At 38.5% G+C, this 115,343-nt stretch carries 106 protein-coding genes, 1 tRNA gene, 1 pseudogene and 1 riboswitch (1 of these 109 running past the window's edge); of the genes and pseudogenes, 54 read left to right on the forward strand and 54 right to left on the reverse strand.

Going from position 1 to position 115,343, the window contains the following annotated elements; translation table 11 throughout:
- Positions 1 to 97 precede the first annotated feature (97 nt).
- Positions 98 to 364, forward strand: coding sequence for a type I restriction-modification enzyme R subunit C-terminal domain-containing protein (locus EO766_RS10545; protein WP_074419368.1), 267 nt, complete (start codon positions 98 to 100; stop codon positions 362 to 364).
- A gap of 277 nt (positions 365 to 641) precedes the next feature.
- Here EO766_RS10545 and EO766_RS10550 read toward each other — a convergent pair whose 3' ends face one another.
- From EO766_RS10550 to gmd, 16 genes are all read right to left on the reverse strand, one after another.
- On the reverse strand, positions 642 to 1,655 hold the full coding sequence (locus EO766_RS10550; RefSeq protein WP_074419369.1) for a YncE family protein: 1,014 nt from the start codon (positions 1,653 to 1,655) through the stop codon (positions 642 to 644).
- Positions 1,656 to 1,820: 165 nt separating this feature from the next.
- The gene (locus EO766_RS10555; protein ID WP_081298665.1) at positions 1,821 to 2,984 is read right to left on the reverse strand and encodes a lycopene cyclase family protein; all 1,164 of its coding nucleotides are present in this window, start codon (positions 2,982 to 2,984) and stop codon (positions 1,821 to 1,823) included.
- 6 nt (positions 2,985 to 2,990) lie between these two features.
- On the reverse strand, positions 2,991 to 3,500 hold the full coding sequence (locus EO766_RS10560; protein ID WP_074418300.1) for a sterol desaturase family protein: 510 nt from the start codon (positions 3,498 to 3,500) through the stop codon (positions 2,991 to 2,993).
- A complete protein-coding gene (locus EO766_RS10565) occupies positions 3,497 to 4,183 on the reverse strand; it encodes a carotenoid biosynthesis protein (RefSeq protein WP_074418301.1) in 687 nt (228 codons plus the stop codon). The genes EO766_RS10560 and EO766_RS10565 overlap by 4 nt, the downstream gene beginning before the upstream one ends.
- Positions 4,173 to 5,681: a 1-hydroxycarotenoid 3,4-desaturase CrtD gene (crtD, locus tag EO766_RS10570; protein ID WP_074419370.1), complete on the reverse strand. Its 1,509-nt coding sequence runs from the start codon at positions 5,679 to 5,681 to the stop codon at positions 4,173 to 4,175. The genes EO766_RS10565 and crtD overlap by 11 nt, the downstream gene beginning before the upstream one ends.
- Before the next feature lie 9 nt (positions 5,682 to 5,690).
- On the reverse strand, positions 5,691 to 6,221 hold the full coding sequence (idi, locus tag EO766_RS10575) for an isopentenyl-diphosphate Delta-isomerase (protein WP_074418303.1): 531 nt from the start codon (positions 6,219 to 6,221) through the stop codon (positions 5,691 to 5,693).
- Positions 6,222 to 6,303: 82 nt separating this feature from the next.
- Entirely contained in the window at positions 6,304 to 7,140 is an 837-nt protein-coding gene (locus EO766_RS10580; protein WP_074418304.1) for a phytoene/squalene synthase family protein, read from the reverse strand.
- A gap of 51 nt (positions 7,141 to 7,191) precedes the next feature.
- A complete protein-coding gene (crtID, locus tag EO766_RS10585; RefSeq protein WP_074419371.1) occupies positions 7,192 to 8,667 on the reverse strand; it encodes a bifunctional phytoene desaturase/3,4-desaturase in 1,476 nt (491 codons plus the stop codon).
- A gap of 25 nt (positions 8,668 to 8,692) precedes the next feature.
- Entirely contained in the window at positions 8,693 to 9,193 is a 501-nt protein-coding gene (locus EO766_RS10590) for an RNA polymerase sigma factor (RefSeq protein ID WP_074419375.1), read from the reverse strand.
- A 233-nt stretch (positions 9,194 to 9,426) separates the two neighbouring features.
- Positions 9,427 to 9,651 (reverse strand): hypothetical protein, encoded by a 225-nt coding sequence (locus EO766_RS10595; RefSeq protein ID WP_074418306.1) that lies wholly within the window; start codon positions 9,649 to 9,651, stop codon positions 9,427 to 9,429.
- The gene (locus tag EO766_RS10600) at positions 9,635 to 10,525 is read right to left on the reverse strand and encodes a MerR family transcriptional regulator (RefSeq protein WP_074419372.1); all 891 of its coding nucleotides are present in this window, start codon (positions 10,523 to 10,525) and stop codon (positions 9,635 to 9,637) included. Before EO766_RS10600 ends, EO766_RS10595 begins: the two co-directional genes overlap by 17 nt.
- 81 nt (positions 10,526 to 10,606) lie before the next feature.
- Positions 10,607 to 11,476, reverse strand: coding sequence for a glucose-1-phosphate thymidylyltransferase RfbA (rfbA, locus tag EO766_RS10605; RefSeq protein ID WP_074418308.1), 870 nt, complete (start codon positions 11,474 to 11,476; stop codon positions 10,607 to 10,609).
- Between the two features lie 121 nt (positions 11,477 to 11,597).
- Complete coding sequence (gene rfbC, locus EO766_RS10610) at positions 11,598 to 12,155, reverse strand: dTDP-4-dehydrorhamnose 3,5-epimerase (RefSeq protein WP_074418309.1); 558 nt, start codon at positions 12,153 to 12,155, stop codon at positions 11,598 to 11,600.
- A gap of 11 nt (positions 12,156 to 12,166) precedes the next feature.
- Positions 12,167 to 13,216, reverse strand: a complete 1,050-nt coding sequence (rfbB, locus tag EO766_RS10615; protein WP_218058144.1) for a dTDP-glucose 4,6-dehydratase — start codon at positions 13,214 to 13,216, stop codon at positions 12,167 to 12,169.
- Between the two features lie 62 nt (positions 13,217 to 13,278).
- On the reverse strand, positions 13,279 to 14,214 hold the full coding sequence (locus EO766_RS10620) for a GDP-L-fucose synthase family protein (RefSeq protein ID WP_218331293.1): 936 nt from the start codon (positions 14,212 to 14,214) through the stop codon (positions 13,279 to 13,281).
- A gap of 283 nt (positions 14,215 to 14,497) precedes the next feature.
- The gene (gene gmd, locus EO766_RS10625) at positions 14,498 to 15,607 is read right to left on the reverse strand and encodes a GDP-mannose 4,6-dehydratase (protein ID WP_287101009.1); all 1,110 of its coding nucleotides are present in this window, start codon (positions 15,605 to 15,607) and stop codon (positions 14,498 to 14,500) included.
- A 297-nt stretch (positions 15,608 to 15,904) separates the two neighbouring features.
- On the opposite strand from gmd, the pseudogene EO766_RS10630 reads away from it, so the two are divergent.
- Positions 15,905 to 16,129, forward strand: a pseudogene (locus EO766_RS10630) (IS982 family transposase); the annotation flags it as partial.
- Positions 16,130 to 16,199: 70 nt separating this feature from the next.
- Here the strand turns inward: EO766_RS10630 and EO766_RS10635 are convergent.
- Both EO766_RS10635 and EO766_RS10640 read right to left on the reverse strand, forming a co-directional pair.
- Positions 16,200 to 16,943: a sugar phosphate nucleotidyltransferase gene (locus EO766_RS10635; RefSeq protein ID WP_218331114.1), complete on the reverse strand. Its 744-nt coding sequence runs from the start codon at positions 16,941 to 16,943 to the stop codon at positions 16,200 to 16,202.
- Between the two features lie 16 nt (positions 16,944 to 16,959).
- The gene (locus EO766_RS10640) at positions 16,960 to 18,426 is read right to left on the reverse strand and encodes a RapZ C-terminal domain-containing protein (protein ID WP_218331115.1); all 1,467 of its coding nucleotides are present in this window, start codon (positions 18,424 to 18,426) and stop codon (positions 16,960 to 16,962) included.
- A 131-nt stretch (positions 18,427 to 18,557) separates the two neighbouring features.
- On the opposite strand from EO766_RS10640, the gene EO766_RS10645 reads away from it, so the two are divergent.
- A complete protein-coding gene (locus EO766_RS10645) occupies positions 18,558 to 21,389 on the forward strand; it encodes a TonB-dependent receptor (protein ID WP_218331116.1) in 2,832 nt (943 codons plus the stop codon).
- 498 nt (positions 21,390 to 21,887) lie between these two features.
- Here the strand turns inward: EO766_RS10645 and EO766_RS10650 are convergent, their stop codons facing one another.
- Complete coding sequence (locus EO766_RS10650; protein ID WP_218331117.1) at positions 21,888 to 23,303, reverse strand: APC family permease; 1,416 nt, start codon at positions 23,301 to 23,303, stop codon at positions 21,888 to 21,890.
- 54 nt (positions 23,304 to 23,357) lie between these two features.
- Positions 23,358 to 24,452, reverse strand: a complete 1,095-nt coding sequence (locus tag EO766_RS10655; RefSeq protein WP_218331118.1) for an aromatic ring-hydroxylating oxygenase subunit alpha — start codon at positions 24,450 to 24,452, stop codon at positions 23,358 to 23,360.
- Positions 24,453 to 24,895: 443 nt separating this feature from the next.
- Here EO766_RS10655 and EO766_RS18440 point away from each other — a divergent pair, with 443 nt between their 5' ends.
- On the forward strand, positions 24,896 to 25,096 hold the full coding sequence (locus EO766_RS18440) for a DUF2891 family protein (protein ID WP_353744836.1): 201 nt from the start codon (positions 24,896 to 24,898) through the stop codon (positions 25,094 to 25,096).
- Here EO766_RS18440 and EO766_RS10660 read toward each other — a convergent pair.
- A complete protein-coding gene (locus EO766_RS10660; RefSeq protein WP_074421214.1) occupies positions 25,071 to 25,481 on the reverse strand; it encodes an OsmC family peroxiredoxin in 411 nt (136 codons plus the stop codon). The two genes, EO766_RS18440 and EO766_RS10660, sit on opposite strands and share 26 nt — an antisense overlap.
- Before the next feature lie 79 nt (positions 25,482 to 25,560).
- Between EO766_RS10660 and pnuC the strand changes: the two genes are divergently transcribed.
- From pnuC to EO766_RS10675, 3 genes are read left to right on the forward strand one after another with little or no spacing between them, the layout of a single operon-like run.
- Positions 25,561 to 26,175, forward strand: a complete 615-nt coding sequence (gene pnuC / locus EO766_RS10665) for a nicotinamide riboside transporter PnuC (protein WP_074421215.1) — start codon at positions 25,561 to 25,563, stop codon at positions 26,173 to 26,175.
- A 4-nt stretch (positions 26,176 to 26,179) separates the two neighbouring features.
- A complete protein-coding gene (locus EO766_RS10670; RefSeq protein WP_074421216.1) occupies positions 26,180 to 26,740 on the forward strand; it encodes a DNA-3-methyladenine glycosylase I in 561 nt (186 codons plus the stop codon).
- Positions 26,722 to 27,270, forward strand: coding sequence for an AAA family ATPase (locus tag EO766_RS10675; RefSeq protein WP_287101010.1), 549 nt, complete (start codon positions 26,722 to 26,724; stop codon positions 27,268 to 27,270). Before EO766_RS10670 ends, EO766_RS10675 begins: the two co-directional genes overlap by 19 nt.
- Positions 27,271 to 27,304: 34 nt before the next feature.
- Here EO766_RS10675 and mtgA read toward each other — a convergent pair whose 3' ends face one another.
- From mtgA to EO766_RS10700, 5 genes are all read right to left on the reverse strand, one after another.
- Entirely contained in the window at positions 27,305 to 28,018 is a 714-nt protein-coding gene (mtgA, locus tag EO766_RS10680) for a monofunctional biosynthetic peptidoglycan transglycosylase (protein ID WP_074421217.1), read from the reverse strand.
- A gap of 12 nt (positions 28,019 to 28,030) precedes the next feature.
- Positions 28,031 to 28,579, reverse strand: coding sequence for a hypothetical protein (locus EO766_RS10685; protein WP_074421218.1), 549 nt, complete (start codon positions 28,577 to 28,579; stop codon positions 28,031 to 28,033).
- A gap of 46 nt (positions 28,580 to 28,625) precedes the next feature.
- Positions 28,626 to 29,258, reverse strand: a complete 633-nt coding sequence (locus EO766_RS10690) for a LysE family translocator (protein ID WP_074421219.1) — start codon at positions 29,256 to 29,258, stop codon at positions 28,626 to 28,628.
- Between the two features lie 28 nt (positions 29,259 to 29,286).
- Entirely contained in the window at positions 29,287 to 30,822 is a 1,536-nt protein-coding gene (locus tag EO766_RS10695; protein WP_074421220.1) for a GH3 family acyl-acid amido synthetase, read from the reverse strand.
- Positions 30,823 to 30,895: 73 nt separating this feature from the next.
- Positions 30,896 to 32,821 (reverse strand): glycosyltransferase family 2 protein, encoded by a 1,926-nt coding sequence (locus EO766_RS10700; protein ID WP_074421221.1) that lies wholly within the window; start codon positions 32,819 to 32,821, stop codon positions 30,896 to 30,898.
- Between the two features lie 104 nt (positions 32,822 to 32,925).
- On the opposite strand from EO766_RS10700, the gene EO766_RS10705 reads away from it, so the two are divergent.
- The 5 genes from EO766_RS10705 (at position 32,926) to EO766_RS10725 (ending at position 37,815) form a co-directional block, all read left to right on the forward strand.
- Positions 32,926 to 33,705, forward strand: a complete 780-nt coding sequence (locus tag EO766_RS10705) for an inositol monophosphatase family protein (RefSeq protein ID WP_287101011.1) — start codon at positions 32,926 to 32,928, stop codon at positions 33,703 to 33,705.
- 18 nt (positions 33,706 to 33,723) lie between these two features.
- The gene (thiL, locus tag EO766_RS10710) at positions 33,724 to 34,755 is read left to right on the forward strand and encodes a thiamine-phosphate kinase (protein WP_074421281.1); all 1,032 of its coding nucleotides are present in this window, start codon (positions 33,724 to 33,726) and stop codon (positions 34,753 to 34,755) included.
- Positions 34,748 to 36,262 carry a S41 family peptidase gene (locus EO766_RS10715; protein WP_074419450.1) on the forward strand — a complete coding sequence of 505 codons (1,515 nt, stop codon included), beginning with the start codon at positions 34,748 to 34,750 and terminating at the stop codon, positions 36,260 to 36,262. Before thiL ends, EO766_RS10715 begins: the two co-directional genes overlap by 8 nt.
- Before the next feature lie 316 nt (positions 36,263 to 36,578).
- On the forward strand, positions 36,579 to 37,631 hold the full coding sequence (locus EO766_RS10720) for an MFS transporter (RefSeq protein WP_074419449.1): 1,053 nt from the start codon (positions 36,579 to 36,581) through the stop codon (positions 37,629 to 37,631).
- 13 nt (positions 37,632 to 37,644) lie between these two features.
- Positions 37,645 to 37,815, forward strand: a complete 171-nt coding sequence (locus EO766_RS10725) for a hypothetical protein (protein WP_179853205.1) — start codon at positions 37,645 to 37,647, stop codon at positions 37,813 to 37,815.
- A 52-nt stretch (positions 37,816 to 37,867) separates the two neighbouring features.
- Here EO766_RS10725 and EO766_RS10730 read toward each other — a convergent pair whose 3' ends face one another.
- Positions 37,868 to 40,411 (reverse strand): helix-turn-helix domain-containing protein, encoded by a 2,544-nt coding sequence (locus EO766_RS10730; RefSeq protein ID WP_074419448.1) that lies wholly within the window; start codon positions 40,409 to 40,411, stop codon positions 37,868 to 37,870.
- Between the two features lie 646 nt (positions 40,412 to 41,057).
- Positions 41,058 to 41,408 carry a single-stranded DNA-binding protein gene (locus EO766_RS10735; protein WP_074418216.1) on the reverse strand — a complete coding sequence of 117 codons (351 nt, stop codon included), beginning with the start codon at positions 41,406 to 41,408 and terminating at the stop codon, positions 41,058 to 41,060.
- 216 nt (positions 41,409 to 41,624) lie between these two features.
- Between EO766_RS10735 and EO766_RS10740 the strand changes: the two genes are divergently transcribed.
- The 9 genes from EO766_RS10740 (at position 41,625) to EO766_RS10780 (ending at position 50,156) form a co-directional block, all read left to right on the forward strand.
- Complete coding sequence (locus tag EO766_RS10740) at positions 41,625 to 42,005, forward strand: hypothetical protein (protein ID WP_074418207.1); 381 nt, start codon at positions 41,625 to 41,627, stop codon at positions 42,003 to 42,005.
- Positions 42,006 to 42,446: 441 nt separating this feature from the next.
- Positions 42,447 to 42,537, forward strand: a riboswitch (TPP riboswitch).
- Between the two features lie 67 nt (positions 42,538 to 42,604).
- Positions 42,605 to 42,808 carry a sulfur carrier protein ThiS gene (gene thiS, locus EO766_RS10745; RefSeq protein WP_068243955.1) on the forward strand — a complete coding sequence of 68 codons (204 nt, stop codon included), beginning with the start codon at positions 42,605 to 42,607 and terminating at the stop codon, positions 42,806 to 42,808.
- Between the two features lie 39 nt (positions 42,809 to 42,847).
- Entirely contained in the window at positions 42,848 to 44,713 is a 1,866-nt protein-coding gene (gene thiC, locus EO766_RS10750; protein WP_074419447.1) for a phosphomethylpyrimidine synthase ThiC, read from the forward strand.
- Between the two features lie 2 nt (positions 44,714 to 44,715).
- Entirely contained in the window at positions 44,716 to 45,483 is a 768-nt protein-coding gene (locus EO766_RS10755; RefSeq protein WP_074418215.1) for a hydroxymethylpyrimidine/phosphomethylpyrimidine kinase, read from the forward strand.
- Positions 45,480 to 46,112: a thiamine phosphate synthase gene (locus EO766_RS10760; RefSeq protein WP_143439140.1), complete on the forward strand. Its 633-nt coding sequence runs from the start codon at positions 45,480 to 45,482 to the stop codon at positions 46,110 to 46,112. The genes EO766_RS10755 and EO766_RS10760 overlap by 4 nt, the downstream gene beginning before the upstream one ends.
- Positions 46,113 to 46,132: 20 nt before the next feature.
- Positions 46,133 to 46,909, forward strand: a complete 777-nt coding sequence (locus EO766_RS10765) for a thiazole synthase (protein ID WP_068243963.1) — start codon at positions 46,133 to 46,135, stop codon at positions 46,907 to 46,909.
- Between the two features lie 11 nt (positions 46,910 to 46,920).
- Positions 46,921 to 48,024, forward strand: coding sequence for a 2-iminoacetate synthase ThiH (gene thiH, locus EO766_RS10770; protein WP_074418214.1), 1,104 nt, complete (start codon positions 46,921 to 46,923; stop codon positions 48,022 to 48,024).
- A 12-nt stretch (positions 48,025 to 48,036) separates the two neighbouring features.
- Positions 48,037 to 49,098, forward strand: a complete 1,062-nt coding sequence (gene moeB, locus EO766_RS10775; protein WP_074421120.1) for a HesA/MoeB/ThiF family protein — start codon at positions 48,037 to 48,039, stop codon at positions 49,096 to 49,098.
- A gap of 98 nt (positions 49,099 to 49,196) precedes the next feature.
- Positions 49,197 to 50,156, forward strand: a complete 960-nt coding sequence (locus tag EO766_RS10780; protein ID WP_074418212.1) for a hypothetical protein — start codon at positions 49,197 to 49,199, stop codon at positions 50,154 to 50,156.
- A 10-nt stretch (positions 50,157 to 50,166) separates the two neighbouring features.
- Here the strand turns inward: EO766_RS10780 and EO766_RS10785 are convergent, their stop codons facing one another.
- Complete coding sequence (locus tag EO766_RS10785) at positions 50,167 to 50,802, reverse strand: thiamine phosphate synthase (RefSeq protein WP_074419628.1); 636 nt, start codon at positions 50,800 to 50,802, stop codon at positions 50,167 to 50,169.
- A 65-nt stretch (positions 50,803 to 50,867) separates the two neighbouring features.
- Between EO766_RS10785 and EO766_RS10790 the strand changes: the two genes are divergently transcribed.
- The 8 genes from EO766_RS10790 to EO766_RS10820 all read left to right on the forward strand — a co-directional run bounded on the left by EO766_RS10790 (position 50,868) and on the right by EO766_RS10820 (position 58,042).
- Positions 50,868 to 51,797, forward strand: coding sequence for a helix-turn-helix domain-containing protein (locus EO766_RS10790; protein ID WP_074419629.1), 930 nt, complete (start codon positions 50,868 to 50,870; stop codon positions 51,795 to 51,797).
- Positions 51,798 to 52,080: 283 nt separating this feature from the next.
- Entirely contained in the window at positions 52,081 to 52,677 is a 597-nt protein-coding gene (locus tag EO766_RS10795; RefSeq protein WP_287101012.1) for a hypothetical protein, read from the forward strand.
- A gap of 252 nt (positions 52,678 to 52,929) precedes the next feature.
- Positions 52,930 to 53,202: a DUF4242 domain-containing protein gene (locus EO766_RS10800; RefSeq protein ID WP_074419631.1), complete on the forward strand. Its 273-nt coding sequence runs from the start codon at positions 52,930 to 52,932 to the stop codon at positions 53,200 to 53,202.
- Positions 53,203 to 53,316: 114 nt separating this feature from the next.
- Positions 53,317 to 53,676, forward strand: a complete 360-nt coding sequence (locus EO766_RS10805; RefSeq protein WP_074419632.1) for a cupin domain-containing protein — start codon at positions 53,317 to 53,319, stop codon at positions 53,674 to 53,676.
- Between the two features lie 38 nt (positions 53,677 to 53,714).
- Positions 53,715 to 53,822 (forward strand): Pr6Pr family membrane protein, encoded by a 108-nt coding sequence (locus tag EO766_RS18445; RefSeq protein ID WP_218331127.1) that lies wholly within the window; start codon positions 53,715 to 53,717, stop codon positions 53,820 to 53,822.
- 217 nt (positions 53,823 to 54,039) lie between these two features.
- Positions 54,040 to 54,549 carry a peroxiredoxin family protein gene (locus EO766_RS10810; protein WP_074421121.1) on the forward strand — a complete coding sequence of 170 codons (510 nt, stop codon included), beginning with the start codon at positions 54,040 to 54,042 and terminating at the stop codon, positions 54,547 to 54,549.
- Between the two features lie 78 nt (positions 54,550 to 54,627).
- The gene (locus EO766_RS10815; protein WP_074421122.1) at positions 54,628 to 55,017 is read left to right on the forward strand and encodes a DUF302 domain-containing protein; all 390 of its coding nucleotides are present in this window, start codon (positions 54,628 to 54,630) and stop codon (positions 55,015 to 55,017) included.
- Positions 55,018 to 55,174: 157 nt separating this feature from the next.
- A complete protein-coding gene (locus EO766_RS10820) occupies positions 55,175 to 58,042 on the forward strand; it encodes an alpha-galactosidase (RefSeq protein ID WP_218331129.1) in 2,868 nt (955 codons plus the stop codon).
- A gap of 65 nt (positions 58,043 to 58,107) precedes the next feature.
- On the opposite strand, the gene EO766_RS10825 is transcribed toward EO766_RS10820, so the two are convergent.
- Both EO766_RS10825 and EO766_RS10830 read right to left on the reverse strand, forming a co-directional pair.
- Positions 58,108 to 58,869 carry an SDR family NAD(P)-dependent oxidoreductase gene (locus tag EO766_RS10825; RefSeq protein ID WP_074421258.1) on the reverse strand — a complete coding sequence of 254 codons (762 nt, stop codon included), beginning with the start codon at positions 58,867 to 58,869 and terminating at the stop codon, positions 58,108 to 58,110.
- A gap of 71 nt (positions 58,870 to 58,940) precedes the next feature.
- Positions 58,941 to 59,864, reverse strand: a complete 924-nt coding sequence (locus tag EO766_RS10830; protein WP_074421257.1) for a sugar phosphate isomerase/epimerase family protein — start codon at positions 59,862 to 59,864, stop codon at positions 58,941 to 58,943.
- A gap of 357 nt (positions 59,865 to 60,221) precedes the next feature.
- Between EO766_RS10830 and EO766_RS10835 the strand changes: the two genes are divergently transcribed.
- Both EO766_RS10835 and EO766_RS10840 read left to right on the forward strand, forming a co-directional pair.
- Positions 60,222 to 61,580: a 3-keto-disaccharide hydrolase gene (locus EO766_RS10835; protein WP_074421256.1), complete on the forward strand. Its 1,359-nt coding sequence runs from the start codon at positions 60,222 to 60,224 to the stop codon at positions 61,578 to 61,580.
- A gap of 98 nt (positions 61,581 to 61,678) precedes the next feature.
- The gene (locus EO766_RS10840; protein WP_074421255.1) at positions 61,679 to 62,992 is read left to right on the forward strand and encodes a Gfo/Idh/MocA family protein; all 1,314 of its coding nucleotides are present in this window, start codon (positions 61,679 to 61,681) and stop codon (positions 62,990 to 62,992) included.
- Positions 62,993 to 63,035: 43 nt separating this feature from the next.
- Here EO766_RS10840 and EO766_RS10845 read toward each other — a convergent pair whose 3' ends face one another.
- Positions 63,036 to 64,112, reverse strand: a complete 1,077-nt coding sequence (locus EO766_RS10845) for a cbb3-type cytochrome c oxidase N-terminal domain-containing protein (RefSeq protein WP_218331130.1) — start codon at positions 64,110 to 64,112, stop codon at positions 63,036 to 63,038.
- Positions 64,113 to 64,378: 266 nt separating this feature from the next.
- Here EO766_RS10845 and EO766_RS10850 point away from each other — a divergent pair, with 266 nt between their 5' ends.
- Positions 64,379 to 66,775, forward strand: a complete 2,397-nt coding sequence (locus tag EO766_RS10850) for an alpha-L-rhamnosidase-related protein (protein ID WP_218331131.1) — start codon at positions 64,379 to 64,381, stop codon at positions 66,773 to 66,775.
- Between the two features lie 49 nt (positions 66,776 to 66,824).
- Here the strand turns inward: EO766_RS10850 and EO766_RS10855 are convergent, their stop codons facing one another.
- The 3 genes from EO766_RS10855 to EO766_RS10865 are packed head-to-tail and all read right to left on the reverse strand — an operon-like array spanning position 66,825 to position 69,436.
- Positions 66,825 to 67,574 (reverse strand): ABC transporter ATP-binding protein, encoded by a 750-nt coding sequence (locus tag EO766_RS10855; RefSeq protein ID WP_074418654.1) that lies wholly within the window; start codon positions 67,572 to 67,574, stop codon positions 66,825 to 66,827.
- 12 nt (positions 67,575 to 67,586) lie between these two features.
- Positions 67,587 to 68,465 carry an ABC transporter permease gene (locus EO766_RS10860; RefSeq protein ID WP_218331132.1) on the reverse strand — a complete coding sequence of 293 codons (879 nt, stop codon included), beginning with the start codon at positions 68,463 to 68,465 and terminating at the stop codon, positions 67,587 to 67,589.
- Complete coding sequence (locus tag EO766_RS10865; protein ID WP_218331133.1) at positions 68,465 to 69,436, reverse strand: ABC transporter substrate-binding protein; 972 nt, start codon at positions 69,434 to 69,436, stop codon at positions 68,465 to 68,467. Before EO766_RS10865 ends, EO766_RS10860 begins: the two co-directional genes overlap by 1 nt.
- A gap of 298 nt (positions 69,437 to 69,734) precedes the next feature.
- Between EO766_RS10865 and EO766_RS10870 the strand changes: the two genes are divergently transcribed.
- The 9 genes from EO766_RS10870 (at position 69,735) to EO766_RS10910 (ending at position 77,456) form a co-directional block, all read left to right on the forward strand.
- Positions 69,735 to 70,106 (forward strand): ArsR/SmtB family transcription factor, encoded by a 372-nt coding sequence (locus tag EO766_RS10870; protein ID WP_218331134.1) that lies wholly within the window; start codon positions 69,735 to 69,737, stop codon positions 70,104 to 70,106.
- Complete coding sequence (gene merTP / locus EO766_RS10875; protein ID WP_218331135.1) at positions 70,103 to 70,720, forward strand: mercuric transport protein MerTP; 618 nt, start codon at positions 70,103 to 70,105, stop codon at positions 70,718 to 70,720. Before EO766_RS10870 ends, merTP begins: the two co-directional genes overlap by 4 nt.
- Positions 70,721 to 70,754: 34 nt before the next feature.
- A complete protein-coding gene (locus EO766_RS10880; protein WP_287101013.1) occupies positions 70,755 to 71,135 on the forward strand; it encodes a heavy-metal-associated domain-containing protein in 381 nt (126 codons plus the stop codon).
- 81 nt (positions 71,136 to 71,216) lie between these two features.
- Positions 71,217 to 72,920, forward strand: a complete 1,704-nt coding sequence (merA, locus tag EO766_RS10885) for a mercury(II) reductase (RefSeq protein WP_218331137.1) — start codon at positions 71,217 to 71,219, stop codon at positions 72,918 to 72,920.
- A 292-nt stretch (positions 72,921 to 73,212) separates the two neighbouring features.
- On the forward strand, positions 73,213 to 73,590 hold the full coding sequence (locus tag EO766_RS10890) for a metal-sensing transcriptional repressor (protein ID WP_074418483.1): 378 nt from the start codon (positions 73,213 to 73,215) through the stop codon (positions 73,588 to 73,590).
- Positions 73,591 to 73,643: 53 nt separating this feature from the next.
- Positions 73,644 to 73,928 (forward strand): thioredoxin domain-containing protein, encoded by a 285-nt coding sequence (locus EO766_RS10895; RefSeq protein WP_074419874.1) that lies wholly within the window; start codon positions 73,644 to 73,646, stop codon positions 73,926 to 73,928.
- 45 nt (positions 73,929 to 73,973) lie between these two features.
- Positions 73,974 to 76,370, forward strand: a complete 2,397-nt coding sequence (locus EO766_RS10900; protein WP_081301267.1) for a heavy metal translocating P-type ATPase — start codon at positions 73,974 to 73,976, stop codon at positions 76,368 to 76,370.
- Positions 76,371 to 76,407: 37 nt separating this feature from the next.
- The gene (locus tag EO766_RS10905) at positions 76,408 to 76,773 is read left to right on the forward strand and encodes a heavy-metal-associated domain-containing protein (protein ID WP_081300511.1); all 366 of its coding nucleotides are present in this window, start codon (positions 76,408 to 76,410) and stop codon (positions 76,771 to 76,773) included.
- Positions 76,770 to 77,456, forward strand: coding sequence for a cytochrome c biogenesis CcdA family protein (locus tag EO766_RS10910; RefSeq protein ID WP_074418481.1), 687 nt, complete (start codon positions 76,770 to 76,772; stop codon positions 77,454 to 77,456). The genes EO766_RS10905 and EO766_RS10910 overlap by 4 nt, the downstream gene beginning before the upstream one ends.
- A gap of 391 nt (positions 77,457 to 77,847) precedes the next feature.
- Here the strand turns inward: EO766_RS10910 and nagA are convergent, their stop codons facing one another.
- The 4 genes from nagA to EO766_RS10930 are packed head-to-tail and all read right to left on the reverse strand — an operon-like array spanning position 77,848 to position 81,171.
- Complete coding sequence (gene nagA, locus EO766_RS10915; protein WP_287101015.1) at positions 77,848 to 78,981, reverse strand: N-acetylglucosamine-6-phosphate deacetylase; 1,134 nt, start codon at positions 78,979 to 78,981, stop codon at positions 77,848 to 77,850.
- Entirely contained in the window at positions 78,950 to 79,741 is a 792-nt protein-coding gene (locus EO766_RS10920) for an amidohydrolase (protein ID WP_074419876.1), read from the reverse strand. The genes nagA and EO766_RS10920 overlap by 32 nt, the downstream gene beginning before the upstream one ends.
- Positions 79,742 to 79,750: 9 nt before the next feature.
- Positions 79,751 to 80,692, reverse strand: coding sequence for a lipid A-modifier LpxR family protein (locus EO766_RS10925; RefSeq protein ID WP_074419877.1), 942 nt, complete (start codon positions 80,690 to 80,692; stop codon positions 79,751 to 79,753).
- Positions 80,689 to 81,171 carry a regulatory protein RecX gene (locus EO766_RS10930; RefSeq protein ID WP_287101016.1) on the reverse strand — a complete coding sequence of 161 codons (483 nt, stop codon included), beginning with the start codon at positions 81,169 to 81,171 and terminating at the stop codon, positions 80,689 to 80,691. The genes EO766_RS10925 and EO766_RS10930 overlap by 4 nt, the downstream gene beginning before the upstream one ends.
- A gap of 142 nt (positions 81,172 to 81,313) precedes the next feature.
- On the opposite strand from EO766_RS10930, the gene dnaN reads away from it, so the two are divergent.
- The 6 genes from dnaN to EO766_RS10960 all read left to right on the forward strand — a co-directional run bounded on the left by dnaN (position 81,314) and on the right by EO766_RS10960 (position 87,501).
- Positions 81,314 to 82,429, forward strand: a complete 1,116-nt coding sequence (gene dnaN / locus EO766_RS10935) for a DNA polymerase III subunit beta (protein WP_074419878.1) — start codon at positions 81,314 to 81,316, stop codon at positions 82,427 to 82,429.
- 100 nt (positions 82,430 to 82,529) lie between these two features.
- Positions 82,530 to 83,357, forward strand: a complete 828-nt coding sequence (locus EO766_RS10940) for a sterol desaturase family protein (RefSeq protein ID WP_081301272.1) — start codon at positions 82,530 to 82,532, stop codon at positions 83,355 to 83,357.
- A gap of 35 nt (positions 83,358 to 83,392) precedes the next feature.
- Positions 83,393 to 84,127 (forward strand): 3-deoxy-manno-octulosonate cytidylyltransferase, encoded by a 735-nt coding sequence (gene kdsB, locus EO766_RS10945; RefSeq protein ID WP_074419879.1) that lies wholly within the window; start codon positions 83,393 to 83,395, stop codon positions 84,125 to 84,127.
- Positions 84,128 to 84,237: 110 nt separating this feature from the next.
- Positions 84,238 to 84,618 (forward strand): DUF5684 domain-containing protein, encoded by a 381-nt coding sequence (locus EO766_RS10950; RefSeq protein ID WP_074419880.1) that lies wholly within the window; start codon positions 84,238 to 84,240, stop codon positions 84,616 to 84,618.
- Positions 84,619 to 84,854: 236 nt separating this feature from the next.
- Complete coding sequence (locus tag EO766_RS10955) at positions 84,855 to 86,342, forward strand: glycoside hydrolase family 32 protein (RefSeq protein WP_074419881.1); 1,488 nt, start codon at positions 84,855 to 84,857, stop codon at positions 86,340 to 86,342.
- Positions 86,343 to 86,427: 85 nt separating this feature from the next.
- Positions 86,428 to 87,501: an iron-containing alcohol dehydrogenase family protein gene (locus EO766_RS10960; RefSeq protein WP_074419882.1), complete on the forward strand. Its 1,074-nt coding sequence runs from the start codon at positions 86,428 to 86,430 to the stop codon at positions 87,499 to 87,501.
- A 78-nt stretch (positions 87,502 to 87,579) separates the two neighbouring features.
- On the opposite strand, the gene selD is transcribed toward EO766_RS10960, so the two are convergent.
- On the reverse strand, positions 87,580 to 88,635 hold the full coding sequence (gene selD, locus EO766_RS10965; protein WP_074419883.1) for a selenide, water dikinase SelD: 1,056 nt from the start codon (positions 88,633 to 88,635) through the stop codon (positions 87,580 to 87,582).
- Positions 88,628 to 89,722: a tRNA 2-selenouridine(34) synthase MnmH gene (gene mnmH, locus EO766_RS10970; protein WP_074419884.1), complete on the reverse strand. Its 1,095-nt coding sequence runs from the start codon at positions 89,720 to 89,722 to the stop codon at positions 88,628 to 88,630. Before mnmH ends, selD begins: the two co-directional genes overlap by 8 nt.
- Positions 89,723 to 90,105: 383 nt before the next feature.
- On the opposite strand from mnmH, the gene EO766_RS10975 reads away from it, so the two are divergent.
- Complete coding sequence (locus tag EO766_RS10975; protein ID WP_074419885.1) at positions 90,106 to 91,617, forward strand: DNA recombination protein RmuC; 1,512 nt, start codon at positions 90,106 to 90,108, stop codon at positions 91,615 to 91,617.
- 132 nt (positions 91,618 to 91,749) lie between these two features.
- On the opposite strand, the gene rho is transcribed toward EO766_RS10975, so the two are convergent.
- The gene (rho, locus tag EO766_RS10980) at positions 91,750 to 93,480 is read right to left on the reverse strand and encodes a transcription termination factor Rho (RefSeq protein ID WP_074419886.1); all 1,731 of its coding nucleotides are present in this window, start codon (positions 93,478 to 93,480) and stop codon (positions 91,750 to 91,752) included.
- A 343-nt stretch (positions 93,481 to 93,823) separates the two neighbouring features.
- Here rho and asnS point away from each other — a divergent pair, with 343 nt between their 5' ends.
- Positions 93,824 to 95,272, forward strand: coding sequence for an asparagine--tRNA ligase (gene asnS, locus EO766_RS10985; RefSeq protein ID WP_074419903.1), 1,449 nt, complete (start codon positions 93,824 to 93,826; stop codon positions 95,270 to 95,272).
- Between the two features lie 123 nt (positions 95,273 to 95,395).
- Positions 95,396 to 95,471 (forward strand) — tRNA-Phe (locus tag EO766_RS10990).
- A 94-nt stretch (positions 95,472 to 95,565) separates the two neighbouring features.
- Here the strand turns inward: EO766_RS10990 and EO766_RS10995 are convergent.
- Together EO766_RS10995 and EO766_RS11000 are read right to left on the reverse strand one after the other, a co-directional pair.
- On the reverse strand, positions 95,566 to 97,371 hold the full coding sequence (locus tag EO766_RS10995; protein WP_074419887.1) for a hypothetical protein: 1,806 nt from the start codon (positions 97,369 to 97,371) through the stop codon (positions 95,566 to 95,568).
- Positions 97,372 to 97,502: 131 nt separating this feature from the next.
- Positions 97,503 to 97,877, reverse strand: a complete 375-nt coding sequence (locus EO766_RS11000; RefSeq protein WP_074419888.1) for an acyl-CoA thioesterase — start codon at positions 97,875 to 97,877, stop codon at positions 97,503 to 97,505.
- Between the two features lie 101 nt (positions 97,878 to 97,978).
- On the opposite strand from EO766_RS11000, the gene EO766_RS11005 reads away from it, so the two are divergent.
- Positions 97,979 to 98,455 carry a 6-pyruvoyl trahydropterin synthase family protein gene (locus tag EO766_RS11005; protein WP_081301269.1) on the forward strand — a complete coding sequence of 159 codons (477 nt, stop codon included), beginning with the start codon at positions 97,979 to 97,981 and terminating at the stop codon, positions 98,453 to 98,455.
- 63 nt (positions 98,456 to 98,518) lie between these two features.
- Here the strand turns inward: EO766_RS11005 and ggpS are convergent, their stop codons facing one another.
- The 8 genes from ggpS to EO766_RS11045 form a co-directional block, all read right to left on the reverse strand.
- Positions 98,519 to 100,747, reverse strand: coding sequence for a glucosylglycerol-phosphate synthase (gene ggpS / locus EO766_RS11010; RefSeq protein ID WP_074419889.1), 2,229 nt, complete (start codon positions 100,745 to 100,747; stop codon positions 98,519 to 98,521).
- Positions 100,748 to 100,765: 18 nt separating this feature from the next.
- A complete protein-coding gene (locus EO766_RS11015; protein WP_074419890.1) occupies positions 100,766 to 101,755 on the reverse strand; it encodes an NAD(P)H-dependent glycerol-3-phosphate dehydrogenase in 990 nt (329 codons plus the stop codon).
- Between the two features lie 152 nt (positions 101,756 to 101,907).
- Complete coding sequence (locus EO766_RS11020) at positions 101,908 to 103,221, reverse strand: gluconate:H+ symporter (protein ID WP_074419891.1); 1,314 nt, start codon at positions 103,219 to 103,221, stop codon at positions 101,908 to 101,910.
- 23 nt (positions 103,222 to 103,244) lie between these two features.
- Positions 103,245 to 104,228 carry a glycosyltransferase gene (locus EO766_RS11025; protein WP_074419892.1) on the reverse strand — a complete coding sequence of 328 codons (984 nt, stop codon included), beginning with the start codon at positions 104,226 to 104,228 and terminating at the stop codon, positions 103,245 to 103,247.
- A 157-nt stretch (positions 104,229 to 104,385) separates the two neighbouring features.
- Positions 104,386 to 105,111, reverse strand: a complete 726-nt coding sequence (locus tag EO766_RS11030; protein WP_074419893.1) for a sulfite exporter TauE/SafE family protein — start codon at positions 105,109 to 105,111, stop codon at positions 104,386 to 104,388.
- Positions 105,112 to 105,186: 75 nt separating this feature from the next.
- On the reverse strand, positions 105,187 to 106,566 hold the full coding sequence (locus EO766_RS11035; protein ID WP_074419894.1) for an HAD-IB family phosphatase: 1,380 nt from the start codon (positions 106,564 to 106,566) through the stop codon (positions 105,187 to 105,189).
- Positions 106,567 to 106,741: 175 nt separating this feature from the next.
- Entirely contained in the window at positions 106,742 to 107,824 is a 1,083-nt protein-coding gene (locus EO766_RS11040) for a mannose-1-phosphate guanylyltransferase (RefSeq protein ID WP_074419895.1), read from the reverse strand.
- Positions 107,825 to 107,842: 18 nt separating this feature from the next.
- The gene (locus EO766_RS11045) at positions 107,843 to 108,805 is read right to left on the reverse strand and encodes a KpsF/GutQ family sugar-phosphate isomerase (RefSeq protein ID WP_074419896.1); all 963 of its coding nucleotides are present in this window, start codon (positions 108,803 to 108,805) and stop codon (positions 107,843 to 107,845) included.
- A 190-nt stretch (positions 108,806 to 108,995) separates the two neighbouring features.
- Here EO766_RS11045 and recQ point away from each other — a divergent pair, with 190 nt between their 5' ends.
- Positions 108,996 to 111,296, forward strand: a complete 2,301-nt coding sequence (recQ, locus tag EO766_RS11050) for a DNA helicase RecQ (protein WP_081301270.1) — start codon at positions 108,996 to 108,998, stop codon at positions 111,294 to 111,296.
- 392 nt (positions 111,297 to 111,688) lie between these two features.
- On the opposite strand, the gene EO766_RS11055 is transcribed toward recQ, so the two are convergent.
- Entirely contained in the window at positions 111,689 to 112,114 is a 426-nt protein-coding gene (locus EO766_RS11055; RefSeq protein ID WP_074421211.1) for a DUF3089 domain-containing protein, read from the reverse strand.
- The gene (locus tag EO766_RS11060) at positions 112,074 to 112,736 is read right to left on the reverse strand and encodes a DUF3089 domain-containing protein (RefSeq protein ID WP_074421210.1); all 663 of its coding nucleotides are present in this window, start codon (positions 112,734 to 112,736) and stop codon (positions 112,074 to 112,076) included. The genes EO766_RS11055 and EO766_RS11060 overlap by 41 nt, the downstream gene beginning before the upstream one ends.
- Before the next feature lie 202 nt (positions 112,737 to 112,938).
- Between EO766_RS11060 and EO766_RS11065 the strand changes: the two genes are divergently transcribed.
- Together EO766_RS11065 and EO766_RS11070 are read left to right on the forward strand one after the other, a co-directional pair.
- Positions 112,939 to 114,198 (forward strand): chromate transporter, encoded by a 1,260-nt coding sequence (locus tag EO766_RS11065; RefSeq protein WP_074419899.1) that lies wholly within the window; start codon positions 112,939 to 112,941, stop codon positions 114,196 to 114,198.
- Between the two features lie 168 nt (positions 114,199 to 114,366).
- Positions 114,367 to 115,343: the 5' portion of a beta-N-acetylhexosaminidase gene (locus EO766_RS11070; RefSeq protein ID WP_074421209.1), read on the forward strand. The gene runs 943 nt beyond the window's last position; the window shows 977 of its 1,920 coding nt (coding positions 1-977); the start codon lies at positions 114,367 to 114,369; its stop codon lies beyond the right edge, outside the window.

A 115,343-nucleotide genomic window follows, 5' to 3' on the forward strand; every position in this document is an offset into this window, starting at 1 on the left:
TTGTTTTTACAATTCTAATGTGTAGCATTTGACCTGGTTAGTGCGGTCAAAATAGATAAAAAGTATCATAAGTAGTTGATTATCAGAAACTATTTGTTTGGATTATGGAAAGGCGGACAAGTCAGGAGCCGAAGCGACCATTTTTGCCTTACTCAACGACAAACAAAAAGAGTTTATCACTTTCGTGTTGAGCAAATACGTTGAAACAGGCGTTGACGAACTCGACCAAGAAAAACTACCTATCTTGCTGACAAACAAGTATCAATCATTAGAAGATGCGAAAGAAATTTTGGGTGATGTGACTAACATTAGTAGGCTTTTCATCGAGTTTCAACAATTTTTGTATCAGAAGAGAATTGCATAGGAGATTACTCATTTAATATTTAACCTAAGATATTTCCAAGACATTTTAATATATATTTAAAATTAAATATAATGTGAATTAGAGAAACTCTTCAAAAAAATAAATACAAATTCATATAAACTTTTAAGCTCCCTCTAAATGAAGGCCTTATTCCATGCTTCAGAAGTATTTAGTAACATCAAAATGAGTTCTGGCGAGGCCACAACATTTCCTACACTTTAGTTTTTTTCAATACAGGTATCCTACCTTACCCATTGCATTCATACCCAATTGATGCTTATTCATGCACAATTTTAAGAACCTGAAACGAACCTGCTATCATTTTAGGGCGTCCTTTTTCACCCGGTTGCATGGGCTCAAAATTAGCGGTAGGCATATAAATGGTATGCGTTGCTTCATCCACGCAACTGGTTCTGGCACCACGCTTAGTAGGTACATTTTCCACCACTTCATATTTGTCTTTAGATAGTTCTTTTATTACCGTCATAGTGCCCGATCCATTCGAAGTGCAGATATAATGCAAAGCAGGGTCAAACACCACGCCATCACATCCATCCCCTATTGGCAAATCAGCTACTATCTTCCCATTGTTGGCATCTACTACCATTAATCGTTTTTCACAACCGGCAAATAATCGGTTGGTGTGTACATCTATCACTAAACCAGTAGGTGATTCTCCCGGAGCAATTGGCCAATGGGCTATTACAGCCATTTTCTTAATATCAATCACCACTATTTCACTTTTATCTTCAATATTTACAAATATTTTCCCTTTACCATCGCTCACTGCAGTTTCGGGTTTGCCGCCTACTGCAATGGTGCCCACTACTTTATCTGCTGCCGGGTCTATCATCGACAAATCTTTACTTCTACCATTACAAGTAATGATTTTTTTGGAATAGCCATCATAAAAAATGGCATCCGGATTTTCACCAGTGGCAATCTGGCCAATTACTTGATTATTCGATAAATTGAATACAGTTACATTGTTACTACCGCCATTGCTGATATATCCTTTCCCCAACCCATGTACCAGTGCAATACCGTGAACGCCCTTCGTATTGGGAATAACACCCAATGAATCGCCGGTATTTTTATCGAGAATATTCACCTGTGTACCATGCGATACGTATAATTTATTCGAAGCGGCATCTACTGTTATGTAGTCCCACCAACCTGTACTGGCAATCGGAAAATGGCCGCTGAGGTGATAGCCGGATTGGGCTATACAGACTTGGGCAGTCATTATACTTACCAGGAGTAGGCAACAATAAGTGATAATTGATTTCATATTGTAATTTTTATTAAAAAAAGTTGTTTCATTGCGGTCATGAAATATGGCAACAATGAATGCGCAGTAATATAGAATAAGAATTTATGGGGTGTCCAATCAAAATTATGGGTACATTTTGTAGCAAATCTGTAGTTGTGTCTTGGACATTGTAAACGGGCTTTTCTATCTTCGAAAAAAAACCGTGTGCAGTGCCGCCGGTAAAAATATGCACATAGGTACACTGCGCATAATCTGGATGTCTTCATTAATACTACTTTCATTATTCAGAAACCTTAGTATGGTGTCAGGTGCGTTCTGTTTAAAAATAGCGGCAAATACCTCATGGCCGGGTAATAATTGTTTTTGCAATACGCGTAATAACACACTGTCAAACCACCTGAATTTTCGCTGTTGCAAAGAAATGCTGAGTTTAGGTTGCCCAAACTGCAACAGACTTTTTACAATGGCTTCCGTTTGTTGCTGTATAAAATAAAAAGCATAGCCACTGCTGCCCTTAGCCTGTCCGCCGGCAATACCTATATGAATAATGTGCCCTTCTTTTGGGGTAAAATGATAATTGGTCATAGGTATTTTCCCAAATTCCTCATGCAATACATGATATCCATTGCCAACTCCATATTTTTCCTGCAAGTAAGTATCAATGGCCGCATCGTATACTTCGTATGCTAAAAGTTGTTTGGTAAATAAAGTGTATTCTACCAATGCGGTATTTGAAGTAAATGGCAATACATACATAAATGTGGTGCCGTTGTGCTGACTTACGGTAAAATCCATAAAAGTAGCCATACTCGGATCAAAAACCGGTTGGTTGGTTTCTATTAGTTTTCCTTTAAAATGCTGCCATAAAAAATATCCTTTAAAATCATCAGGTGGCCAGTTGCCGGCATTTACAATACTGTTAAACACATACTCTCCGGTATATGTGCCATGATCAGTTACAACAGTTACGCCATTGTTTTCATTACGCAATGCCTGTACCGTTGCATATACCAATTGAACATTGTCAAATCCGGCGCTTTGCTGCAGCACATACTCGTAGAAATCAATGCCACGAATCATTTTGTATTGGTAAGGTGTAATTGAAAAATTAGTATCAACAGCAGGTGCCACAAACCGAAGCTGCTCCCATCTGTGGTGAACAATTGGCTCAAATAATCCGGGTGATGCTTCCCAGAAACACCAGGTACGGTCATTATTTTTTTTAGCATCCTTGTCAATCACCAGAATTTTTTTTTGTTGCATGGCAGGCTCTTGCAGCAAGCGCATTAATAAACTTAACCCGGCACAACCGGCACCGGTAATAATATAATCAAATTGCAGGGGCAAATATTTCTATTGATGATGTGAGGGAATCATTGTATTGTTTTGCGATTGCTGAATTTGTTCATCGCGTTTTACTTTATCCCAATATTTTTTGGCAACAATCAACATCCCAAAACTTTCGCCTTCTTCTTTCTCCAAATGTTTGTGGTGCATTTTATGCGCCCAGCGAATGGCTTTAACATACTTGTTATTGCTGCGCGTAAACCACTTAAACCGCTGGTGTATAATTACTTCATGCACCAGAAAATAAGCCAGCCCATATAAAGCAATGCCAAAACCAATGGCAGCGGCAAAATAATTGACATGCTGTAAACCCAGCATAATACACAACCAACTGGGTACGGCAAATATGAGGAAGAAGGCATCATTCTTTTCAAAAAAACCTTTCCCTTTTTGGTGGTGGTCTTCATGCAGGTACCATAAAAAACCATGCATAACATATTTATGGGTTAACCAGGTAATGCCTTCCATCACACAAAAAGTAGCAATTGTAACAAATATATAAATAGCTAACATCATAAATAAAGACTTAACACCAAAAAAAACAGGGCTTGAATAATGAACAAATGTACAGCGAAATGGTTCTTTTTATAAAAATCCATGTATTGAAAAACTGTTAATAAACCGGCACTGACAAGAAACCAGCAGAGATAATTATACACGGGTACCTTTATTGCATCCCAATGCCAAAAACCTAATTTAATGGCAGTAGGCTCCATGATTAAATCAAAGCACATGGCTAAAATGGCACCATCTATCACCATTACAATGCGTACCGACCTCCGGTCGAAAAATCCGTGCATATAGGTAAAAACCCTGAACAGGCGTTCTATCACAAATCGCATAATGGTACCACTGCAAAATACCACCACAAACCAATAGACCCCAATTAGTAATGGTACACCGGCTAATTGAATGCCCATTACTTTGCCATACACATAATCACCAAATAACCAGCCGGTATGTACACCAATCATTTCTGTTACCATTCCAATTGCAAAGCACAGGGCTGCGTACATCCAAAAAGCCTTGTTGCGTTTGCGCTGATTGGCGATTAACAAAAACAACATCAACAACAAATTGAGTGGAGTGAATGCCACAAACCAATGTTTGTAACCGGTAAACAATATACCGATAGCACCACTTACATGCACCAGCAATGCAATAAATACCGACCCATTTTCTATTTGTTTATCTGTCATCCCGGGTGCTGATTTTTTTCAAATAAGGAATGGCTAATCCACTCATAATTTTAGCGCTTTGCAAACATAAGGGTATACCTCCACCCGGGTGTACACTGCCCCCCACAAAGTATAATCCTTTGATGGTTTTACTGAAATTGGGATGCCTCAAAAAAGCAGCCCATTTGCTGTTGCTGCTGGTGCCATATAAAGCACCTTTATACGATCCGGTTATAGATTCAATTTGCACCGGATCTAATATGGCTTCTGCCTCTATCAAGGGGGCAATATCGGTATGTAACATCCGGTTTAATTTGTTAATGATGGCGGCTCGGGCCTGTTGTTGCATGACAGCCATATCTTTACGTGTTGCAGCAGGCACATTGATCATTACAAACCAGTTTTCCTTATCGGCAGGTGCCTGTATGCCGGGTTCACATTTGGCCGTAATGTTGATGTATACGGTTGGATCGGGGTACAGCTTTTTTTCATTGAATATGGCAGCAAACTCAGCGGCATAATTGTTACTGAAAAATATATTGTGCAGATCTAATTCAGGAAAACTCTTTGCAATACCCCAATAAAATATCAGAGCACTGCTACTCCGCTCCTGCCGGTCAATTTTTGCTGCTGTCTTTTCATCTTTTAATAAATAGCGATAGGTGAAATAAGTATCAACATTGCTCACTACCAGATTGGCCATGTACGGTACACCCTTGCTGTAAATACCTTTTATCCGTCCATCTTCGTGGATAATGCTTTCAACAGGGGCATTAAAATGAAACTGCACACCTTTCTTCAAAGCAAGGTGATGCAATGCATGGGTAATGGCAATCATGCCTCCTTCAGGATAAAAAGTGCCTTCATTCATTTCTAAATGTGGTATTACACTTAACATACCCGGTGCCCGGTATGGGTTACTGCCATTATAGGTAGCATATCGGTTAAATAACTGTGCCGTTTTCTCCTGCCGGAAATATTGTTTGTTCAGTTGGTGTAAACTTTTAAAAAGATGTTTGAAGCGAATTGCTGCTAAAGCAGTAATGATTTTTTTTTGAAAAAAAACAGCCGGTTGATGTAACGAATAATTTAAAAATAGCGTACCCACCTTGTTGTACAAGTTGGAAGCATCTTTTAAATAATGCGCAATATTGGCCGCAGGCTCACCAAGCATTTGCTCTGCTTCTGCGGCAAACTGGCTGATATTGGTATAAGCCACTACTTTAGTGCCATCTTCATAAAAATAACGACAGGCCACCGGCATACTACGGTATTGAAAATAGTCATGGATGGGTTCACCGGCCAATTCAAATAAAGCTTCAATATTGGCAGGTTGGGTAAACAAACTGGGGCCTGCATCAAAATGATAGCCATCCAGTTCAAAATAACTCAGCTTGCCACCGGGATAACTGTTTTTTTCAAATACCTGTACCGGATAACCTGCCACAGCCAATCGAATGGCAGCCGCTAAACCTGCTACACCTGCACCAATAATAATTACGGAGGGCTGTTGCTGCATGTAACAAATTTAAAAAGAAAATGCCGGTTGCATTTGCCACCAGGCATATACTTTTGGAAAAGCGATCTGAAACCAGGTGGTATACAACTGAGCATTGATGGTTAATTCATGCTGAATGGCACCCATAGCAGCATAACGAAAATGGTGCACTTCAGTATTGCAGGGTTCTATTGCTGCATCATAATAACCCACCAGTACATGATCAAATTCATGTTCGGTTAATCCATTTTCAAAAGGAGCACGATATACAAAATCAAATATTTTATGCAAAGGCGTGGTAAATCCCATCTCTTCACTCAATCTTCTTTCTGCGGCAACTATAATACTTTCACCGGGTCGGGGATGGCTGCAACAGGTATTGGTCCACAAACCCGCACTATGGTATTTCTGCAATGCTCTTTGCTGCAATAACAATTCTCCTTTTGTATTAAAAATAAATATACTGAACGCACGATGCAGCAAACCTTTCCGGTGGGCTTCCATTTTTTCCATCACCCCAATGACTTCATCTTTTGTATTGACCAACATTACAGATTCCATAGGAGCACTATTACATTTTTAGCATGAATGATATCGATTTGTATACAAAAACATCGCAAATTGTATACAGTTATATCGAATATTATAACAGGTTAAACTGACCGCGTATTCCGGCCTTTGCTAAAATAACCATTTTGCCATAATCGGGTATGCGAATGCGTTCCTGCATAATTCTATGTGGTGCAGTTTGCTTAATTTTTTTGAACAGGGAGAGGTAATATTTGTATGCTACATATACCCCAAAACGGGCTTTCATGGGCAGTTGCAGAATACCCTGATAGGCAGCATCAAAATCATCCTGAATATCGGCCTCAATGGCCGCTTTCTGCAAAGCACTGAAATTTTTGAAATCACATCCGGGAAAATAGATGCGGTCTAACCCTTCATAATCGGCCTTTACATCGCGCAGAAAATTTACCTTTTGAAAAGCAGCCCCTAATTTCCTGGCTGCCGGTTTCAATTGCGCATACAATGTTTTGTTTCCATCACAAAATACATGTAAGCACATTAAACCCACTACTTCGGCGCTGCCATAAATGTATTCTTCATAACCGGTACGGTCGTAACATTGCCGGGTTAAATCCATTTCCATGCTGTATAAAAAAGCATCAATTAAATCACGTTCAATATGGTATTGATGTACGGTTAACTGAAAACTGTGTAATATCGGGTTCAGACTGATCCCTCTTTCCAATGCATCATAGGTTTGCTGTTTAAATTCTGCCAGCAGGGTTGCTTTATCAAAGTCATGAAAAGTATCTACAATTTCATCGGCAAATCTTACAAATCCATAAATATTGTGAATGGGTGCCCGCAAATCTTTGTGCAGCAGGTTAATGGCACTGGAGAAAGAAGTGCTGTACTGCTGTGTAGTAATGCGGCTGCATTCCTGACTTACCGAGTGAAACAGTTTCATCATAAACAAATATTTTTTTTAATATAATAATTTTAGATTTTATCACAACAACATTTAACCAAATTTTTTTACCACTTCTTTTGCCACCACTTCGCCACTAATTAAACTGGGTGGCACACCGGGCCCGGGCACGGTTAATTGCCCGGTGAAAAATAAATTCGCTACTTTTTTGCTATGACACGATGGTTTTAAAACAGCTGTTTGGAACAAAGTGTTCGCTAAACCATAGGCATTCCCTTTAAAAGCATGGTATTGTTCAACAAAATCCGATTGTGCAAATGTTTCTTTAAACAAAATGGCATCTTTTAAAGACTGGCAATAGTGTTTTTCCATTCTTTCTATTACCTTATTAAAATACATTTCCCTTAACGATGAACTATCGCCTTCCAGACCCGTTGCAACGGGTATCAGTATAAACAAATTTTCATATCCTTCCGGCGCTACAGTATTATCCGTAACAGATGGTGCGCATACATAAAACAAAGGATCTTCCGGCCATGTTTTGGTGCTGTATATTTCACGACCATGCCCTTCAAAAGAAGTGTCAAAAAACAAAGTGTGGTGTGTTATCCCTTTTAATTTTTTATTGAGCCCAACATAATACAACAAGGCACTGGGTGCCATTACGCGTTTCTCCCAATATTCCGGCGTATAAGAGCGATAGGCATTGGGTAATAATTGTGTTTCTACATGATGATAATCGGCCCCTGCTATTACCACATCGGCTTCAAAGGTTCCGGCATCTGTAATAACGCGGCGTGCTATGCCGTTTTCAATGACTATCTCTTTTACTTCAGCGTTAAAATGAAACTGCACGCCCATTGATTCGGCCAACTGATGCATGGCCTGCACAATGCAATACATGCCACCCTGCTGTGGATACCACGTGCCACCTATTACGTCGGCATAATTCATTAAACTGTACAAGGCCGGTGTATTTTCAGGAAGTGCTCCCAGAAACAATACCGGAAATTCCATGAGTTCCCGTATTTTGGGATGTTTAAAATAACGGCCAACATGTTGTTTCATATTGGTAAACACATCTAATTTAAACAGCCCTGATATCAAATCTTTATCTAAAAACTCGCCCAACGAGCGGCCGGGTTTATGTACTAATTTTTGAATACCCACTTTGTATTTATAAGCAGCTTCCTCTAAAAAAACCTCCAAATGTGACGCACTGCCGGGCTCTAAACTTTCCAGCAATGCCTGAAAAGCCGGATAGCTGGCAGGAATATCCATCGGGCCATCTTTCCAAACTACCCGGTACGAGGGGTCTAATCGTTCTAAGTAATAGTAATCGCTTACCTTTTTACCAAACTGAGCAAAATACCGCTCAAACACATCGGGCATCCAATACCAACTGGGGCCCATATCAAACACAAACCCTTCGCAGTGCATTTGCCGCGCCCTGCCACCCGGACCACTGTGCTTTTCCAATAAGGTTACTTCCCAACCGGAACGCGCCATAAAACTGGCGGCCGACATGCCTGCAAAGCCGGCTCCTATAACAAGTGCTTTTTTCTTCATGAGAGGATACTAAGATAACACCGAATTAATGCCTTTCAATTTGCTCTTTCAATAATTTACGGGCAAAATGTATTCTGCTTTTAATGGTACCCAGCGGTTCATGCAATATATCAGCTATTTCGTGGTATTTAAATCCATCATAATACAACATAAAGGGATTGCGAAAGATTTCGGGCAAGTGATGAATAGCGGCCTGTACTTCTTTCATATTGATTTTGGAAAGTGCATCATTGCTCACTGCACCCTGATTGATGTTCAATAAAAATTCATTGGGCGTGCTATCGAATATGGTTTGCTGCTTGGCTTTTCTCCGGTAATTATTGATGAAAATATTGCGCATAATGGTATACAACCAGGCTTTAATGTTGGTGCCAACATTGTATTTATCCTGATTAGCCAACGCACGGTACAGGGTTTCCTGAAACAGGTCTTTGGCCTGCTCATTGTCTTTGGTTAACGTAATGGCAAAGGGTTTTAAAAACTCTGCGTTATTAACCAGCATTTGATTGAATTCTACTATTGACATAACCTGATTGTTTAAATTATGATGTTGTAAAGTTAAACAAATATTTTTCGTACTGCCAAATATTTTGTTTAATATTTTTTGTAAAAGATAAAACAAAACAGTGCACCATTCCAGTAGGTTTTTTAAGTATAACAGAATGAGCGGGTTATACACTGTATTTACCCATTTTAAACACGGCTGCACCATTTGAAGGTTTTGTTAAATCAACATGATGCCGGTTTTTGGATGGCCGGCTACCCTGCAAACACAGTGTACCCAATGTTTTCGGTTATAGATACGTGCTGCATATCTGTTTGGATGGGTATGCGCTTCAATAAGAGCCAATGAACCCATACCGTTTGCCGGTGCAGCAGCATTATAATAGATGCATTGTTTAGGCTGTTGCAGGCAATAAAAAAGCCACTACAACGGTAATGGCCTTCAGTGCTATAGGAAACAGGATTACTCAGTTTTTCCAATGGTAGCAATGTATTCCATTACTTCTGTCAGCGATTTTTTAAGACATATATTGTCAGGTACTTTCTTCTTATACTGCTGCACCAATTGTCCGGATATTATTACCGGTATTTGAGGCATTTCCTTATGAATATGATGCAGCATTTTCTCAAGATTGAAATGATGGGTAACAGAAGTTAAATGCGTATACATTAAATTGGGTTGCTTTACCTGAACTACATAAGCCATATCTTTAATGGGCACATTGGCTCCTAAATAATAAATTTTAACACCTCTACTTTTCATTAAATAATACATGAACAATAAACCCAGCTCATGATGTTCACCTTCAGGTAAAAACAATAAGGCAGTTTTATTGAGCTGTAAATGGCTGTGTGTGCTTTCAATGCCTACTATTAATTTTTGCCGGATAACATTGGTTACCAAATGTTCCTGCGCCGGATTAATGTGATTGGTTAACCAAAGAATACCAATCCGTTCCAAAAAAGGAAAAATAATCTGGGTAATGGATTTTTCAATACCCTTGGTCATGATGTAATTATCTAATACTGCCTCAAATTCTTCTAAATTCAGATAAATCATGTGACCAATGAGTTCATTCACTATCCGTTCCTGCTGTGCCTGAATATGTGCCAGCGACAATATTTTGTCGTTGATTTCAGCGGGATTCATACGGTCAATATGCGATATTTTAAAACCGTACTTATTTAACAAAGCAATGTTTAGCAAAGTGCGCAGTTCCTCATTGCTGTACAATCGTATATTGGTTTCAGTGCGCTGTGGCTTTAAAAAATTATAGCGCTGCTCCCAAATACGGATAGTATGCGCTTTAATACCCGACAGGTTCTCTAAATCTTTTATAGTAAACGCATTCATAGTATGTACAACAAGGCCGAAAAAAAATTGTTTACTTTTTCAAATATAAATATTCAACAGTATTCCGGCCGGGATTTTCTTTTACCGGGCAGAACGGGCCACTTGCAATAAATAGGCGCCATACCCGCTCTTAGCATATTGGGCTGCCAGGGCTACCAGCTGAGCTTCTGTAATAAAGCCCATCCGAAAGGCTACTTCTTCTATACAGCCAATTTTTTTACTTTGTCTTTTTTCAATTACCCGAACAAACTCACAGGCATCGCTATACGAATCAAAAGTGCCGGTATCTAACCAGGCAGTACCTCTGTTCATAATGCCTACCTGTAATTTACCTTTTTCCAAATACACCCGGTTTACATCGGTAATTTCATATTCACCACGGGGCGAAGGAGCAATGTTTTTGGCAATGTGTACTACTTCATTATCATAAAAATATAAGCCGGGGACGGCGTAATTAGACTTGGGATGTTGTGGCTTTTCCTCTATCGATAAGGCCTTTTGCTGCGCATCAAAGGCCACTACACCATACCTTTCCGGATCCTGCACCTCATAAGCAAATACTGCGGCACCTTCCACATCATTGAATGATTGCAGCAGCTTGCTAAATCCCGATCCGTAAAAAATGTTATCACCCAATACTAATGCTACTTTATCCTGCCCAATAAAATCGGCACCTATTACAAACGCCTGTGCCAACCCGTTGGGCACTTCCTGCACGGCATACGAAAAAGCACAGCCAATTTCTTTACCATCGCCGAGTAAACGCTGGAACTGCGGACTGTCTTCCGGCGTAGTAATAATTAAAATTTCGCGAATACCAGCCAGCATTAAAACAGAAAGCGGATAATAAATCATGGGCTTATCATACACCGGCATCAGTTGTTTGCTAATGCCTTTGGTAATGGGGTACAAACGGGTACCGCTGCCGCCTGCCAAAACAATACCTTTCATATTGTAACAATTTTATTGTAAAGAATGGTTCCGGTTTTAGAGTATGGTAACTGCATTTTGGTTGCTGCCATCTGTTTAAACGACCGAAACAACAATCCGGCGTTTGCAACTATTCCTTTGCTCAAAATCCACAAGTAGCTATCGCATCCTCCCACATAGGCAAAATCCTGTCTTTTTCTGAAATAATCAATGCGTCAGCAGGTATCTGCCAGTCAATCTGCAATTGCACATCATTGTATCGAATGCCCCCTTCTGCCGCTTTGTTGTAATAATTATCACATTTATAAAAAAATACCGCCCGTTCACTCAATACTACAAATCCATGGGCAAAGCCACGGGGCACAAACAACTGCAAATGATTATCGGCCGATAACTCCACGGCAAAATACTGCCCAAAGCTGGGTGAATCTTTGCGCAGGTCTACCGCTACATCCAGTACAGAACCTTCCAATACCCGCACCAATTTGGCCTGTGCCTGCGCCCCTTTCTGAAAATGCAGCCCCCGCAAAACACCTTTTAAGGAGGCCGACTGATTGTCTTGCACAAAGCAAATATTTAAACCGGTTTGTTTAAAAAAAGTTTGCTGATTAAAACTTTCAAAAAAATAACCCCGCTCATCTTTAAACACAGTGTTTTCTATCAAATAGCAATCCCGCAAAGGGGTAGGCGTTGTCTTCATACATCCATGTTTTAATGTTGGTGTCGTTTAGTGTACATGGTTTCATAATACTGCTGATAAGCACCACTGGTTACCTGTTGTAACCATTCGCCATTGTTCAGGTACCAGTCAATGGTTTCATTCAGTCCTTCCTCAAAAGTTACGGTAGGCTTCCAGCCTAGTTCTTTGTTGATTTTAGTAGCGTCGATAGCATACCGCCTATCGTGCCCGGGGCGGTCTTTGATATGTGTAATCAGTTGTTCACTTTCACCAGGGGCACGTTGCAGCTTTTCATCCATCAGGCTACAAAGTAGTTTTACCAAATCAATATTCTTCCATTCATTAAATCCGCCAATGGTATAGGTATCATTGATTTTTCCTTTATGGAATAACAAGTCAATAGCGAGTGCATGGTCTTTTACATACAACCAGTCGCGGGTATACAAACCATCGCCATAAACGGGAAGGGGTTTGCGTTGAATAATGTTATGAATGAATAATGGAATCAGTTTTTCCGGGAAATGATATGGCCCATAGTTGTTAGAGCAATTGGAAATAATGGTATTTAAACCATAGGTTTCGGCATAGGCCCTTACAAAATGATCGGAAGCGGCTTTACTGGCCGAATACGGCGAATTGGGATGATAAGGCGTAGTTTCAGAGAACAACCCGGTTTCGCCCAGCGCACCAAATACCTCATCGGTTGAAACATGGTAAAACAAATGATTATCCCAATGAGCCACCCAGTGCTTTTTAGCCGTATTCAATAAATTAACCGTACCCACTACATTGGTGTACACAAAATCCATGGGTGAAAGAATAGAGCGGTCTACATGCGATTCAGCCGCCAGATGTATCACATCGGTAATGCCCCATTGTGTGAACAATGCCTCTAAAGCAGCCGCATCGAGTATATCTACTTTTTCAAACTGATAATTGGCGTAGTGTTCTATATCTTTCAGATTGGCTAAATTACCGGCATACGTCAACGCATCGGCGTTAATGATGCGGTACTCCGGATATTTGGTCACAAATAAGCGCACCACATGCGAGCCGATAAAGCCTGCCCCTCCGGTAATCATAATATTTTTAGTGTACATGCTATTGTAATCCTTTCGTGAAATAATACAGTTTTAAAATACAACTATGCTTCCCATGGCTCGTCTTTCACCAAGGCATACACCATTTTAATCCCTTCTTCCAATGAAATATGTGCCTTCCAGCCCAGACGGTTCAGTTTGGATACATCCATCAGTTTCCTTGGCGTACCATCGGGTTTCGAGGTATCGAACCGAATGCTGCCTTTGTAACCGGTGATGTGTTGAATATGATGGGCCAATTCGGCAATGGTAATATCTTTTCCCCAGCCTACATTCACCAAACCCGGTTCATTATAGTGCTGCATTAAAAACAAACAGGCATCGGCCAGATCATCTACATGCAAAAACTCTCTTTTGGGGGTTCCGGTTCCCCACAATACCACTTCTGCCTGCTGTTTCCGGGTAGCGGTAATGAATTTGCGTAATAATGCCGGCAGAACATGCGAGGTATTTAAATCATAATTATCATTAGGACCGTATAAATTGGTGGGCATGGCTGAAATAAAGTTGCAGCCATATTGCGCCCGGTATGCATCGCACATTTCTATTCCTGCAATTTTTGCAATGGCATAAGGCTGATTGGTTGGCTCTAAATACCCCGATAATAAATATTCCTCCTTCAAAGGCTGTGGTGCCATTTTGGGATAAATGCAGGAAGAACCCAGAAACAACAACTTGGTTACCCCATGTAAATAAGCCGCATGAATAATATTGGCTTCTATCATCAAATTCTCATACACAAATTGGGCGCGGTAGGTATTGTTGGCTACAATGCCGCCTACTTTTGCGGCAGCCAGAAAAACATATTCCGGCTTTTCCTGCGCAAAAAAATTAAATACCGCCTGCTGATTTCGCAAATCCAGTTCCCTTGAGGTACGGGTAATGATGTTGATGTACCCGCCCGCCTGTAATGCCCGAACAATGGCACTACCTACCATTCCACGATGACCTACCACATAAATTTTTGATGTACTATGCATATTATAATTGCATTCGTTTTGGATAAATATGTTTCGTTTCGGTGATTTGTTTAGCAAGATATCATCCGCTATTTTCTGTATTCTCTATCTAATATACCAAATCCCAACACGCCAAAGACCAACAACTAAAGACCAACTTGCCAAAATATAACCACAAAGAGTGCTGAGTGTTACGCAAAGGGCACAGAGTGGGTGGTAAATCTCAGCATCATCCACAAATCAGTCCATCATTCGTACAGGCCATGAACGCCTTGCAACCAGCCAAAGACCAACACCCAACTCCCTATTCAAATTCATTATTCACCCTAAAACCCTGTTCCTTTAAAAACTGTTCACGTTTAAACAATGCTACATCGGCTGCTACCATTTCAGTTACCATTTCTGCCAATGTATAGGTGGGGGTCCATCCTAATTTTTCTTTTGCTTTAGTAGCATCGCCAATCAGCAAGTCTACCTCCGTTGGCCGGTAATACCGGGCATCTACTTTCACCACCACCTTCCCTTCCGGTACTGCATAACCACCATGGTTTTCAGTAACATACCCTTCCTCTGCCACTCCGGTACCTCTAAACCCAATGTGAATGCCCAGTTCGGCAAATGCCATCTGCACAAAATCGCGGATAGGGGTTGTTATGCCGGTAGCCAGCACAAAATCGTCCGGTTTTTCCTGTTGCAAAATGCGCCACATGCCTTCTACATAATCCTTCGCATGGCCCCAGTCGCGCCGCGCTTCTAAGTTTCCCAGAAACAAGGTATCCTGCAAGCCCAATGCAATCTTCGCCACTGCACGGGTTATCTTCCGGGTTACAAAGGTTTCACCACGCAAGGGTGACTCATGGTTGAATAATATTCCATTGCAGGCAAACATATTGTAGGCTTCCCGGTAGTTTACCGTTATCCAGTAGGCATACAATTTTGCCACTGCATAAGGCGAACGGGGATAGAAGGGGGTGGTTTCACTTTGCGGAACCGCCTGCACTAATCCATACAATTCAGAGGTGGAAGCCTGGTATATTTTTGTCTTTTGTATCAATCCCAATAACCGAACGGCTTCCAGTATCCGCAAAGTACCCAGTCCATCAGCATTGGCCGTATATTCCGGCGTTTCAAAACTCACATGCACATGGCTCATGGCTGCCAGATTATATATCTCATCCGGCTGCACTTCCTGAATAATGCGGATTAAATTGGTGCTATCGGTTAAATCACCATAATGCAATATCAAATGCCGGTGCGGTACATGCGGGTCTTCATAAAACCGATCAATCCGCCCGGTATTGAACAGCGAGCTGCGCCGCTTAATACCATGCACTTCATACCCTTTTTTCAGTAATAACTCCGCCAAATAGGCGCCATCCTGTCCGGTAATACCGGTAATCAATGCTTTTTTCATATCCGGATGCTTCAATAGTTTGAATAATGTGTACCATCTGCCGCAATTTCCTGCTGCCCGCTAACGGGCGCAAAAATAAGGGGTTTTACAGGCAAAGCAGCACTTCACCTGATGGTTTTAATGAATATTTGGAACAAATGGGCATCATCTGTTGCAACCTGCAACCGTAACACCGATGTTCAACAATAAAAAATGGGAAATTTGGCCCGATACCGCCAACACGAATGTACGGTATGGAAAAAGTGATTCCAAATTTTTTTTGGGGGGGGGAGTGAAGCTGAAAAATAGGAAATAAGGAGGATGAACTTTCTATGTGTAGCCCTTTCCTGTTGCATGGAAGCATTAAGTATATATTCAGAGAATCTGTTATGGAGTAAACTGAAAACGGACTATGCTTCTCTATTTCCCAATTTGATTGACCGAAGGCGTTTCAACCGAAGGCGGTTAACGCCCTTTATTATTCAGGTTCAGGAACACATTTCTGCCAAGCTTGAAAACCTGAGTGAATTAATGGTGATTGACAGGAGGAGATAATGCGGGGAATAGAAATGTTGGTGGATGTGAAACACTGCAAATACAGGAAGCCCAAATCCTATTGAAACATTGCTGCAGCGCCTGCCAGAGATTCGGGAGTGCCCACATCTACCCAGCTATCGCCGGTATGGTCGAAGCACAGTATGGGATAATCGGGTGCCAGTTTCAAATACACATCTACCATGGAATATTTACCAGCACCGGGCAGGCGCTGCAATAAATTGGGATGCAGGATATGGATGCCACTGAAAGCTTTAGGATATAAAGGCGCATCCATCAATACCAGTTTTTCTTCTCCGGTTTTCCGGTTGCGCCAACCGCAAAGGCGGTTCCGTTGGTTAAATAAAAAATAGCGGGAAGAGGTACGCTGCATGACCGCCAGTGTGGCTGAGGCACCTAATGCAATATGCTGGGCCAGCATAACATATAGATCCAAATTGGTGAGTACATCCACATTCATCAACACCAATGCATCACAATCTCTAAAAAGGGTTCGGGCACGGTACAATCCGCCACCGGTTTCTAATACTTCACTGCTTTCATCTGAAACCATAATTGTACTGCCCCACCCCTGATTAGCCTCGATAGCAGCAATGATCTGATCGGCAAAATGGTGTACATTTACCACCACGTTGGTAATGCCAAATTGTTGCAGGTAGCAGATATTACGCTCTAACAAAGTTTTGCCATTTACCATAGCCAGTGCCTTGGGATGCTTAAGGGTAAAGGGTTGCAGGCGGGTACCAAGGCCGGCAGAGAGCAACATGGCTTTGATAACAGGATCTGGTGATGAGGTATTCATAACAATCAGTTAACGGTTATATATTAGAAGATTCAGTAACAGGCGTAGTGACCCAGTTGGCACGGTTGGTATGGTTTAACTGTACTTTCAGATTGTATTTGTTGCGCAAATGCCTGGCCGTTTGTTCGGCGGCATAAACACTGCGGTGTTGTCCGCCAGTGCACCCAAAATTGATTTGCAGATGGTGGAAGCCGCGTTGCATGTATTCCTGAATGGTAATATCAATCACATCCCATACGCTGTTTAAAAATACATTCATCTGGGTTTGCTGTTCCAGAAAATCCTGTACCGGTTTATCCATGCCGCTAAGATGTTTGTAGGCATTGATGCGGCCGGGATTCAGAATACCCCGCATATCAAAAACAAATCCACCTCCGTTATCGGTTGTATCCGCCGGGATCCCTTCGCGGTAACTGAAGCTGTTGATTTCAACCCGCAATGGCGTATGCTCATTGGCTTTGGGTATATGAAAACGTTTCAGTATGGGCGCATCAGTCATTAACCGCAGCAGGCGGTCCAGTTCCGGGGTAATAATACCCATCTGCCGGTGCTGCAGAAAGAATTGCAGGTTTTGCAGGGCCAGCGGAATACTGGCTAAGAAATGCGCCTTTCGTTCAAATAGGCCACGGAAGCCATAGGCGCCGAGTACCTGTAAGAGGCGGATGAGTACATAGCCATTGTACTGCCCTTCAAATACGGTGCGGTGCAGGGGTTTCGGCAAGAGCCTGTCAACACAATCCATATAATATTCCAGTAAACGATGCTTCCAGTCCTCGCTTAAATTGGCCCTGGCCTGCCACAATAAACTGGCCACATCATATTGCAGGGCGCCTTTCATTCCGCCTTGAAAATCGATACAATATACTGCACCTTCCAGCACCATGATATTGCGGCTCTGAAAATCGCGTACCATAAAATAATGGTGTTCCGTTTTTGTAAGGTAAGAGCCCAGTGCTTCAAAATCGTCCATCAGCGCCTGTTTATCATAGGACAATTGGAGGGTGTCGAGAAAATAATATTTAAAGTACAGCAGATCACTCAGAATGGCCTGTTTGCCAAATTCTTTGGCCGTTAAGCAGGCTTCGTAGGGAAAATGCCGGTGCCCATTTATCTGCAGTTGAGCCAGCATGGCCAGACTTTTTTGAAACAGCGCATATACCGCAGGAGTTGGCCCATCAGCCTCCAGCACATTCAGTAAGCTGGTATTACCCAGATCATTCTGCAGGTACAGGGTATGTTCGGCATTCATGGCCAGAACGGCCGGTACGGGCAAATTGGCCTGCCGAAAGTGGGCACTAAAGCGCTGAAAGGTCTGGTTTTCTTTGGTATTCAAATTATAAGTAGCAACCAACGACTGTTTGGGAAGGTGTACCCGGTAATAGTTGCGGTTACTGCCACTGGGCGGCAATTTCTCTATCCTTTCCGGTACCATACCGGCATATTGTTGGGTTAAATTGGCAATTTGTTCCGGAATCGTTTGCATAAGGCAAGGTTCAATGATTGGGGGATAAAAATAATTGAAATGACGGTTTTATTTATTATTTTTTAATAGATTAATTGAAACCTTCACAGTAATTTACAGTTTTACACTATTTCTGACCAAAACTAAAATGCATGAAGCTACTGAAACAACTTTTACTGCTAACGGGAATGGTATTGACTACCACCGTAATTTTTGCACAAAAACCGATTACCGGAAAAGTAACTGACGCCAAGGGGCAACCGCTGGAGAGTGTAACTGTACGGGTAAAAGGCACCCACACCACTACCAGCACCAATGCCCAGGGGGCATTTACCATTATTGCAGCGCCGGGAGCTACGCTGGAGATTAGCTCAGTAGGCTTTGAACCTCATACCATTAAAGCGGGCACTACCGGTAATCTTAACATTGTATTGCAAGAATCTGTTGCCAATCTGGGCGATGTGGTGATGGTAGGAAGCCGCGGGGCCGGAAGAAGTAAAACCGAATCGCCCGTGCCGGTAGACGTGATTAAGCTGGGCACGGTGAACAATACCACGGCGAGGATGGACCTTACCTCGGCCCTGAATTATTTAGCCCCTTCTTTCAACTACAATAAACAAAGTGGCGGAGATGGCTCAGATGCGATTGACCTGGCAACTTTACGTGGCTTAGGCCCTGACCAGACCCTCGTTTTGATTAATGGCAAACGCCAGCACCAGACTGCATTTGTATCTTTATTTGGTACCCGTGGCAGAGGCGCTTCGGGAACTGATTTAAATGCTATTCCGGAAGATGCCATTGACCGGGTGGAAATATTACGCGATGGTGCTTCGGCACAATATGGTTCAGATGCCATTGCAGGGGTTATTAATATTATCCTGAAAAAAGATGTGAACCACCTGAGCATCAACACCGGCTGGTCGGGCTACTACGACCACAAATACAATTCGCTCAACGGCTTCGACCCGAGCCAATACTATACCGGCCATCAGGTAGATGGTAACACCGTAATGTTGGGTCTGAATTATGGATTACCCATTGGTAAAAATGGAGGCTTCATTAATTTTTCCGGTGATTTCCGTTCTGCCGGCAAAACTTTCCGTGAGGTACCTGATACCAATGTAGCAACTAATCCCAAGGCATTGCCGGTTAATACCATTCGCAGAGCCTTTGGCGATGCTTCTGTTCTGGCTGTAGGGGGCATGTACAATATGGAAATTCCTGTAGCAGGAACCAAAACTACTTTTTACAGTTTTGGTGGATATAACTATAAAAACTCGAATGCTTATGCCTATACCCGTAACTTCTCTGCGCACCCCGAACGATTCCCCACCGATGCCAATGGCAAACTGATTTTTGTACCCGGCATCATGAAAAAAACAGCAGATGGCAGTGAAACCTATTATAACCCGATTGAAGATGTACATATTACTGACTACGAAGGCTCTGCCGGTTTTCGGGGCACTTTAGGCAAGGGGTGGAATTGGGATATCAGCAATACTATCGGTTATAATAACTTCCATTATTTCGGCCAAAAAACATTCAATGCTTCCTTAGATGCTGCCGGCGCCAACAAAACTAATTTTGATGATGGCGGGTTTAGCTTTTTACAGAATACCGTGAATGCGGGTGTGAACAAAAACATCAGCAAAGGATTTAATCTCGCATTTGGTACTGAATATCGCTATGAAAATTATAAAATTTATAAAGGTGAAGAAGTTTCTTATGCTTTGTACGACCAAAGTAAAGCGCCCGGTGCGCAGGGCTTCCCCGGCTTTCAGCCCGACGACGAAATTAATGCAAACCGCTCCGTGATTGCTGGTTATGCAGATGCCTCCATAGATGTAACCAGTAGATGGTTAATTGATATGGCTGTACGTGCAGAAAATTATACAGATTTTGGCGGTGTGGCTACCTACAAATTTGCAACCCGTTATAAGGTAACCGACAACTTTAACCTGCGTGGTTCAGTAAGTACCGGTTTCCGCGCCCCTTCTTTACAACAAATTAACTTTAGTAATACTGAAACCAGCATTCTGGGTGGTCAGTTAGTAGCCGTGAAAATAGTTCCTAATTACAGTCCAGTTGCCCGCACTGCTGGTATACCACCACTTACACCTGAAAAATCAACCAATGCCAGTCTGGGTTTTACCTGGAAACCAGCCACCGGTTTAACCATTACCACCGATGGTTATTTAGTGCATATCAAAAACAGGGTAGTATTATCCGGACAATTCAGTGCATCTGACAATACTCTGCCCACAGCGCTTACCTCGGCATTAAACAGTCTGCATGTAGTAGCTGCACAATTCTTTTCAAATGCCGTTACCACTACCAATACCGGTTTAGATATTGTGATAGATTATAATAAACATATTGGTAAAAGTAATTTGCATGCCACATTAGCGGGCAACTTTAACAACATTAAAATTGATGCTTTGAATGTGCCCAATGTACTCAACACCAGTTACCTGCACCAACAAACATTTTATAGCAGCCGTGAACAGTCTTTTCTGATGGCTTCGGCCCCAAAATCTAAATTCTCATTGGGATTAGATTATAGCCGCAATAAATTTGGAGCAGGCATACATTTTACCTATTTTGGACAGTTAACCACACAGGGATTTGGTTATTCCGGTTCTCCAAACCCCACCCCCAACGGACCAGGCGACCCGAATATTTCGGGTAGTGGCAATGGGTACGACCCTTATGTAACTACCGATAATGGTGCCACTTCTGTACCCGAAAACTTTTTGTTTCATGGTAAAGTAACCACCGATATTTATGCTTCGTACAAATTAGCCAAGTCGGTAACATTATTTGGCGGTATTGATAACTTATTCAATGTTCACCCTGATTTGTCAGCTGTGCCGAATGCGCGTTATGCTTCTGCATACGACAGTGAATCCGGTGGTCCTTTCGATGCTGTACAAATGGGATTTAATGGCATGCGGATGTTTGTTAAATTAGCCTTTAACTTCTAAGTATTTTCTAAACTCACCATAGCAGCCGCCTCCAGAAGGAGGCGGTTTTTTTTGGTGTGTTTGAAACTTAGTCTTGGACTGAGTATGTTGTAATTGCTCATTTTGTTTTTATCCTTGGATTTCTAGCGGTTGAAATTGCCAGTACCCAACTTAACTGTTTTCTGTTCCTGAAAATAGGTTGCAAAGGCAGACTGCACTCCTCCGGAGTGCGCCTTTCTATTCTGAAGTTTCCTGTTATCCAAACACTGCTCCTTTTGAGCAGGTTTAAACAGCGCCTTCATTTACCGTTGAACCAAATAGCTTTGTTTTGAAATGGGTGCCATACTATTACTTCAATATCCTACTGTTCTGGCGGTTTTTTTTTTGGAATTCCCGCAGTATTGCCACTACTGCTAACGTTACCCATTTTGTGTAGTTAAAATGAATGGTTGGTGTTATAACCTTTTGTGGAGATACTGTAGTAACTGAACCTAAAGACCAAATTCTACTGGCTCAACCTCATTCCTTGTTTTTCCCCGAAAAATAATAGACCGGAATACCTGCAGTGGTAATCAAAATACCCAGTAATGAATTGATGATGGGTGCCTGCCCTGAACGGTATTGCATAATATCTGTATATAGTGTAGCGGAAAGAAAAAAAGTTACAAATGCAACAAACAACAAGGGCACAAAAGGATATCCAAATACCCGGTACGGCCGGGGGGTGTCTTTCATTTTACTGCGCAGAATAAATACCCCCAGCGCACTCATCCCATAAAAAAACCAACTCACAAAAATGAGCATATCAGTAAGCATATCAAAAGAGCCACTCAATATCAGCATCACCGTCCATACTGCATTGGTAATCAATGCATTGCCAGGGGTATGGTACTTTGGCTGCATTTTGCCCGCCCAGGCAAACCATCGGTTTTCGGTGCCCATGGCATAGGTAACCCTTGCCGTTGCCAATACATTGGCATTGGTGGTGCTGATGATAGAGAAAATGACCATCAACGCAATCATACTGCCCCCCCATGTGTCCCATACCACCGTAGCAGCATCTGAAGCCACAAAAGCAGACAATGCCAACCGATGGATGGGCAAAACATAGAGATAGGCCAGGTTCACCAATGCATACACCACCATACAAAAAAACAGCCCTATTAACAGGCTTTTGGGAATATTGCGCTGGGGTTGTTGAATTTCGCCGGCCACAAAAGTGATATTGTTCCAACCATCATAAGCCCAGAAGGCACCTGCCAGTGCCGCCATATAAGCCCCCACCAAAGCCCATCCCGTTGGTGCACCGGGTAAATGCTCCTGCAAATGATGCCAATGCCCTTTTCCGGAGAATAAAATGCCACCAATTAATAGTACAATGGCTACTGATTTTAAAGCGGTTAATACACGTTGTATAGCACCCCCCTGCCGCACACTGCGGTAATTGACCCAGGTTAACACCAGCACCAGTGCAATGGTGAGTAGTTTAACACCAATATGGTTTAATGGATAAATGGTACCCACCAAGGGTATGGTAACATGCACAGCCTGTACGGTAGCAGCACTGCATTGGGGTAACGCAATAAAATAATTGGTGTATTGTGCAAATACATAAGCAATAGATGCATTGCCGGCAGTATTAAATACCGCAAAAGCCGCCCATCCATATACAAACGCAAAGGCATTCCCGTACATTTTCTGGAAAAAGATATATTGGCCGCCTGTTTCCGGAAACATGGCTGCTACTTCGGCATTACTCAAAGCCCCAAAAAGCGTGATGAGGCCTGCCACTACCCATACACTCAGTAATAACCATGGGTCACCCAATTGTCCTGCCATGAGTGCCGGTTTCATAAAAATACCGGAGCCAATTACTCCTCCTACCACAATGGCAACGGTGGTACGAAACCTCAAGGTACGTTGTAATTTAGCCATTCAATTGTTTAATTGTTGATAAAGTTGGGTTGCTGATTTAAAAAACAAAAAGCCCTATCCGTTAGTAGGTGTCAGACTTTGTGCCAGCAGCCGGTGAAAATGATGCGTACCCTGTTCGAGTAGAACAGAGTACCGGCCATGCTGATAAAAACGGGAGCGGATACCCTTTTGTACCAGTTGCACTACGGCTTCATCTTCCTGCTCCACCGTATCCAATCCACTGCCGGCACCGCTGCCTAATTTATCCGCATCGTATACATAAGTGATAAAGCGAACGGTAGTTTGATCGGGCGATTGGGGTTCAATGATATTCAGCGACAAACCCCAAGGATAAAAATTAAACATCATGTTTGGATATACCCAAAAATAATAGGCCGCAATTTGTTTGCCTACATCGGGCGCATTGGGCGGTATATCAAAACAAACATCACCCGCTTTGGCAATGCCAAGTTGCAGATTGCTCAGTGAAAATAATTCGGTGGTATAATCTTTAAAATTGAGGATGGCATTCAGTTGGGGGTGAACAAAAGGAATATGAAAACCTTCCAGATAATTTTCGCAATACAATGCCCAATGTGCCTGTACCTGATAGGTGGCCGATAAATCGGGCCGATACTCCATGTGTTGCAGCGGCAACCAGTTTACCCGTTGCATCATATCGCCGAAATAGGCGGTGGCGGGTAAGCCGGGCATTAACCGGGTAAACAACAGGTTGCCCCATTGAAACAGCGGTAATTCGGGCAGGTGGTTGTTTTCGGGAATAAAGTTTTGCACCCCTTCAAATTCGGGCATGGAGATAAAGCGTCCATCCAGTTGAAATAACCTGCCGTGATAATTGCAACGCAAGTGCTTGGCATTACACGGTGTTTGGGCAATGATGTTGCCCCGATGGTTACATACATTGCTGAGGCAATGGTATTGGTTTTGTTGATCGCGAGTCAATACCAGTGGCTCCTCCAGATATTCCGGCAGCAATGTAAAAGGGTATACCGTTGTATTGGCATCGAGGCGGCCGGTATCGCCTATCCACTGCCAGGAAGGGGCAAAGATGCTATCTTTCGATGCTTCAAAATAATATGGATCAAGGTAAAAATCGGTAGCGATGGTTCTGGCCACTGCAATATCAGGATGAACAAATAGACTGCTCATGGTTCAATATTTCTTTAAAAATAGGAAATTGAGCGGAAACCTGAGGTTGGGATTTGGGGGTGGAGAATGTTAACTTAGCTGTGTAAACATTCTCCTTTTCTTCTTACCGAACTCTTGCTATCATCCCTTACCCGCTGAGGCCTTTCAAAAAACATCTAACTGCTTAGCAATCATATTTCTATTACAGGCCATTAGCAATTGCTTCTCTCGGGTACCTCTACCCCAAAATCAATTTTTCAAAAGTAAAAAAACATTTCACCGGTTAATTAATTCAGCATTGAGGAAATGCTATGCGCAATGGGCAATATATTTAATAAATATTTTATTTAAATACATAAAAATACGTTTATACATATAAAACTAAGTCCATATTTTAGTGGCTGTGTTGTATGTGTAAGCTCTTCCACATCCACTCGGTTGGATTTACCTGATACACACACTCGTTGAGCCGAAGTTGGTGTATGCAGGGCATAGCCAAGGAGTTGCCGGCTGCAGATCCGAGAAAAAAAATGTTGCAACGGGCTGCCATTGCTCACCTAAATGCCAGTTTGCCCCATATTGCATCCAGGCAGTTTTGGAGGCAAGCATTGGCTGGCCAGTTTTGCAGTTTATGCACTATTACAGTAGGGTTGCTTCAGAACTGATGGCAGCATTCAATACTTTAGAAACGGGGCAATTGGCTTCTGCATCTTTTACTGCTGCATCGAATTGATCTTTAGAAATGCCCGGAACTTTTGCCTTAACTATTAAATGCGAATGGGTAATACCGGCATCACCCAAAGTAATTTCGCATTTGGTTTCTAAATGTTCAGGTGTGAAACCTGCTGCACCTAACACAAAACTTAATTTCATGGTAAAACATCCGGCATGTGCGGCTGCTATTAACTCCTCGGGGTTAGTGCCTACACCTTCCGCAAAACGTGAATTATAAGAATATTGGGTTTGCTGCAGCGTAGTGCTTTGTGTGGTAAGATGGCCTTTGCCTTCTTTACCTGAGCCGGTCCATATGGCAGTTGCATTTCTAATCATAATGGTATTATTTGTTGAACAGGCAAGATACAAAATGTAGAAGCCTTTATCTTTGATGCCATCAATAATTCCCTATTTCGTGAATGTAACAGAAATCTGGCACCAACTGATAACAGGTATTCAACAAACTTCTTTCTTAGAATTTACGGGTACTATTTGCGGTATTGCCAGTGTGTTTTTCTCCCGAAGGGAAAATATATTGGTATATCCGGTTGGGATGGTGAGTACCATTATTTACATTTACTTGTATCTGGTACATGGTTTATACGCCGATGCCTCCGTTAATTTTTATTACACGGTGATGAGCATTGTTGGTTGGATAATGTGGTCTAAAAAAAAGAATCACCAAACCGTTTTGCACATTTCTTATAATTCAAAAAAAGAACAATGGATTAGTGTAGCGTTCTTTGCGGTTTGCTGGGTAGTATTGTTTTTAGTATTGCATCATTTTACCGATAGTACAGTACCGCAAGCCGATGCCTTTACCTCTGCTGCAGCTTTTACCGGTATGTATTTAATGAATAAAAAGAAAGTAGAAAACTGGTGGTGGTGGATTATTACCAATGTTGCCTCCATTCCCTTGAATTTTTATAAAGGATTGGTGTTTACCAGTTTTCAATACCTTGTTTTATTAATTTTGGCCATCATGGGTTTAACGAGTTGGATAGCCAAAGCAAAACAAACCCGTTTATAATAATATGTTGCCTTATTGCTCTTTTATTGATTCCGGCGATGAAAATGCCAATGGTTATGCTTTGCATAAATACTATCATGATCATTTGTATGGATTTCCGATTGATAGTGATGATGAATTATTTTGCCGGTTGGTTTTAGAAATTAATCAGGCGGGTTTAAGCTGGACGACCATTTTAAAGAAAGAGGTAGCGTTTAGAGCAGCCTACCATCAATTTAATATTGCAAAAGTGGCTGCTTATGGGCAAAAAGATAAAGAACGCTTGTTACAAAATGCCGGTATAATCAGAAATCGCTTAAAAATTGAGGCTGCCATTTACAATGCACAGGTCATATTGACGCTTCAGGAAGCTTTTGGATCTTTTAAACAATGGATAGAACATCATCACTCAAAAACAAAACAGGAGTGGGTGTTGTTGTTTAAAAATACATTTCGGTTTACCGGCGGTGAAATTGTGAATGAGTTTTTAATGAGTACGGGCTATTTACCAGGCGCACACGATGCAGATTGTATTATTTATAAAAAATTAATGAAAAGCAAACCGGCTTGGAGCAGAAAAACATAAAAAAAATAGTAGTGATAGGCCCGGAAAGCACCGGAAAAACAACACTATGCCAAAATTTGGCACATCATTTTAATACCCTTTGGGTTCCCGAATTTGCACGGGAATATTTAGAGGTGCATGGAAAGGAATATACCTTGGATGATTTGGAAAAAATTGCAGCCGGACAATTAGCACTGGAAGATGAAATTACCTTGAAACTTCAAACACAGTTACCGAAAGCATCTTGCCTATTGATAGATACCGATATGTATGTTATGAAAGTGTGGAGCGAATATGTATTTGGGCAATGCAGCCCGTTTATTTTAGAAGCCATAGCGGAACGCAGCTACGATTTGTACTTATTGTGCGATGTAGATGTGCCCTGGGTGAAAGATGATTTGAGGGAATATCCCGATGAGGGACCGAGGATAGAATTATTTGCTATTTATAAAGATATTTTAATACATCAACAAACCCCCTGGCAAATTATTTCGGGTAGTTATGCAGAGCGCACCGAAAAAGCCATTCAGGCAGTGAGATCAATATTATGAATTTGTGGTATGTATAAACGGAATGTCATTGCTGTTACTGTATAATTTTTTGAATATCCGCATCATCTTCAATATTCCGCATTTGCTGTACAATTTGCGGATAACGCCAGGCCACCCTGGTACTCATGGGCACTACCGTAAATTTTTTTGGATTGGGCAGACAGGCAATAATCATGGCGGCTTCGGTTCGGGTTAAATTTTTGGCAGGTTTATGAAAATATTGTTGTGCGGCAGCTTCAATACCAAAAATACCGGGCCCCATTTCAATGGTATTTAAATACACATCTAAAATGCGTTGTTTACCCCAAATTTTTTCAATTAAAAAAGTAAAATAAAACTCTAACCCTTTGCGCAGGTATTTAGAAAAGCCACTGCCCTGCCATAAAAAAACGTTTTTTGCCGTTTGTTGCGAAATGGTACTGGCAGCACCACCGAGCGGTATGCGGGTTTTCTTTTTCTTTTTTGGGTGCAGGCTTTTTTGAATGGCATCCCAGTCAAAGCCATTGTGGTCGGCAAACGACTGATCTTCGCTGGCAATTGCCGCCAGCTTTGCATTGTAAGAAATATTGTTCCAGGAAATATAATCTCTTTTCAATCCATAACTAAACACATTGCCCAACTGCGTAAGGGTAATGGGGGGCATGATCCATTTGCACGCAATTACATACAGCAGGGAAGAAAGAAATAAAAACAATACTACCCTTGTGGTCCATTTCCAACATTTGGATATCAACTTGTTTGCCGCCATGCTGGCAAGATACTATTTTGCCGGTGGCAGATGAATATATTCCAGCGTAAATTTTTTTCCGATTTTGTAACCCGGGGGATGTTTGTTTTTAAAAGGTTTAATGTATTGTGTGGCAAAATTAATGGCTAATGCTGAAGCAAACTGCGCCAGATAAATGGTAGGGACAGGAATGTTGAATTGGTTAACAACAGCAATGCCGCCAATAATAAATCCGGCTTTAAAAACAAGGTTGCCAATATCGGCCCCTGTCATTCTTTTGGCGGGAATTATGGCAATATCTTTTACTGCTATGGTAATAAAACCCATAAAAATACTATCTATGGTACTGCCAAACATGGTTGGTTTTAAACCCATGTAACCAAGGTGGATAATGATGCTGTCATCCCTGCAAAAAAACACAAAGCCCGAGTAGGTATTTTGGTTTTTGGTATAAACGGTGATGGGCTTGTCGTTGTAAAACCGATCAATGGTGTAGCCGTTTTTTTTCAATAATACAAAATCGTTTTGGCTAAACGATGGTAGGGTATTGATGCAAAAAATGAAGAGTAAAATATATTTCATCGAAGTAAATTAAGTTGCAAATTTTTATGATACAACTAAATTTTGGTTAAAAGCGATTGCTAAATTCCAAAGTACCCCAAATTAATGCCAGACCAAAGCCTATTAAAATTAAACCGGATATTTTATTGATGAGATGAATATTGTGTGGGGTTAATTTTTGGCGAAGTTTTCCTGCTAATAATACTTTGGCTATATCTGTACTTAGTACAAACAATAAGCAGGTACTAAACATAATGATACGGTAACCGCGGGAAAGGTCAACTACCGAAGTGGCTATCACCAACCAAAAACCAATTACGCCGGGATTCAGGGTATTCATAAAATATCCTGAGAAAAAAGTTTTAACATAGTCGCGTTTACTCATGGCAATCATCTGGCTGCCATCTTCATTTATTTTTACTTTTTTGAAGAAAAGAACAAAAATGCCAATGGCAATTAAAAGCATGCTGCCACCAATGCCAATTTCTTTTTTAAAATCGAGCAGGTACCGAAACAATTCTGTAAACAACTGGCTAATCAGCACAAGGGTAATATCGCTGGCACTTACGCCGGCAACGAAAGTAAAACCGCCTTTATGACCATTGTTAATGCTTTGTTTAATGATGGAAAAAATAACCGGGCCAACCGATATAGCCAGCATAATTCCCAAAACCAGTCCTTTTAAAAACGGTGCAATCATATCATAAAACTGGCTACTAAGATAATTCTTATTTACTGTGGGCCATTTGCTGTTGCATATATTCCTGCCATTCTTTTAACATATTGCCCTTTAAAACCCTTGGAAATTTGTGTTGTCCGCCCATTTTGCCTTTTTGTTGCATAAAATCAAGAAACTGTTGTTCACTTAACACATCCACAAAAACTTCTTTTAAAGCACTTCTTCGCTCAACAGCATAATCATCGTTTAATGTTTTCAGGTTCTCATCTATACAGCGTTTCAATTCATTTGCATCTACAGGTTCGTTACACGCTATGTACCAATGGTGCGCAAAAAAACTTTGGTAAGGAATGCCGGCTACGGTAAATTCAGGAATACAAATATTTAATTGTTCGCCTGCCAGTTGAATGGCTTTATTCATATTATCTACACTCAGGTGTTCGCCAACTAAGCTTAAAAAATGTTTGGTGCGGCCGGTAATAATAATTTCGCAGCGTTTTTTATCAACAAATTTCACGGTATCACCAATCAGGTAACGCCATGTGCCGGCACTGGTGCTAATGAGCAGCGCATATTCTTTCCCTTCCTCTACTTCATGAATCATGAGGGTTTCCGGGTTTTGAATCATGTCGCCATTACTATCAAAATTTTGTTCGTTAAAAGGCACAAACTCCAGAAAAATATGTTCATTGGTAACCAAACGCATGCCTTTAGCATATTGCCGATCCTGATATGCAATAAATCCCTCACTGGCCAAATAAGTTTCAATGTAAGTAATGGGTTTGCCCAACAATTTTTCGAAGCCTTTTTTGTAAGGTTCAAAACTTACACCGCCATGTACAAAAAATGCAAGATTGGGCCACATTTCATGAATGTTGTTGAGTTGATATTTTTTAATAATCATCTCAATGCACATTTGTATCCATGCAGGTACGCCTACAATAAAACCAATATCCCATTCCGGGGCTTTTTCTACTATTTCTTCTAATTTTTTATTCCAGTCGCGTTCTTTTGCAATTTTTTTACCCGGTTTATAAAAAGGTTGAAACCAAAGGGGTAACTTTTTTGTGGTAATTCCACTTAAATCGCCGGCATAATAACCCAGGTTTTTTTGCAGATCGGTACTGCCACCTAAGGTTAACCAGCCTTTTCCAATAGAACTAAAAGGAATGTTTTCGTAATTACGCAGGGTAAGTAATTGTTTAACCATCACCATTTTATTTCCCGCTAACAAATCGTTGGTAATGGGAATGTATTTGCTGGCAGCTTCTGATGTGCCGGAAGAAAGGGCATAATATTTTATTTTTCCGGGCCAGCAAACATCGGGTATGCCATCTAAAGTTTTGTGCCACCAATCGCGGTAAATGCTGCTATAATTAAAGGTGGGTACCTGTTGTCGGAATTTTTTGGCAGGGTTTTTACAAAGCAATATTTCATCGAACCGGTAAAACTGGCCAAACTCGGTAAAACGAGCCCTTCGTAATAATTTTTTTAAAACGCGAATTTGTTGGCGCTCCGGACTATTGCTGGGAAGGCGCAAAGCTTTTGCAACAGATTTAGGCAAGTGTATATCAATGATAGCCATTAATGGGGATATAATTTATTGATTCATAAATACATATATACAACCCATTCCAATTGGGTTCGTATGCTGTAAGTTAAGTATTTTTGAACAGTGCATTCAGGTGCTGAAACATAAAGATAATATCATTTGGCCATTCATATTGCTGGGCATAGACTTCATCTGTTTTTTGTATCAGGGTTAATGGCAAAGTTAGGGATTGACTGTTATTTCTGCCAAGTGTATTTATTACACCGGGTTTAAGCAGCGGCAGGCTGTTTGGTGTAGAGGCATATCCAATCCAGGTTTTTTTACCGATGAATACCAGCCATGCATTATGCAGTAAACTCAGACCCTGAGCACCTTTTAGTAAAATTAATATGCTGATACAAAAACAAGAAAAGGCAAACATAATATCCATACCTCGCTTCATTCTTTTTTGAGCGGGGAGGGCAATGTTATATTTTTTTTCAGATAAAAAAACAGCGCCTTTTTCTTTCCTGGTATCGCTGCCAATCATGGCATTGGCGCTTTTGTTGAAAAAGCGAAAGTAAAACCGCCCCGGCATGCTTTGCATCTGTTGCAGAATTAATTGAATGGGCAACCCATGACCCCAGCCAAAAATGAGGGTAGCTGCAGGCAGATATGCCCAGTCAGCTGCATCAGAACTTGCTATTTCCTGTGGTGTAAAAATTGCCAAAACGGAAGGGTGATGGGTAGATGAATTTAAAAATTGCTGTAAAGCGGGTTTTGTATCCGGCGAACAGAGGGCAATAGCCGAATTGCTTATTGAACCGGTCACCGAAATCCATTTGAGTTCTTGCAACAGCCTTCGGAACAAAAGAATAAATAATAAACCAATAAAACCTGACAGCACCACTACGCCTCTTGAAAAACGAATCTGCTCGGGCAATAAGGCATACAATGCTAAAAGTATCAGTATTGCCAATACCCCCGAACTTAAAGTTTGTGCAGGTTTATAAACGCCATCATACAACCCACCCATCCATAAAATACCTGCAAAAACAAATGCATACAATATTACAGCATAAGGCACAAAAAATGTGTGAAAGGGGATACCGTTATGAAAGGCATTTTTCCAAAAATAGAGGGCAGTAATATTGGCTGCTATCAACAATATAATATCAAAAAATACTATAGTATATTGGCGCAATTGTTTTACAATGATTGAGAAAATAGCGCTGCCAATAATTGCTATTTGCAGCAATACTGCCATCAATACCGCACGACTACCCCTATAATGCTTTTTTACAAATACTTGCATGGCTCCATAAAATTGCTGCACATGCTGCAGATAATCAGTTGGTTTGCTTTCGCCTTTAAAATGCAGAATGGTAACTTTTCCAAAATAATAATTATGAAATCCTACCTGTTCAATTCTATAACTTAAATCAATATCTTCCCCATACATAAAAAATTGTTCATCAAAACCACCGGTTGTGTCTAATACTTTTTTTGGAATGAACATGCAGGCACCCGATAAAACCGGTACGCGATGCAGTTCATTTTCCGGAAGATGGCCAAGTGCATAATAGTTAAAAAAGGACGATTTTGGGAAAATGGCTGCCAGACCACACAACTTAAACAGGGCATAGAGGGGCGATGGAAATGAACGTTTGCTTTCGGGTAAAAAATAACCGGCGCCATCAATCATTTTTACGCCTACAGCCCCGCAATTCGTTTGGCGTGATACAAAAGTCAATATTTCTTTAAAAAAATTTTCCGGCAACAAAGTATCAGGATTCAAAAAAAGGATAAATTCTCCGGAAGCTATTGTCAGGCCTTTGTTATTGGCCTTGGCAAAGCCTTCATTTTCGGTATTTAACATCCAGTATACATGCGGAAATTGTGGTTGTAGATTGGCAACCGTATCATCGGTTGAAGCATTGTCCACCACAATAATTTCTCCTTCAATACCCTGCAAAGCATTGTGAACAGAAAGCAGGCATTGTGCTAAAAAATAACGAACATTATAACTAACTATAATAACAGAGATGGTCATATATCAGCTAAACAGGATACACCCGTTATGTAAAAATAGGGTTTCGGGGCGTCCCCACCTGAATATGCCACAAAAATGAATGCAGGGAAGGTTATCTTTGTTGCATGTTAAAAGAAACACTTCTTCAAGCAGCACAGGCAGGTGCACGAGTTATGAAAATTTATTTTGAGCAACATTTTTCCGTTGCCTTTAAAAGTGAAGGGATGAATAATCTGGTAACGGAAGTAGATACCAAGAGTGAAGTGGCCATTATTGATGTTATTAAAAATGCGCATCCCATGCATGCTATTTTAAGTGAAGAAGCGGGCGCTTTGGTGCAAGACTCAAACTATAAATGGATAATTGACCCCATTGATGGCACTATTAATTATGCCAACGGCATACCTATTTGCTGTATAAGCATTGCCATTGAAAAAGAAGGTGAGATGATTTTAGGTGCTGTGCTGAACCCCTTTATGAATGAATTATTTGTTGCAGAAAAAGGAGAAGGTGCCACCTTAAACGGCAAAAAAATTCAAGTAAGTACTAAAGCAGCATTGTTAAACAGTTGTCTGGTTACCGGCTTTCCGTATAGTTATATAGACACCCCCAATGGTCCTATTCAGGTTTTTGAAAAATTAATACGCAAGGGGGTTCCCGTTAGAAGACTGGGTAGTGCCGCTATTGATTTGTGTTGGGTGGCTGCGGGTCGGTTTGATGGGTTTTATGAACACAAACTCAATGCATGGGATAGTGCAGCAGGATTTTTAATGGTGGAAGAAGCTGGCGGTAAGGTTACTGACTTTGCTGGCAACCCCTACAGTCCATACCAGCCCCATATTATAGCTACCAATGGTGTTATACACGAGGCATTGCAACAAGTAGTAAACGGTGGCACTTTATAAAAATGAATAAAAAATTATATGGAAAACAGAACTGAAATTTCGGAGTTAGGAGAATTTGGCCTGATAGAACATTTAACCAAAAATTTTGAGATTCAAAATGCATCTACCATTGTGGGTGTTGGAGATGATGCTGCCGTGATTGATCATTTCGGAAAACAAACGGTTATTACAACCGATTTGTTGTTAGATGGCGTACATTTTGATTTAATGTATACCCCATTAAAACATTTGGGGTATAAAAGTATTGTAGTAAACCTGAGTGATATTTATGCCATGAATGCACAGCCTACACAGGTTACCGTAAGTATTGGAATCAGCAATCGTTTTAGTGTGGAAGCATTGAACGAATTGTATGAAGGCATTTATGCAGCCTGCGAAAAATATGGGGTTGATTTAGTAGGCGGCGACACTTCTACTTCTAAAAAAGGAATGGTAATATCTGTTACCGCCATAGGTGAAGTTGCGCCTGATAAATTTGTAAAAAGAAGTACCGCTCAAAAAGGCGATTTAATTTGTGTGAGTGGCGATTTAGGTGGCGCTTTCTTAGGCCTTACCCTCATGGAAAGAGAAAAGCGGATTTTTTTAGAAAACCCTAATATTCAGCCCAATTTAGAAGGCGAAGATTATATCGTGGGGCGTTTATTAAAGCCTGATGCTCGCCGAGATATCATCACTTTCTTTGAAAAAAATAATATAACACCCACTTCCATGATGGATGTTAGCGATGGGTTGAGTAGCGAGATTTTGCATTTATGCAAACAAAGCAATCTCGGCTGCAGGTTGTATGAAGATAAATTACCAATCAATGAACTTTCCCGTGCAGCTGCCTTTAAATTTGGTTTAGACCCAACGGTTTGTGCACTGAATGGTGGAGAAGATTATGAACTGGTATTTACGCTGAAGCAAGAAGATTACGAAGCCATTACCATTAATGAAGAAATTGCTGTAGTGGGTTATATGACCGGACCCGAAGAGGGAAAGAAAATGATTAGCCGCGGAGGAAATTTATTTGATATTACAGCACAGGGATGGAATGCTTTTCATGGGTAAGCAAGGCTACATAAAAAAAGAGATACCGCTCAAGCGCAAAATACCATTGTATGGTCTGCTGTTGATTGTATTACTACAAGGCTGTTCCGTTAGTAAGTATGTTCCCCAACAAAAAATACCTCCGCAACGTTTACAAAAAGATGTGGCTATTTTAAAAAAAACGTTGCAACAAAACCATCCGGGATTATATTGGTATGCCGATAAAACTAATATTGATGCAGCTTTTACAGCATTGCAACAATCGGTAATCGATTCATTAACCGAGCTGGCTTTTCATAACAAAGTGGCACAAATGGTAGCTACCATTGAATGTGGCCATACGGCAGTAAGATTTTCTAAACTATATATTCATTATTTGATGAACAACCGGTTCCCGATGTTTCCACTCTATTTGTATAATTGGAAAAATCATTTGTATGTATTTAAAAATATGCATGCAAAAGATACAATGCTCATTAAAGGCATGGAGGTATTGACCATCAATCAATTTTCGGCTGCACAAATTATCGACTCCCTTTATCAGTTCATCAGTGCCGATGCCAATAATCCATATTTTAAAGCACAGGTAATCAGCAACAATTTTCCAGCTTGGTATCGGTTGGTATTTGGTTTAGATAGTACCTATCAATTACAATATATTGATACCTCCGGAGCAAAAAAAACGGTATGCCTCAAAAATTATGTTCCTGAAAAAGATACAAGTGCGCTTCATGCTACTACCATAAGAAGCAATAAGGCCTATCCGTTACCTTCTAAAAAAATATCTGCATTGCAATTAAAACGTTCTTTGCAAATAGATACCCTGCATCGCTTTGCTTATATGTATGTAAGCAGTTTTAGCGGTGGCAGGTTAAGGGGGTTTTTCCGCAAATCTTTTCGCACCATAAAACAACAAAAAATTACTCATTTAATAGTTGATGTAAGGGGTAATGGAGGTGGTAATGTTAATAAATCGGTTTTGCTTACCAAATATTTAATTCGGCAGCCTTTTAAAGTGGCCGACACAGCAGTATCCTTGCACAAAACCATGTGGGATAAGCGTTACATTCTTCCTTGGTGGTTGTATTGGTTTCCCATGCAATGGGGTTCAGTAAAAGGGGCAGATAGGTTGTTTCATGCAAAAAGGATTGAAACCCATATTTATCGTCCTAAATTAAAAAAACATTTTAACGGTCATATCTTTTTGTTGCAAGATGGCTACACATTTTCTGCAGCCGCTATGTTTACCGGCAGTTTAAAGGGGCAGCCGAATGTACTAATTGCTGGAACACCTTCGGGAGGTGCGTATTATGGCAACAATGCACTGTTTTTACCTCATCTCAAATTACCCAATTCTAAACTACGCATTACATTGCCCATGTATCGGGTAGTATTAGATAGTGCAAGGCCTAAAAATGGCAAGGGCGTTTTGCCCGATATGTGGGTGCAGCCGCAGCAACGTAACCATTTAACCCTGCCGCCCAATGCTTTACAACAGGTAATATTCAAAATAGTACAAAACAAGTAAAAAAGTCTAACATTTCTTTTGTCACCCTCACGCTTTTTTGCAGAAATTTCATCTGATTTTTAGCTTTTTGTTTATTCAGAACATGCAATACTCATAATTTTTTATTATATTATGAACATGCCCAAAAACCCTACGTTACGATAACATTTTATCACTGTCTTGTGTTAACATTTGTAGAATTGTATTAAATGTTGCAAGCATGTTTTTGAATAAAGAAATTTTAATAAAGAAAAGGCTGAAATTAAGAATAGAGCGTGTTTTGATGTATTTACAGGAACCACGGCGATAGGTTGTGCAATAGTATTATGGGTATGCATTGGTTGGAATTATAGCTGCCGGATTAATGCTTATTTTATTGCCATTAATGGTGGCCGATTTATCGCATCAGGTAAGTTGGGTGGGAATTGTTTTGAGTGCTAATAATTTGGGGTTATTGTGTTCGTTTATTTGGGGCCGACTGGCAGATAAGTATCAAATGCACCGATTGCTGTTTTTTTCGGGAATAGCGGTGTTAATGCTGGTAGGTTTTTGTATTACTTATTTTAATGCATTATGGATATGGATGCTGTTGGCATTTTTGGCAGGCGCCTCTGTTGATGCCACCACTACAGTTGCTACTCTTTTTGTGGTTGAGTTTAATCCACAGAAAGAATGGGAGCCTCGTATTGTCTGGTTGCAAACATTTTATGGGATAGGTCAGGTAACCGGCCTGTTAATGGCCAGTGCGTTTGTAGTGAATATACAGGTTGGGTTTATTGCTGCTGCCATCATATTAATACCGGCATTGCTGATTGTTAGAAAAAGTATTCCAAAACAACAAATGCCGCATATTGCATTAACTGGATTGAAAGAGAAATTACTGAAAATAACGGATATACATTTTCTCGGATTTTTTGCCAGAATAGAAATGTATAGCAACACGTTGCATTTTTCTTTTATAAAAATTTACGAAACGGTGGGCTCAATAAAAAGCAAAACAACCACTCCCTTTGGTCGCTTTATGGTTTCCTGGTTTTTATTGTGTTTCGGTATTTCTTCCTTCTTTGCTTATTTGCCGGTAACCTTAAAAAATGCGTATGCGGTATCTTCTTCATTAACCTCTTTTATTTATGGCTTGTTTTCTGCAGCCGCCATTATTTTATATACTTATGGCGGAAAGCTTTCTGCAAAATGGGGCAGCAATAAAGTTTACCGGGCAGCTTTGTTATTGCGTTTTGCAGGTTTTATGATGTTGTTTGGCGCTTTTTTCCTTCCTTTTGGAAAAGAATGTGTGGCAATTCCCGGGTTTATTTTATTGGTAATTACCTGGCCATTAATCAGTATTTCGGGTACTGATTTGAAAGTAAAACTTTCTCCCTATACCCTATAATAAAGACGCTACCATGGGCTTATTCAATGCAATTTTGGCCATTGCTTCTGTTTTGGGAAGCTTTGTAAGTGCGCCTTTGCAACACTATTTGGGATATGCATCACTTTCAGGTATTGGCATACTTAGTCTTGGTATTTCTTATTTAGTGGTAATAAAGGAAAATGTTACGCAGCAAAGCGAATGAATGTAATATAATAAATTAGCGGAAAGAACCCGAACACATTTTCCCGGTTGCATTATTTTGTAATAATTGTATTTTGTTTTTCTAAAAAAGTTTTCCAGGCAATGGCCATTCTAATATCGGCATAACTAATGTCAGCAACAACATTCTGCTTTATGAATGTTATGCCTTTTGCTATAGTATCATTTGTTAACAGAGGCAATATGGAATTGAGTTTTTTTTCGGGAAGAAAATCTGTAACCTTTAATTTTCCTTCTGCAACATAGTGCGATAAATGATTTTGGATGGTTTGTACCGTTAATTGCCGCTCTTCAGCAATGACGGCTATACTTTTGCCGGATTGGTATAGTTGGAAACTGATGAGTTTTGTGTCAGGCTTTACTACTTTGTCTGATTTTTCTTTTCTTTCTTTTTTCACTTTTATTTGATCCATCAACGAAGGCAAATCATGTTCATTGCAATAGCGTTGAATAATATCTAAAAAAATCATGCCATACTGAGCGGTTTTAACGGTACCAAAACCGCTTATTTTTTTTAAATCGTTCAATGTTTGTGGAAGGTATTGCGCCATTTCATACAAACTATTGCTGCCTGCAACCATATAAATGGGCAGATTTTTGCTTTCGCAAAGGCTATCGCGTTGTGCTTTTAATAATTTAAACAATGCTGCATTCGGAACCGGTTTATTGGTGGTTTGTATTGCGGTTGCATATGCATTTACGGAAAAGAAGGGCATTGTATACGCTTTTTTCTTCTGCAAAAAAACATCCACATAAAAACCATTGTTGCATAATTGCAATTGGTATTGTTGTTTTGCTAATTGTGTATACAATTCCTTGATTAAATCATTGTAATGTAAAGCCTGCAATTTACTGTCTGTACTTACTGGTGAGATTTTTAAAAATTCTAACAGGGTTTGTATTTCTTTATCAAAATAAAGAGCGGCCTGCTGTATTCTTAGTTGTAAGGCTGGTATTGCCTCCGGCAGTTCATCTTCCTGAAACAATTGAATTAATTGCGGATGAAATTTTTTTCCTACTTCAATTAGTGCATCAATTTTTTCTGAAATTTTTTGTACAAAGTCTATTGCAGTATCATTAAAGGCAGTTTGTTGTTCTGTAATAAGTGTTTTTAAAGCAGCACACAGGTTAGTAACAGTTTCAAAATTAAATAATGCAATAATTGTTTTTTGTTGAAATAACTTTTTTGATTGCTGTAAAGTGTAAGGCAAAGCTTCTGTTTTGCAACCTGCTGCAAAATTTACAATGCGTTGATCGGTATGTAAACTCTGTGCTGAAATCTTGCTATGAAGTACTACTCCCTGCAAACTGGTACATCGGCTTAGTGCTACATATACCTGTCCGGGCGCGAAAGCAGCGCCGGCATCAATAATGGCTTTTTCAAAAGTAAGGCCCTGACTTTTATGAATAGTGATGGCCCAGGCCAAACGCAGCGGATACTGTGTAAATGCGCCCACTACCTCTTCTTCAATTTGTTGTTTTTGTGCATTGTGTGCATATCGAACATGTTCCCAACGGTATTTTTTCACTTCAATTAAATCGGGTTCGTTGGCACAACGAACAAATATTTTATCTTCTTCCATTTTATCAATTATCCCAATTTTACCGTTGAAATAACGTTTGGCTTTATCCGCATCGTTTTTAATAAACATTACCTGTGCCCCTACCTTTAATTGCAATGCAACATCGGCAGGATAATTTTTTTCCGGAAAATCCTGTTCAATGCTGGCATGAAAGGTATGTAAGGGTTTGGTTAGCTTTTTTAATTGTTGCGCATTAATATGGTCTGCTTTTTCGTTGTGGGTGGTTAACATGATGTACCCGTCTGCATCTGCACTCTGAAAATCGGGCCGATAATGTTGGTGCAACAAGGTATAACCGTTATCGCTTAAGCAATTGTTGCGAATTTGATTCAATATTTCAATAAAATCAGCATCTTTTTGCCGGTATATTTTATCTAATTCAATATAAGCTGGTGGTGCTGCCTGTATAACCCGGCTGCTGAAAAAATAAGGGCTATCATAGTATTCCGATAAAATTTGCCACTCTTCCTGTTTGGCAACAGGCGGCAGTTGATACATATCACCAATCAACAAAACCTGAACACCGCCAAAAGGCTCGAAATGACGTTTTCTAAAATGGCGCAACACAGTATCTATAGCATCCAGCACATCAGCCCGAACCATACTAATTTCATCAATAATCAGTAGTTCCAGCTCATTAAAAATTCTTCTTCTTTCTGTATTTATTTTTATTCGGCCCAATAAATAATGCCGGTCCATCAATTCGGGCGATGCGTTTTTGACATTTGATTGAAAATAATTTTTTGTATTGGTTTCCGGGATAAATGGACTGAATGGCAATTGAAAAAAAGAATGGATAGTAACGCCGCCGGCATTGATTGCAGCAACACCCGTGGGTGCAACAATGGCTAATTGTTTAAGCGATTGTTCTTTTATATATTTTAAAAATGTGGTTTTACCAGTACCTGCTTTTCCGGTTAAAAAAACAGAACGTTGGGTATATTGAATAAAATCACTTGCTAATTGAAAGGCTTTGTTGGAAGTATCTGTTACCATGAGGGATTAAAGATAATTGGATACAATTTGTTTTCAAAAACAGATGGTTGCAAAACCTTTTCCGGCATTTTTATAAATGAGCGGATAAAGGGATGGATTATTTTTCTTTTCGTTTCAAATGAATGATTGTTTCAAGTGTATTTACAGAAAATTTGTAATTTTTAAAAAACCTACCCGGCACTATTGCAGCAAGCCTTTATTCGGGTAACATTTTTTAAAAAAAACTGCAATTTAATGTACAGTTAAACAAGGGTTAACGTTTAAAATTACAAACAAATTAGCAGTTGCTTTTCTCTTACATCATTCCATTTATTGGTAACCAATTTTTGGCAACCAAATATCTGCTGTAATCATACAATTGCTGAATTCTGTTATTTTTCCAGCTCAAGCTTTATAAAAAATAATACCACATAATACTACAGCGTAACAATCAATCTCAATTATCCTCCTTTGCAATCCGCTTTAGTTTAATTGCATAAAAATCTGAATTATGTTATACTAACCATGGCAAACCATTAGCATAAAGTAAACAAAACAATAGTTGTAAGGATTTGCTGAACATATACTCTGTTGTTTAACCGGGTAAGTACAGGGAAGGTATATTCTATCGCCCTTCCCTGCTTGTATTGCATACCCGATGTTTGCATTAAGCCTTAACCCCCTGCTTTTCCCCTAACATTAATATTTCGTTTACCTGCACTTCGGTAATGTATTTTTTATTACCCGCTTTGTCGTTATAAGAACGGGAAACCAATTTGCCTTCCAATGCCACCTCACTCCCTTTTTGTAAATATTTCTCGGCAATTTCGGCCACCTTACCCCAGGCAACAATATTGTGCCATTGCGTTTCAGCAATTTTTTCGCCTTTTGCATTGCGATAGGTTTCGCTGGTGGCTACACTAAAACGAGCCATTTTTTTGCCCCCATCTAAATTTTTAATTTCTGGAGCATTACCTAAGTTTCCGATTAACTGAACTTTGTTTTTTAAAGCGTACATAGTTTTACAATTTGTGCTGTATTGGTTTGAACAGCGATGATGAATTTTGTTTATTTCAATTAAAGCCGGCGACGTCATTCCCGCTTCAACAACACAAAATTGCAACGGTTCAAAAACAGGAGTCGGTTTTTAATTATTTCTAATCGTATATAAATGTGTTTAAACGTTTGCACACAGATAAATATTTACTATATTGTAGTTTAAAACCCTTTGCTGATGTCGTTATCCACTCCCATAAAAACCTGTTTGTGTTGTGGTAAGCCTGTGAAAGGCCGGGCCGACAAAAAATTTTGCGATGATGCCTGTCGTAATACTTACAACAACGAACTCAAAGCCAAAAGCCATTACAGCAGTTATGTGCGCAGCATTAATAACAGCCTGATTAAAAACAGGAAAATATTGGAAGAATTACTACCCCAAGCATTGGGTATGATAAAACTGCCGCAGGAAAAATTGGTACAAAAAGGATTTTCTTTCACATACCACACCCATACCTATACCAACAAAAAGGGCGATACCTATTTTTTCTGTTATGATTATGGCTATCTGCCATTAGAAAACAATTGGTATTTATTGGTAAAAAGAAAAGAGGCATAGTGGGGGCTACTCCTTTAATGGAGGTGGGTGGTTGTTGCCTCGATATAATAAAGAAAAGTGGACGCTACCTCTTTTTATACAATACACATTTGATCCGGTGTGCGGTTGGGCTAATTCCGAAGCATTGTTGGGTAAAGATACACTAAGCATACTTGTGTTCAGAAAAGGCTATGTAAATGAAAAGGGGCTTTTTGTAATTGTACAAGGAGCAGGAAGCCTCTGGTAGTAGGCGCTTATAAAACTATGCTATGCTATTGTTAACCAAGCAAAATAGCATTAGTTATTTTTTATAGAACTATCTAATACAATTGGGGTGTGATTCAAAAAAATAATTTTTGGAATAAGCTACTATAATTTATATGTAGTAAAAATTAATTTGCGATTTTTTAATCTGCAGTTTAAAATTTTAATTCTTTTTTATTGTTAGAATACACTACTTTTGAAATGCTTTAGGGGTGCCGAAATACGGCTGAGATGATACCCTTTACCTGATCAGGATAATGCCTGCGTAGGGAAAAGTAAATACTTCTTTTTTTGCTGCTTTTTTGTATTTCCTAAAGTTTATTGGTTCTTTTTTATTTCACCATTATTAATGGTATATGACTATTCATTTAAATGAGGCTCAGATAGAATTATCTGAAGGCCAAACTATTACAGCGCTACTAGATAAACTTGCAATTACTTCATACAATGGAATTGCAGTGGCAGTTAACAATACTGTTATTCAAAAAAAAGACTGGGACGAGTATCAATTACAACCAAATGATAAGCTTGTTTTGATTCGGGCTTCGCAGGGAGGATAATTTAATTATTTAATACTTTTATTCAACACAATTATAAATATGAATAAGGATAAAGAAACGAAAGCTGAAAGCGATCTGATTATAACAACTCCAATAAGTGGTTCAAAAAAAATTTATGTACCGGGTAAGTTGTTTAATATTCAAGTAGCTATGCGGGAAATTCAATTGGGCGATACAATTCATTCCTCATTGGGAAAGGAAGAAGTATTGTCTAATGCACCTGTAACAGTTTATGATACCAGCGGCCCTTATACCGATTCTGCAATAGAAATTGATATAAGAAAGGGATTACCCCGTATAAGAGAATCATGGATCACTGAACGCGGTGATGTAGAGTTATTAAACGATTTCTCATCGGAATATAGTAGACAGCGATTAAATAATCCGGATCTGAAAAGTCTGCAATTTCAACATATTCGAAAACCATATAAAGCAAAGGCATGCAGGAATGTAACCCAATTACATTATGCACGAAAAGGTATTATTACTCCAGAAATGGAATACATAGCAATTCGTGAAAACCAGCAAATAGAGGAAAGGCAAAATAATCCATTGCTTGATCAACAACATGCAGGTAATAGTTTTGGTGCAGGAATGCCAATAAAAAAAATAACGCCTGAATTTGTTAGAGATGAGGTGGCAGCTGGCAGAGCTATTATACCTGCCAATATTAACCATCCTGAAAGTGAACCGATGATAATAGGCCGTAATTTTTTAGTTAAAATAAATACCAATATTGGTAATTCTGCTGTTACTTCTTCTATTGAAGAGGAGGTAGATAAAGCAGTATGGAGTTGCCGCTGGGGAGGCGATACTTTAATGGATTTATCAACCGGAAAGAATATTCATGAAACCAGAGAATGGATCATAAGAAACAGTCCGGTACCTGTAGGAACAGTACCAATTTATCAGGCATTAGAGAAAGTAAATGGTAAAGCAGAAGATTTAACCTGGGAAATTTTTAAAGATACATTGATTGAACAGGCAGAACAAGGGGTAGATTATTTTACAATTCATGCCGGGGTATTACTGCGTTATATTCCACTCACATCCAAAAGGTTAACCGGAATTGTTTCAAGAGGTGGTAGTATTATGGCAAAATGGTGTTTAGCACACCATAAAGAAAGTTTTCTTTACACACATTTTGAAGAAATCTGTGCTATTATGAAAGCTTATGATGTAAGTTTTTCATTAGGAGATGGTTTGCGCCCCGGTTCTATTGCCGATGCAAATGATGCTGCACAATTTGCAGAATTAGAAACACTTGGCGAATTAACAAAAATTGCATGGAAACATGATGTACAAGTGATGATTGAAGGCCCCGGCCATGTACCAATGCACCTGATTAAAGAAAACATGGAAAAACAACTTAAAGAATGTAATGAAGCACCATTTTATACATTGGGCCCTTTAACAACTGATATTGCGCCGGGATATGATCATATTACTTCTGCAATTGGTGCTGCAATGATTGGATGGTATGGAACGGCCATGCTTTGCTATGTAACTCCAAAAGAACACCTTGGTTTACCAAACAAAAAAGATGTAAAAGATGGTGTAATTACATACAAAATTGCTGCACATGCGGCAGACCTGGCAAAGGGGCACCCCGGTGCACAATATCGTGACAATGCGTTAAGTAAAGCCAGATTTGAGTTTCGCTGGGAAGACCAATTTAATTTATCATTAGATCCCGATACTGCCCGTTCCTTTCATGATGAAACGCTGCCTGCTGATGGAGCTAAGATTGCACATTTCTGTTCTATGTGCGGTCCTCATTTCTGTTCCATGAAAATTACACAGGATATTAGAAATTTTAGCGAAGAACAGGAAAAGTTACAAATAAAAGGTATGGAAGAAAAATCAAAAGAATTTAAAGCAACAGGAGCAGAAATTTATAGATAAGCATGACAGCTACAAGACCTTATATACTAACAATTGCAGGATTTGATCCGAGTGGCGGAGCCGGCATTCTCTCTGATATAAAAACCATTGAAGCAAATGGTGGTTATGGATTGGGCGTTCTTTCTGCCAATACCTGGCAAAATGATATTGCTTTTGAAAAAGTTGAATGGGTTTCTTTAAAAGACATGCAAGCACAAATAAATATTTTAACAAGTAGGTTTAATTTTAAATATATTAAAATTGGCATAGTTCAAAATCTGGCTGCATTGTATGAGCTTCTGCTGTTTTTAAGAAAAAAAATTCCAGATGCTATTATTGTTTGGGACCCTATCATGAAAGCAAGTGCAGGATTTTTATTTCATAACTGTATTGAAAAAAAATTATTAGAAAACATTTTAAATTCAGTAAATGTTATAACGCCTAATCTTCCTGAAGCAGAAATTTTATTTGGCGCTCAATATCTCCAATTGTTTAATGAAATCAGTAAATCTTGTGCAGTTTATTTAAAGGGCGGTCATACAACCAATCAAGAAGCAGTTATAGATATGCTTTACTACAATAAAAACAGCTATCATTATAAACACGAACGATTACCTAAGGGAAGTAAACACGGCAGCGGTTGTGTTCTATCATCAGCACTCATAACTGCATTGGCAAATGGTTTGAAAATAGAACAAGCTGCCGAAACAGCTGCAAAATATACACATCATTTCCTTTCCAGTAGCAATTCACTTATCGGATATCACTATTTAAGCAAAATCAATATATGATTCAGCCCGTACAATTTATTGCCACTTCTGCCGAACAGGCTGCTGCTGCATGCAGTGGTGGTGTAAAATGGATACAACTTCGTTTAAAGCAGGTAGATTATGCTCATTACAAAACAATTGCCTTAGCTGTTCAAAAGGTATGTAAACAATATGAGGCTGTATTTATTATAGATGATAATGTGGAGCTGGCATTTGATATTAAAGCCGACGGTGTTCATATAGGCAAAGAAGATATGCCAATAACAGATGCTCGAAAATTATTAGGAAATGATTACATTATTGGTTGTACAGCAAACACACTGGGCGATATCATTAATTTAGCTGATAGTACTGCTAATTATATTGGATTAGGCCCTTTTCGATTTACCACTACAAAACAAAAACTCAGCCCAATACTTGGTATAGAAGGCTATAGAACTATTTTCAAAGAATTAAAAGCAAAGGGCATTAATGCGCCACCAGTAATTGGTATAGGAGGTATACAGGTTGAGGATATAGTTCCACTATTACAAACCGGATTGTATGGTATTGCGGTTGCAGGCGCTATTGCTAAAGAAAAGAATATGTTAAATGCAGCGCAAAGAATCATGCAGGAATGTCAGAAAATAATATCTGTAAATACATTTTGAACTATTAATATATAATTAAAATGAATGATTCATTAATAATAGCAGGAATGCCTTTTAATAGCAGGCTTTTAACGGGTACCGGAAAATTTGGAAATCATTTGCTCATGCAGGAGGCTTTATTGGCCTCGGGCTCCGAATTGGTAACGGTAGCGCTGAAAAGAATTGAAATTTTATCTGCCGACGAAGCAATTATACCCTATTTACAAAACAATCAGTTTCATTTAATTCCCAACACATCCGGTGTTCGAAATGCAAAAGAGGCTGTATTTGCTGCTCAGTTGGCACGTGAAGCGCTGGGAACAAACTGGCTTAAATTAGAAATTCATCCTGATCCAAAATATTTATTACCCGATCCCATAGAAACATTATTAGCAGCAGAAGAACTGGTGAAGTTGGGATTTATTGTTTTGCCTTATATACATGCCGATCCGGTATTGTGTAAGCGATTGGAAGACGTGGGCGTTGCTGCGGTAATGCCATTAGGTGCACCTATTGGCAGTAATAAAGGACTTTTAACCAAAGATTTTTTATCAATTATCATTGAACAAAGCAAAGTGCCTGTTATTGTTGATGCCGGAATTGGTTCGCCCAGTCATGCTGCAGCAGCCATGGAAATGGGGGCCGCAGCTGTACTAGTGAACACTGCAATTGCAGTAGCAGAAAATCCGGTAGCAATGGGCGCTGCATTTAAAAAAGCTGTAGAGGCTGGCAGAATGGCTTATTTGGCCGGACTGGCAGCAGAAAGCAGTATAGCAGAAGCAAGTAGTCCGTTTACACAATTTTTAGCTGCTTTATAAAAAATAAAATCATGTTTCAGGAACAATATAATTTACTAAACTGGGATGCATTAAAAGAAAGCATTTATAGTAAAACAGCTGTTGATGTTGAAGTTGCTTTACATAAATCTAAACGCAATTTAGAAGATTTTAAAGCATTGATTTCTCCCGCGGCACTCCCATATCTTCAACAGATGGCAGTACTAAGCCACAAATTAACGCAAAAACGTTTTGGTAAAACACTACAGTTATATATACCATTGTATTTATCAAATGAATGCCAAAATATTTGCACCTATTGTGGGTTTAGTTATAATAATAAGCTGGCAAGAAAAACGTTAACCCCAAATGAGTTGATGCAGGAAGCAATGTATTTAAAAGAACAGGGTTTTGAGCATATCTTGTTGGTTACCGGCGAAGCCAATAAAACAGTGGGAGTTCCTTATATTCAACAAGCAATTACTTTACTAAAACCGCATTTTGCCAATATTTCTATTGAAGTGCAACCTATGGATGAAAATGACTATGCCACTTTAATTGCAGCAGGCCTTCATACAGTACTTGTTTATCAGGAAACCTATCATAAAGCAGATTATCACCTACATCATACAAAAGGGAAAAAGTCAAATTTCGATTACAGGCTGGGAACACCCGATAGACTGGGTAAGGCCGGTATTCATAAAATTGGTTTAGGCGTATTAATTGGATTGGAAGACTGGCGAACAGATAATTTGTTTACTGCTATACATTTAAGCTATCTCGAAAAAACTTACTGGAAAACGAAATATAGTATTTCTTTTCCCCGATTAAGGCCAGCAGAAGGTTTAATAGAACCGAAAGTTGTAATGAGTGATAAAGAATTGGTACAGCTAATTTGTGCCTGGCGTATTTTTAATGAAGAGGTAGAGTTGTCTATATCAACCCGTGAAAATGAATATTTTAGAGATAATATCATTCAGCTTGGTATTACCAGTATTAGTGCAGGTTCTAAAACAAATCCAGGTGGGTATGTTACTTCAATAGAATCTTTAGAGCAATTTGAAATAGATGACAGCCGCACACCGGCAGAAATTGTAGCAATGATAAAAAGAAAAGGGTATCAACCGGTATGGAAAGACTGGGAGTCCTTTGTGTAGAAAATAATTTGTATGCTAACTACGCAAGAGCAAATACGTTATCAACGTCAATTAATTTTACCCGAAATTGGTGTGGATGGGCAATTAAAACTGAAGGCAGCTAAAGTGCTGATTATTGGTGCCGGAGGATTGGGGTGCCCCTTGGTTCAATATCTTGCTGCTGCAGGTATTGGATACATTACAATAATGGATGGCGATAAAGTAGAAGAAAGTAATTTGCAAAGGCAAATTTTATACACATCATCAGATGTTGGATTATTTAAAGCAACAGTTGCATCTCAAAAAGTAAAAGCAATTAACCCATTTGTGAATGTAACTCCCATCAATGAATTTATTACCCCAGAGAATGCGCTTTCTATTATTGAAGAATATGATATTGTGGTGGATGGTTCAGATAATTTTACTACCCGATATTTAGTGAATGATGCTTGTGTCATAAAAAATAAACCACTTGTTTTTGGTTCTATTTATAAATTTGAAGGCCAGGTATCGGTATTTAATTTTCACGATGGTCCTACCTACCGATGTATATTTCCGGAACCCCTGGAGGAGGATGATATGCCAAACTGTGCAGAAATTGGCGTGGTTGCAACCTTGCCTGGAATTATCGGAACTATCCAGGCAAATGAAGTAATAAAAATGATCACTGGGCAAAAAGAAATACTTTCCGGTAAGTTACTGGTAATAGATATAACTTCCATGCAATTTCAACTATATCACTTTAAAGCTAATCCCCTTAATAAAACCATTACTGCATTGCATTCTGAACTGAAGCACTGTATTAAAAAGAATTATTTTATTGATTTAAATACATTGCTGGAATTATTAGGGCATAAAGAATTGCAACTGATCGATGTTCGTGATACCGATGAACACAATAAAGAAAACTTAGGAGGATTAAATATTCCTATAAAAAAATTAAAAGATCATTATAGAGAATTAAACCCGGAAGTAATAACAGTACTGTATTGTGCAGTAGGCAACAGAAGTAAAATAGCAATGGAATTCTTGCTGGAAAAGGGTTTTAAAGAGGTATACAGCTTAGAAAAAGGTATTAGAGGATATAAAAAATAAAACATATATCTATCCTTTACAAAAAATTATAAAGCAACGGAAATAATCTTTTTTTTATCAAATATTTTTGCTAATCCTATCAACTGTTAATTAAAAAAATGAAAAAGCTATTGTTGTTATTTTCTTTTGTTAATTTTTTCTCTATAGGCTATTCACAAAGCAATGCTAGTGATAGCAGCGGCAGTAAGTGGCATCCTTCGGTAGGAATTAATTTAGAGCCAGTACCTGTTTATGATATATCAGGAGCAGACACAAGTTTTGTAAATAGCTTTTCTATAGCTCCTTATTTTTCTTATAGAAATGATAATGGTATTGGTATTATGTATTCGCCAAAATTTGTAATGGGAGGGGCAACTCCAGGCATTTATGTGCATGTAATAACTGCAGGAATTGAACAATATGGTAAAAAAGTATGGGATTATGTTTTAGATTATAGCCACTATTTTTTTACTGGCAATACAAGTATTCCTTATACGCCATTAAATAATGAGATATATTCCTCATTAACTTATAAGAAAAGCTGGATCCGTCCATTCATTCAGGCTGGTGTAGGATTTGGAAAAGATACAGAGAATGTATCGTCAACCTCAGCTTATGATGTTGGCGCCACAATTGGTATAAGTCATGCATTCAGTTGGGATAAAAATAATGCCAGCTATTTAATTAGCCCTTCAGTTACTTTAAATGCCGGTACTAATCAGTATTTTTCACTATTAAATATTACAAAATACATAGGTAGAAGTACAAAGTTTACGCAAATAGTAAAAAACAGTGTAGCAGCCGCAGCAGCCACACGCTCTGCCACTGCTAACAGAAGGGGTAGAAATACCGGCGGAAGTTCTCCCACTGGCGGTGGAACCACTACCACCACAACAACATCCTCTTTTATACCTGCTGAATCTTTTAACCTTAATAATATTGGCCTAGGTATTGAATCTGAAATTGATCTTGGCTCATTTGGTATTCGTCCTACTGCTAATGTTTATCTTCCGGTTAGTTCTTTTGTCGGTATTGGCGCAATTAGCTATTGGCAGTTGTCATTTGAGTATAATTTTTAATGAATATATTTTATGGTTTCTTTTCTTTTAATATTGATAAACAATTTTTTAATAAAATAAATTGTTTTACGGGGTTTGGCATAAGCCAAATACTTCCTATTGCAGCAACACCATCAAAACCGGCATTGAATAACAAATGAAGATTCGTTTCTGAAATTCCTCCCAAACCAATAATTTTTGGACAAACCTTTTTTTGCGTAGTTATTTTTAAACGGGTAGCCTGTATGTCCGAAATATTAATATTTCCTGTATATCCAGATTTAGAAATACTGTTAAAAACGGGGCTGATAAAAATATATTCAAATGGATGATTGTTGTTTTCTAATTCCTTCCATGAATGAAATGAAGCTGAGATTATTCTTGGGGCATTTGAAAAAACAGAAGCCATTTTTGCAGGGTTTTGCAATGTGGTTCCTGTGCAATGATATCCGATTGATGTAAAACTTTTTATTAGCTCCGGATGTGCATGAATAGAAATGCGGGGGTAAAAAGAGGGGTCTATCTTTTCAATAAATTTATGGTAATCTTCTATACTTGCATTCGGTTTTCTAATATGAAGCCTCTGTAAGTCTAATTGAAACATCTGATGAATCATTTCTGTTTCATTGGATGTATTTTCAGGAGGAGTAATAACAATTAAGTCCATTTTATTCGATTCATCTATTTAAAGGATAAATGTACAATGATCAAACAGAATGACTAAATTTGAATATGTATAAACCTGTTATTGGTAACATTAAAAAAATACAACTCAACTCCGGCTTATACCAACTACATAAGAACGGAACAGGAAAAAATGCCTTCGGAATGGACAATTCTTCCGAATTACTTAATGGCGGCTTCGGCCTTTATTCAACAATAAATTTAAAGAAAAATATCGGACCCATTAAGACAGATTATTTCAGAATTGGATTAGTCAGGAAAGGTAATGCCACTTTTGAAATTGGATTTGAAAAATATTTGGCTAACAGGAATTGTATAGTGTTTGGTATTCCTGAACAAATTTTTTCACTTAACAATATTAGTAAGGACTTTTTTGCCTACTATTTGCTTTTTAGTGAACTATTTATTGCCGATGCACTTTTTAAATTAAATAAGAATCAGCACTTCCCTTTTCTCACGTATTCAGGTTTTCAATGTTTTAAAGTAAGTAATGATTCGGCTAACGAAATTGAGGCCCTTATTTTCAAGATGAACGATGAAATTAAAAGAAATAAAACGGAATGCATTGAGGTTATTTGCTTATACATTCAACTCATTCTTATTCATGCAAACAGAAATTATAGAGCATTGTTGCTCACTCAACTCAATACATCTAATACCCTGCAAAACTTGTTCTACTCTTATTCAAAATTAGTAAGTCAGCACTTTCTTACAGTTAGGAAAGTAGCGGATTATGCCAAGAAGCTTCATGTTTCGCCCGATCACCTGAACAGGGCAGTAAAATGCAGTTCCAACAAAACAGCACATGAACTTATTGATGAAATGATTTTGATGGAAGCAAAATCGTATCTCCTTTATTCTAACATGACAGTTTCTGAAATTGCTTATAAACTTGAGTTTGCCGACCCTTCTCACTTCATTAGGTTCATTAAAAAAAATTGCAACATAACACCAGTTGAATTTCGTAAGAAGTCGTAACTGTACTATTCAAAGTCGGGTTTATACTAAGTCATTATCAACACTATTAGCAATTTTATACTGTTAATTCAATAGCCATCTGAGTTACTATTGTGTAACGGTAAGATAATTTTTTTGTATATTATTATTAAAAGCAGTTTCAATAGTATAATTATAATACTCTTGTATTTTTCACCTAATCTGAATGAATATGAAATCAAAATCTATTAACGAAGCAACAACACCCCGTCGCAAATTTTTAGGTAGGCTCGCGGCAGGTGCAGCCAGCATTGGAATTGCTAGCATGTCGCCATCCATTCGGCTTGCGGCAGCCACTTCAGGAGCTGCAGAAACTGTAACTGCCGCCGATGACTGGTTTAAAAAAATTAAGGGGAAGCACCGCCAGGTATTTGATGCCACCTCTCCTCATGAGGGATTTCCACTGGCTTGGGCCAGAGTATTTCTAACCACTAATAATGAAACCGGAACTCCCGATAACGAGTTGTGTGCAGTGGTTATCTTGCGTCACAGTGCCATTCCCATTGCCATGGAAGACCGGCTGTGGGCCAGATACAAACTGGGAGAAATGGTCAATGTCAATGACCCCATAACCAAAGCTCCTGCAGTGCGCAACATTTATTGGAATTCTCAACCAGGCGACTTACCACTGCCGGATATGTCTGTCGATCAACTACAAAAAAGAGGTGCTCTGTTTTGTGTCTGCAACATGGCTATCACTGTTTACAGTGGCATGTTTGCCAAAAAGATGAACCTCGATGCTGATGTAGTGAAAAAAGAGATATTGGCGGGAATTTTACCAGGCATTCAGGTAGTTCCCTCTGGTGTTTGGGCAACCAATCGGGCACAGGAGCATGGGTGCTCTTACTGTTTTGCAGGATGATAAAACGTGTAAGGGATTCATAACGCAATTTTTATAGCAGCCGCTTGTTTTTAATAAAATTCAGAAATGAAGTGGTGGAGGTTATTGACACCAAATAGCTTGTTAAGCCATTCAAGTTTCATTGAGGGTTATACAGGTTCTGTTTTTCTTTTTCAATCAAATAATTACAAAAGTAGAGAAAGGGTGGCATCACCTAAAAAACAAGAAATGAAACACTAAACCATATAAGCAACTAAACTAAAATTATATTTTATGCCTAAGTATGTTATTGAACGGGAAATTTCCAATGCAGGTAAAATGACTACAGAACAATTAAAAATTATTTCACAAGCATCTTGTGGCGTGCTCAGCAATATGGGGCCTAAAATTCAATGGCTGCAAAGTTATGTAACTGGAAACAAAATTTATTGTGTATATATTGCGCCAAATGAGCAAATGGTTCGTGAACATGCAAAACAAGGAGGATTCCCAGCTAACTCCGTAAATGAAGTAGTGACAATCATTGACCCAACTACAGCGGAATAATATAAGAGGAAACCCCGTGATTAATAATTCCAATAATCGATTGAAGTGGTATACTAAAAGCATACCATTGCATGCTTTTATTGTACTATCCGCTTAAACTTAAAATACTTTCAAATGAAAAAATTCACACTTATTCTATTCATTATTATTTTCTCAACCCGTCATACTGTTAAAGCACAAGACCTGTGTTCCTACAATCCAAAATATTGTAAATTATTAAGTGATACGGCAGGAATCAAAATGATGTTAATTACACTTCCTCCGGGTGCTAAATTGTCTGAGCATACTCATCCAATAAATATGGGATATGTTATAAAAGGAAGCCTCTACAAGTGGGAATATACAACTGGTAAGATGGAAAGTGCAAATATGAAACCTGGCGATTCGTTTTATGGCGGGCCTGAAACGCCTCATCATTCGTGGAATGCCGGCAAGTCGGTATTGCAGTTCATACTAATCGAAAAACAGAAGTGACAAAATCGTGTGTAACATCTTATTTGTGTTAACAAATTTTGGGCTGGCTTATTTATCCATTGTTGTATTTGGTATACATTTTAATCAGAGGATCGTTTTCAGGTTTTTATCCTTATCCATTTGTGAATGTTTTACAAATTGGATAGCAACAAACCCTTTTGAATGCCTTGATTTTATTTTTTGTATTTGCAGGTCCGGGAGCGCTTTTTATATTTTTAGGAAAAATGTTTCCTAAAAGAAAAAGTTCCAAAACAACAATATTTTAAAAACAGATTATTTTATACATCTGCGGGAATATATTTTGGATGAAATGAAGAATTAATGTTAAATTGCTAGTGATGATGAACAAATCAATACCATAGTATGCTGCGCTTCCAAAGAAATATATTTTTAATACTGAGTTTATTAATGATGGCTGCTATGGCCGATGCGCAATTGCCCGCCCCGGCAAAATCGATTCCTGATTTTCAATTGTATCAATTTAACGGACAGCCATTTGTGCGTAATAACCTTCCAAAGAATAAACTGCTGTTTTTTATATTTTTTGATGTAACCTGCGATCACTGTCAGCATGCTTTCCGTGAAATAAATGCGCATTATAATGCCATGAAAGGTGTTGCGATGTATTTGATTTCTTTAGATTCTGAAGCCGGCATGGCCAATTTTATAACCAGGTTTGCACCTAATTTGGTGGGCAAACCCAATATTACATTGTTGCGTGATGTGCAAAATCAGTTTATACAACACTTTGCACCCCGAAAATATCCTTCTATGTTCCTGTACAATGCAAAAAGGCAGTTGTTATTGTATGATGACGAACCGGAACATTTTCAGCAATTTTTGCAGGCTATTCATTCCAATACACATGCATGAGTGAATATGACTTTTGTCACAGTTCATGGCCAAACTTTATTGTAGTTTTAAGCATTGTTTTACCTAAAATAACGGTATATGTCTTACTATTTTTCAGCAATCGTGAACGACAGTTTCTCCAATACCATTCAAAGAGTAACCGATGCTTTAAAGGCGGAAGGTTTTGGCGTATTAACGGAAATTGATATGAAAGCTACTTTAAAGAAAAAATTGGATGTTGAAATTGCACCCTACACCATATTAGGTGCCTGTAATCCACCTTTTGCCTATCAGGCCTTACAGGCAGAAGATAAAATTGGCACCATGTTGCCCTGTAATGTAATTGTACAGGAAAAGGGATCGGGAAAAGTAGAAGTAGCTGCCGTTGATCCTGCTGCATCTATGCAGGCCATTCAAAATGCGGAATTGGAAAAAATTGCCGGTGCTGTTCGCGATAAAATGCAAAAGGTGATTCAGCACCTTGTATAATTGTGTCGGCAATTTTCTAACTTCATAGTACTCGTTCAAAACAATGGGCAGGGCTTATTGTGCATCTGTACACAAACGTTTGTGCATGGTATGGCAATTGATTAAGTGTTATATTTGAAAACATCATTTCAATCATTGTTTTCTAAATGTTTGCCACATGTATTTACGGAAGAAAATTGTATACTTAGCATTACTCACTACTTCTTTTTATTCCTTTGTTCATGCGCAGGTTGTAACCCATTATCAACAAAAAGAACAACAACAAATTTTTACTTTGAGTAACACCAAGGTAACGCAACAAATTGTAGTAGACCATCATTTTTTACACGAAGATGCGCTATTGGCAAAAACGGATTGGCTAACAGCGTACCATAACACGCAAACACATGACGTATATACAGATGCTGATTTTGCTTTAAAAATGATGTGGACGGACTGGAGTGCGCCTGGAAAAGACTTTAATGGCGATTTGCAACTATCACTTACCAAAAGAGATTTTGTATTACAGCGATACGAATTTATTGCTTTACCCAACAATGGTAAGGAGCTCAATTTATATTTTACCCCGGTAAATAAAGAGAATTCCCTGCAACTGCGGATTACCTATCAGTTATTGGATCAGGCATTTTATGCCAGAAGAAAAATTGCAATACAAGATACATCGCTGCAAAAAAACTGGATTGAAGCCATTGTATCCAGAAGTGGTAAGATATTTACACAAAGCGGATACAATGCCGGCTATAGCATGCGGGAAGAAAACAGTGCATCCGCTCAGTATATTTCGTTACAACTACATCCGCAGGCAGAAACAGACAGAATTGTAAAACAGGGCGATTTTGGTCAGCCTTGTGCCATAAATTTTTCTGGCGGTGGTGTATTTTTCGGTATTGAATATCCGGCCGCCAATTCATCGGTAGTGCGCAACAGTGATATGAGTTTGCAATTAAACTGTAAAGAATTAATGGGTAAAGTAGTGAAACAAGAATGGATTGAAAGTAGTTGGGTAGTAGAAGGTCTTGCACCGAATCATGCCATTCAGGATTGGTTTTATGATTATATAAATGATATAAAAGCAGCACCTGACAAGCCTTATGCGTTATACAACAGTTGGTACGACTTGCGTTCACCATCCTATCCGCATGTGGAACCCAATCATGTAATGAATGAAAAAAATATTCTGCATATCATTGATTTGTTTAAAAAGAACATGACTGATAAATATGGCATACATCTGGATGCTTTTGTATTAGATGATGGTTGGGATGTATATGAAAGCAATTGGATGCTAAATAAAACAGCATTTCCAAATGGTATTCAACCTATTGTAAATGCCTTAAAGCCAATGGGTACTACGTTAGGAATTTGGCTGGGCCCTACAGGTGGTTATTCATTTAGAATGAAACGTATTAACTGGATGAAAGCACACGGATATGAAACAGTGGGTACAACGTCCAATGATGCCATGTTAGATATTGCAGGGCCTGATTACAGCCGTTTGTTTGAACAACGTGTTACTGATTTTACAAGGCAAGGGGTGGGCTATTTTAAGTGGGATGGTATTCAGTTCTCATCCAGTGAAGCGACAAATGGTCATCCCGTTGGGTATCATTCCAGAAGAGCTGCTGTAGAAAGTATTATTGAAAAGTGTAAGGCTGTACGCGCCATTAATCCGAATGAATATTTAAACATTACTTCAGGTACCTGGTTGAGCCCGTGGTGGCTGCAATATGCCAACCAAATCTGGATGCAAGGCGCTGATTATGGTTATGCCAATACACCCGTTATTAACGATCGGGATGCTGCCATGACTTATAAAGATATTGTATTGTATGATGATTTTAATCGGCAGAATGTTTGGTTTCCGTTGAATAATATGATGACACATGGAATTATTAAAGGAAATTTGGCCTCTATTGGCGGCAATGATGATCCGTTACATAAGTTTGCTGATGATGTGGTGTTTTATTTTGGCCGTGGTGTTACTATGTATGAATTATATCTTTCTCCCGACTTGCTGCATGCTGACGAATGGGAAGTGTTGAGCCGCTCTTTGAACTGGGCGAAGCAAAATTTTAGTGTGCTGGATAAAACTTACATGATTGGAGGTAATCCTGCAGTAGGTAACGCTTATGGCTTTGTGCATTTTAAAAATGATAGCGGTATTATTGCAGTTCGCAATCCGAAAATACAAACACAGCAGCTTACCGTTCAGTTATCTTCGCAACAGGGATTGGTGGATACTGCTGCTTCGTTGGTATTGGAAAGAGTATATCCTACGCATTGGATTGCGCCTGATTTATATGCAGCTGATGCTACCATCACCTTACCGGCTTTACAAGGATTTGAAGTAGCGGTGTATCAGGTTTATCCTGTACAAAATGCAAAAAAGCCATTATTGGCAAATGCAGTAATGAATATTGCTGAGCAGAATGGCCCTTCGCAACAACTTCGGGTAATGGCTACAACCGGCAAGGTACAACTATTAAATCCATGGATGGTGAAGGCTGTTAAGGTTTCAGAAAAAGAACAAAATATCAATGACATTCAAATTACACAACAATCTTTTCCTGCACCCATTGCAGCAGGCATACAGTTTTCGGAAAATACAGTAAGCGGCACTGTTACAATAGATGCACATACTACCACCACACGATTGGTGGTGATGCTGCAACCGGACAGCAGCAATATGGGCAAACCATTTCCTGACATACAATTCATGGTAAACGGCCAAAAATTGAATGCAACCAAACAACTACAAGATGGTCATTGGGGTAGTTATTCAATTGTACTTGAAAATACAGGCAAACATGATATTCGGTTTGAAATAGGTTCTACCGAAAAAGTACAGCAATGGAATGGAACAGCCTTTTTATGGGCCATTACTCAGCAGGTGCAGCCCATCATAAAAGTAACATTATCAACCTGGCAAGCCATAGATAAAGAATTGCTGTTGCCGGATCCTTATGCAAAAGGCGGCGCTTTGCCGCAAACCCAATTGTTGGCAAGCGGCCCAGTGAAATTATAAATGATTGGTGCTGATGAAAATCACCATTGTTGCAGGGAAACGATGGTGATTTTTGTTGTTGACGCTTAAATATTAATACCGCCACTTACTTCAATTCGCTGGCCATTTACCCAGCGTGCATCTTCACTACAAAGAAAAGCTACAACACCACCTATGTCTTCAGCAATGCCTACCCGTCCTAATGGTGAAAGCGATGCCAGTCTTTCTTTCATAAGCGGATTGTTGCGAATGGCAGCATGGTTAAAATCTGTTTCAACAGGTCCGGGAGCAACAACATTGGCCCTAATACCTTTATGGCCCAGCTCTTTGGCCAAATAACGTGTAAATACTTCTAAGGCGCCTTTCATCGAGGAGTAAACAGAATAACCTGGATTGCAATAACGGGTGGTACCGCTTGAAATATTGATAATGCAACCTCCATTGTTCATGAAAGGAACACAGTATTGCGTTAAAAAATAAACCGATTTAAAATGAACATTTAGAAACTCATCAAACAATGCTTCTGTAACCTGCTCAAATGGAACAGTAGCGCCCATGCCGGCATTGTTAATTAAAATATCAAAATGTGTAGTTTGAAAATGTGTTTGCAGCGAAGTTTTAAATGTTGCTACAAAAGCAGGAATAAATTTTGTATCTGAAAGATTGAGTTGTAATGCCAATGCTTTCACATTTAATTCTTCCAGTGCCTGCACTGTTTGTAACGCCTGCTCTTTGTTTTGCTGATAGGTAATAATAACGTGGTTGCCTTTACGTGCTAAACTTAAAGCCATATCTTTTCCTAATCCTCGGCTGCCGCCTGTAACCAATGCTATTGAAGAATGATTCATAAAATGATTTTTGATGCATATAACAGTACAATTATTGTATGGTTTGCCTTAAATAACATTTTACCAGACATTTATGCAATACTATTCCAGATTTTTTTCAGGTTTTGCATGCTGGTAGTAATGCTTGCAAAAGGATCGGCGGGATTATCATGCTCCACAAAATAATATTGCATTCCTGAAGTTTTGGCATGTTCAAAAATATTCTTAAAATCAACAACACCGGTGCCAACGGGTTGTGGTTTTTCTAATGCTTTGTCAATATCTTTTACATGCCAAAGCGGAAAACGACCCGGATGTTGTTTAAAAAGTGTAACCGGATGTACGCCGGCTTTGGTAGCCCATGCCAAATCAAGTTCTAATTGTACCGGTGTTTCTTTTAAAATTACATCATAGGGCAATACACCATCCACTGCTTTAAATTCAGTGTAATGATTGTGGTAAGCAAAATGGATTCCAGCTTTTTTGCAGGCCTCATCTGTTTTGTTCAAAACATCAATCGACGATTTTATTTGCTCTGTAGTATTGAGTGGAATGCTGGCACATACCAAATAAGGTATACCACCTGCTGCGGCATCATCAACCAGTTCCTGCATATTGTCGCGTAAATTTTTCATGGGTGGAATGGTAATGGGTTTGCCATCTGGGCCGGTAGGCATCTTTCTGCCGGGCGGTAGTTGAAATGGTGCGCCCAATACATGGTGCGACTTCCAGGATAAACCTTTGTCTTTTACCAAGGCGGCAAATTCCCGTGGCTTCATACCATAATAGCCACCTTTTTTACTGAAAGCAGATTCAATATTTTGATAGCCAATGGCTGCAATTTTTTGTAAAGTGCCCGGTACATCTGCATCAATTACATTAAAAAAAGTGTATAATTGAACGCCGGCAGGCGGCATTGCCTCCCAATTTAAACCGGCGCCCAGTGTTTTAGAAATGGCTAAGCCGCTTAATGCAGCAATGCCTGTTGTTTTTAAAAAATCTCTACGTTTTAGCATATCGTTTGGTTTATATTTTAAAGGTAGATTTTTGTTTTGGTTTGTTGAAAGCCCAATTTTTTAAAATATTGTTGGGTAGTTGTTGAATAGAGTAGTTAAAACGCACTTTATCACTGCATTTAACAGTTTTTTATATGCAATGGCACACAATTTTTTGATAATTATCAAATACAAGCTTCAAGAACTATGGGTTTACATATCTTTAAAAAAATGGGTTCGCTATCTGAACAAATGATGAAATTGAATTTGAACGTGGTATTGAAAAAATGAAATGGCAAAAACATCATATTCATAAGCAATTTTTAATTGCAGAAATACGCATAACGTTGTACATTTCATTTCCTTAATTGCTGTCATATGAACAAAAATCGGTTCCTTTCAAAACTATTGTTATTATCATTTCTTATTACTACGAACCTACACGCACAACAATGGGTTTCATTGTTTAATGGAAAAAATTTAACGGGCTGGCAATTGGCAGCAGGAACTGCAAAGTATGCTGTTCAGGATGGGATGATTGTAGGAGAAACGGTAGCGGGCTCGCCCAATAGTTTTTTAAGAACCGAAAAAGAATACGACAATTTTGTTTTGGAATTAGATGCCAAATTACCCGACAGCACCTCCAATTCGGGTATACAGCTGAGAAGCCATGTAAATACTGCTGGAAGGGTTTACGGATACCAGTATGAATTAGACCCTTCTTCCAGAAAATGGACCGGCGGATTGTATGATGAAGCCCGTCGCGACTGGTTATATCCGCTCAGCCTAAATCCCGAAGCACAAAAAGCATACCTACCCGGCCAATTTAATCATATTAAAATTGAATGTATTGGCCATGAGATAAAAACATGGATTAATGGTGAACCCGCTGCTTATGTAGTGGATACGATGGATGCAAAAGGATTTATTGCCTTACAGGTACATAGTATTGGCAACAATACGGCTCTGTCCGGTGAGAAGGTATATTTTAAAAATATACGCATTCAAACAGGAAATGTGCAGCCCACTCCTTTTCACAAACCCGTGTACGTTGTAAACAACATACCTAACTATTTGTGTAATGCAGAAAAGAAATGGGGCTGGAACTTATTGTTCAATGGAATAAACAGTGATGGATGGCGTGGGGCGTATAAAGACCATTTTCCTAAAACCGACTGGCAAATAAAAGATGGAATGATTACCGTTTTGTCATCACAAGGAAAGGAAGGAGGAAACGGTGGCGATGTGGTTACTTTGGGCCAATACAGTGCTTTTGATTTATCGTTTGAATTTAAATTAACACCCGGTGCCAACAGTGGTGTAAAATATTTTGTAACCCTTACCGAACACAATGAAGGTTCTGCTATTGGATTAGAATATCAGGTATTAGATGATGCCTTACACCCCGATGCCAAATTAGGCAGGGATGGCGACAGAACTTTGGCATCGTTGTACGATTTAATTCCTGCGCAAAAGCAGGCTCGGTTTGTACATCCTATTGGCAGTTGGAACACAGGGAGAATAGTGGTATATCCCAACAACCATGTTGAACATTATTTGAATGGAATAAAAGTGTTGGAATACGACAGAGGCTCACCGGCTTTTAGAGCGTTGGTAGCCATTAGCAAATTTAAAATCTGGAAAAATTTTGGCGAGGCAAGGCAAGGGCATATTTTATTGCAGGATCATGGCAATGAAGTAAGCTATAGAAGCATTAAAATAAAACCATTACAATAGTTGAAACAAATTAGCTGCATAGCGTTACAATAGTACAAGTGTGCGACGCAACAGCAGCAGCATAGCAATTTTGCAGCCGGGTTCATAAAAAAAACAACATGCAACGAAGAAAATTTATTGAACAGGTATCACTTGCATCGGCAGGTGTAACTATTTTAAACTTTCCGGTTTTTGGCAAATTAGCCCCGAGTAATAAAGTGGTGGTGGCCGTTATGGGCGTAAACAGCAGGGGAGCTTATTTGGCAAAAAGTTTTTCACAATTGCCCAATGTTGAAGTGGCGTACATCTGCGATGTGGAAGCCGGGGCTATTAAAAACGGATTAGATGCTTTAAAAAATGCCCAACGGAAGCCCATTATAGTACATGATATACGTAAGTTGGTTACTCAAAAAGATTTTGATGCTTTGGTAATTGCAGCTCCCGACCATTGGCACACACCGGCAGCCATTTTAGGCGTTCAAAACGGGAAACATGTGTATGTGGAAAAGCCGTGCGGACAAAATCCGCATGAAGGCGAAATGATTGTTACCGCCATGCAGCGGTATGGAAAACTCATTCAAATGGGTAATCAGCGCAGGTCTTTCCCAAGTTTAATAGAAGCAGTAAACTTAGTGCATGGCGGCATTATTGGTAATACTTATTTTGCCAAAGCATGGTATGCCAATAACCGTACCGGCATTGGCTACGGCAAGGTAGTACCGGTACCTACTACATTAGATTATGATTTATGGCAGGGGCCTGCACCCAGAAAACCTTATCAGGATAATCTGATACATTATAACTGGCATTGGTTTTGGCATTGGGGAACCGGCGAAGCATGTAATAATGGAACGCATGAAATAGATTGTTGTCGTTGGTTTTTAAATGTTGATTATCCAACCAAAGTTTCGTCAAGTGGAGGGCGTTATGCTTTTAAAGACGATTGGCAAACCCCCGATACACAAGTAGCCGGATTTGAATTTGGCCATCAAAAAGCCATTACCTGGGAAAGCAGGAGCTGCAATATTTATCCTGTTGAAGGCGCCGGCAGAGGTTTTATTATTTATGGCGATAAAGGTACTTTGGTGAATAAAGGCGGTGGCGATTATGCTATTTATGATAACGATAATAAATTGGTGAAAGCAGTAAAGAGTGAGGTAGTAGCCGATCCTTCTAATCCGGTGAGTGCCAATGGTAATTTAGATTTTTATCATTTTAGCAACTTTATTCAGGCAGTGCGTGGTGAAACTAAAATCACCTCACCGGTAACGGAAGGTAGTAAAAGTGTTTTACTATGTCATCTTGCCAATATTGCACAAAGGGTAGGCCGTACTTTGTATTGTGATGCCGGGAATGGCCATATTTTGGATGATGCTGAAGCTATGGCACTTTGGGGAAGGACTTATGAGCCAGGTTGGGCACCTGAAATATAATGTACTGTGTATTGCAATATCCGATATTTGTTTAATCAATATCCTAATGTTGGATTGACTGATTGTTTCTATTTACAAATGCCGGACGAATCAGCCAACTTTTCTTGGTGGGTTTTTTAAACACCAGCCACCAAATAAATATTGCAATAATTGTTATCACAAAGAAGGTTACCACCCACTGTGGCAAGCTGTTTTTTAACGAAATCAATAACCCATCATTACTAAATTTTGAAAATCCAAATAGCTCCGGAATCCTGTACCAATAATAAATAGAAACACCTGCTGCTGCATACATTTGAATAAGTATTTCTGTTGATTTTTTGTCGAGAAAGGATACTAGAAACAGAAAAAGAATGATAGATGCTGTGGCGCCTATCCAGGGTAAACCATAGGTGCTCAAAGCATTAAAGTGAGGTATTGGAGATTGAATATCGGGCACTTGAAACCAACCCCAAATAAATCCGGGTAATCCGCCAATAATCAGTAAGGCATTTATTTTTTGTAGTAACGATTTGTGTGCTTTGCCTGGATGAAAATCAGGTGTAGAATCCGGACAAGGTAAAGAGCAGTTTGCACATGCGGTGCAATGTGCATTGGGTAATGTAAGCCATTGTTTTTCACCATATAATTTCTCTACACTATGAATGGGGCAAATGGTTGAACACCAGGCACTTTTCCATTCAAAGAAAAAACCCATCGTAATTCCAATAGCAATGAGCATCATTAATAAAATGGCAGTAGCATGCCCGTTATTGTTAAATATAGGATGCCGTAAAGGAACAATGATAAACAATAATAAGATAGAGACAAATTGTAACCTGGTTTGCCATTGTACACTCATGCGGTTTCTTTTCGATAAATTAAAATATCTTGGTAGTAAAACAGTGGTAGATAACGGACAAACATTTCGCCATAAGCCGGTTGCAAATACCAATAAGGCAGGAGCAATCGGAATCAATATATTCCAAAAAATGAGCACACCTGTTTTAGGAAAAAAAACCAAAGCAAAGAAAATAGCCAATCCAATTATCCAAAATATAATTTGTATGAGTTTCCATATGCGATATGGCTTTTGATGTTGCAGAAAGTGCGTTTGCGAAATTTGCATATTTGTTTCCATATATTGTGAATGCGTTGTTGTGTATTATGAAAGCAATGTATTCTCTCCTCAAAATATAAAGTATGATGCTCGTCATATCACTAAGCCATTCCTCCCCGTTGCATTCTATTTTGTATTTGTTGTAGCGATATAGTGCTTACTTTTATTGATTGGAGCTAAAATAAAAAAATCGAAAAATTAAAATAGGGTGGTAAATTGAAGTAACTTTTAATGAAATTTTATGTGGTGAATGGGGTTGCATTTTTTCAATACCTAATTTTTTGAAGATGAAAAAACGAATTGCTTATGCTTGCTTATATCTGTTGCTAATAGGTAATGGGGTATATGCTCAACAAATTAATCCTTCTCTTTTAAAAAACACCTGGCCTGCTTATTGGATAGCAGCACCCAATACCCCGCCTACCGATTATGGGGTTTATTTTTTTAGAAAGCAAATCACTCTGCCATCCAAGCCCAATCAGTTCATCATTCACATTTCAGCCGATAATCGTTATCAACTGTTTATCAATGGTAAATTAGTAAGTATTGGCCCTGCCCGAAGCGATTTATATTTCTGGAAATTTGCCACGATTGATATTGCCCCCTATTTACAGCAGGGCATCAATACCATTGCAACTGCCGTTTGGAATGAAGGTCATTACCGGCCTGAAGCGCAAATTTCGAACCGTACCGCTTGGGTATTGGTGGGCAATGATGCATTAGAAAAAATGCTCAATACCAATAGCACCTGGAAGAGTTATCGGTGTATGGCTTATCGGCCATTGCCGGGTATTGACTACAGTGCATACTATGTTGCCGGTCCGGGCGAAATAGTTGATATGCATCAATTCCCGCTTCAATGGCAACAAAATAATTTTGATGACAGCCAATGGCAACCGGCACAACAAATTGGCTGGTCGGGTGCTAAACCCAAAGGTATAGGTGATATTAACGAATGGATGTTGATTCCCGATCCATTACCTGCTATGGAATTAAAGTTGCAAAGAATGACTTCTATACGGAGTGCCATTGGTGTAACTATCTCCCATGATTTTTTAAGTGGAAAAGCTGCTTTTCAAGTTCCTGCGAACACTACTGCTACTATTTTATTGGATCAGGGTGTATTAACCAATGCTTATGTGCATCTTTTATTTTCAGGAGGAAATGGAGCAACGATAACCTGCACTTATGCAGAAGCATTGTTTGAAAAAGATAAAGAAGGGAAGCCCATACTTGAAAAGGGGAACCGTAATGATATTGCCAATAAAATAATATTGGGAAGAAAAGACAGCATCTTTTCTTCCGGTGTTGCAAAGCAAGCGTTTAATTCATTGGCATGGCGCACTTTTAGATATATTCAACTCAACATAACCACACAAAACGAACCCATTTCAATAGAAGACTTTTATAATACTTTTATCGGATATCCTTATCAACAAAATGCAAGTGTGCAAACAACGGATACACTTTTACAAAAAATACTGAACATAGGATGGCATACTGCCCGTTTATGTGCTATTGAAACGTTTATGGATTGCCCTTACTATGAAGAGCTGCAATATATTGGCGATAGTCGTATTCAGGCTTTAATTGGTTTATACAATAGTGGCGATGACCGGTTGGTTAAAAATGCATTGAACCAAATGGACCATTCCAGAATTGCAGAAGGGATTACCTTAAGCAGGCATCCATCATTCACCCCGCAACAAATTCCCACCTTTTCGTTGTGGTATATTGGCATGTTGGCCGATTATTGGAAATACCGTGGTGATAGTGCTTTTATTGCCAATAAATTGCAGGGAGTAAGAAATATTTTATGGTTTTTTCAGCAATACCAACAAGCAGACGGAACATTGCGTAAAGTGCCCTATTGGATGTTTACGGATTGGGTGGATGGTTATAAAGGCTGGAATGGTGGAACGGCACCGTATGGAAAAGATGGTTCATCTGCTATTTTAGATTTGCAACTGTTATGGGCCTATCAATTAGCAGCATCATTAGAAGCACAAATGGGTATGCCGGCTTATGCAAAATTGTACAACGCAAAGGCTATACAGTTACAAACAACCATTCAAAAAAAATATTGGCATAACAATAAGGCATTATTTGCAGATACTGATGAGGGTGATCAATTTTCTCAGCACGCCAATGCACTGGCCATTTTAACACATACTATCACAGGGAAACAGGCAACTGCACTGGCTCAGCAACTTTTGCATAACAAACAATTGGCTCCTGCATCTATTTATTTTAAATATTACCTGCATCAGGCACTGGTAATGGCAGGTTTGGGAAACGATTATTTACAGTGGTTAGATATATGGAAAGAAAACATTGCAATGGGCTTAACCACCTGGGCCGAAACATCGGATATTAATGGTTCCAGATCAGATTGTCATGCCTGGGGGGCCAGTCCGAATATTGAAGTATATAGAACCATATTGGGAATAGATAGTGATGCACCGGGATTTAAAAAAGTAAAAATTACACCACATCTCGGAAATATAAAAGAAATAAGCGGGCAAATGCCGCATCCTAAGGGAATGTTACATGTGGCCTATAAAAAAAATGGTAATAAATGGACCATTACAATTGTGTTGCCTAAAACGGTTACGGGGCAATTGGTTTGGAAAAATAAAATATATGCCTTGCAAAGTGGCAATAATGCGTTTGAATTAGATTGAGCTACTGCTCTGTTATTATGTAAAATAATTAAACGAAAATTTTAAAGGCTTAACCAAACCATTCATACATGTTTTGTAATAATAGTTTATGCTTTTCTGCCGCATTCAAGTCACGCACTAATTTCCCCTCATGTATTTGTAATAGGCGGTTGCCATATTGCTGGGCATCTTTTAAATTATGTGTAATGAAAATAGCGGTTAATTGATATTCTTTAATAAGCGACTGTGCGACTTTCAAAATAATATCAGCCGACTTTGGATCAAGGGCTGCAGTGGGTTCGTCTAATAATAAAACGGTAGTGGTATCCATAATGCTCATCAACAGGGTAAGTGCCTGCCTTTGCCCGCCCGATAAGGTACCCATGGGTTGATTTAATTTATTTTCCAAACCCATTCCCAAACGTGCAATGGTATTTTGTACGCTCCTTTTAAATGCAGTATTAATGCCTATTTTTAATGGTTTGCTTTGTGTTCTTAATGCCGCCAGTCTAAAATTATCCAGAATAGTAAGGTCGGGGGCCGTACCATCAAACGGGTTTTGAAAAACCCTTGCAATCCATTTGCTTCTTTTATAATCCGGCAAAGTGGTTACCTCTTCTCCGGCAATCCATACTTTCCCTTTTGTTGGAATCACAGCCCCTGCAATGGTATTAAACAAAGTAGTTTTACCTGAACCGTTAGCGCCAATAATGATTACAAATTCACCCTGCTGAATATTCAGTGATACATTGTTCAATGCCATCACTTCATTCACCCTTCCCGGATTAAAAACTTTTGTTACTTGTTCTAATTGTATCATTCCCAAAACAGATTATTCATTTTGATGCATTAGTACATTTTTTACCCTGGGTAAAGCAACAATTAACAATACAAAAAGGGCTGTAACCAATTTCAATATATTGGGATCCACACCCAATGATAAGGTAACTGCCAGTACCATTTGAAAAATAAAGCTGCCCGCAATAACCAGTACAATTTGCCAACCAATTGCAACAATATTGAGCCAAATGCGCAAAGCATCTGCAATTAAAACTGAACCCAAACCAACAATTACAATACCAATGCCCATATTAATATCGGTAAAACTTTGGTATTGAGCTACCAATGAGCCACTTAGTGCCGTTAATGCATTGGCCATGGCCAGTCCAATTATTTTCATTCTGTTATTGTTAATTCCTAACGATCGGGTCATGCTACTGCTATTCCCGGTTGCCCGCATGGCAATACCAAAGTCTGTTAATAATATGAACCATAATAACAGTACAAAAAACCCAATTATCAATGCGCCGGTAAAAAGTGCATTATAAATTGAATTATTAAAAAAATGTATGTATGTAAATAAAGTGGACAGATTAACCAGTGGAATATTAGAACGCCCCATAATTATTAGATTAATGGAATATAATCCGGTCATTACTAAAATGCCCGCCAATAAAGCATCAATTTTAAGTTTGGTATGAATATAGGCAGTGCAAATACCTGCGGTGGCTCCGGCCAACATGCTAATGAACATTGCCGGGAATAAAGGCCAGTGGTTTACCAATAACAATGCAGTAACAGCCGCACCTAACGTGTAACTGCCATCGGTAGTAATATCGGGAATATTAAAGATGCGCATGGAAATAAAAACACCCATCGACATAGCCCCGAGGCACAACGATAGAACCAATGCAGATAAATAAAAGTCCATTATTGTATGGGTTTATAATCCGGAGGAAATTGTAAATGATACCTTTTAGCAACTGCAGGATTATATACCCTGTTTCTAATTTTTACCATTTGCCATTGCAAACCCTTTGTGCTTTTTGTTTGCAAAAAAACCGCAGCCTGTTCACCGGCCTGATGCCCCCAATCATAAATATTGGCTCCAAAAGCTGCTACGGCACCACGGGCTACTAATCCTTCCTCGCTCGTAAAAATAGGTACCTTTTGCTCGTTGCATGCTTTTACAATATTTTCAAAAGATGCAAAAACAGTATTATCGGGATTGGCAAAAAATGCATCAATGTGTTTTGATAAAAGCGATTGGGTTACTAATAAAACATCTGCACTGCTATTTACGGGTAATGAAACCAATTGAATATGGTTAGCTGAAGCCAGATTTTTAATACGATTAATGGCCTCAACCGATTGAGGTTCTGACTGATTGAAAATCATACCAACCGTTAATGGTTTATTGGCAGCAGAATGTAATATTTGTGGAATCAGTAAAAAGGAAGTATCGATATAATTTAAGTTTTCGCCCACGCCAAAAAGATTGGGTGGCATGTTGCCTTTGGCATCCGTTAATTTCATGAGTTGCGGCGTTGCAGCTACCATCATAAATACAGGAATGGTTTTAGTATTCTGAATGGCAGTAATGGTAGGTAAAGTGGCATTGGCTGCAATGAGTGTTACATTTTCAGTAATAAAATAGCGAATAATTTGTGTTAACATGGGTATGCTGCCTTGTGCATTGCGGTATATAATTTTTACAGTGCCTTTGCTTTCATCAAACCCATGCGCTTTTAAGGCATCTATAAATCCGGTTTTTGCCTGTTCAATGGTATTATCCTCAAATGCATCGGCAAAACCTATAACAGGCACGTTGCTTTTATGGTTGTTGCAGGCGGTTAAGAATAAAATAAAAAATATAAAAGTGCAATATGTTGAAAGCTTCATGCCTTTGGAAAATTTTAATAGCTTCATTAACAACAATTTTTATTCATTGTTTAAAATTAGGCCACAGAGTTGGTTTTTCCATATTTATCGAAAAAAACGCTATGATGATTTATAAAGTGTAAAAAGCCATCAGCTCATTTTCGTAATTAAGGCATCCGTTTTTTCTTTTGTCAGGAAATAAACCGTTCAACGACTATTGGGTATAATAAAATCTAAATAGCAGGGTTTAACAAAATATTTATTTAAGTATTTGCTTAAATAATAAAAAAGATATAGCTTTGCTCAAAATAACAACAATATGAGTTTTTGTATTCGTTTATATGCCGATCCTGTTCAAATTAATCAGTGCAAAGAAAAATTAGATCAGACCCAAGAATCATTCACTACCATGTCGGGAGTATTAGCACTGGCCGGTAATGAAGTCCGTTTAAAGATTTTATATTTATTGGAAGAAGAAAAAGAACTATGCCCCTGTGATTTGAGTGATATTTTAGGTATGAGCATTCCAGCCATTTCACAACACCTCCGAAAAATGAAGGATGGCGGAATTATTCAGGCCAGAAAAGAAGGACAAACTATTTTTTATTCATTAAAGCCCGAGCATTTAAAAATGCTGCGCGGTTTATTTAAATACATTCAACAACTCAACCAACAAAATCAACTCGTATGAAACAGGAAAAATCAAACGGAAAAACCTGGATAGCCGTATTGGCAACAGCTTTTATTGCCTCTTTATGCTGTATTACACCGGTGCTGGCTTTAATAAGTGGTGTTACGGGAATTGCATCTGCTTTTTCGTGGATGGAGCCTTACCGCCCCGTTTTAATTGGTATAACGGTACTGGTATTAGCATTTGCCTGGTATCAAAAATTAAAATCTCGCAGTGCTAATGAAATTGCCTGCGATTGTGAAGAAGACAAACCTTCATTTTGGAAAAGCAAATCTTTTTTAGGTATTGTAACTGTTTTGGCTGTATTGCTAATGGCTTTCCCTTCCTACTCCTCTATCTTCTTTCCTAAAATAGAAAAAAAGGAAGTGGTGTATGTTGATAAATCAGCTCTGCGAACCGTGAAATTAAAGATTGAAGGAATGGATTGTGAAGCCTGTAGCTCAACCATTAATCTGGCTTTGTCAAAAGTGCCGGGAGTAATAAAGTTTGAAACCGCTTTTAAAGATGCCAGCAGTACAGTAGAATACAATGCCGCTGAAACCAAATTAGATACCATTGTGAATGCCGTAAACGCAACCGGGTACAAAGTTTCAGGCGTATCGGCAGTTGAATAAATGTAGAAATATTTTTAAAATTTAATTTTTTACTATGAAATACATATTTATATTTTTGGGTACTATCACAACCATAGGCATAACAGGCATGTGTGGTTGCGGGGGTAGTTGTGCCGCAAAATCTGTGCATACAAATACCCAACAAGCGATTTTGAATCCCCAAGATTCTATTAAAACAGTTACGCTTAACATTACAGGAATGTCTTGTGCAGGTTGCGCTAACCATATTCATGCTGAATTAGCTAAAACGGGTGGAATTATCAGCGATAAAATTCAATACCCCGGTAATATTGGCGTGATTCAATACAACACCTCAAAAATTTCTTTAAAAGAAATAATTGCGGTAATTGAAAAAGCAGGATATAAAGCAGTTGAAATGAAGGACAGGCGCAAGACGAATACTGCTGATAACTGATATATGAACCGTATTTAATAAAAGTAGTATGGGTATGCAAAATTGTTCAACTATTATTCATCAATTAATTAATATATTTCAATGAGTTTCTTTAAAAAATCAAATGCCGATAACAAGTCAGATAATACGCAAAATGATGCGCAACAGGAAAAAATTTTGTTGAAAATTACTGGTATGACCTGCGAGCATTGTGCCCGTACTGTTGAAAAAATTATTCATTCTAATCCCGGAATTGTAAGCGTCAATGTTCAGTTTCAGGAAGGAAAAGGGGAAGTGGTTTTTAACCCGGAAACGGGGAGCGCAGATGCAATTATTGCTTCAATTAATCGTTCTGCAAGTTATCGGGCACAAAAGAATCAGAGTGTTTCCGGCGCTCATCATTTTGATTTGATTATAATTGGTGGGGGCTCTGCCGCTTTTTCGGCAGCTATTCAAGCAGAAAGTTTAGGTCTTTCTACTTTAATGGTCAATGCCGGCCTCCCTTTTGGTGGCACATGTGTAAACGTGGGGTGTGTACCCTCTAAAACTTTAATCAGAGCTGCTGAAGCCGCTTATCATGCCTCTCATTCCAATTTTTCAGGAATCAAACCCAAAGGCTTTGACATTGATTTTGCGCAGGTAATCAAAGATAAAAAAGCATTGGTGCATACCCTGCAGCAAAAAAAATATATAGATGTAGTACAAGACTTTAAACAGCTTACCATGATCAATGGATGGGCAGGTTTTGAAGATGCAAAAACAATTGTAGTGAATGGAAAAGATAAATATACTGCCCTGAAATTTATTATAGCTACAGGTGCTACTACTAATGTTCCGAACATTGAGGGGCTGGATTCCATTGGTTATTTGACTAATGTTTCCTTATTTGATTTAGAAGAACAACCCACAAGTATTACCATTATGGGTGCCGGTTATATAGGATTGGAAATTGCGATGGCCTATAACCGTTTGGGAACAAAAGTGCGTATTATTGAATTTACAGATAGGGTTTTGCGTACCCAGACACCCGACATTAGCGAAGAAATTGAGAAGCACATGCGGGATGAGGGCATAGAAATATTGCCCAATTTCCGGGCTGTTAAATTTGAAAAATCGGGCAACAATACGATTATTCATTGCAAATGCCCGGATGGTTCTTTTACCCAATTGATTGAACCGGGTAAAGTGGTAGTAGCATCTGGCACAAAAGCCAATACAGAAAAATTAGGATTAGAAAAAATTGGGCTGCAATTAACGCCGAAAGGCCATATTCAGGTAAATGCAATGATGGAAACCAACCTACCCAATATTTATGCCGTTGGCGATGTGGCTAACACTCCCGCCTTCGTGTATACTGCTGCATACGAAGGTAAAATTGCAGTTGAAAATGCATTTACCGGGAGTGAAAACAAAACCGATTATGCTGCTTTGCCCTGGGTAGTATTTACCGACCCGCAAATAGCAGGGGCGGGGTTAGATGAAGCGCAGGCTGCGGCACTCAATATTCCTTTTGAAGTGTCTAAACTAACATTAGATAATGTACCCCGTTCACTCGCAGCAAACGACACAAGAGGCTTTATTAAACTGATACGCAATAAGGAAACCGATGCTTTGATTGGTGCAAGAGTGGTAGCCCCCGAAGGCGGCGAATTAATTGAATTGCTAAGTATGGCTATTCAGCAAAAAACAACCATCAAAACCCTGGCAGAAAATCTGTATCCTTATCTTACTTTGGGTGAGGGTATTAAATTAGCTGCTATTACTTTTGGTAAAGATGTGGCTAAGCTAAGTTGCTGTGCTAGTTAATAAAAAATTAAATAGGTAAACTTACCTTTTATCTAAGTTGCAGGGAATAAAACAATTTATCATAATACTCAAATTTTTAAGGCTAAACGCTTAATTTTTCTAAATAATAACACGAATCCTTACATACAAGTTAGCTAGACCAAAATATTTATAGCACGACTGATAGTCCATTCATAATAATGATCATTCTGAATTGCTGTGGTTTAAGTTTTAAAAGTTTCTAAAAAATAAAATATATATTGGTGATGACCCCCCCCGGCACAATATTTTCATTTCTTATAAATTTTAGTGTATGATTCCAAACGAACTAACAGGCGATTTAAAAAAACGCCTTTCCACTGTTAGAGGTCAAATAGAAGGTATTTTAAATATGTTAGATAATGATACCGACTTTGACAAAATATTGGTGCAATTTAAAGCCGCTGATCAGGGATTACAAAAAGCACATTACTTATTACTTGATGAGGTATTTAGAAAAAGCCTTGCGTTAAAACTTGTGCAGGTAATGAATTCCTGCCCTGGGAACTGCCAGGATGCTGAAAAAATAGAATTTATCAAAGAACAGTTTCCTATACTTGAACTTGATGAAATCACCTCTAAAATAAAAGAAATTAGCGCTATCAATAAACGATTGGAAGAACACAATAAAAACATTTTTAAAAAAGATTAGGAGGACACCCCCCTGCGATCTGAACTTTGTTCTATAATCAAAATTTTAAAGTTATGAAAACTCAAACAAAAAGAAAAATTGAATTATTTACTGCCGGTTGCACTGTTTGTGACCCCGTAGTAGAAATGGTAAAGGCTATGGCTTGCAGTTCTTGTGAAGTAATTATTTATAACATAGCTGAATCTTGCGATACAAAAGAATGCTCTGAAAAAGTAAAGTCTTATGGCATTAATACAGTACCGGCAATTGCTGTAAATGGTAAGCTATTGTCCTGCTGCCTTCATAATGGAATTTCTGTGGAAGAATTGAAAAGCGCAGGCATAGGGAAGTTAGCATAATTTAGCTACGCTTAATTAATTTATTTTACTCCTTAATTTACTTGTATGGCTACTGAAAGTGTTCAAATGAAAGTTTCCGGTTTAATGTGTTCTTTCTGCACTATGAGTGTTGAAAAAGCGTTAAAGCGCAACACGGCTATTAGAAGTGTAATGGTGAATCTTGTTCATGGTATTGTATTAGTAGAAGCGGATACATCTAAAATGAGCCGTGAACAACTGGCAGAAGCTGTGGAAAACCTGGGCTATAGTGTTTCATCTACCGAAGTGCAACAATATAAAACGGATGAAGATATTTTTAATTTAATAAAACAGCGTGGTACTATTGGGATGGTAGCTTCTGTAATTGATTTATTAGTTGATCCTTTAAATCTCTTTGGTTTACTCCAACTATATCGTGCATGGTTTAGTTTAGTTGTTGCTGCTTTTATTTTATTTTGGGTTGGATACCCGATTTTACGGAAAACCATCATGGCTATAGGGCAAAGGGTAATTAATGCCAATGTATTATTATCTGTTGGCGCCTGGGGTTCTTTTGCAGTAGGAGTTGCCTCTCTTTTCAATCAGGCACTACCCAATTTTTTGCCGGTAGCGGGCTGGTTAATGTCACTCCATTTGTTCTTTGCATATTTCAAGTTAGATACCCGTAAAAAAGCTTCTGATGCTGTTCGAAAATTAATTGATCTACAGCCGGCTAAAGCAAGGGTGTTGAGAGGTGAACAATTTGTAGATGTATTGACAAAAGATGTATTGGTTGGTGAAATTGTAGAAGTAAGACCAGGTGAAAGAATACCATTAGATGGTGTAGTATTGAATGGGGGTGCAAGTGTTGATGAAGCAAGTTTTACCGGTGAAAGTACACCCTCAAATAAAGAAATTGGTTCTACTGTAATAGGTGGCACACTAAATCTTGATGGAGCCTTACAAATTAAAGTTTCCAAGATTGGTCAGGATAGTTTTCTAAGCCAAATTGTTAGTTTAATGAGCCGCATCGCTGAAAAGAAACCGCCTGTTGAATTGTTGGCAGATAAACTCATGAACTATTTCGGACCGGTTGTATTTATTACTGCTACTATTGCCTTTTTTATATGGGGTTTAGTAACCGGTAATTACATTCAGGCAACGCTAGTATTACTTACTACCATCATTATGGGTTATCCATGTGCCTTAGGCATCACTACGCCGATGCTTGCTGCAATAGCTGGCGGTAAAGGAATTTCAATTGGGCTGCTTGTAAAAGCCAGTGAGGTATTTTACGGGTTATCAAAAGTTGATACCATTGTTTTTGATAAAACAGGCACACTTACTTATGGTAAACCTACCGTAACAGATGTACATGCTTTGAATGGTGATAAGATAGAACTTTTATCTGTTGCAGAGGCATTGGAAACTAAATCTGAACATCCTATAGGGCAAGCCATTGCTTTCTTTGCACAAAAGGAGGCTGCGCCTAAATTATCTGTAAATAATTTTAAAGCTATACCTGGCAAAGGTGTTGCAGGAAGTATAAATGACGAAACAATACTGGCAGGAAAACCTTCGTTTATAGAACAAAGTGGTATTAATATTTCAAAAGAAATAAGAATTTTAATAACAGCTTTAGGCAGTGAAGGGAAAACTACTGTGCTTGTTTGCAAAGGGAATCAGGTAATGGGGGTTATAGCTTTGCAAGACACACCACGACCCACGGGTGCTCAGGTAATAGCAAAGATAAAGCATAGAGGCATAAGAACAGTAATGCTTACAGGTGATACTAAACAATCGGCAGTTCCAATTGCAGAAAAATTAGGTATTGATGAAGTACAGGCCGAATTATTACCCGGTGAAAAAGCGAGCGCCATTGAAGCATTACAAAAGAAAGGCTTTAGAGTTGCAATGGTGGGTGATGGAATAAATGATGCCCCTGCTTTGGCTCAATCTGACGTAGGAATTGCAATCGGTGCAGGTACTGATGTAGCTATTGAAGCTGCGGGGGTTATTTTAATTGGCGACAAATTGATAGATGTATTGAATGCAGTTATACTAGGAAAAGAAAGTTATAAAACAATGACAAGTAATGTGATTATTGCCGTGCTATTTAATATTGCGGGAATGCTGTTGGCAGCATTTGGTTTTATAACTCCAATACTTGCTATTGTAATAATGATAATAAGTATTTTTTTTATATTAATTAATACGCTTCGCATAAGGTCTTTAAGGCTCGAAATCATTAAAGAAGAAGTAACTGCAGGGTTAACGGAAGCAAGATTTAAAGTTTCTAATATGATATGTGAAGGTTGTGCAGAAAAGATAACTACTTCCCTCGTTGCTTTACCAGGTGTAAAAGTTGTAAAGCCTAAAATTGTTCAGAAGCAAGTACAGATTAATTATTATCCTGAAATAACAAAGCATGAGGAATTGAAAAGTGTTTTGGAACAGCAAGGGTTCACAGCAGTTGAATTATAAATTTTTTAATATAAAAAGTTATATATAAAAATTATTTATGTTAAAGATAAAATTATTGCATATCAAGGAACTAATACCTTGCATAGTGATTATTGCCCTGTCAGTTTCTTCCTGTGTTCAACAACAAAAACAAGATGGAACTGTGAAGGTTAAAGAACAAAGAAAAACTGTGGTAATGCAAAAAGTAAAAATGCCGGTTGACGGTATGACTTGTAGTGCTTGTCAATCTAATGTAAAGCATGCAATTAAGTCAATTGATGGGGTTTCAGATGTAGAGGTAAACCTCGAAAAGAGATATGCTTACTTCACTTATGACCCGCAAAAAGTAAAAGTTGATCAGATACAAAAAGCGGTAAACGACAAAGGATATAAAGCTGGAAATCCTCAAGAAGTAAAACAATGAGTTTAGAACATTTTTTACAGCAGTTTAACCATGCACTTGCTAATGGATCTGTTTATAGTCTGATAATTGCTATGGGTGCAGGAATTATTACAACAGGTGTATGCCCATGTACTTTACCTGTGGGTCTTGGTATAGCAGGCCTTACAAGCAGCAATTCAGAAAAGAAATCTAATAAAGGTGTGATGATTGCCTTTGCATTCTTTTTTGGCATAGTCGTTTGTCTTTCTGTATTAGGAAGTGTAGCAGCGAAATTAGGTATATTTTTTACTGAAGAATTTGGTCAGTATTGGGCTTTATCTATGGCATTAATATCTGTAATTGCTGCTGTTGTTGCCTTTTATGGGCCTCAGCTCACCATATCTAAATTAACCTCTTTCCGTCGCCCTGGTATAAGTGGCTCTTTTGTTTATGGATTGATATTTAGTTTAGGAACCTCTGCTGCTCCTCTATTATTGCTTCTTTCAGTGGCCACTGCAACCGCAAATCCTCTTTATGGTGTTGTACTTGCTCTGGCCTTTGGTATTGGAAGAGGATTGCCATTCTTAATTGTTAGCATCTTTGCAGGTGCTGTTACAAAGTTTGCACAACTTACTTGGTTGAGAAGAAGCATACAAATAGTTAGTGGGTTTGCTTTACTTTTTGTTTGTTACTACTATATTAAAGTATTTATCGGTTTACAATAAAATTTTAATTAAAAATGATTAAGTTCACTCACAAAAAGCTGTTTCAACAATTTAATTCCTAGTGGTTTCTAAATAAATTATATTAAATAAATAATGTATTTATGTTAATAGGATAAAAATTTTAGTATATAAATAATTAATTATATAATATTGAGCAAATGAATAAAATTAACAGTAATTGCTTTTGGTAAAGATACACACCTATATTGAGTTGCTGAGCCAGTTAGGCATGATGAAAAATAGAACGAAGCAGAAGTTTTAAGATAATGTATTAAAAGCAAAACGAAGGCATAGAAATTTCTGCATAAACGAAAATTTTCTCCATACCAATACCGAATAAAAAAAGGCGGTATAGTACTTTAAAGTCTCTCCCAATTCGATATTCCAAGATTCATTCAACTATCCAAATTTCGCCATTGAAACAATTCAACAGTTCATAATCTTCATCCATTACAATAAAACAGGCCTTGTATTTTTCTTTCAGTAAGCCTAAACCGTTATGTAATCCAAGCATTTTGGCCGGGTATAGGCTACACATATTCATAGCAGTTTCAGGACTTAGTTTTACTTCGTTTATTAAATTTTTCAGGGCCTTGTGCATGGATAAGGCAGAACCGCTTAAAATACCATTGCTTTCATATTTATCGCCATTTAAATAATGCTGATAAGGCCCGGAGTGGGTAGTGGTAACAGCATCTGTTATGGCAAACAATCGATCTTGCATCAGTTTTTGTGCTATTTGTACGGCCTCAAAACGCACATGGTGGCCATCAGGAATAATAGACGACATTACCGTAGAGTGCAATAAGGAAGCACCTACCAACCCTGGCTCGCGGTGTGCCAACGGACTCATGGCATTGTATAAATGCGTTACCGTTGTAATACCGTTATTAAAAGCAGCTGTTGCCTGCTGATAGGAGGCATTGCTGTGACCGGCTGATACAATAATACCGGCTTGAAGTAATTGCTGTATGATACTGCTGTCACAAACTTCTGGTGCTAATGTTATCATTTTAATAATGTCTTTTCCATAAGCCAATAATTCATCTACTTCTTCGAAAGTGGGTGAATGAATGAGTGCTTCAATATGCGCCCCTTTTTTTGCAGGATGAATCCATGGGCCTTCCAAATGCAATCCCAAACAACCTTTGCCGCCTTCTTTCCAATAGGCTCTTACCGCATCAATGCAGGCATACATCACTTCTTTGGTATTGGTGGCTACGGTGGGTAAAAAGTGCAATGCACCCCCTTTGCTGCAATAATCGTACAATGCCCATAAACTTTCAGAAAAAGGATATACCGATAATAACTGTTCATGTGCTCCGTAAATCTGTGCATCTATGAAAGCAGGTGCAATGATGGGGTAGATGGTAGCATTTTCAGCCACATCAAAAGCTTCAATTTTGGTAATCATACCATCTGTAATGTGTATACAATGATGTTGTAACCACTGGCTTCCAGTAAAAATTTTTTTTGCGTAAATAACTTGCTGGTTACGCATGGTGAATGGTAAATGTGTCGGCATCAGCTAAAAATGGAAATTTTGCACGTACCTCCTGTAAAAAAATTGCATCTAAAACAATATTACCAATAGCCTCATGGCCGCTTTCGTGCCATATTATTTCACCCATCGGGTTTATGGCCATGCTATCGCCACTATGTGCAATGCCATTACCGTCAGCCCCTACCCTGTTCACGCCAATAACATAGCATTGGTTTTCAATAGCCCTTGCCACTAATAAGCTTTTCCATGCGTGTATTCTTTTTTCGGGCCAATTAGCTACATACAACATTACATCATATTCTGGTGGGTGGGTAGATTGTTGATGGGCCCAAACCGGGAAGCGTAAATCGTAACAAATTTGAAGATTGATTTTCCATCCATTTACAGAGGCAATCAATCTGCTGTTTCCCGGAGTATAATGTTCATTTTCGCCGGCATAGGCAAAACAATGGCGTTTGTCATATTTCCCCATTTGTCCGTTTGGCAACATCCATATTAACCGGTTATAAAAATGATTGTTTTCTGTAATAATCATACTGCCTGTTACAATGGTTTTTTTTGTTGCTGCCATACGTTTCATCCATTTAATCGTAGTGCCTTGCATGGTTTCTGCAAGCCGTTCAGGTTGCATACTAAAGCCTGTGCTAAACATTTCGGGAAGTACCACCAAATGGGTACCGTTGGGAACACGGTTTATTTTTTCTTCCAATTGTTTTAAGTTTTCGGAAATATTTTCCCAAACTAAATCGGTTTGAATAAGACTGATATGTAAGGCTGTCATAATCATGTTTTAACGAAAACGATACGCTAATTGTAAAGATGCATAGCGTTGCGGCAAATACTGGGTAATACACTCTTTGGTTTGGTATACAATTTCTACTTTACTCATCCAACGGGCTTTGGCAAAAACCATTCCCCAACTTTGCTGGTACATCCATTGTTCAGGTGTGCCTGCAATGGTAGTAGTTGTGTTGCTGCTACTGCCCTGTATGGTAGCATTGTATCCCTGCAGTGTTACCTGAGGATAAAAATACACAAACCATTCAAATGAATGAGTATTGTTGTTGGGCAATTGGCTAATATCTGCATCCCAAAGTGCACTATTTTCGTTGTGGTGGTAAATACCCCAAACCAACATCATTCCTAATTTGGCATTGGTGTATACATTGCCTGCATTGAGTTCAATTACAGGAACAATTTTGGCAGATTTCTTCTCAGCTAATGCCGGAATAAATGGGGTGTAACGTATTCCTGCATTCAATGTAAAGGGTACCTGCACCTGTTTATACCAATCATTCACCGGATATAATCCCAGCGTATGATGCAAGCCATTTTGAAAATTTTGGCCTAATGAGTTATTTCCGATAGTGCCCACTGCCACATTCCACTGTAAACCATATTTTTTTTGTAAACGGGTATGTTTGTATTGCACAAATAAATAACCACAATAAGGCCTGTCTACACTATCGGGATAATAGGTTAGTAACCTTGGGGTATACAAAGCCTGCCCCGCTTCAAAACCATGTATAATAGTGGCTGTTTGGTTTTTGCCAGCCCTGTTGTACTGAAAATACAATCCATTGGTATAATATTTATCATTGCTTTGCAACAGGTAAGCATCATTATCCGTAGTAAAAGAGAATGACTGATGAAAGCTGTTTGTTGATGCCTCCTGCGAATAGGCGGCAGTTATCCAGCAACAGCAAATACCTATCCACCAAAAATATTTCATGCAGTTTTTGTTTGTTCTTTTAACAATTGTATTTGCTGTGCAATGAGTGCAGGCTCATATCCTTTTTGTTGTAAATAGACCCGTGTTTTGGCCATTTTGGCAAAGTAATGATCACCCTGAAGGCTTTGCCATTTTTTTGAAACCAACTCCTGCAGTGTTTGCCGGTATTGGGTTTCATCAATGGAAGCAAGTGCTTTTTTAATATTATAGGCACTTACTTTTTTTTGTTTTAGTTCAAATTCAATTTTTTTACGCCCCCATTTTTTTTGTCTAAAATGGCCGCCTGCAAATAAAATAGCAAAACGACCTTCGTTTAAATAGTTTTTTTCAATTAAACCGGTCATTATTTTTTCTATATCGGTTGTATACAGTCCAAGGCCATACAATTTTTGTTTTACCTCATCATGGCTGCGTTCACGATAGGCACAATAATGCTTTACTTTTTGAAGGGCCTGTTCCGGTGTAAGTTTTTGCTGCATGCTGTTCATTTCTGCTTTGCTGTTCAAAACTAAATCATTCAAATTGGAATAGCCGCAATTATGTTAATAACCGGAAATAATTTCTGTATGAAATATTAACAAATTACAGTAGGTTTGTTGCCATTACAAAATTGAGAAAAATATGAAGTTTATTGTATCCTCATCCTCCCTTTTAAAGCAATTGCAACATATAAGCGGGGTAATTAGCGCCAATACCGTATTGCCCATTCTGGAAGATTTTTTGTTTGAAATAGAAGGGAAAAAACTGCATGTAGTAGCCACTGATTTGGAAACTTTAATGCGGGTGCAATTAGAAGTAGAAAGTAAAACCAACGGAAAAGTCTGCATTCCTGCTAAAATTTTAATGGATACATTAAAAAATATTGCTGACCAGCCACTCACTTTTGATATTGATAAAAATTATGCAGTTGAAATTACCAGCGATAATGGCAAGTATAAAGTAATGGGCGAAAATCCGGATAATTTTCCCAAAGAGCCGGTGGCAGATGATGCTACTGCCTTTACAATGACCAGTAGCGCCTTAGTTACTGCCATTAATAAAACCCTGTTTGCAGTTAGTAATGATGATTTAAGGCCGGCTATGACGGGTGTTTTTTTTGAATTAGGTTCAGAATCAGTTCAGTTAGTAGCTACAGATGCTCACCGATTGGTAAAATATAAACGTACCGACGCCAAAGCATCTGCCGATGATTCCTTTATTGTTCCCAAAAAACCATTGAACTTATTGAAAAATGCGTTGCCGGATAATGAAGATGAAATTAGCCTGAGTTATAACAGCAGCCATTTATTTGTAAGTCATGGACAAATACAAATGACCTGCCGCTTAATTGATGCACGTTTCCCCGATTATAAAGTGGTGATTCCTGTTGATAATCCATATAAACTGATTGTTAACAAGGCCGATTTTCAGAATGCGTTGCGCAGGGTGAGTGTATTCTCCAACAAAAGTACCAATCAGGTAGCCCTCACCATTAGCAGTAATGAGTTGCATTTAATTGCCCAGGATGTTGATTTTAGTTTTGAAGGCAATGAAAGAATGGCTTGCCAGTTTGATGGAGGCGATTTACAAATTGCTTTTAATGCACGGTTTATGATTGAGATGCTGAATGCTGCCGATACTACCGAAGTGGTCATAGAATTATCTACCCCCACCAAAGCAGGTATTATTAAACCATCTGAACAGGCCGAAAATGAAGAATTGGTGATGTTGGTAATGCCATTGATGCTGAATAATTAAACCTTCTTACATTTTTTCTAATATACAGCCCCGCCAACTGCGGGGTTTGTTTTTTATACAATTGCAATTTTTTGTAAATTGGGTACAATTGTTTGCCATTATGATAGAAAACCTCATTGAACATTTTCAAACACTTGACCGGCATCCGGTAGAGCGGATGGTGATTTTAGTGGCCGGTTTATTGTTTTTCTGGATTTGGGAAGGTGCTATACCCTTGGTGCCCCTTCACTACAAAAAAAATAAAGTACACCATGCCGGCGTAAATTTTGCATTTACAGTTATTCATTTAATCATTCATACCTTCTTAGCTGTTTTTATTATTGAACTAAGCGATTGGTGCGCAGCCAGAGGTTTTGGTTTGGTATATTGGGTACATGCAGGAATTTGGGGAACCATTTTAATTTCATTTTTGGTATTGGATTTTTTTGGCGGATGGCTGGTGCATATTACACAACATAAAGTTGCGTTTCTCTGGCGTTTTCATGTGGTGCATCATGCCGATAATAATGTAGATGTTACCACCGGCTTACGCCACCATCCTGTTGAAAGTGTATTGCGTGGCTTGTTTTTCTTTTTGGGAATTGCAGCCAGTGGCGCACCCATGTATGCGGTGATGATTTTTCAAACCATATTGGTAGCCGATACCGCATTTACACATGCAAATTTACGGTTGCCCGGATGGTTAGATAAGGGTATGAGTTATGTACTCGTTTCGCCCAATATGCACAAAGTACACCACCATTGGCAGCAGCCGTATACCGATAGTAATTATGGTGCCATAATTTCTATTTGGGATCGGTTATTGGGCACATTTAAAAATTTGGCCCCAAATAAAATTAAATATGGGTTAGATAAATATTATCCCAATCAAAAAGATGAAGATTTTATGCAGCTCCTAAAACAACCTTTTCAAAAAATTAAAGAGTAGTTTTCTAAATCTGCCATCTTTGTAAAAAAAATTGCATGAAGATTGTTGCACTAATCCCTGCCCGTTATGCTGCTACCCGTTATCCTGCCAAATTAATGCAGTTGCTGGGCAATAAAAGCGTCATTCGCCATACTTACGACAATACTGTTGAAACCCAGTTGTTTGATGAAGTTTGGGTAGTAACAGACAGTTCTGCTATTCATAATGAAATTGTAGCGCACGGAGGAAATGCCATGATGAGCAAAAAAAATCATGAAAGTGGCAGTGATCGGATAGCCGAAGCTGCAGAACAATTGGATGCAGATATTATTGTAAATGTGCAGGGCGATGAACCCTTTGTTCAAAAAGAACCCTTGCAAAAATTATTGAATGTTTTTACTGATCCACAAGTGCAGGTTGCCTCTTTAATGCAGGTTTTGCAAGATGAAAAACTGATTGCTGACCCCAATTATGTAAAAGTGGTTGTTGATAAAAACAATAATGCTTTATTTTTTAGTCGTAGTGTTATTCCTTATAGAAGAGATACTGCCACAACGCCGGTTTATTATGAGCATATTGGTGTTTATGCATTTAAAAAGCAATTGTTACTCAATTTTACAAACTGGCCCATTACTCCGCTGGAAGCTGCCGAAAAAATTGAATGTCTGCGTTACTTAGAAAATGGCGTGCCCATTAAAATGGTGGTTACGGAATATATGGGTGTTGAAATTGATACACCGGATGATTTGGAAAAAGCAGGTAAATTATTACAAGAGAAAAAAGATAATTAATCAGCACGCTCCACTATTTTTTTTACAACTATTACATAAGTGGTTTTGATTGTTTATTTTAACCGGTAAAATATTAATCCAAAAGATTATAACACTTAAAACAACAACTTATGAACGACTTTTCTTTTGCTTTATTTGACACCATTGCATTTGCTTATTTGGCCATTATTTTATTAGTGCTGATAGCACAATGGAAGATTTTTGAAAAGGCCGGACAACCTGGATGGGCTTGCATTATTCCCATTTACAATTTTATTGTTTTAATGCGGGTAATTGGTAAACCCTGGTGGTGGTTGCTGCTAATGCTGATTCCTGTTGTAAACATTGTATTTGCCATTTGGTCGGTAAACCTGCTTTCTAAAAGTTTTGGAAAAGAAGAAGGCTTTACAATTGGCTTATTGATATTGCCATTCATCTTTTATCCTATTCTGGCATTTGGTGATGCTACTTATAAAGGCCCTGCGGGGAATAATTATGTAGCCCTGACGTAAGCATTTCATAACCAATCAAACCTTTACCTGACATGCCTGCGCTGTAAATGATACAGGGCAGGCTTTTTTATATCGCTTCTAATTAATTTAACCTAAGCTTACATACCTTTACGCAGTATTTATACATTAATTTTGTTTGAACTTTTCGTTAAAGCTATTGTTAATACAATTCCTGTGAATGTGCCTTCAAAATAAGCAAGAATTTTGCTATGCATCTCATGTTTAAAACTGTGTTCATGAAAAAAAATTTACTATTCTATGCAATGGTATGCATCATTAATAGTTCGGTATTTGGGCAGTTGAAATTGTATGGCGAAAATTTTCGTCCTCAGTTTCATTTTACGCCTGAACATAATTGGATGAATGATCCTAACGGATTGGTATTTTACAAAGGGCAATACCATTTATTTTATCAATATAATCCCTTTGCCAATGTGTGGGGGCACATGTCATGGGGCCATGCCGTGAGTAAAGATTTAATTCATTGGAAGCAATTGCCTGTTGCATTAGAGGAAGAAAACGGCATCATGATATTTTCCGGTTCTGCAGTAGCTGATGTTGAGAATACCAGTGGTTTTGGCTCAAAAGCCAACCCACCTTTGGTGGCTATTTATACCGGAAGTACCGATATGTTGCAAACACAAAATTTGGCTTATAGCATCGATAATGGATTACAATGGAAGAAATACAATGCCAATCCGGTGCTGAATGAAAACAAAAAAGATTTTAGAGATCCCAATGTATTTTGGTATGCACCGGAAAAACAATGGGTAATGAGTTTGTCTTATCCAGTTACACATCAAATTGCATTTTATGGCTCAGCCAATTTAAGAGACTGGAAGCAACTGGGAGTTTTTGGTCCGGCAGGCGATACTTCCGGGGTTTGGGAATGCCCCGATTTAATGAAAGTGCCCGTAATGGGGCAACCGGGAATGTATAAATGGGTGCTTTTCACTTCGCAAAATGCAGGCATGCAATATTTTGTAGGCAATTTTAATGGTAAAAATTTTGTAAGCGAAAATCCGAAATCAAAAATTTTAAAACCCGATTTTGGTACCGATTATTATGCGGCCATAGTCTATCATTCCAATCCCTTGGGAAAGCCCGTCAGCATAGGTTGGGTGAACAACTGGAATTATGCCAACGAAATTCCAACCTATCCCTGGAAAGGTACCGCAGCATTACCCAGAACTTTACAACTTAAAAAAATAAACGATGGTTGGCAGTTAATTCAAACCCCGGTGCCTGCTTTGCAATTATTACGAAAACAATCGGTGGTTTATTCCGTTAAAAACCTCACTAAAAAATCAGATACCCTCTCTTTTAAAGGAAATGTTTGGGAGGGTGAATTTATAATGCAACCGGCAGCAACCGGCGAAACCGGCATTCAATTGGCAGTTGGTAACGGACTGGGGATGACGATTGGTTATAATTCAGTTACAAAACAGGTATTTATTAACAGAAGTAATACACCCGATTATTTTAGTGCAGCATTTGCAGCAAGACCGGTTTCTGCAGCCCCTGTTCGTTTAGTGAATAATGAATTGAAATGGCAGGTGTTTTTTGATAAAAGTATTGTTGAAGTATTTGTAAATAATGGCGAACAGGTTTTTACAGTTCAGGTATTTCCAGGAGAAGAAAACAATGCCTTAACCATTTATAGTACCGGCGAAGGTGCTGTTTTTAAACGCATTACTATTTGGCCCATGAAATCAATTTGGTAATATTTTTCAAGCGCAGATGATATCTTTGTACAGCTTTCGGGTTGCAAATGATGGCACCGGCTTAACCCCGTAAAGCATTATAAGTATGCAATTCAGAAATTTTAAAATGATTGGCTATGTGGTATATGGCCGTGGTAGTTTTAATCAGTTAGATGAAATTTTAGCACCGCAACGTAAAGGTGATGCCCCAATGGTATTTTTAGTGGATCATTTTTTTAAAGATAAACCCTTGGTGAACCGAATACCGGTAAGAGGAAAAGATAGAGTGATATTTGTAGATGTTACCCATGAGCCAAAAACAACGCAGGTAGATGCGCTGGCTCAACAATTAAAAAATGAATTTGGTACCATTAGCGGGGTAATAGGAATAGGTGGTGGCAGTACCATGGACTTAGCAAAGGCGGTATCGTTAATGATGACCAATCCCGGATCGTCAGCAGATTATCAAGGATGGGATTTGGTAAAATTCCCCGGCGTTTATAAAGCAGGTATTCCTACACTTAGCGGTACTGGTGCCGAAGTTTCCAGAACAACAGTATTAACCGGCCCCACCCGTAAATTGGGAATGAATTCTGATTTTACTCCGTTTGATCAAATAGTACTTGATCCGGAACTAATAAAAGACACTCCGGTTAATCAACGCTTTTATACAGGAATGGATTGTTACATACATTGTATAGAAAGTTTACAGGGTACTTATTTGAATGATTTTAGTAAAAGTTACGGCGAAAAAGCCTTGCAACTTTGCCAAAAAGTTTTTTTAGAAAAAGAGGTGTGGGATGATGAAAGCGATAACCAGTTAATGATGGCCTCTTATGCCGGTGGCATGAGTATTGCTTATTCGCAAGTGGGTGTAGCACATGCCGTAAGTTATGGTTTAAGTTATTTGTTAGGAACAAAACATGGTATTGGTAATTGTATTGTAATGAACCATTTGGAAGAATATTATCCGGAAGGAGTTGCTGAGTTTAAGCAGATGGTTGAAAAAAACAAAGTTGAAATTCCAACCGGTATTTGCAAAGGCCTTACCGATGCACAGTTGGAAACCATGATGGACGTATCAATGGGAATGAAACCTCTGTGGGAAAACGCACTGGGTAAAGACTGGGAAAAAATTATGACCAGAGATAAGCTAAGGAAACTCTACGAAAAATTATAAATTCAACCAACAAAAAGGCAATACCGTTACGTGTATTGTCTTTTCAATTTTATTTTATTGTTTATTAATTTGTTACTTTTATTCAAGTACTGTAACTACATCTTCTTTTTTATCTGTGATTGTTCCAATTACTTCGGCATATAAATGATGAGATTGCAATAATTGTTGCACATCAGACAGGCCTTCTGCTGCAACAGCAATTAACAAACCGCCATTGGTTTGTGGGTCCGGTAGAATAATGGCAGCTTCATCCTGATTAATTTGATTAGAAAAATGAATTTTATGTCCATAACTATCCCAGTTTCTTTTAGTGCCGCCGGGTATGGTTTTCATGGCTATATATTCTTTTGCTTTACTTAACACCGGAACCTTACTGTAATACAATTCTGCAGAAAGATTACTTCCTTCACACATTTCTACCAAATGCCCCAGCAGGCCAAAGCCGGTTACATCGGTCATCGCATGAACTGCGGTAAATGCACCTAAATCTTCTCCTGCTTTATTCAATTGTGTAAGCTGCCGTATCATTAACTGTAAATCCGGTTCCGTTAAAAGATTTCTTTTTTGAGCTGTAGAGAGTAAACCAATACCCAAAGGTTTGGTTAATAATAAAACATCACCTTTTTGTGCAGTGCTGTTTTTTTTCAAATGCTCAATAGCTATCAATCCATTTACGGCCAAACCAAAAATTGGTTCGGGGTTGTCTATGCTGTGTCCACCGGCCAATGGAATACCGGCTTCTTTACAAATGGCTCTGGCACCTTCTATTACCTGTTGTGCAACACTGGCAGGTATTTTATCAACCGGCCATCCTAAAATAGCAATAGCCAAAACAGGTTTTCCGCCCATGGCATATACATCGCTAATGGCATTGGCGCCTGCAATTTTTCCAAATGCAAAAGCATCATCAACGATGGGCATAAAAAAATCGGTGGTACTAATCAATGCGGTACCGTTACCCAGGTCATATGCCGCTGCATCATCTTTTTGATGATTGCCTACCAGTAATTTTTGATTGTCTGGTGCCGTTACGTTCAATTGCAGAATTTGATCCAACACCTGCGGTGCTATTTTGCAGCCACAGCCTGCACCATGCGAATATGCGGTTAATTTAACGAAAATACTATCAGCCATCCTGTTTTGTTTTTAGTAGTGTAGTTAGTAAATAAGTATTGTTGCTTGCATTGGTAGATGGGGCATCTAACTTTGTAACCATCTGCTCAACATGCGCTCTGTTATACAATCCTTTGGTATAGGCTTTATCATAATACTGCAATAAAATAGCAAAACAATCTTTTATATTGTCTTCCAGTAAAAAATTGATAGCGTTTTTGGTAGCCAAACCGCCTAACCTTTTTTTAATACGTAGAATGGCATTTACAATTTTTTCTTTTGGGGCTGAGCCATAGGTTAACATTATTTCATCCAGTCTTGCTTCAAAAGGAATATTGAAAAAATAAACAGGCGCATGGCGCATTTGTTCAAAAAAAGACAGGGGTATGTTTATATTTCCAATGCGTTGACTTTCATCTTCCAGCCAAATGGTAGCATTGTGTTTTACTGCCTTTGTTTGTAATTGATACAATTGCGTTGCTAAATTATTTTCAAACATTTCCTGTGTGGGTTGTGCAGGGGTATCGAGCCCGCCAAATGCAGAGCCTTTGTGCCGGGCCAGTCCCTCCAAGTCAATAACCGGATATTGTTGTTTGGCTAATTGCTGTAATATTTTTGTTTTGCCACTGCCTGTATAACCACCAATAACGCGTAATACATATTTTTTTTCAAACTGATGCAACACCCATTGCCGGTAGGCCTTGTATCCACCCTGCAATGTATATACCTGAAAGCCATATAAATTCAACAGCCATGCTACACCTGCACTGCGCATGCCGCCACGCCAGCAATGCACTAAAACAGTTGATTGAATGTTATTATTTGTTTTCAAGATGTTTTCAACCGTTTCAATCATGGGCACCATTTTTTGTGCAAAAAATGGTAGTGCCGTTTTAATAGCCTGCTGTTTGTTAATTTGTTTATAGTGGGTACCTACAATAGTCCTTTCTTCGTTAGTAAAAAGCGGCAACGAAAATGCTTGTGGAATATGCGCATGTTCAAACTCTGCCGGACTTCTCACATCAAACACCGGATATTGTTGCGCTAATGATAAAAATGCATCGATATGTATTGTTTCAATAGCCATTGCCTGCAAATGTACAAGCATTGAGCATCATTGCTTAGCCGGGATGAATTAAAATTGAATATACTTGCATGAGCGGTGGGCAGGTGGTTGTAAGGTGCAGGGAACTGTATACATCTCCTTTTTGCAGTCAAATTAAAATTAGAGATTAGGTGCCTGTTTTACTATAAAAGCAAATGGTGTTTTCACAAATACATTTCCGCAGCCTATAACTTTTCCTGAATAACCCTTAAATTGATATATGGAAAACATAAATTCGTATTTTGTGAAAGATAATTTTAAGCTGAGTTCAACAAAACAGTGCAATTCCTGTCTATCGAAATTTAAAGAATGTTGAAATTAAAAAAAGTGATCACCAATGAAAACTTTTTGCCTCCTGCAAAACGCAATAAAAAATTAAATCAATAATGACGTTAATCCTATACATATTCCTTCCCGTTCTTGCGATACTAATCATCGTAAACATCGTGCTCACCCTCAGGGCAGGTAAGCAAACTGCAGGTAATGAATTACACGAAATCAAAATTTTTATTGGAAATATGATTTCCAATTTGAAAGACACCGAGAAAAACCTGAAAGATGAATTTGTTACCAATCGAAGAGAAAGTGCAGAAACAGCGAGAGATTTAAGAGGCGAAATTGGCGAGCAACTCAACAAATTCACGCAAACCTTTTCAGAGCAATTCGGCAACCTGACCAAATCCAACGAAGAAAAGTTAGAAGTTATCCGCAAAACTTTTGAAGAAAAATTAGTTGCCTTTCAAAAAAGCATAGACAGTAACAGCAAGGAAAGCAGAACGGAACTAAAAGAAAATCTGGATGTGTTTAAGCGGGAATTAAACGATGCTTTAAAAGATTACAAAGAACGATTAAAAGAACAGTTTACAGCATTTGAAAGAAGTCAGCAAACACAAAACGCCGCTAACAGCGAAAAAATTTCTGAACTCAAATCTTCTTTAGAAACATCGGTAAAAACCATGCAGGAAGGCAATGAGAAAAAATTGGAAGAAATGCGCAAAACCGTTGATGAGAAACTCAATGAAACTTTGGAAAAACGACTTGGTGAATCCTTCAAACAGGTGAGCGACAGATTAGAAGCCGTTCACAAAGGTTTGGGCGAAATGCAAACCCTGGCTGTAAGTGTGGGCGATTTGAAAAAAGTGATGAGTAATGTAAAATCGCGAGGTGTTTTGGGAGAATACCAATTACAGAACATCATTGAAGATTTATTAACGAATGAGCAGTATGAGAAGAATGTAAAAACAAAATCAGGAAGCGGTGCTGTAGTAGAATTTGCTATTAAGATGCCCCACGGCAACAATTTAGAGAAAACACTTTGGTTGCCAATAGATTCAAAATTTCCGAAAGAAGATTATGAAGCATTGGTGGATGCTTATGAAAAAGGGGATGCTGAAAAAATTGATGAATACCGAAAGGCTTTTATCAATGGAATTAAAAAGAACGCAAAAGACATCAAAGAAAAATACATTGACCCACCGAATACAACCGAATATGGCATTATGTTTTTACCTTATGAAAGCTTATTTGGTGAAGTTTTAAGGGTTCCCGGACTTTTTGAGCAGTTGCAAAAAGATTATAAAATTACCATAACAGGCCCAACAACTTTAAGTGCTTTACTCAATAGCTTGCAAATGGGCTTTAGAACTTTGGCCATTGAAAAACGCAGCAGCGAAGTTTGGGACTTGCTGGGTGCAGTGAAAACCGAGTTTGGGCAGTTTGGTGATGTATTAGCCAAAACCAAAAAGAAACTCATTGAAGCTACGAATGTGATTGATACATCTGAAGTACGCACCAGAGCCATTGAGCGTAGGCTAAGAAATGTACAGGAATTGCCTGCCGGTGAATCGAAAATTATTTTAGATACCAATGAGGATGCAATAGATGATGTTGCATCTTAAATGCTATTGAAGCATATGTTAGTATGCCTTTAGGGTATGATGTAAATTGCCAGCACAAAATAACACTTATTAAATTATTAAAAAACCCCAGCTAATTACCAGATGCGGGTTTTTTGAAAATATTTACGTGTTTTATCGGTTCATACTGGCTAAAAACTCTTCATTGTTTTTGGTGCCGCGCATTCTTTTTAATAATTCCGTCATGGCTTCTTCGGTATTCATATCATTCAGGAACAGACGAAGAATGTTCATCCGTTGCAAGGTTTCTTTATCCAACAGCAAATCATCGCGGCGAGTGGAAGAACCCACCAAATCAATAGCCGGGTAAATACGGCGGTTAGCTAATTTGCGATCTAATACCAATTCCATATTACCGGTTCCTTTAAATTCTTCAAAAATTACTTCATCCATTTTGCTGCCGGTATCAATTAAAGCGGTTGCCAGAATGGTGAGTGAACCACCATGTTCAATTTTACGGGCTGCACCAAAAAATTGTTTGGGTTTTTGCATGGCATTGGCTTCCACACCACCACTCAATACTTTACCGCTGGAAGGTGCAACGGTATTGTGTGCCCTTGCCAAACGGGTAATACTATCCAACAAAATCACTACATCATGGCCACATTCTACCAATCGTTTTGCTTTTTGAAGGGCAATGGTAGAAACTTTTACATGTTTTTCTGCAGGCTCATCAAATGTTGAGGCAATTACTTCTGCCCGCACACTGCGTTCCATATCGGTAACCTCTTCAGGCCTTTCATCAATTAAAACCACCATTAAATAACATTCCGGATGGTTGGCGGCTATGGCATTGGCCACGGCCTTTAACAACATGGTTTTACCCACTTTAGGTTGTGCCACAATTAAACCACGCTGGCCTTTACCAATGGGCGTAAATAAATCCATGATGCGGGTGCTGTAATCGTTGGCAGAAGTAAATAAGTTTAATTTTTCGAAAGGGAATAAAGGGGTAAGATAATCAAAAGGCACACGGTCTCTTACTTCGTCAGGACGCTTGCCGTTAATGGCATCTACTTTCAATAGTGCAAAATACTTCTCTCCTTCTTTAGGCGGACGAACGGAACCGGAAACCGTATCGCCGGTTTTTAAACCAAATAATTTTATTTGAGAAGGGGAAACATACACATCATCGGGTGAGCTTAGATAATTATAATCGCTGCTCCTTAAAAAGCCATAGCCATCGGGCATCATTTCTAATACACCTTCTCCACCAATTACACCATCAAACTCAATATTAAAGACCTGCTGACGCTGATGTGGCCGCTGATGTGGTACCGAAGGTTCGGTTTGCGGATTTTGATTTTCTTCCGAATTTTCTTTTGCTTCTTCACTGCTTTCTGTTCTGGCAGTATTGTCGTTGGTATTTTTTGGAGCCGGGTGATGGTGTTCCCTTGCTGCTTTTTTCTCTCTTGCTGCTTTTTCTTCAGTAGCCTGCAACATTTGTTGTGCCAATAAAGCCGTTTTCTCATCTAAGCTGCCGGGTTCCTGTACTTTTTCAACAAGTGCTTCTTCCGTTTTTTTGGATTTGCGATGACGCATAATGGGCCTGTTACTGCCTGCATTGCCTGTTTCTTCAGTTTCGGGTTCGTCCTGCATTACAATAGCTTCTTCAGTAGTATTGCCGGTGGTGGCTTTTACCGTTGCAGCTTTTTTGGGTTTGCCGGTTGATTTTTTTGCAACCTTTTTATCTTGTTTTTCACTCGCTTCCACAGCCTGACTGTCCAGAATCTTATAAATCAAATCCTGTTTATCTAATTTTTTGGCGTTGGTAATTTTTAAATTTTCGGCAATGTCCAGTAGTTCTGGAACCAGCATGTCGTTCAGTTGTAAGATGTCGTACATAGAATGTGTTAAATAGAAAAATTTTCTTTAGCGTTCTCGATGTGTTTTTTAATAATGCAATTGAGACTTGAAAATGATTGGTATTTGCGGAAAAGAGGTAAACTGATATGTCTGCGGGATTGGCGTTCGTGTCAAACCAGTTTGTTTCCGCTGCAATGTTACTGTAAAATGTTCAAAATAAAGAAATATTTCTTTGAAACAGGTATAAAAATAGTGAATTATCATAAAAAGCAGGCCGGATTTTGTTTGAAATTGCAGGTGTAAAGCCATTTTCATTGCCATGAATGGCTGTATCTTTGCAGCCCTGTATTTTTCCGTATACGAATCATTTAAAAGCAGCCAAATGTTGAATCAACGCATTAAAATTAAGGCCTTATTGCAACAAGTGCCAATTGGTACCGAAGTAACTGTAATGGGTTGGGTACGTACTTTTAGAAATAACCAGTTTATTGCCTTAAATGATGGCAGTACCAATAATAATCTTCAGGTTGTTGTAAATCTTGGCATGTTGCCCGAACAAACTTTAAAACGCATTACTACCGGGGCATCTTTAAAAGTACAGGGTACTATTGCAGCCAGTGTTGGTAAAGGCCAGTCTATCGAACTTCCGGCTTCCTCAATTGAGATATTGGGTGATAGCGATCCGGAAAAATACCCGCTTCAACCCAAAAAACATAGTCTGGAGTTTTTGAGAGAAATTGCACACCTGCGTTTTAGAACCAATACTTTTGGTGCTGTTTTCAGAATCAGACATTCACTTGCTTTTGCCGTACACCAGTTTTTTAATGAAAGAGGATTTCTTTATTTACATACTCCCATTATTACCGCCAGCGATGCAGAAGGCGCCGGTGAAATGTTTCGCGTAACCACACTGTCCTTTGACGGCACACCCAGAAATGAAGATGGATCTGTTAACTTTAAAGAAGACTTTTTTGGAAAATCTACCAATTTAACAGTAAGTGGGCAATTAGAAGGCGAGCTGGGTGCCATGGCGTTTAGTGAAATATATACATTCGGTCCCACCTTCAGAGCCGAAAACTCAAATACCACCCGCCATTTGGCTGAGTTTTGGATGATTGAGCCGGAAATGGCTTTTTATGATTTAGAAGACAATATGAACCTAGCCGAATCATTTATTCAATACCTGATTCGTTACGTAATGGGGCACAATAGTGATGATTTGCAGTTTTTAGACCAGCGCCTGGCAGAAGAAGAAAAACAAAAACCTGCCAATGAAAGAAGTGAACTGGGGTTATTGGACAAATTGAATTTTGTTGTGAATAACCAGTTTGAAAGAATTACCTATACAGAAGCCATTCAAATATTATTAGACAGCCCCGCCTATAAGAAAAAGAAATTTAAATATGAAGTAAGCTGGGGGATAGATATGCAAAGCGAACATGAACGGTATTTGGTAGAAAAACATTTTAAGAAACCGGTGATTGTTACTGGGTACCCCGCCGCCATTAAAGCTTTTTATATGCGGATGAATGATGGATGCGAACCGGGTAAGGAAACCGTTGCCGCCATGGATATTTTAGCACCTGGTATTGGTGAAATTGTTGGCGGTTCACAAAGAGAGGAGCGTTTGGAAGTTTTGCAAAAAAGAATGGAATCGATGCATATACCTGTTGAAGAAATGAGCTGGTATTTAGATACTCGCCGCTTTGGAACGGTGCCACATGCCGGCTTTGGTTTGGGTTTTGAAAGAATGGTACAATTTGTAACAGGAATGACGAATATTCGTGATGTAATTCCTTTTGCACGTACCCCAAAAAATTGCTCTTTTTAAATAAATATGTTGCTTGCAGGTAGAATGTTTTGCTGCAAAAATAAAATTTAGAATAATTTTTAGGGAATCTTGTAATAAAATAATTGTACTTCCCTATATTTGCTGCCCCGTAAGGGCAAGGATGGTGCGGTAGCTCAGTCGGTAGAGCAAAGGACTGAAAATCCTTGTGTCGGCGGTTCGATCCCGCCCCACACCACCAAAAAAGCTTCGAACGAATACTTCGAAGCTTTTTTTATGTGTATTCAGATATCTTCATCGTGCAAATTTTCATAATGAAAATGCAAGAGGGATTTTTACATACAAAGTATTTTCATCGTAGCAATAGCCTGTATCTCTTTTTGCGCTGTAAGCAATGCGGCTTTAAAATTTGTATCCGTGATAAGGCCGGTATTTGTCAAATTAAAATAATAATCAATACCTTCATGCAAATTGTTGATATAGCTTGTAAAATATTTGGTTCTGTTTGTACTGTTTAACTGCTCATCTTCTTCCAATTGTTCCTTTAAATAAGCAATGTATAAATGTAATTCTGCAATAAAAACATGCGGCCTGTTGTTATTGGCTAATATATTGGTTCTGCCATAAATGTGGTCTACCATATTTTGCAGTGATACTATTTTTGAAAAATGAGCAATATTTGGTCCCGGGCAAATATTAATTGCTTCATAATTTTTAACAAAACTAATATTGTACACAGCGGCTGCTGCATTACTTAATCCCACACATAAACATTCTTTGTCTAACACCTCTTTTAACCGATGCTCATATTCATGATAAGGTAATTTCAGCGATTGTAATTGTGCAATTTTTAATTGCTGATATTTAATAGAAGCAGTACAAACAGGTTCTTCCGTAAACTCTGTATTAAATGCCAAATGTTTTTCAGTACAAGGGCTGCCGGGTTTTCCACGGCTGATTCTGTCATTTTTTTCTTTATCGGCAGTGGTACCCCGTAAATAGTGAAACCGAACACCTAAGGGAGAATTTTTGCTTAATACCACATCCTCTTTTCCTGCAGCACACAATAAATGCAGAGTGTCTTCATCAACCGTTGTAGCTTCGGGAACCAATAAAAATGGTGTTCCCCATCCAATACTGTCTACCTGAAAGAACTGTTGTAAAAAATTTGCTTCTTCAGCAGTGCCAATGCCACCCTGAATAGTAATTTTAATAGGTGGAGGATGGTTGGCAATATGCCTTTTTTTTGCAAGATTGCTTTGATAATATAATTCAAAAAGCGTATGGGTTAATTCCTCTTTTTTTGTTTTGAAGGTTTCTAAAATGGGGCCCATTAAATATCCATCTGTGGCAAAAGCATGGCCGCCGCAGTTTAGGCCGGATTCTATTCTAAACTCGCTCACCCAAATTCCTTTTTTGGCTAAATATTTTCCCTGAATCAATGCAGAACGATAATCGCTTACTTTAATCGCTATTTTCTTTTTGAAATTTCCTTCCTCATCTGCTGCAAATTGTGGGCATTTTTCTAAATAGTTATACACTCGTGGATTCATTCCTGCAGAAAAAATAATGGTTGAATTGCTCAGGTCGCTATTGGCATAACCCCTCAATGCGGCTACCGCATCTGAGCCATCTTCTAATAATGTACCATTTTTATCATAATTGTTTTTATCGGCCTTAGTCATTATGTTTACATCAATACTGCCGGCTGTAATTTGTTGACGCAGTAGTAGTGCTGAGTTTATTTTTTCATCCGTATCATCCGTCTGCATCAATAATTTGTACACTTGTTTCCATTTATTGTTATCGGGCAACAATTCAAAGTATTTTACAATATCTGATCCGGTTTCAAATGCTGCCTCTTTTACTTTTTCAATTTGCTGTTGTACAATTTTATTGACCAGATTTAAATAATCTGTAATTCTTTTGGCCCGATAATCTTGTTCTGTTGCAGGTATTGGGAAAAATTTTTCCTGAACGGAATGATAATAATACCGCCGCATCATTTCAATTAAATTATCTTCTACAATAGAAATAGCAGAAGCAATACCAAATCTGGCTACTTTAATGGGCGAATCAATTGTATAAGCCAGGCCCATTACCGGAATATGAAAGGAGTGGGGAGCAGTATGTTGCATCATGATTAATGAGTTAAAAGAGTTTAAGTATAGCGGTTTATTTTATTGTGTGGGGGAGTTGGCCATATAATGCTTTCTCTTTTCTGCTGCATGATAAGCTTCTTTTTCTTTTTTTGTTTGAATCAACAATTTGTTTACCGACGTTTTTTTGCAATATGATCTAATGCTACAAAACAAAAATATGCTTCGCTAATTAAATAGGGCTGGCCTTCTAAAACTGAACAGGCATAGGCTTTTACAAATACTTCCATTGATGTGTTGAATGTTCGTGTAATGGTTGCATGAATGCTAATGATATTACCAACTTGCACAGTGTTTTTAAAATCGGCTTTATAAACAGCAGCAGTAACACAAATGGTACCAGTATGTGTTTGCGCACAAATTGCACCCGCAATATCCATCCATTTTAATAAGCGGCTGCCTTGCAATATTCCCATCGGATTGGTATCATTGGGACAAACAATTTCAGTTTTTGTTGTTGCAGATATTTTAGGACTTTTTGCTTTCACGGCTCAAAAAGAAAGTATTTCTTTTTGAAATAAAATGATTACTGTCATGTTTTAAACAAAAGCATCAAAATAGTTTTGTTGCCCTGCTTTAATAAGCAATATTGAAAGCATCAATTAACAAAACGGAAGTAATGATACAGGTAACCAAGATTTTTAAATTTGAAATGGCACATGCCATTTATGGATATGATGGCCCTTGTAAAAATATACATGGACATTCTTATGTACTGCATGTTTCTGTTACGCTTAAAAATGCTACAGATGAATATTTACTTGCTCCAGGATTTGTGATTGATTTTAAAATGTTAAAAAAAATTGTAAATGAAGCCATTGTTCAGCAATTAGATCATAGCGTGGTAGTGTCTAAAGCATTTATACAGGCGCATCCACAGTTAGCAGATTTAAGTAATGTTCGTATTTGGGAAATGGAACCCTCGGCTGAAAATATAATATCGTATATTCAGAAACAATTACAATTATTATTGCCCGATGCCATTCAACTTCAAAAGCTGCAATTATTTGAAACGGCCGATTCCTATGCGGAATGGATCAATACTAAAAGCCGGTTTCATGAATGATGAAGCCGGCTTTCAACATAGTAATATTATTCAATTTTTTAATTTTTAGAACAGTACTGTTTTTTAATTCAACAAGTTATCTAAAAAATCTTTAGCCCAAAAATCAATATCATAATAGGCAACCTGTTCATATAAACGTTGTAAGCGCATTTGTGCATCACCCTCGCTCATCAACAATGCCTGCACTAACCCTTCTTTTAATGAGCGGGCATCATATGGGTTGGTTAATACGGCATAAGGCAACTCAACTGCGGCGCCTGCAAATTCAGATAATATCAGCACCCCTTTAGCATTGGGTAATTGTCCTTGCACAGCCACATATTCTTTGGCAACCAAATTCAAACCATCGCGTAAAGGGGTAATCCAAGCAATATCGGCAGCTGCATAATAAGATATGATTTCTTCGAAAGGAAAAGAACGAAAGAACAAGCGAATGGGTACCCATTGCATGTTGGCATACTTACCATTAATTCTGCCAACAGCATGCTCCAGATCATGTTGTGTTTTTTCATAAATTTTCATGCCCTGTGCCGGTGGTGTACAAATATTTACCAATTCAACTTTGCCATGAAATTCAGGATAATCATGTAAAAACTGTTCAAAAGCCATTACTTTTTCAAGCGGGCCTTTTACATAATCGAGCCTCTCTACACTAATAATCATTTTTTTATTGGTAAATAGGTTTTTAATTTCTTTAATTTTTTTAAGGGTTGATGCCTGTTGCATTAATGATTGAATGTATTGCACATTTATACCTACCGGATTAGCACCTAATTTTACTTTGCGCTGTGCAGTATCAATCATTGTAGTCATTTGTTGTACACCCAGCGCAGTGCTATAAGTTAAATAGCGTGGTGCACAATTCGTTTTTTCAACCTCAGTTACCGGAAAAAGGCTTTTGGCAACGTCAACAAAATTTTCAACATAACGTGGAATATGAAAGCCAATGTAATCGCATTGCAATAAACTGCCAATTATTTCGCCGCGCCAGGGAAGAATATTAAAAGTATCGGCTGAGGGAAATGCAGTGTGATGAAAGAATGCGATGGTAACATCGGGCCTTAGTTCGCGTAAGAAGCCCGGCACCAACCACAAATTATAATCATGAATCCAAACAATGGCATTATGGTCGGCTTGTTCTGCGGCTTTTTCGGCAAATAGTTTATTGATGTTTACGTAATGATCCCAATGGTGGTGATTAAATTTTGCTTTATCAATAAATGAAAATATAGTAGGCCAAAATGCCTCTTTCGAAAACGATTTATAAAATATTTCTATTTCTTTTTTGGTGATGCCAATTCTAGACGCCATTAAGTTGGGGTACTTCTCTTTGTCAATATACAAATTGCGGAGTGGTTCACTTTTTTTTGATACTTCTTCCCATGCTATCCAAACTCCGGAGCGACCGTTGGCAAAAAATCCCTGAAGTGTTGGTAGAATGCCATTGGGGCTTTTGGGTGCAACCTGTTGCTTTTGACCGTTTACTTCAATAGTTTCGTAGGGGAAACGGTGATACAACATCAATATTTGCGGAATATCGCTGCTTTCTTTATGAATGATGATTTCATCTAATTCGGTAATGTGTTCAGACAAGTTTTCAAATTGTTCAATGGCTTCTAAAATGCCACCGGCGCCTGCAGCCTTTGCCTGATATACTTTTTGCAATGGTTGTGTTGCTTTTATCAGAGCTTCTTCAGCATTTCCTACTACTACGCCTTTAAATCCGCATTGGTACATAGCCAAATCGTTTAACGTGTCGCCAGCCACTAAAACCTTATCTGTATTTTCATTTAAGTATTGAATTAATTTGGTAAGTGTAGAGCCTTTATTCACTCCTTTTGGTAAAATATCTAAGTATTTTCCTGCAGAGTGAATAACGTCACAGCCCAATCCACTTGCTTTATCCGCAAACACAGCTATTTCCGATTCGTTATTGAGGAAGAACGAGCAACGCCTTTGCTGTGGCACTTCCTGGTATTGTAGTGTAGCAATATCTTTCAGCTGTTCTAAAATTTTTAATTCGCCTGGCCAGTTTTGTTCAATTTCGTTTTGAATAGATTCAACAGATTCTAACGTATAGCCATTTACGATGGTGGCACCTACGTCGCAAATAATAAAATCGGGGTTTGGAATAATAGGGTCATTTAATAAAGGTATTACTGTTTCTAAGCCACGGCCTGTAACAAAAACGAGTTTGAAGTTTGCGTTTTTTCTGATAAGCCGGTATAACTTTTGTTTGTCAATACTTTTACCCCCTAAAAAAGTTCCATCAAGATCGGTTGCTAATAACATAATTAATTCGTTTTAACTTTATTGAAGTTGCTGTGCTAATAATTTTATTTCGTGGTAGGGATTGGCGTGTAAATGCAAAATGCGATAAACACTGTTAATAACCGGTACATGCAAGCCCAAGGGCTGAATGAATGGATGCAATTCTTTTGAAGCATAATAACCTTCTGCTACCATTTCCATAATCTGCAAGGCTTTTCTAACCTGAATGCCCCGACCTACCAATTTGCCGAGTGTTCTGTTTCTGCTAAAATCAGAATAGGCTGTCGTTAATAAATCCCCAAAATAAACAGAATCAAAATAGCCTCTTTCTTTAGGAGCGATGGTATTAACAATGTGTTGTACTTCACGCATGGCATTACTGGTTAATACTGCTCTGAAGTTATCGCCATATTGCAGGCTGTCTGCTATGCCATTGGCAATTGCAATAATGTTTTTTAAGATGGCTACATATTCTACTCCTTTTGGATCAGTGTTTGCAATAGTTTTAATATAAGGTAACTGTAAACAGTTTCGTAGTTTGCTAACTTTTATTTCGTCATCACCTGCAATAGTAACGTAGGTGTATTTGTGTAATGCAATTTCTTCTGCATGGCAGGGGCCACTTAATACCATGCAATTATTTTTTAATTGCAGGTTTTCATGAATATACATGCTCGGTATTTGCCCCGAGCCGGGTACAAATCCCTTAATAGAAACAACCACCTGAGCGGTTTGTAACCATTCGGGCTTTAATGATTGAACTGTAGTTTGAACATAAGCAGCGGGAACAGCAAAAATTACCCAGTCAGCACCACTCATGGCATCTTTAGCCTGAGTAGTAGGATGAATAAAATGAAGGTCTAAATCAGCCTGACTGAGGTAACGCGGGTTTCTTCCATTTGCAAGAATATAATCTGCCTGTTTTTTTGTACGAACAAGCCATGAAACAGAATTGCCACTCTCAGCAAAAATTTTTACCAGTGCTGTTGCCCAACTGCCGCTTCCAATAACGGCAATTTTTTCCGGCATCACTCAATAAATTAATAAAATAATGTATAAGATATTTGTAAAGTTAGCTTTTTTGAGTTAAAATGTATATTAGAATTACATTAGAGAACCGTAATACTGACAGACTGCAAACCTATATTAGCTGGTTGTGCAGAAGGAGCAGATGTAATAACTTAAACAAATACATTCAATAATAATACACCCGCTAATCCCAAAACAGATACAATACTTTCCATTAAAGACCATGATCTAAAAGTATCTTTCATGCTAACGTTAAAGTATTCTTTAAACATCCAGAAACCGGGATCATTTACATGCGAAAAGAAGAGGCTGCCTGAACCAATTGATAAAACCATTAAATTGGTATTTACACCCTGCGCAGTAAGATAGGGTAAAAGTATTCCGGCAGTTGTTAAACCCGCTACTGTAGAAGAGCCTACACATACCCGAATTAGCGCAGCAATCAACCATCCCAATACCAATGGAGGAATGGCAGTACCTTCTAAAATATGAGCAATTTGGTTACTGACACCACTTTGTGTTAATATTTCTTTCAATGAACCGGCCCCGCCAATAATTAACAAAATCATCACCACATCTTTCACAGCTTCGCCATAACGGTTCATGGTAACTGAAATAGTTTCCTGTTCAGGCCCTTTTAAAAAAAAAGTGGCTGCTGCTAATGCAATGAGCAATGCTATGGATGGATTGCCCATAAAGCCTGATACTTGATATAGAAAACTTTCGGTATTACCCAATGATTGAATGCCGGTAGCCAAACCAATGAATAGCACAGGAATTAATGGCACAAAAAAACTAATGAATACACCCGGCAGTTTTCCCGTTTCAATTAATTGAATTTGAAAAGCCGATAAGGGTGTCGAGGCAATATTTTTTAACGAGGATGAAAACACAGGTCCTGCAATAATAACAGTAGGAATAGCAATGATGAGGCCATACAACAATGTAATACCCATGTTGGCATGAAATAATGCAACCAACGCAGAAGGGGATGGATGTGGTGGTAAAAAGCCGTGTGTTACCGATAGTGCTGCCAATAAAGGCAAGCCGGTTGCCACTGCCGGCAATTGATAACGATAGGTTACTGAAAAAATTAAGGGTACCATCAACACAAAGCCTACACCGTAAAACAGTGGAATGCCCACTACAAAACCCGTAAGGGTTAAAGCCCATGCAATATATTTTTTACCAAAAGCATGCACTAATGATTGTGCTATTTGCTGTGCAGCACCACTGGCTGCTACCTGTTTACCCAACATGGCACCTAATGCAATGATAATAACGAGTGAACCCAGCATATCGCCCATGCCCTTTTCTATCGATGTCATAATTGAAGCGGGTGGCAGGTGTAAAGCCAGCCCTGCAAATATGCAAACCACAATAAAAGCCAAAAAGGCATTTACTTTAGCCCATGTAATCAGTAATATGAGCAATACAATGGCAATGAATACAATGACAAGCAACATATTGATGAATTAGCAATGAATAATTAATTCCATGGTAAAAATTTTTCTTTTTGAATGGTTAATAACTGTGGAGGTTGGCTGTTTAATTTTTCACCATTCATTACTCTTGCATATTTTTCTAAGTAGGCTTCCGTCATTTTTTCTGCATTAAACATATCTTTGGCATATTCATGACAACGGATACGGCTATAACTTTCACTGGTTTCAATAGCTTTGGATAATTCCACTGCACTACTACTTAAAAAACCTACATCCGGTTGGATAATTTCCGGTAAAGAACCATACGGTGTACCAAATACAGGGCAGCCAAAGTACAAGCTTTCTGTTAATGCAATGCCAAACGGCTCGTGCCAGCGAACGGGAAATACCAAACCTTTGGATTGGTTTAATAAACGATTTTTTTCCTCGCCACCTACCATTCCGTAAAAATGAATACGCGGACTGGTGGTGAAACGAAAACCCATTCTAAAATTTAATCGGTTGCCACCCAAAACCATTAATTCTTCTTTTTTGGTTAACAAAATGGAATGAATGGCCCCTTTTACATTCTTTACCCGCCATGCCGCATCGCCTAAAAAATGAAACTGTTTTCTTTGATTATTTAAATCAGGCTTTCCATAATCATCCCAATCCATACCATTGTAAACAAAAGAGTTGGAACCAAAACGTGCCGCATGATTTTTTGAAACAAATACGGTATTGATATCCAGCAATGTTGCATCATTTACATTGCCTTGCATATTAAATATGTATGGTTTTGTTATTTCTTCTCTTGGCATTAGATTAAAGTGTACAACATCAGCACTCTCAGGAATTTGTTTATTAATGGGCTTTTCAGGATTTAAAACAATAATATCTGCAAAAGATGAGGTAGAACCGGCCGGCACCAGAAAGGTTACTTTGTTACCCTTGGCCGCTAAAGTTTTGCCGAGATACCAAATTGCTCTTTCTGTTCCGCCATATTTTAGAACAGGAATTTTAGTGTTGTGTACAATTACAATATGCATATTGAGAAAGTTGAAAGATTTAAAAGTAATGATAAAAATATTGCCAGGTAAAAAAGGTGCTCAGAAAATAAAATAGATTTTGGTATCAAACAAAAAGTTCATTGTTTAAATGCATAAATACTATATGCCGGTTGTTGGAGAAAATTGAAACAAAAATTTATTGAATCAGCTTATATAATGTAAAGATGCCGGTTAATAAAATTAAAATAAGCACAATTTTTTTAAATTGTTTTTCTGAAACATGGTTTAAAATTTTCTTGCCAATATACGTGCCAATAATGCTAACTACTAACAGAATTGGAATTAAATACAAATCATGATTATGAACAAAACCATTGTGCCAGTATACCAAACTTCTGGAAACATCAATGCCCAAATCAATAATGGCAGAAGTAGCAATAAACACATCTGTTTGTAAATTAAAAGCACTAAGTACCAATGCCCTGATGGCTCCGCCGGTACCTACCAATCCGGCAACAAATCCTGAAACAGTACCGCCTGCAATAACATTGAGCAGCGAGGGATATGTTTGTATGTTTTTAAAAAACAGAAACAACAAACTAATTACAATTAAAAAAACGGATAATGCAATTTCTAAAAATTGAGTGGCAATAAATTGTGTGAGCCAGGCACCTACAATAACAAAGAGTACAGCCGGTATGCCCAAATAAATTATTAGCATTGTATCAATTCCTTTTCTGAAAAAAGCAATTTTAGAAATATTACTGGATACATGAAACAAAGCTGTAATGCCTAATACGGATTGAAAATCTAAAAAATAAGCAGCAATTGGAACAAAAAATAAAGAAGAGCCAAAACCACCCACTGTACCGGCTATTTCAGCCAGGAATGCTAAAAAAATAAATAGATATAAATGCTCCAAAGCGAATGTTATTGATGACTGCTATTTTGTATAGTTTACTGTAAAGCTGATACATTAACTGAATATTCAACCGCATTATTTTGCTACTTTTAAAATTTCTGCAAATCCGGGTTCACTAATCATAATGTCGGCATGGTGGTTTACCAATTCATCTTTTGAGCAAAAGGCAATACCCATTCCCGCCTCTTTAATCATACACATATCATTTAAGCTATTGCCAACAGCAATGGTGTTTTCTCTTTTAATTTTATGCTTGTCTAATATGGCCAACATTGCGTTTGTTTTACAAACCGCATGCCTGCAAAGGCTGTTTTTTCTGCTATACCAGAAAGAAGGTATTTTTACTTCGCCGGTGCAAAGGCTTTTCGAAAATTCTAATTCATTACCTAATGAAAAATGCATGCCTAATTTATTTTTAAAATGATTGGTAATGCAATCATAGCTGTATGAAACAAACCCAATCAAATAGCCTCTGCGTTTAAGTTCGTCGATAACTGCTGCTGCATCTTCTACAATCGGAATATCATCAGCTATTTGAATAAGTTCTCCGAATGATTTTCCCTTCAATAAAGTAGTTATTCTTTTTGTAATTGCAACAGGATCTGTTTCGGTTGACCGAATATCCATTATTTCTTTTTTTAAAGCATATTTTTCCGAAAAAGCATCAATAAATCTGCCTTTTAACAGAATATTATCCATGTCGAACAGAATCAGTTTTTTTGTTTCGGGCAAGCATTCTGTTAATGCAAATTCCATCTGAGAGCGAATTTCATTCATTACAGACAGCTCTTCTAAATTATAATGAGCATTTTTTGAACGGGCAGCTTTTAAAATAATGGTTTGTGCTACTTCTTTACTCATTTTGCCCAATGCATGCCATGGTTTAATTTTATTTTCTATATAACCAATTTCAACTTCTTTCATGCGTACATGCATAAGGTGCATATCTATCAAAATGCCAATATCTACGCCATAATCATCTCTAAAATCAATTTGTTCAAATAATGCTTTTTTGCCTGCAATCATACCGCTTAGAGGCTGACTGAAGCGCATCAGTTCAGGAAAAAATATACTCAATAATGGTTTGGCTACCAGTTCTGTTACTCTTCCTGCATTTCTATTAAAAGATGATTTCACAAAATCAACCTCATAATCAACAATGGGTTGTACCAGCAGTGGTATGGTAAAATGTGGATAAGGATCAATATCGCCGTCTAAAAACAGCACAATGTTATTTTGTGCACATAAAACGCCATCTTTCATTGAGGCACCTTTACCCAATTTTGTGCTGGTAATCACTTTTGCACCGGCGTTTTTGGCTAAAGAAACGGTATTGTCTGTTGATTTATCATCTACAACAATTACTTCACTAACCAGGGTATCAGCTTGGGCAAAACGTATAACAGAAACAATGTTTTCTGCTTCATTTAAAGTGGGTATAATTACAGTAACCATAAGTTAATTTTAAGGGTGGTATAGGCGTGCCGGATGTTGGATTTAGGGTGTAGAAGTTTGGAAAGTTAATTATTAAAAATTAATTAATCGTGTTAAATAGATATTAAATATAGCAAATAGACATAAAAAACCTTCGGAGTTGCTACCGAAGGTTTTTTTAAAGATAGTAAGGTTGTTATAAATATTTATCGCCTTTGTTGCGTTTTATTTCGGCAACATATTCTTTAATGGCTTGTTCTTTGTCTTTTTTGCAAATGAGTAACACATCGGGTGTATCTACAATTATACAATCATCAATGCCCTGCACCACTACTAATTTATCCTGTTCGGCACTAATCATACATTTGGTTGCATCAATCACAATTACGTTTTCGCTTACCACGGCATTGCCCAAATAATCTTTATCTAAATTTTCGTAGGCACTGTTCCAGGTGCCTAAATCGCTCCAGCCAAATGCTGCGGGTAATACATAAACATTATCGGCCTTTTCCATAATGGCAAAATCGATAGATATATTGGTGCAAAGCGGATAAATGCGATGAATGGCATTTCTTTCTTCCGGTGTGTTTAAATGGTTTTTTTCACTATCAAATAATTCAAACATTTCCGGCTGGTATTTTTCAAATGTTTGTAAAACGGTAGATACCTTCCAAACAAAAATGCCTGCATTCCATAAAAAATCGCCACTACTTAAAAATGTTTTCGCCAATTCTAAATTGGGTTTTTCGGTAAATGTTTTTACTTTAAAAATGCCCGATTTTATTTCGTGTGCATCGTGTTGAATGTAGCCATAACCGGTATTAGGGTATGTTGGCTTAATGCCCAGTGTGAGTAATGCGGGTTGTTCAGAAACAAATTTTAGGGCTTTCAAGGCAATTTTCTGAAATGTATCGCTATCTAAAATCATATGGTCGCTGGGTGCTACAATTAAGGCTGCATCAGGATTTTCTTGCTGCAGTTTAAAAGCTATGTAGGCAATACAGGGTGCGGTATTTTTTCTGCTGGGCTCGGCAATAATATTGTCAACATTAATTTGTGGCAGTTGCGTACTTACAATGTGGGTGTACTCTTGCGAGGTAACAATAAAAATATTTTCAGCAGGAATAAATGAAGCAAAGCGTTCATACGTCCATTGAATGAGTGTTTTACCTGTATTTAAAATATCTAAAAACTGTTTAGGATAAGCAGTTCTGCTTTTGGGCCAGAAACGGCTGCCAATTCCGCCGGCCATAATGGCTACATAATAATTTTTATTCACGTTAAATCATTTGCTTTTTTAAATAATGCCTTCTCTCACTAAATCGTGCAGATGAATAATGCCTAAATAGGTATTGTTTTCTGCAACAATGAGTTGGCTAATATCGTATTTTTTTAATACTTCCAATGCTTCTACTGCCAGCGTATCTGCAGCAATGGTTTTGGGTTGTGGGGTTAAAATATCTGCAGCATTAATGTTTTCGAGCGTACTGCTTTTATTCAACATTCTGCGTAAATCGCCATCCGTTATAATTCCAATAATGGTATTGTTTTTTTGTACTACGGCAGTAGCACCCAGCCTTTTTTGTGTAATTTCTACAATTACTTCTTTTAAGCTTGCGTTGGGCAGTACTTTGGGCTGCGGGTTATGTACATACACATCTGCCACTTTCAGGTACAATCGTTTACCCAAATTGCCGCCGGGATGGTATTTGGCAAAATCTTTCCCGTCAAAACCATTTAAAGTCATTAGTGCAACGGCCAAAGCATCGCCCATTACCATTTGAGCAGTGGTACTGCTGGTGGGTGCCAGATTATTGGGACAAGCTTCTTTTTCAACACTGCATGGAACAATGAATTGCGCCTCTTTTGCCAAAAAACTATCTGTTGCACCTACTAATGCAATAACCGGGTTGCCGAAATTTTTTATGAAAGGTACCAGTACTTTAATTTCAGGGCTTTCACCACTCTTGCTTACAATCATTACCATATCATCTCGCTGTACCATGCCCAAATCGCCATGTATGGCATCGGCGGCATGCATAAAAAGAGCGGGTGTGCCGGTTGAGTTTAAAGTGGCCACAATTTTTTGGGCTACAATTGCGCTTTTGCCAATGCCAGTAACCACAATCCGGCCTTTTGATTGGTAAATGGCCTGCACTGTGGCTTCAAACTGTTCATCTACAAAACCTGACAGCCGCTGAATAGCAGCGGCTTCAATTGCAATGGTTTCTTTGGCTTTTTGAATAATATGCTGGTTCATGCCCCGCAAAGGTAAACTTTAACAACAAACTCTTGCGTTTACAGTGTTGCTTTGTTAACTTCGCCCACCTTTTTAAAAACAGGCGCTTTTTTCTCACTGCAAAAAAATAAAATCTGCTTGATACAGAAAAAAGTTGTACTTTAAGAATGCACTTTGCACAAAAAATTAAAAGGATAAATCTTTTCCATACATGGCAACGACAAAGAAAAAAAATGAGGCTACTGCTACTGCCAAAAAACCAGCAAAATCCAAATCTTCATCATCTGTTAAAAGTAAAACGGATAAAAAATCTGTGCTTCTTACCGATTTGCAAGCGGCGCTTCAAAATCATTTTGGATTTTCGGAATTTAAAGGGAAGCAATTAGATGCCATACAAAGTATTTTAAGTGGGCAGGATACATTTGTAATTATGCCTACCGGTGGCGGAAAAAGTTTATGTTACCAATTACCCGCACTAATGCAGGAAGGATGTGCCATTGTGGTATCGCCTTTAATTGCTTTGATGAAAAATCAGGTAGATCTGGTGCGCGGTTACAGCGAAAAAGATGATGTGGCGCATTTCTTAAATTCATCGCTCAATAAAGGACAAATAAAAGCAGTAAAAGAAGATTTGCTGGCCGGCAAAACCAAATTATTGTATGTAGCGCCTGAAACATTAACCAAACAGGAAAATCTCGATTTTTTTTCCGATTTAAAAATCTCATTTTTTGCAGTAGATGAAGCTCACTGTATTTCAGAATGGGGGCACGATTTCAGGCCGGAATACAGGCGGTTAAGAGAAATGATGGATATAATTAATCCTGATATTCCTGTTATTGCACTCACTGCAACTGCAACGCCTAAAGTACAAAGTGATATTGTAAAAAATTTATCATTACATGAACCCAACATATTCATATCTTCTTTTAATAGGGCCAATTTGTATTATGAAGTAGTGCCCAAACTCAGCAAAGAACAAACCATTAAAAGCATTGTAAAATTTATTAGCGGCCACAAGGGTAAAAGCGGCATTATTTACACCCTTAACCGCAAAACAACAGAAGAACTGGCCGATCTGCTGGTGGCCAATAATATAAAAGCAGTGGCGTATCATGCCGGGTTAGACCAAAAATTAAGGGCCGAGCGGCAGGATAAATTTTTAAATGAAGATGTGCAGGTAATTGTTGCTACCATTGCATTTGGAATGGGTATTGATAAACCCGATATCCGGTTTGTAATACATTATAATATTCCCAAATCAATTGAAAATTATTATCAGGAAACCGGACGTGCAGGACGCGATGGGATGGAAGGGTTATGCCTGCTTTATTATTCGCATAAAGATGTGTCTAAATTAGAACATTTAATGCGCGATAAACCCCTGAGCGAAAGAGAAGTGGGCGCACAGCTTATTAATGAAACCGTTGCTTATGTAGAAAGCAGTGTGTGTAGAAGAAAAATTTTATTGCATTATTTTGGTGAAGACTGGCCCGATGAAAATTGCCAGAATTGCGATAACTGCAAACATCCAAAAGAAAAAATAGAAGCCAAAGAAAATGTTGTAAAGTTATTAAAAGTCGTGAAGGCTTTAGATGAGCGTTTTGTTACCGACTATGTTGTGAATGTGGTAATGGGTAAATTAACGCCGCAAATTGCCATGTTCCGCCACGAAAACCTAACAGAATTTGGTATTGGTAAAGAGCAGGATAGTCATTACTGGAATAGCCTTATTCGGCAAGCCTTGTTAGAAAATTTAATTAGAAAAGATATTGAAGAATATGGTTTGTTGAAACTGACCGAAAAGGGTTTGCAATTCTTAAAAAAACCGGTATCCTTCAAAATTGTGCTGAATCATTTATTTGAAGAAGGTACAGATGATGATGATGACAATGAAAATGCTTCACAAACAGGTGCTGCTGCCGATGATGTGTTGTTTGAAATATTGAAAGACCTGCGTCAGAAAGAGGCCAAAAAGAAAGGATTGCCTCCCTTTGTTATATTCCTCGAAAACTCTTTGCAGGATATGGCCACATTGTATCCTACTACACTGGAGGAATTGGAGAAATGCCAGGGTGTTAGCAAAGGAAAAGCGTTGAAATACGGCAAACCCTTTGTTGAGCTGATTGCAAAATATGTAGAAGAAAACGATATTGTTAAGCCCGATGATTTTGTGATGAAGAGTGTGGCCAATAAAAACAATAATAAAATTTACATTATACAAAATGTTGATAAAAAAATTTCATTAGAAACCATTGCAAAAAATAAAAATCTGCAATTGCATGAGTTGTTAGAAGAAATGGAAACCATTGCAGCCAGTGGCACCAAATTAAATTTAGACTATGCTATTGATGAATGGTTAGATGAATATGAGCAGGAAGAAATTTTGGATTATTTTAAGGGCTGTGAAACAGCTTCATTGCAAGTAGCACAGCAGGAGTTGAGTGAAAATGGTTTTAGCTGGGAGCAACTCAAAATTATGCGCATTAAATTTTTGAATGTTTACGGCATGTAATTTTAAAAACATACAAATATGGTTAATGTAGCTGCTTTTTTTTCACTTTACATTCTTCCATTCAAATAACACAGATAACAGAGCTTCTGATCTGCTGCTTGTTTTCGGCTTTGTTTTGAGTATTGTTACGCCTCATAACTTTATAGGCATCATCAATTTTAGTGTGGTATAAAAAATCATTCTTTTGGGTGAAAGCCTACGTGTAATCTTATTGAAGGCCTAATTTTTTTGTATTCCATTAAACTTAACATTCTTTTTTCCATCTATCAGGCAACAAATTTTTTAAAAGGGTTGTCTAATAGTTTGCAAGCACTGCATCAACAAAAATTATTTATACTTTTTTTCAATTGGGGGTATGTATCAATAAGATGGCCTTGTTTTTTAACAGGGCCTTATTTTTGTTCTGATAGAAATGCAGCTTTTCGCAACGCAACATTTTCCCGAACATTTACATAAAAGAAATTAAAATCGGCAATATGGTAGTTTTTAGTGTGTAACAAAAAGCTGCCAAAAAAACGGGGTTGCTGCATCCATAAAATATTTTTTTCTACAATGGCATTTACCACATGTGGTATTACCTTATTGAAGTTTTTTAGAACAGCCCCTTCATTGACAAAACGATTGGTATCAGGTTCGTCAGCCTTCCAGGTAAGCGGATTGGTAACAATGGCTTTAAACGGTTCTCTGGTTACATAAACAGGTGTATAGCCTTCTTTAAAGCTACGCCAACTGCAAATACAACCTGTTTGTTGCGGAGTTGCACAGGCATTCAGTGCTTTAAATTGATGTTGGGCAACCAACCGGCATTCCCACCACATAAGCTACTACCAATTGTTGTTGCAGGAATTTACCATCAAAAAATTCTTTTAATAACCGAATGGCATGAGTAGAACCCTGACTATGCGATGCAATAATAATAGGCCTTCCATGGTTCCAGTGTTGTAAATAATATTCAAAAGCAGCTTTTACATCGCTATATGCTTCCTGAAAAGCTGCCATGGCGTGCAAGCTGTCTGCGCTGTTTTTGGGAAAGTATGCACTTAAATGAGCCTGCCTGTAACGGGGTGCAAAAATTCTACCCGCAGCGTTAAAAATGCTGGCCTGGTAAAGTATGGTGCTGTAATCTGTTTTGGCATTCAGTTTGGTATGGTTAATGGGGGCATTCCATCCAAAGCTTCTCTCTTTTTCTGTATAAGTGGTAGGATGAATAAAAAACACATCAGCGGTTGAGTCGGGCTGAAAACCATTACTTAGCGGCCGTGGTACACTATCGGCCGGATCTTTTTTGTAAGGATGGGCAGCCCAATCGTTTAAATTGGCATAATCAGGAATAGCATTTGTACTGTATGGTGGTACATGCGGGTAATTTTTTGCCATTTTGTAATAAGGCCGGTTACATGCAAACAACAATGTAAGGAAACCGATTATCAGATAACGCATGTTTTATTTTTGAAATAAAATTAAGCAATTCATTTGTTAAACATGCTTTTGAAATTTTTGTAATTGGTGGGATATCATGCCTTGCATATATCTATCCAATTTTGTATAGGAAAGGGAGGTATATTACCTGTTCTGATAATCTGATAAAGAGTGCATAAATTTGCTTAATTTAAGCCCTCAATTAACACCCCTAATACAACACATGTTTTTATTACGACACCTGTCTTTTTTAAGAACAGTATTTTTTTATAGTATTACTGCATTTGGTGGTCCGCAGGGGCATTATGCCATGATGCTGAAAACCTTTGTTCAAAAAAGGAAAGATGTTACCGAACATGAATTATTAGATTTATTGAGTTTCTGTAACATGTTGCCGGGTGCTTCTTCTACACAAACCATTACTTTAATTGGGTACAAACGCGGTGGTATTCCATTGGCTATAATTACTTTGCTGGTTTGGATTGCGCCCGCCAGTTTTTTAATGGGCGCCTTATCATTTCTGCTCAATTATCTGGATGGGATGGGTATTAATATTGCCTTGTTTAAATTTATACGCCCAATGGCAATTGGTTTTGTGGCTTTTTCTGCGGTTAGAATGTACCATGTTGCCATTCACAATACCATTACCCGGGTAATTATGGTAGTTGCTGCCATTGCAACATTTGTAGCATTTAAAACACCCTGGATTTTTCCTTCGTTAATTGTATTGGGTGGCATTGTAACCAATTTCAGTGATAGAAGAATTCCACAGAAAGGTGAGCCTCCCAAACAAACCAAATGGGGTAATTTGTTGATATTTTTATTAATTTTTGCAATTGCCGGTTATTTGTCAGAAACGGCTACACGGCAAAACTGGCAATACAGAAAAGCCTTTAACCTGTTTGAAAATACTTACAGAAATGGCAGTCTGGTTTTTGGCGGAGGCGATGTGTTGATACCCATGATGTATGAGCAATATGTTACCCGCCCCGAATCGAAACAAGTATTGGAAAAAAGAAGAGATGTTTTAAAAATGAACCGGGATGAATTTTTAACCGGTTCTGGTATTGTACGTGCCATTCCCGGCCCGGTATTTTCTATTGGTGCATTTGTGGGAGGTATGGTTTTAAAAAGTGAACACGATCCTGCTCTTCAGGTGGTAGGTTGTGCTTTGGGTGCAATTGGCCTTTTTGTGCCCAGTGCATTGCTGGTACTTTTTTTCTTTCCGGTATGGCATAACCTGAAAAAATATGCGGTTATTTATCGTTCGTTAGAGGGTATTAACGCCTCGGTAGTAGGTATTATAGCAGGTGCTACTTTTTACTTAATTAAAGATATTTTGTTTGTGGAATTATGGAACCTGCAAATGAATGGATTTTTAGATATTGGTGTAGTTATTGCAACATTTTTTATTTTATATTACACCAAAATTCCGCCGCCTGTTATTGTGGTGATTTGTTTGTTATTGGGCTGGATGCTCTGAAAGCATAAAAATTCAACATTGATTTTTATCAAATAATCTCCTTTCTATCAGTCATTTTCATGCATGAAATTGCAGACATCTTTTTATTTTGATAAATTGTGCAATACTTTGCGGGTACGCATTATAAAACAATATTCATTTTAATTATTTCCATCAAAACTTGCCTTCATGAAAAAAATGCTTGTTTCCATTACATTATGGTGTTTTGCATCAATTGCCATTGCCCAACATCATGAAAGTACAAAAGGAATCAATATTATTCCCATTCCTGTTTCAGTGCAGGAAGGTATGGGCAGCTTTACTTTATTGCCCACTGCTACCATTGGTTACACCCCCACTGCTGCCGTTAAAGAAATTGCCCAACAAATGCAACAAAAAATTGCCCGTGCTACCGGATTTTCTTTGGCAAAAAGCAAAGGCCTTTCAAATGCAACCATTCAATTACAAATATTGACTAAACGCGATACTGTTTTGGGTAATGAAGGGTATCGTTTACAGGTTACCCCTACCGCAGTAATCATCAAAGCAAACGAACCCGCCGGTTTATTTTATGGGGTACAATCTTTATGGCAGTTGTTGCCTGCTGCTATTGAAAGTAAAACAGTTGTGAACAAAATGAACTGGAAAATTCCGGAGGTAGCAATTCTTGATTATCCGCGTTTTGTATGGCGTGGTTTAATGTTTGATGTAGCCCGGCATTTTTTTACCAAACAACAGGTAGAAAATTATATTGATGAAATGGCAAAATACAAATTTAATATTTTGCACTTACACCTAACCGATGATGAGGGCTGGCGCATAGAAATAAAAGGATTGCCCCGTTTAACCGAAATAGGCGCATGGAATGTAAAAAAGGTAGGTTATTTTGGCACATTTACCCCTCCCAAACCTGATGATCCCAGAAATTACGGCGGTTTTTATACCCAGGATGATATTAAAGAGATGGTAGCTTATGCGCAGAAAAAATTTGTAAATATTTTGCCTGAAATAGATGTACCCGGGCATAGCTTGTCGGCCATTGTTTCTTATCCCGATTTATCTTGCACGCCAGGTGCCAATACATACCATGTTCGCTCAGGCGAGGAAATTATGGATTGGTCGCATGGAGCCCCTCCTATTGCACTGATTGATAATACTCTTTGCCC

The sequence above is a fragment of the Hydrotalea sp. AMD genome (assembly GCF_004100315.1).
Taxonomy (GTDB): Bacteria; Bacteroidota; Bacteroidia; order Chitinophagales; family Chitinophagaceae; genus Hydrotalea; species Hydrotalea flava.

Coding starts and splice junctions, on each gene's coding strand:
- EO766_RS10550 (WP_074419369.1), bottom strand. CDS start 1,655: ATGAAATCAATTATCACTTATTGTTGCCTACTCCTGGTAAGTATAATG.
- EO766_RS10560 (WP_074418300.1), bottom strand. CDS start 3,500: ATGATGTTAGCTATTTATATATTTGTTACAATTGCTACTTTTTGTGTG.
- EO766_RS10565 (WP_074418301.1), bottom strand. CDS start 4,183: ATGACAGATAAACAAATAGAAAATGGGTCGGTATTTATTGCATTGCTG.
- crtD (WP_074419370.1), bottom strand. CDS start 5,681: ATGCAGCAACAGCCCTCCGTAATTATTATTGGTGCAGGTGTAGCAGGT.
- idi (WP_074418303.1), bottom strand. CDS start 6,221: ATGGAATCTGTAATGTTGGTCAATACAAAAGATGAAGTCATTGGGGTG.
- EO766_RS10580 (WP_074418304.1), bottom strand. CDS start 7,140: ATGATGAAACTGTTTCACTCGGTAAGTCAGGAATGCAGCCGCATTACT.
- crtID (WP_074419371.1), bottom strand. CDS start 8,667: ATGAAGAAAAAAGCACTTGTTATAGGAGCCGGCTTTGCAGGCATGTCG.
- EO766_RS10590 (WP_074419375.1), bottom strand. CDS start 9,193: ATGTCAATAGTAGAATTCAATCAAATGCTGGTTAATAACGCAGAGTTT.
- EO766_RS10600 (WP_074419372.1), bottom strand. CDS start 10,525: ATGAATGCGTTTACTATAAAAGATTTAGAGAACCTGTCGGGTATTAAA.
- rfbA (WP_074418308.1), bottom strand. CDS start 11,476: ATGAAAGGTATTGTTTTGGCAGGCGGCAGCGGTACCCGTTTGTACCCC.
- rfbC (WP_074418309.1), bottom strand. CDS start 12,155: ATGAAGACAACGCCTACCCCTTTGCGGGATTGCTATTTGATAGAAAAC.
- rfbB (WP_218058144.1), bottom strand. CDS start 13,216: ATGATTACCGGAGGGGCAGGCTTTATCGGCTCGCATGTGGTGCGCTTA.
- EO766_RS10620 (WP_218331293.1), bottom strand. CDS start 14,214: ATGCATAGTACATCAAAAATTTATGTGGTAGGTCATCGTGGAATGGTA.
- gmd (WP_287101009.1), bottom strand. CDS start 15,607: ATGAAAAAAGCATTGATTACCGGTATTACCGGACAGGATGGCGCCTAT.
- EO766_RS10635 (WP_218331114.1), bottom strand. CDS start 16,943: ATGAATACCTCATCACCAGATCCTGTTATCAAAGCCATGTTGCTCTCT.
- EO766_RS10640 (WP_218331115.1), bottom strand. CDS start 18,426: ATGCAAACGATTCCGGAACAAATTGCCAATTTAACCCAACAATATGCC.
- EO766_RS10645 (WP_218331116.1), top strand. CDS start 18,558: ATGAAGCTACTGAAACAACTTTTACTGCTAACGGGAATGGTATTGACT.
- EO766_RS10650 (WP_218331117.1), bottom strand. CDS start 23,303: ATGGCTAAATTACAACGTACCTTGAGGTTTCGTACCACCGTTGCCATT.
- EO766_RS10655 (WP_218331118.1), bottom strand. CDS start 24,452: ATGAGCAGTCTATTTGTTCATCCTGATATTGCAGTGGCCAGAACCATC.
- EO766_RS10660 (WP_074421214.1), bottom strand. CDS start 25,481: ATGATTAGAAATGCAACTGCCATATGGACCGGCTCAGGTAAAGAAGGC.
- EO766_RS10670 (WP_074421216.1), top strand. CDS start 26,180: ATGTTGCCTTATTGCTCTTTTATTGATTCCGGCGATGAAAATGCCAAT.
- mtgA (WP_074421217.1), bottom strand. CDS start 28,018: ATGGCGGCAAACAAGTTGATATCCAAATGTTGGAAATGGACCACAAGG.
- EO766_RS10685 (WP_074421218.1), bottom strand. CDS start 28,579: ATGAAATATATTTTACTCTTCATTTTTTGCATCAATACCCTACCATCG.
- EO766_RS10690 (WP_074421219.1), bottom strand. CDS start 29,258: ATGATTGCACCGTTTTTAAAAGGACTGGTTTTGGGAATTATGCTGGCT.
- EO766_RS10695 (WP_074421220.1), bottom strand. CDS start 30,822: ATGGCTATCATTGATATACACTTGCCTAAATCTGTTGCAAAAGCTTTG.
- EO766_RS10700 (WP_074421221.1), bottom strand. CDS start 32,821: ATGACCATCTCTGTTATTATAGTTAGTTATAATGTTCGTTATTTTTTA.
- EO766_RS10705 (WP_287101011.1), top strand. CDS start 32,926: ATGTTAAAAGAAACACTTCTTCAAGCAGCACAGGCAGGTGCACGAGTT.
- thiL (WP_074421281.1), top strand. CDS start 33,724: ATGGAAAACAGAACTGAAATTTCGGAGTTAGGAGAATTTGGCCTGATA.
- EO766_RS10715 (WP_074419450.1), top strand. CDS start 34,748: ATGGGTAAGCAAGGCTACATAAAAAAAGAGATACCGCTCAAGCGCAAA.
- EO766_RS10725 (WP_179853205.1), top strand. CDS start 37,645: ATGGGCTTATTCAATGCAATTTTGGCCATTGCTTCTGTTTTGGGAAGC.
- EO766_RS10730 (WP_074419448.1), bottom strand. CDS start 40,411: ATGGTAACAGATACTTCCAACAAAGCCTTTCAATTAGCAAGTGATTTT.
- EO766_RS10735 (WP_074418216.1), bottom strand. CDS start 41,408: ATGTACGCTTTAAAAAACAAAGTTCAGTTAATCGGAAACTTAGGTAAT.
- EO766_RS10740 (WP_074418207.1), top strand. CDS start 41,625: ATGTCGTTATCCACTCCCATAAAAACCTGTTTGTGTTGTGGTAAGCCT.
- thiS (WP_068243955.1), top strand. CDS start 42,605: ATGACTATTCATTTAAATGAGGCTCAGATAGAATTATCTGAAGGCCAA.
- thiC (WP_074419447.1), top strand. CDS start 42,848: ATGAATAAGGATAAAGAAACGAAAGCTGAAAGCGATCTGATTATAACA.
- EO766_RS10755 (WP_074418215.1), top strand. CDS start 44,716: ATGACAGCTACAAGACCTTATATACTAACAATTGCAGGATTTGATCCG.
- EO766_RS10760 (WP_143439140.1), top strand. CDS start 45,480: ATGATTCAGCCCGTACAATTTATTGCCACTTCTGCCGAACAGGCTGCT.
- EO766_RS10765 (WP_068243963.1), top strand. CDS start 46,133: ATGAATGATTCATTAATAATAGCAGGAATGCCTTTTAATAGCAGGCTT.
- thiH (WP_074418214.1), top strand. CDS start 46,921: ATGTTTCAGGAACAATATAATTTACTAAACTGGGATGCATTAAAAGAA.
- moeB (WP_074421120.1), top strand. CDS start 48,037: ATGCTAACTACGCAAGAGCAAATACGTTATCAACGTCAATTAATTTTA.
- EO766_RS10780 (WP_074418212.1), top strand. CDS start 49,197: ATGAAAAAGCTATTGTTGTTATTTTCTTTTGTTAATTTTTTCTCTATA.
- EO766_RS10785 (WP_074419628.1), bottom strand. CDS start 50,802: ATGGACTTAATTGTTATTACTCCTCCTGAAAATACATCCAATGAAACA.
- EO766_RS10790 (WP_074419629.1), top strand. CDS start 50,868: ATGTATAAACCTGTTATTGGTAACATTAAAAAAATACAACTCAACTCC.
- EO766_RS10795 (WP_287101012.1), top strand. CDS start 52,081: ATGTCGCCATCCATTCGGCTTGCGGCAGCCACTTCAGGAGCTGCAGAA.
- EO766_RS10800 (WP_074419631.1), top strand. CDS start 52,930: ATGCCTAAGTATGTTATTGAACGGGAAATTTCCAATGCAGGTAAAATG.
- EO766_RS10805 (WP_074419632.1), top strand. CDS start 53,317: ATGAAAAAATTCACACTTATTCTATTCATTATTATTTTCTCAACCCGT.
- EO766_RS10810 (WP_074421121.1), top strand. CDS start 54,040: ATGCTGCGCTTCCAAAGAAATATATTTTTAATACTGAGTTTATTAATG.
- EO766_RS10815 (WP_074421122.1), top strand. CDS start 54,628: ATGTCTTACTATTTTTCAGCAATCGTGAACGACAGTTTCTCCAATACC.
- EO766_RS10820 (WP_218331129.1), top strand. CDS start 55,175: ATGTATTTACGGAAGAAAATTGTATACTTAGCATTACTCACTACTTCT.
- EO766_RS10825 (WP_074421258.1), bottom strand. CDS start 58,869: ATGAATCATTCTTCAATAGCATTGGTTACAGGCGGCAGCCGAGGATTA.
- EO766_RS10830 (WP_074421257.1), bottom strand. CDS start 59,864: ATGCTAAAACGTAGAGATTTTTTAAAAACAACAGGCATTGCTGCATTA.
- EO766_RS10835 (WP_074421256.1), top strand. CDS start 60,222: ATGAACAAAAATCGGTTCCTTTCAAAACTATTGTTATTATCATTTCTT.
- EO766_RS10840 (WP_074421255.1), top strand. CDS start 61,679: ATGCAACGAAGAAAATTTATTGAACAGGTATCACTTGCATCGGCAGGT.
- EO766_RS10845 (WP_218331130.1), bottom strand. CDS start 64,112: ATGGAAACAAATATGCAAATTTCGCAAACGCACTTTCTGCAACATCAA.
- EO766_RS10850 (WP_218331131.1), top strand. CDS start 64,379: ATGAAAAAACGAATTGCTTATGCTTGCTTATATCTGTTGCTAATAGGT.
- EO766_RS10855 (WP_074418654.1), bottom strand. CDS start 67,574: ATGATACAATTAGAACAAGTAACAAAAGTTTTTAATCCGGGAAGGGTG.
- EO766_RS10860 (WP_218331132.1), bottom strand. CDS start 68,465: ATGGACTTTTATTTATCTGCATTGGTTCTATCGTTGTGCCTCGGGGCT.
- EO766_RS10865 (WP_218331133.1), bottom strand. CDS start 69,436: ATGAAGCTTTCAACATATTGCACTTTTATATTTTTTATTTTATTCTTA.
- EO766_RS10870 (WP_218331134.1), top strand. CDS start 69,735: ATGAGTTTTTGTATTCGTTTATATGCCGATCCTGTTCAAATTAATCAG.
- merTP (WP_218331135.1), top strand. CDS start 70,103: ATGAAACAGGAAAAATCAAACGGAAAAACCTGGATAGCCGTATTGGCA.
- EO766_RS10880 (WP_287101013.1), top strand. CDS start 70,755: ATGAAATACATATTTATATTTTTGGGTACTATCACAACCATAGGCATA.
- merA (WP_218331137.1), top strand. CDS start 71,217: ATGAGTTTCTTTAAAAAATCAAATGCCGATAACAAGTCAGATAATACG.
- EO766_RS10890 (WP_074418483.1), top strand. CDS start 73,213: ATGATTCCAAACGAACTAACAGGCGATTTAAAAAAACGCCTTTCCACT.
- EO766_RS10895 (WP_074419874.1), top strand. CDS start 73,644: ATGAAAACTCAAACAAAAAGAAAAATTGAATTATTTACTGCCGGTTGC.
- EO766_RS10900 (WP_081301267.1), top strand. CDS start 73,974: ATGGCTACTGAAAGTGTTCAAATGAAAGTTTCCGGTTTAATGTGTTCT.
- EO766_RS10905 (WP_081300511.1), top strand. CDS start 76,408: ATGTTAAAGATAAAATTATTGCATATCAAGGAACTAATACCTTGCATA.
- EO766_RS10910 (WP_074418481.1), top strand. CDS start 76,770: ATGAGTTTAGAACATTTTTTACAGCAGTTTAACCATGCACTTGCTAAT.
- nagA (WP_287101015.1), bottom strand. CDS start 78,981: ATGCCGACACATTTACCATTCACCATGCGTAACCAGCAAGTTATTTAC.
- EO766_RS10920 (WP_074419876.1), bottom strand. CDS start 79,741: ATGACAGCCTTACATATCAGTCTTATTCAAACCGATTTAGTTTGGGAA.
- EO766_RS10925 (WP_074419877.1), bottom strand. CDS start 80,692: ATGAAATATTTTTGGTGGATAGGTATTTGCTGTTGCTGGATAACTGCC.
- EO766_RS10930 (WP_287101016.1), bottom strand. CDS start 81,171: ATGCAGCAAAAACTTACACCGGAACAGGCCCTTCAAAAAGTAAAGCAT.
- dnaN (WP_074419878.1), top strand. CDS start 81,314: ATGAAGTTTATTGTATCCTCATCCTCCCTTTTAAAGCAATTGCAACAT.
- EO766_RS10940 (WP_081301272.1), top strand. CDS start 82,530: ATGATAGAAAACCTCATTGAACATTTTCAAACACTTGACCGGCATCCG.
- kdsB (WP_074419879.1), top strand. CDS start 83,393: ATGAAGATTGTTGCACTAATCCCTGCCCGTTATGCTGCTACCCGTTAT.
- EO766_RS10950 (WP_074419880.1), top strand. CDS start 84,238: ATGAACGACTTTTCTTTTGCTTTATTTGACACCATTGCATTTGCTTAT.
- EO766_RS10955 (WP_074419881.1), top strand. CDS start 84,855: ATGAAAAAAAATTTACTATTCTATGCAATGGTATGCATCATTAATAGT.
- EO766_RS10960 (WP_074419882.1), top strand. CDS start 86,428: ATGCAATTCAGAAATTTTAAAATGATTGGCTATGTGGTATATGGCCGT.
- selD (WP_074419883.1), bottom strand. CDS start 88,635: ATGGCTGATAGTATTTTCGTTAAATTAACCGCATATTCGCATGGTGCA.
- mnmH (WP_074419884.1), bottom strand. CDS start 89,722: ATGCTTGTACATTTGCAGGCAATGGCTATTGAAACAATACATATCGAT.
- EO766_RS10975 (WP_074419885.1), top strand. CDS start 90,106: ATGACGTTAATCCTATACATATTCCTTCCCGTTCTTGCGATACTAATC.
- rho (WP_074419886.1), bottom strand. CDS start 93,480: ATGTACGACATCTTACAACTGAACGACATGCTGGTTCCAGAACTACTG.
- asnS (WP_074419903.1), top strand. CDS start 93,824: ATGTTGAATCAACGCATTAAAATTAAGGCCTTATTGCAACAAGTGCCA.
- EO766_RS10995 (WP_074419887.1), bottom strand. CDS start 97,371: ATGATGCAACATACTGCTCCCCACTCCTTTCATATTCCGGTAATGGGC.
- ggpS (WP_074419889.1), bottom strand. CDS start 100,747: ATGTTATTAGCAACCGATCTTGATGGAACTTTTTTAGGGGGTAAAAGT.
- EO766_RS11015 (WP_074419890.1), bottom strand. CDS start 101,755: ATGCCGGAAAAAATTGCCGTTATTGGAAGCGGCAGTTGGGCAACAGCA.
- EO766_RS11020 (WP_074419891.1), bottom strand. CDS start 103,221: ATGTTGCTTGTCATTGTATTCATTGCCATTGTATTGCTCATATTACTG.
- EO766_RS11025 (WP_074419892.1), bottom strand. CDS start 104,228: ATGCATATTGTAATTGTACACAACACTAAAATTCCTGTTCTAAAATAT.
- EO766_RS11035 (WP_074419894.1), bottom strand. CDS start 106,566: ATGGTTACTGTAATTATACCCACTTTAAATGAAGCAGAAAACATTGTT.
- EO766_RS11045 (WP_074419896.1), bottom strand. CDS start 108,805: ATGAACCAGCATATTATTCAAAAAGCCAAAGAAACCATTGCAATTGAA.
- recQ (WP_081301270.1), top strand. CDS start 108,996: ATGGCAACGACAAAGAAAAAAAATGAGGCTACTGCTACTGCCAAAAAA.
- EO766_RS11055 (WP_074421211.1), bottom strand. CDS start 112,114: ATGTGGTGGGAATGCCGGTTGGTTGCCCAACATCAATTTAAAGCACTG.
- EO766_RS11060 (WP_074421210.1), bottom strand. CDS start 112,736: ATGCGTTATCTGATAATCGGTTTCCTTACATTGTTGTTTGCATGTAAC.
- EO766_RS11065 (WP_074419899.1), top strand. CDS start 112,939: ATGTTTTTATTACGACACCTGTCTTTTTTAAGAACAGTATTTTTTTAT.